Below are 115,343 nucleotides of genomic sequence, written 5' to 3' on the forward strand. Positions count from 1 at the left end.
GGCGCCGGCACGCGCTGCGGGGGCAGGCCCGGCAGCGCCTCCGGCTGCGCGGCCACCGGGCCCGCGCCCGGCGTCGGGCCGTCCGCCGCCGCGGGCGGGCCCGTGCGCTCGATCCGCTCGGTCGTCAGCATGACCAGACCGCCCGCCGCGACCACGCCGCAGCTGAGGGCGAGTCCGCTGCCCACACCGCCGTAGCGAAACGTCTCGCCGAACATCAGAATGCCGACGGCGGCCGCCAGCACGGGGTTGACCACCGTCAGCGTGGCCAGCGGGGCGGCGAGCCCGGCGCCCCGGTAGGAGGCCTGGGAGAGCACCACGCCCGCGCCGGCGAACAGGGCGATCACGGCGAGCGAGGGCAGGTCGTGGAGGTCGATGCCGCGGGTCCAGTCCTCGGCGACCGCCTTGGTGAACACCGACGACATGCCGAACGCCACGCCGGAGGCCGTGGCGAGGAGCACGCCGCGCACCGCGGGGTGCCGGTGGGCGGCCAGTCCCGCGAGCGTCAGCCCCGCGGTCGCGCCGCCGGTGACCAGCACCACCGCGATCCGCTGGGCCGTGTCGAGGGAGTGGGCGTCGGTGGAGCCGACGAGGGACAGCAGACCGGCGAGGCCCACCGTGGCCATGAGGGCGCCGCGCCAGGCGGTCGCCCCGGCCCCGCGGCCGACGAACAGCGCCGCCATCGGCAGCGCGAAGACGATGGTCAGCGCGCCGAGCGGCTGGACGAGACTGAGCGGACCGTAGGCCAGCGCCACCACGTGCAGGACGCCGCCGAGACCGTTGAGCGCCAGCGCCCCCCACCAACTCGGGCGGCGCAGCGGCATGTAGGCACTGTCCGGGCAGGAGACCGCCACCTGCTCCTGCACGATCGCGCCGCCCGCGTAGGCGAGGGCGGACACGACCGACAGCAGCACGGACAGCGCGAGGGCGCTCATCGGCGTCTCCGCTGCGGCGGGCACGGGCGTGGGCGCGGGCCCGGAGCCCGGTGCGGCGTACGGTCGGCTTCCATGGCGAACACTCTGCCGGTCCGGGCCGTTCCCGTCGTCGTACCTGAGCACCCAATGCGTCCTACTGCCGATGGAGTACGGCAGTGACCTGATCATCCTTGGGACGGGTGTCCCTGCTACTACTGCCTGTCGTGGACCCCGACCCCGAACTCGCCGCCCTCCGCCCGCTCGGCGGCTTCTTCGTCCTGCGCACCGCCGGAGCGGCGCCCGCCGGCTGCCCGCCGACGACGCTCGCGGACGCGTACGCGACGCCGCCCCCGGACGGTCACCGCGACCCCCTCGCCGCACGGATCGCCCTGGTCGCGCGGCGGCTGCGCGCCCCCGAACCGCGGGTCGCCGTCTCCGTCGCGCAACAGGGACTCGCCGCCCGGCTGTGGTCGGCGGCCCTCGGCTGCGCCGCCCGCTACGGCCGGCTGCCCGACCTCGACCCCCGACTGCTGCGCTGGGACCCCCTGGCATCCGCCCCCGACGACCTGTGGCTGGCCGAGGTCCGTGCGCTGCCCGGGGACCCCGACCTCGGCACCGCGATCCTGCACGGGCATCTGGAACCCCTGGCGCGGACCCTGACGGCCCGCTACGGGATCGCGGCCGGGCTGCTGTGGGGCAACGCGGGCTCGGCGCTCGCGGGAGCGGCCCGGGAACTGGACCGCTGGGCCCGGGCGCACGGCCGAGGGGACGTGGCCGAGCGGGCCCACGCGCTGACCGACGCGCTCTTCGCCCACCCCCTGCTGCGCCCCACCGGCACCCGCACCCGCACCGGCACCGCGTTCCGCCGCCGCAGCTGCTGTCTGTACTACCGCGTGCCCGGCGGCGGGGTCTGCGGCGACTGCTGCTTCACGCGGCCTCCGCGCTCTTCCCCGGGGGCCGCATCCGGGCGACCATGAGGGGAAGCTGCCGCCGGGACAAAGGGGTTGTCGGGTGCGAGTGGGACTGCTGACTCGGGAGTACCCCCCGGACGTGTACGGCGGCGCCGGTGTCCATGTGGAGTTCCTGGCGCGGGAGTTGGCCTCCCTGGTCGACCTGGAGGTGCACTGCTGGGGCGAGGGCCGTGGGGTCGGCGTCGTACGCCACCGGTCCTGGTCCGCGCTCGACGGCGCCAACGACGCGCTGCGCACCTTCTCCGTGGACCTGTCGATGGCCGCCGCGCTGGAGGACCGCGAGCTGGTCCACTCCCACACCTGGTACGCGGGCCTCGCCGGCCATGTCGCCAAGCTGCTCCACGGCATCCCGCACGTGGTCACCGCGCACTCCCTGGAGCCGCTGCGCCCCTGGAAGGCGGAGCAACTGGGCGGCGGATACGCGCTGTCGGGCTGGGCCGAGCGCACCGCCGTCGAGGCCGCCGACGCGGTGATCGCCGTGTCCGGCGCCATGCGCGAGGACATCCTCACCTGCTACCCGGCGCTGGACCCGGCGCGCGTCCACGTCGTGCACAACGGGATCGACACCCGCCTGTACCGCCCCGACCCCGGCACCGACGCCCTCCTGCGCCACGGCATCGACCCCGCCCGGCCCTATGTCCTGTTCGTCGGCCGGATCACCCGCCAGAAGGGCGTGCCCCATCTGCTGCGCGCCGTACGGGACATCGACCCGGGCGCCCAGGTCGTGCTGTGCGCGGGAGCCCCGGACACCCCCGGGATCGACCGCGAGTTCCGGGAGCTGTTCGAGGAGGTGAGCCGGGCCCGCGCGGGTGTGTTCTGGATCCCGCAGATGCTGCCGCGCACGGAGGTGATCCAACTCCTCACCCGGGCCGCCGTGTTCGTGTGTCCGTCGGTGTACGAGCCGCTCGGCATCGTCAACCTGGAGGCGATGGCGTGCGGCACGCCGGTCGTGGCCTCCCGGGTCGGGGGGATCCCCGAGGTGGTCGCGGACGGCGCGACGGGCCTGCTGGTGGACGTGGACGACGGCTTCGAGGCGGGTCTGGCCCGGGCGCTGGACACCGTGCTCGGCGACCCGGCGGCGGCCCGCCGGATGGGGGAGGCCGGACGGGTGCGCGCGGTGGGGGAGTTCGGCTGGGACGCCGTGGCCCGGCGCACCGCCGCGCTGTACGAGGAGATCCGCAAGGGGGCTTGAGCCCGGCGGGCTGCGGGCATCCATGGTTCAACCAGGGTGAGGGGAGCGGCCATGCGTCGTGGAGGGCCTTCCGTACTCGGGATCGTGCTGGCGGGCGGGGAGGGCAAGCGCCTGATGCCGCTCACCACCGACCGCGCCAAACCCGCGGTCACCTTCGGCGGCACCTACCGCCTCGTCGACTTCGTGCTGTCCAACCTCGTCAACGCCGACGTGCTGCGCATCTGCGTGCTGACCCAGTACAAGTCGCACTCGCTGGACCGGCACATCACCACCACCTGGCGGATGTCCAGTCTGCTCGGCAACTACGTCACCCCGGTCCCGGCCCAGCAGCGCCTCGGCCCGCGCTGGTACCTCGGCAGCGCCGACGCGATCCTGCAGTCCCTGAACCTCGTGCACGACGAACAGCCCGAGTACGTCGCGGTGTTCGGCGCCGACCACGTGTACCGGATGGACCCGCGGCAGATGCTCGCGCAGCACGTCGAGGGCGGCGCCGGGGTGACCGTGGCCGGCATCCGGGTGCCCCGCGAGCAGTCCTCGGCCTTCGGCGTCATCACGCCCGGCACGGACGGCCGTACGATCCGCCGCTTCCTGGAGAAGCCTGCCGACCCGCCCGGACTCCCGGACGCCCCGGACACGGTCTTCGCCTCGATGGGCAACTACGTCTTCACCACCAAGGCCCTGGTCGAGGCGCTGCACCGGGACGCCGAGGACGGCCAGTCCGTGCACGACATGGGCGGCTCGATCCTGCCCCAGCTCACCACGCGCGGCGAGGCCCAGCTGTACGACTTCGGCGACAACCACGTGCCCGGCGAGACCACCCGCGACCAGGGCTACTGGCGGGACGTGGGCACCCTGGACGCCTACTACGAGGCGCACATGGACCTCATCGCCGAGCGCCCCGCCTTCAACCTCTACAACCGGCAGTGGCCCGTCTACACCCACTCCGGCCAGCTCTCCCCGGCCCGCTTCAGCGCGGGCGGCATCGCGAGCGAGTCCATCATCAGCGCGGGCTGCCTGATCCGCGGCCAGGTCACGCGGTCCGTGCTGTCCCCGGGCGTGCGGGTCGATCCCGGGGCGGTGGTGCAGGGCTCGGTCCTGCACGACAACGTGCGCGTCGGGCGGGGCGCGGTGGTGCGCGGCGCGGTCCTGGACAAGAACGTGGAGGTCCCGCCCGGCGCGACGATCGGCGTCAACCCGGAGCGGGACGCGGAGCTGTACACGGTGTCGACGGGCGGCGTGATCGCGCTGGGGAAGGGACAGCGGGTGTCCTGAGGTCTCCTCGGACTACGCTGCGCGCCCGCGGATCACGGACGCCGGACCGCATCACGATGGGGTGGATACGAACTGATGGTCCGTCACCACTCGTGCGTGTGACCCCGGTCGCGACGCGTCGGGCCTGACGCCCGGGGAATGCCCGGGTTTGAGTCGTTCGCCCTTCAGGATGCAGGGAACGACGTCGAACCTGCGGAGGTCATGCGACATGAGAGGGACCCGGCGCACACGGCTGTGCCTGGCCGGTGTGATGGCAGCGTCCACGCTGATCGCCACCCCCGCCGCGGGCGCCGCCGGGCGGACCGACGGCCACCTCACCGACCTGGTCAACCCCTTCATCGGGAGCCAGGACGAGGGCAACACGTTCCCCGGCGCGGCCGTGCCCTTCGGCATGGTGCAGCTCTCCCCGGACACCGGGCACTTCTCCGGCTACGACTACACGCAGGCGCGCATCCGCGGCTTCTCGCTGGTCCATCTCTCGGGCGTCGGCTGCGGTATCGGCGGCGACCTGCCCGTGCTGCCGACCACCGGCGACGTGACGCAGACGGACTACACCGCCTACGCGACCGGCTTCGCGCACCGGGACGAGGCGGCGAGCCCCGGCTACTACCGCGTCGGCCTCGCCTCCGGCATCCGCGCCGAGCTGACCGCGACCGCGCGCACCGGGGTGCAGCGCTACACCTTCCCGGCCACCGACAAGGCCAACGTCCTGCTGAACGCGGCCCAGTCGCTGCACAAGTCGGTCTCCAGCACGGTCGAGATCCTGGACGACCACACCGTGCGCACCGCGATCACCGGCCACGGCTTCTGCCGGGACACCCGCCCCTACACCGTCTACACCGTCACCCGCTTCAGCCGGCCCTTCACCGCCTACGGCACCTGGGACGGCAAGCAGGTCACCCCCGGCTCGCGCACCGGCTCCGGCGGCGCCTACGTCCGCTTCGACACCAGCAAGGACCGTACGGTCGAGGCGACCACGGCCCTGTCGTACGTCGACGCGCGCGGCGCGGCCGGCAACCTCGCCGCGGAGGGCGGCCGGTCCTTCGGCGCCGTGCGCGAGGCGGCCCGCGCGGCCTGGGAGAGGCGGCTCGCCGCGATCCACGTCCAGGGCGGCACGGACACGCTGCGCCGGACGTTCTACTCCTCGCTGTACCGCTCGTTCCTCGCGCCGAACATCGGCAACGACACCGACGGCCGCTACACCGGCTGGGACCGCCGCATCCACCGCGCCGACGGGTTCACGTACTACCAGAACTGGTCGCTGTGGGACACCTACCGCACCCAGGTGCAGCTGCTCGCCCTGCTCGCGCCGCGCGAGGCACGGGACATGGCCCGCTCACTGGTCGCGGTCGACGAGGACGGCGGCTGGCTGCCCAAGTGGGGCTACGGCCCGGTCGAGACGAACGTCATGAGCGGCGACCCGGTCACCCCGTTCCTGACCACGGCGTACCAGGCGGGCCTGCTCAAGGGCTTCGAGCAGCGGGCCTACCGCGCGCTGCGCAAGAACGCCGACGGCGTGCCGCCCGCCGCGTACCCGGGCATCGGCCGGGAGGCCAACGCCGACTACCTCGCGCACGGCTTCGCCCCCTACATCTGGGACCGCCCGCTGGCCAAGATGGGCGACTCCGACTACCACCACGGGGCCTCCGTCACCCTGGAGTACGCGCTCGCCGACGCCATGCTGGCCCAGATGGCCCGCGGTCTCGGCCATGACGCGGACGCGGCCCGGTACGCCGCCCGCGCACAGAACTACCGGAACATCTTCGACCCCTCGACCGGCTTCTTCCGCGCCCGCGACGGCTCCGGCGCCTTCTACGGCTCCGCCGACCCGGCCAAGGGCACCGGTTTCCACGAGGGCACCGCCTGGCAGTACCAGTGGCTCGTCCCGCAGGACGTGCCCGGCATGGTCCGGCTCATCGGCGGCGAGCGCGTCGCCAACGACCGTCTGGACTCCTTCTTCGCCTACGACAAGCTGCTGGCCGACCCGGCGAAGACGGCGCGCGAGGGGTGGGTGCACGGGGGCGCGTACGACTACTACAACGCCACCAAGTACAACCCGATGAACGAGCCCGACCTCATCGCGCCGTACACCTACCTCGCCACCGGCCAGCCCTGGAAGACCACCGACGTGGTGCACGCCGCGCTGACCCTGTTCACCGACGGCCCCACCGGCATCACCGGCAACGACGACCTGGGCACGATGTCCGCCTGGAACGTGCTGTCGTCCATCGGCCTGTTCCCCATCCAGCCCGGCTACGGCACCTGGGGCCTGTCCACCCCCGTCTTCGACCGTGTCGACCTCACGCTGGACCGCCGCTACTGGCCCAGCGGCCGGCTGACGATCACCGCGCCCGGCACCTCGGCGGCCGACCGCTACATCCAGTCCGTCCGCACCGACGGCCGCGCGCACGGGCGGACGTACGTGACGAACGAGGCGCTGCGCGCGATGCGCTCGCTCGCGTTCACGGTCGGCTCGCGCCCGTCTGAGTGGGGTACGTCACCCGAGGCGGCGCAGCCCGTCCTGAGGTGATCCGGCGTAAGCCATGGTCCCGCCCCTGATCGAGGGGCGGGACTTAACCTGTCGTTAACTGAGCGTAGCCTGATCGTACTTGACCGTAATCGGGTGACAGGGATTCACTGCGTTGACGTGCGATGGATCGCACGCCCCCCGTCGTCGATGCGTGAGGCAAGCCCGTGACTTCCGATCTGCTCGCTCCCCTCGACCTGGCGTTCTGGAACATCGAGTCCGACCGGCATCCCATGCACCTCGGCGCGCTCGGCGTCTTCGGTGCCCACTCGCCCACCGCCGGCGCCCACGCGGCCGACCTGCTCGCCGCCCGCGCCGCCGCCGTCCCCGGACTCCGCCTGCGCATCCGCGACGTATGGCAACCGCTCGCCTTCGGCGCCGCCGTCCGCGAGACCGATCCGGACTTCGACCCGCTGAACCACGTACGGCTGCACGCCCCGACCGCCGACTTCCACGCGGTCGCCGGCCGGCTGATGGAACGCCCGCTGGAACGGGGCAGGCCGCCCTGGGAGGCGCACGTCCTGCCCGGCGAGGACGGCATGTCCTTCGCGGTGCTGTTCAAGTTCCACCACGCCCTCGCCGACGGGCTGCGCGCGCTCAAGCTCGCCGCCGGTGTCCTCGACCCGGTGGACCTGCCCGCGCGGGCGCCGCGCGCCATCGAGCCGCCGCGCGGACTGCTGTCGGACGTCCGCCGGCTGCCGGGGCTGCTGCCCGCGCTGGTCCGGGGCGCCCTGTCCGACGCGGGCCGCGCCCTGGACATCGGCGCCTCCCTCGCCCGCTCCACACTCGGCATGCGGCCCTCCTCCGCGCTGACCTCGGCCCCGAGCGGCACGCGCCGCACCGCCGGGGTGGTCCTCGACATCGACGACGTGCACCGGGTGCGCAAGACCGTGGGCGGCACCGTCAACGACGTCCTCATCGCCGTCGTCGCAGGCGCCCTGCGCCGCTGGCTGGAGGAGCGCGGCGAGTCCACCAGGGGCGTGGCGCCCCGCGCCCTCATCCCCGTCTCCCGGCGCCGCCCGCGCACCGCCCACCCACAGGGCAACCGGCTCTCCGGCTATCTGATACCGCTGCCCGTGGGGGAGTCCGACCCCCTCGGCCGCCTCGACACGGTGCGCACGGCGATGGTCCGCCACAAGGACGCGGGGCCCGACCGGGGCGCCGGCGCGGTCGCCCTGCTCGCCGACCACGTCCCGGCCCTCGGCCACCGCCTCGGCGGCCCGCTGGTCGGCCAGGCCGCCCGCCTCTGGTTCGACATCCTGGTCACCAGCGTGCCGATGCCGTCACTGGGCCTGCGCCTCGGCGGCCACGAACTGACCGAGGTCTACCCCCTGGCCCCCCTCGCCCCCGGCCAGTCCCTGGCGGTGGCGATCTCGACGTACCGCGGCCGCGTGCACTACGGCCTGGTCGCCGACGCGGCGTCGGTGCCCGACCTGGACCGCTTCGCACACGCGGTCTCGGCCGAACTGGAGACCCTGCTGACCGCTTGCGCGGTCTGAGGAGCCCCCGCCCGCTCGCCCCCGCAGCAGTCCCCGGTGCGGTGTCCGGTCGTCACTGTCCGTGCCGGGGCGGTCGGGTTTGGCGGGGGGACCGTGTGCTCCGTAAAATTCCTCGTTCGACAGTGGGCGCGAGTCGGCGCGCCGTGCGGGTGATCAGGGAAGCGGCAGCGCGATGACGGTGACAGAGGACGGCTCCATGGCCTCCGCGGCCATGGACGAGGTGGTCTACGGGCCGGGTATCGACCCCGAGCGGCTGGCCGTCTGCCTGAGCGTGCTCCAGGAACTGGACAGCATCGAGGTCGACCACCCCGACGCGATCGCGGTGCGCCGGGCCACCTCGGCCATCTACCGCACGGTCAAGCAGCGCCGCCGCCAGGAGCGCCGCGCCGCCAAGACCGCGCACGACCGCGCCGTCACCGAGGCCACCGCGACCGGCTCCGCCGAGCGCATCGACGACGAGACCGAGGGCCTGCTGCCCTCCTCCAAGGTCGGAGAGGGCAAGATCGCGGGCATACTCCAGCGCCCGCGTTCCTGCTACACCTGCAAGGGCCGCTACGTCGAGGTCGACTACTTCTACCACCAGCTCTGTCCCGACTGCGCCCGCACCAACCGGGCCAAGCGCGAGGCCCGCGCCGACCTCAGCGGCAAGCGCGCCCTGCTCACCGGCGGCCGCGCCAAGATCGGCATGTACATCGCGCTGCGGCTGCTGCGCGACGGCGCGCACACCACCATCACCACGCGCTTCCCCAAGGACGCCATCCGCCGGTTCAAGGCGATGGAGGACTCGGCGGACTGGATCCACCGCCTGGAGGTCGTCGGCATCGACCTGCGCGACCCGGCACAGGCCGTCGCACTGTCCGAGCGGGTCACCGAGGCCGGCCCGCTCGACATCCTGATCAACAACGCGACCCAGACCGTCCGACGGCTGCCCTCCGCCTACGCGGCCCTGGTCGACGGCGAGAGCGCGCCGCTGCCCGCCGGTGAGCTGCCGGCCCACCGCGTCATCGGCGCCTTCAACTCCGGTGCGGTCGACGGCATCGCCGCGCTGCCGATCGGCACCAGCGGCCTGGACGCGCAGAAGGTCGCCGACCTCGCCCTCGTCGCGGGCAACGCCAGCATCGCCCGGCACGTCGAGGGCACCGCCATCGACGCCGGCGGCCTCGTCCCCGACGTCGTCGACACCAACACCTGGGTGCAGACCATCGACCAGATCTCGCCGGTCGAGCTGCTGGAGACCCAGCTGTGCAACTACACCTCGCCCTTCATCCTGATCAGCGCCCTGCGCCCGGCCATGGCCGACGCCGCGAAGAAGGCGGCCAGCAAGCGCGCCTACGTCGTCAACGTCTCGGCGATGGAGGGCGTCTTCGGCCGCGGCTACAAGGGCGCCGGGCACCCGAACACCAACGCCGCCAAGGCGGCCATGAACATGGTCACGCGGACCAGCGCCCAGGAGATGTTCGACACCGACGGCATCCTCATGACGTCCGTCGACACCGGCTGGATCACCGACGAGCGCCCGCACTACGACAAGCTGCGCCTCGCCGAGGAGGGCTTCCACGCCCCGCTCGACCTGATCGACGGCGCCGCCCGCGTCTACGACCCGATCGTGCGCGGCGAGACGGGCGAGGACCTGTACGGCGTCTTCATGAAGGACTACGCACCCGGCAAGTGGTGACCGCCCCGTGAGACCGCGGCCCGGCCCCTTCGGGGGCCGGGCCCCGACAGCTCCTAGACCTCGGGCACCCCGCGCAGCCGCCGGTGCACCGCGTACGGCGCGGCCGTGGACGCGGCCCGCACCCGCGTCCCGCCGTCCACCAGCAGATCCGCGCCCGTGATCCACTCGGCCGCGTCGGACGCCAGCCACAGCACCGCCCGCGCCACGTCCGCGGGCTCCCCGATCCGCCCGAGCGGCAGCCCCGCGGCCACCTCTCCCTCACCTGGCTCCCACACGAACCGCGCCATCTCGGTGCGCACCAGCCCGGGGGAGAGGGAGTTGACCCGCACCCGGGGCGCGAGTTCGCCCGCGAGCTGCCCGGTGAGATGGAGCAGGGCCGCCTTGGTCGTGCCGTACGCCCCCACGTTCGGGCCCACGTGACCGGCGCCCTCGGTGCACACGTTGACGACCGCCCCGCCGTGTGCGCGCATCCACCCCCGCCACGCGCACCGCACCAGCCGCAGCGGTGCCTCGACGTTCACGGCGAACGCCTGCCGCCACGCGTCCGGGTCGGCGTCCATCAGCGGGCCGTACGGCCGATTCGTCGCCGCGTTGTTGACGACGACGTCCAGCCGCCCGAACTCGCGCAGCACCAGCTCCGTCAGCGCCTCCGGGTGCCCGGGGGCGGACACGTCCCCGGCCAGCCCGATCCCGCCCAGCTCGGCGGCCGTGCGCCGCACCCCGGCCGCGTCCCGCGCGGTCACGCACACCAGCGCTCCGGCGGCCGCGAGCCCCTCGGCCACGGCCCGCCCGATGCCGCGCGTCCCGCCGGTGACGACGGCCGCCCTGCCCCTGAGTCCGTACGACGACGTCATCGCCGTACCGTCTCATGACGGGCCGTCAGAGGACAGGGGCGCGGCAGCCGGGCCGTCAGTCGACGGCGCCGAGCCGGGAGTGCCGGGCCGCCACCAGTTCCAGTACGGTGCGCCAGTCCTCCAGGACGCCCGCGTCGAACCCCGCCACCCGGCCCTCCTCGTCCGCGAGGCGCAGTCGCTGGACGTCGTCCTCGGCGGTGGGGCCCGCGTCCCCGCGCACCAGCCGGAACACCCGCTCCCCGAGCAGGGGGCGCACCGCCTCGGCCGCGCTGCGGGCCCGGCCCGCCTCGTCGGCCGGGCACAGCACCGGCCCGATCCCGTGCACCAGCCCCGCCACCTGGAGCTCCTTGTCGGCGGGGCGGCTGCGGCGCAGCAGCGCCGCGGTCCGCAGCGCGTGCTGGTGCCGACCGGCGTACAGCAGATCCATCAGCTCCTCGACGCTGCGCAGCTCCATGCGTCAGTCCTTCCGCGAGACAGCCGTTGCCCGCAGGTCAGCAGATCATGGCGAGCTTGCGCCCCGGCCAACGGCACTTGAACCGTGCAGCGTCGTGAAGTAGCCCATGTGGGTGAACGGCGGTGCGGGGCCGGTGATGCGCGCTGTGGTAAATACCGGCATATTGGGGGGTGTTGGAGAGCTGTACGAAGCACAGCCGTTACACCTTGTTTGCACTCCCTATCGAGCGGGAGCCCGCTCATTTGGTTAATCTGGAAGGGACGGACAGCAGCACTGGGTTCCACCCACACCCACCCGTCCGTACGCACCGACGCCACCGCGTCCGAACTGGCCTTCCATCCAGACCCGAGCGGGCGTCGAGCGCCGGAGCGCAGGCTTTGCGGCAGGCCCCCGAGGGTGACCCGACACATAAGGAGTGCGCGGTGACATCGGAGAAGACGAATCGCGAACAGCGCCCCGAGGAATGCCCGCAGCGCGGGGGCCGGCGCCCCGGAGAACTCGGCAGCCTCGACGTGTGGGCCCGCTCGGCCCCGATCCGCCTCGCGGGCTACGAGGAAGACCTCGCCGAGCCGCACATCCTGCCCAGCGTCGACTGAGCCGGCCGGATCGCTCCCGATCGCCGTACGCACGGGCGTGGCCGCCGGCGCCGACCCGGCCCACGCTCGCCCGTGCGGCCGCGGCTAAAAACCCGCCACCGTCGCCGTCCGGCGCCACGGCCGCCGCTGCTCCAGCTCCTCGGCGAGCCCCAGCAGCACGTCCTCCGAGCCCGGGCGTCCGACGAGCTGGACGGCACAGGGGGCGCCCGAGGGCAGGGCGCCGCACGGGACCGACATCGCGGGCCACCCGGTCAGGTTCCAGGGCGGGGTGAACGGGGTGTACGTGTTCGCGACGATGTTGCGCAGCCAGCCGCGCTCGTGCCACGGGCCCGCCGCGGGGGAGCGCCGGGCGAGGGCCGGGGTGAGCAGCACGTCGTGCGCGGTGAAGAAGGGGGTCATCCGGGCGCGCAGCCTCTCGCGGCCGTCGCCGCCTCGCACGGAGGCGACGAACCGCCGGCCCAGCGCGGCGTGCACCCGGGTCCGCCGGGTCAGCCGCGCCGGATCCAGGCCCTCGGCGTCCACGGCCGTGCCCGCCGTCCAGTGCCGTATCGCGGTCACGCCGAGGGACGGCGGATACGGCGGATCGGCCCGCCGCACCTGGTGCCCGCCCCGCGCCAGCACCCCGGCCGCCTCGCGGACCGCGTTCGTGAACGACCGGTGCACGACCACCCCGGGCAGCGGACTGCGCAGGGACACCGCGACCCGCAGTGACCCCGGCTCCCGGGTCAGGGGCAGGGCGCCGTCCGCGAGGACGTCCAGCATCAGCCGCAGATCCTCGACCGTCGTGGCCAGCGGGCCGTTCTCCGACATGCCGAACCAGTCGCCGTTGCCGATCCCGGCCGGCACCACCCCGTGCCCCGGCTTCAGTGTGACCAGACCGCAGTTCGCCGCGGGGATGCGCAGCGAGCCCATGCCGTCGTTGCCGAGCGCGAGCGGCACCAGCCCGGCGGCCACGGCGGCCGCGCTGCCGCCGGAGGAGCCGCCCGCCGTGCGGGAGAGGTCCCACGGATTGCGGCTGGTGCCGAACACGCCCTCCGTCGTGCCGAAGACACACAGCTCGGGCACGTTCGTCAGACCCACCACCATCGCCCCGGCCGCGCGCAGCCGGGCCACCGTGACGTGATCCTCGGCGGCCGGGGTGTCGTGCGTCGCGGCCGAGCCGTCGCGGTGCGACTCGCCGCGCACCGCCAGGTTGTCCTTCACGGCCAACGGCACGCCCGCGAGGGGCAGTTCGGCCAGATCGGCCCGTGAGCCGACGGCGTCGGCCTCGGCGAGCGCCGCCTCGGCCCGCACCGTGCGGAACGCCCCGATCCGCCCGTCGAGCCGCTCGATGCGTGCGAGGTGCTCCGCCACCACCTCGCGGGGCGTGACCTCCTTCGCGCGTACGGCGGCGGCGATCTCCGCGGCGGTCCGGCCGACCCACTCGGTCACGGGCACTCCCTGGCTACTCGTCGGTATGAATCGAGCGTGCAGGGAGAACTGTGCACGGTCGGGCGGGGCACGTCGAGGGGCTGATCTTTCATCCGATCAATGGCTCAAAATCCGTGCACTGCAAGCCCGTTGACAGTCCCGTGACGCCCGCACAATCATCAGACGTCCGATGAATCGGAACTGTATGGGAGCCGCTCATGAGCACGTATCCCAGACGAACGGTCCTCGCCACCGCCGCGGGAGCGGCGGCCGCGACCGCCCTCCCGCCCGCCGCCGCGGCCAGCGCCGTCACACCCGCGAGCGCCGGCGGACGCCCGGGTCCCTGGGCCGCGGTCCCCGCCCCGGTGCCCGTCCCGCTGGACGCCCGCTACGACAACGACGGCATCGACACCGCCTCCGCGCGCGGCGGCGACTTCGACGGATCCGGCTACACCTTCCCCGGCGAGGAACTCCCGGCCGGCCGCGCCGAGGTCGACGGCGTCCCCTTCCTCTTCCCCGCCCACGCCGCCGGCACCAGGAACAACCTGGTCGCCCTCGGCCAGCGCCTCGACCTCCCCCGGGGCCGCTACCTGTCGGCCTTCTTCCTCACCGCCGCCAGCTACGGCGACGCCTCCGGAACGGCCACCGTGCACTACGCCGACGGTACGACCACCACCGCCGGCCTCGGCGGCGCCGACTGGTACGCGACGGGCGGCCCGCTGTCGGCGCCGTACCGCTACCGGCCGGACGGCGGCAAGGACGAGCACGCTGTCGGCATCGGCGTGTCGGAGGTATGGCTCGATCCCCGCCGGGAGGCAGTCGCGGTCACCCTGCCCGTCACCCACGCCGCCGAGGCGAACCAGGCCTCCCTGCACGTCTTCGCCCTCACCCTCCAACCGGTCGCCGACGGGCGGGCGTTGGCCCTGCGCGGGCCGCGCTCCACGCCCTCCCTCCTCGAACCCTCCGGCGCGCAGAGCGTCGAGGCGACCGTCGTCAACGCGGGCACCGTCGCCGTCCTCGCCGCCGACGGCGTCTCGGTGGCCGTCGACGTACCCGGCGCACGCACCGTCCAGCCCGCCCGCGTGCGCCGCCTCGACCCCGGCGAACAGGCCCGGGTCCGCATCGGCATCCGCAACCGACCGGGCACGGCGCCGGGCACCCGGCAGGACGGCACGGTCACCGTCACCGGCCGGGGCGCCCAAGTGGCCGCGGGCAAGGCCTCGTTGACGCTCGGCACCGCCGACTACGCCCCCACCGAGGCCTCGCTCGCCGCCCACCAGGCGCCGTACTGGTTCCAGGGCGCCAAGTTCGGCATCTTCATCCACTGGGGCGTCTACTCCGTGCCCGCCTGGTCGCCGGTCGGCAAGGAGTACGCCGAGTGGTACTGGGACCACATGCAGGACCCGGCCGACGCCGTGTACGCCCACCACCGGGACACCTACGGCGAGGACTTCGCCTACGACGACTTCATCCCCCGCTTCACCGCCGAGAAGTTCGACCCGCGCGCCTGGGTGGAGCTCTTCCGTGACGCCGGCGCCCAGTACCACGTGCTGACCTCCAAGCACCACGAGGGCTTCGCCCTGTGGGACACCAGGGTCTCGGACCGCAACGCCGTGAAGATGGGCCCGAAGCGGGACCTGGTCGGGGAGCTCTTCGAGGCGAGCCGCCGCTACGCCCCCGAGCTGCACCGGGGCCTGTACTTCTCGATGCCCGAATGGTTCAACCCCGACAACCCCTGGATGGGCCACGCCCCGCGCAACCCCTACACGCTCGCCCCGGTGCCGTACACCGGATACACCGCGGGCAAGGACTACGTCCACGACTACCAGGCCCCGCAGCTGCTGGAGCTGATCCACGGGTACGACCCCGAGATCATCTGGTGCGACATCGGCGGCGCCAACGACAGCCTGCACGTCCTCGCCGAGTACTTCAACCACGCCAAGAACCGCGCCCGTCCGGTCGACGTGACCGTCAACAACCGCTCGGGCATCGCCTTCCACGACTTCACGACCCCCGAGTACACGACGTACGCCGACACCGTCGTCGCCAAGTGGGAGGCCAGCCGGGGATTGGACCCCTTCAGCTACGGCTACAACGGGGCCACGCCCGACTCCGCGTACATGACCGCCGAGGAGGTCGTGCACACCCTGGTCGACATCGTCTCCAAGAACGGCAACTTCCTCCTCGACATCGGCCCGCGCGCGGACGGCACCATCCCGGAGATCATGCAGACCCGGCTGCGCGAGACCGGACAGTGGCTGAAGGTGAACGGGGAGGCGGTGTACGACACCACGTACTGGTCGCGCACGGCCCAGCTCGGCGACGACCTGCGCTTCACGGTCCGCCCGGACGAGGCCTTCTACATCCACTCCCTCGCCGAGCCCGGCGCCAGGCTGACCGTCGAGGCACCGGTGCCCGTCCGGCCCGGCGACAAGGTGACGATGCTCGGTCACGACCGGCCCCTGACCTGGACCGTCACCGGCGGGTCACTGGTGGTCGACGTGCCGGAGGCGGCCCGGAGGGCGGGGCGGTACGCGTGGGTGTTCAAGGTGGAGTGGCATGGCTGAGGCCCGGCAAAGGCCGCACCGGCTGCTGCTCGTGATCGCCTCCGCGCCGGTACCGGCGCTCGCCCGGGACGCGTGACCCGTTCCGGTCACCGTGCCGTCGCTCGCCGACTGGACCGCGCAGAGCGGCACGTACGTCCAAGGCCGCGCCACCCGGCTGGTGGCCGGCAGCCGCGCCGAACGCCGGGTGGCCGACACCCTCGCCGCGGACCTGCGCGCCGCGGGCCACGGCACGGTGCCCGTCGTGACCGGCGGGGCCAGGACCGGCGACATCGTGATCGGCATCGAGCCGGGGAGGACCTCCCGCGCCACCGGGACCGCGGCGTCGGCGTCCGCGCCTGCTGCCGTCAAGCACCACGACGGCTTCGTCCTCCGTCCCTCCCGCGACGCCGACCACACCGTGGCGAGCAGCAGTCGGCGCGACGGTCACGGCGACGTCCTGCGCTCCTTCGCGGACGTACACCCTCGACGCGGCCGACCACGGCGCCCACATGCTCAACCAGCTCCACGAGGTGCTCACCGAGTACGGCCCGGTCGACGAGGTGTGGTTCGACGGCGCCCAGGGCCGCATCCCTGCGGACGAGGTGGAGCGGTACGACTGGGACAGCTGGTACACACCGGTCGTCGTGAAGGCGCGCGACAGCGCCGACCACGTCCCGTGGTGGCCCGCCGAGTGCGACGTCTGCATCCGGGACGGCTGGTTCTGCCGTCCCGGCCAACAGCCCAAGTGGCACGGCTGCGCGAGTTCCGCGACCGCGTGGACCGCGAACTGCCCGAGGACCTGGCCCGCGGCGCCCGGACCACCGCCACGCCGGGACGGCCGGCAGATCGAGCCCTTCGTGGTCGAGGCCTGGGCGGACGGCGGCTGGTCGCGGGTGGCCGCCGCCGGGACGATGGGCGCGAGCCGGATCCTGCTGCTCGCGGCGCCGGTACGGGCCCGCAGGTGGCGGGTGCGGGTCACGGCGGCGCGGTCGGCCGTACGGATCGCGGAGTTCGGGCTGTACCGGTCACGTACCTGACCGGCCCGCCGCGCCCCGCGCCGCCGCCCCCGTACTGCCCCGCCCCGTCAGCCGCGGCACCGGCACCCCCGCCGAGCGGGCCGCGCCGCCGTCCAGCAGGGCCAGCAGCTCGCGGGCGGCCGTGCGGCCGAACTCGGCGCTGTCGCGGGACAGGGCGGACAGCCGGGGTGTGACCATGCGGCACAGGGCCGAGTCCTCCCAGGAGACCACCGACACGTCCTGCGGGACGCGAAAGCCCAGGTCGGCCGCCGCCGCGAGGCCTGCCACGGCCATCACGTCGTTGTCGTAGATCAGTGCCGTGGGGGCGGGGGAGGCGCCGAGCACCCGGCGGGTCACGGCCGCGCCCTGCGTGTCGGAGTAGTCGGTGGTCACCGACCGGACCTCGCCCAGGCCCCGCCGCTCCGCCTCCGCGCGCAGCGTGGCGGTACGGCGCTGGGTGTGCGCCAGGTCCGGCAGGCCGGCGATGTGCACGATCCGGCGGTGGCCGAGCGCCGTCAGCTCGTCCACCACGGAGGCCATCGCGCCCGCGTCGTCCGCCCAGACCGTGGACAGCCCCGGATGGCACCCGTCGGGCTCGCCGCCGATCACCACGCCGGGCAGGCCCAGTTCGTCCAGCAGGCCGGGGCGCGGGTCCGTGGCGCGCGGGTCGACCACCAGCACGCCGTCCACCCGGTGCTCCGCCCACCAGCGCCGGTAGACCGTGCACTCGTCGGCCACGTCCTCGGCCACCTGGAACAGCAGGCCCAGATGGCGTTCGGCGAGCACCTCCTGGATGCCGGAGACGAGCTGGAGGAAGAACGAGTCGACGCCCAGGGTGTGCGCGGGGCGGGCCAGGACGAAGCCGACCGTCGCCGCGCCCTCGCCGGACAGCGCGCGGGCGGCCGTGCTGGGCCGCCACCCCAACTGCTCGGCGACCCGGCGGACCCGGGCGCGGGTGGCCTCGGAGACGCCGGGGCGGTCGTTCAGCGCGAAGGAGACGGCACTCTCGGAGACCCCGGCCCGCCGGGCGATGTCCTTCATCGTGGGCCGGCGTGTGGGTGACCGTCTGGTCGGCGGCACGTTTCCCCTCCCTCCCGGGCGAGTTGGCTAATGCGCTTGAGTGTCAAGACCCTAAAGCGCATTAGCGAACTACGGCAAGCTTTCGGCGAAACTCCTGCGACCTGCACTAATGAAGCGTGGATTTCTTTAGTTCGGATGACTGCATTGACTTTCTCCGAACGGCCCGTGCATGGTCTCTCACGCCGCCAACAGACCGACACAGCAAGGGAGCCGTGTCACCGTGCCCATGCCCCGCAGAGCCCTGTTCGCCGCTGCCGCCGCCCTCGTCCTGCCGCTGAGCGCCTGCGGTTCGGGCGGCGGGGGCGGCGGCTCCACCGACGCCTCCGGAAAGGTCGAGGGGAACATCACCTTCGAGACCTGGAACCTGCGCGCCAACTTCACGCCGTACTTCCAGGGCCTGATCGCCGACTTCGAGAAGAAGCACCCGGGCACGCACGTGAAGTGGATCGACCAGCCCGCCGAGGGCTACGCCGACAAGCTCAGCGCCGACGCCGCCGGCGGCACCCTGCCCGACGTCGTCAACGTCTCCCCGGACCTGGTCGCCCCGCTCGCCAGGGCCGGTCTCGCCATGGACCTCGACAAGGCCGCGGCGACGTACAAGTCCGAGTATCTGGCCGGGGCGTGGGCCAGCCACCGGATCCCGGGCATGAGCGGCACGTACGCCTTCCCCTGGTACCTGAACACCGGCCCGCTCTTCTACAACAAGTCCCTGTTCACCGAGGCCGGACTGAACCCCGGCCGGCCGCCGAGGACGTACGGCGAACTCTTCACCGACGCCCTCCAGATGGCGAAGAAGAGCGGCGGCAAGGTCGCCACCCTCGCGAACGTCCCCACCATCGAGGACTTCGGCCGCTACGGCGTCCCGCTGATGAACCGGCAGGGCACCGCGTTCGCCTTCAACGACGCCAGGGGTGTCGAACTCCTCACCAAATACAAGGAGTTGTACGACGCCAGGGCCCTCGACCCGCAGGCGCTGACCGCCACCCCCGAGTCCTCCGGCAAGAAGTTCCTCACCGGTGCAGTCGCCATGAACCCCGGCAGCGCCCTCGACCTGGACAACTTCAAGAAGAACGCGCCCGGCCTCTACAAGAACATCGGCATCACCGACCAGATCACCAGCACGGGGCACGTCAACATGTACGTGATGGGCGTGATGGTCAACTCCCGCACCAGGCACACCCCGGCCGCCGTCGCCTTCGCCCACTTCGTCACCGACGCGCAGAACCAGATGTCCTTCGCGAAGAAGGTCGCCATCTTCCCCAGCACCGCCGGCTCCCTGAGCGACCCGTACTTCACCAAGGAGGACGGCACCGACGAGACCCGGGTGCGCATCGCCGCGGCCACGTCCCTGAAGAGCGCGGTGAACTACACCCCCGTGCTGTTCAGCGACCAGATGAAGACCGCGCTGCGCAACGAGGTCGCCAAGGCGCTCCAGGGCAAGGAGAGCCCCGAGGAAGCCCTCGACAACGCTGTCAAGGCCGCCGACCGGCTGCTCCAGCAGGGCTGACCCGCGATGGCCGCCACCCCCCTCCGCGTCAAGGGCCGCGCGTCGGCCGGGACCAGGATCCGGCGACAACTGCCGGTCAGCCCCTGGCTGTTCGCGGCCCCCGGGCTGCTCGTCACCGGCGCGTTCGTGCTCTACCCGTTCGCCTCCACCCTGGTGAACTCCTTCACCGACCGCCGCACCCTGCTCCCGGGCCGTTTCGTGGGCCTCGCCAACTTCCGCGAGCTGCTCCACGACGGCATGTTCTGGACCGGCCTGCGCAACAGCACGCTCTACGTCCTCGGCGTCGTACCCGCCCTGGTCGTCCTGCCGCTGCTGCTCGCCCTGCTGGTGCAGAAGAACATCCCCGGCATCACCTTCTTCCGCTCCGCCTTCTACACCCCGGTCGTCGCCTCGATGGTGGTCGTCGGGCTGGTCTGGGTGTGGCTGCTGGACGAACGCGGACTGGTCAACTCGCTGCTGGAGACCGTCGGGATCGGCCGGGTCGGCTTCCTCAGCGACCAGTGGCTGCTCCTGCTGAGCGCGATGGCCGTCACGGTGTGGAAGGGCCTCGGCTACTACATGATCATTTATCTGGCGGCGCTCGCCGACGTGCCCCGCGAGCTGCACGAGGCCGCCGCCGTGGACGGCGCGGGACCGGTGCGCCGCTTCCTCACGGTCACCGTCCCCGCCGTGCGCTCCACCATGGTGCTGGTCGCCGCGCTCTCCTCGGTCGCCGCGTTCAAGGTGTTCTCCGAGGTGTACCTGATGGCGGGCCCCGACGGCGGCCCGGCCGGCGAGGACACCACCCTCGTCATGCTGGTCCAGCGCACCGGCACCGGCCTGACCGGCCGCGTCGGCTACGCCTCCGCCCTCTCCGTCGTCGTCTTCGTCGTCACCGTCGCGCTCATGCTGCTCGTGCTGCGTGCCGACCGCAGGGAGGAGGCGTGAGCGTCCTGGAGAAGGTACGGCCCGAGCGGCCCGTCACCTCGCGGAGCAGGCCGCCGCGCGTCACCGACGAGCACGGCCGCCGGATCCGCGCCAGCGAACTGGCCCTGCGCTACCTGCTGTTGCTCGCCGTCCTCGCCCTGACCGTCGGCCCGTTCCTGTGGCAGCTGTCCACCTCCCTCAAGGGCACCACCGAGGACATCTACAGCTCCCCGCCGAGCTTCCTGCCGGCCCACCCCACCCTGCACAACTACACGCGGGTCGCCGACACCGTCCCCGTCTGGGACTACGCCCTCAACTCCCTGAAGGTCGCCGCCGCCAACGTCGTGACCAACTGCGTCGGTTCGGCCCTCGCCGGATACGCCCTGGCCCGGCTGCGCTTCCGCGGCCGGCGCGTGACCACGCTCGTGTTCGTGCTGGCCATGCTCGTGCCCGTCGAGGGCATCGTCATCGCCCAGTTCACCACCATGCGCGAACTCGGCCTGAACAACACGCTCATCGGCGTCGTCCTGCCCGGCGCGATCGGCGCCATGAACGTCCTGCTGATGCGGGGCGCGTTCCGCAATCTGCCCTACGAGATCGAGGAGGCGGCCTACGTCGACGGCGCCGACGTGTGGCAGCGGTTCCTGCGCGTCGCGCTGCCCGCGGTGAAGGGGACGCTCGCCGTCGTCGCGATCTTCGCCTTCATGGGCGCCTGGGACGACTTCCTGTGGCCGCTGATCGTCCTCAGCGACCCCTCCAAGTTCACCCTCACCATCGGTCTCAACTATCTGCACGGCACCTTCGCCAACGACGAACGCCTCGTCGCCGCCGGCACCGTGATCGCCGTGGCCCCGCTCATCGCCCTCTTCGCCTGCCTCCAGCGGTACTTCTTCCGCGGCGTCGGCGAGGGCGCCGTCAAGGGCTGAACACCCGTATGCCACAAGGACCTCCATGCCTCCTGCCGTCCGCTTCGGCGTCAACTACACCCCGAGCGAAGGGTGGTTCCACCACTGGCTCGACTTCGACCTCGACTCCGTGCGCGCCGACCTCGACGCCATCGCCGCGCTGGGCCTCGACCACATCCGCGTCTTCCCGCTGTGGCCGTACTTCCAGCCCAACCGCACCCTGATCCGCCCCCGCGCCGTCGAACAGCTCGTGGCCCTCGCCGACGCGGCCGCCGAACGCGGCCTGGACGTCAACGTGGACGGTCTGCAAGGGCACGTGAGCAGCTTCGACTTCCTGCCGGCCTGGACCCGCACCTGGCACCGGCGCAACCTCTTCACCGACCCGGACGTGGTGGCCGGCCAGGCCGCCTATCTGCGCACCCTCGCCGCGGCCCTCGCCGACCGCCCGGGCTTCCTCGGCATGACCGTCGGCAACGAGGTCAACCAGTTCGCCGCCGGCCCCCACCCCGACCCCGACCGCATCACGGCGGACGAGGCCGAGCGCTGGCTCGTGCGGATGCTGGCCGCCTGCGCCGAGGGCGCCCCGGACCGGCTCCATCTGCACGCCTCCTACGACGCCGCCTGGTACCAGGACGACCAGCCCTTCACCCCCGGCCACTCGGCCCGCCTCGGCGACGTCACGGCCGTACACTCCTGGGTGTTCAACGGCACCGCCCAGCGCCACGGCCGTACCTCCGTGCCCAGCGAGCACCACGCCGCCTACCTGGTCGAGCTGAGCAAGGCCTGGGCCGACGCGCCGCACCGGCCGGTGTGGCTCCAGGAGGTCGGCGCACCCGCACCGCTCGTGCCCCCCGAGCACGCCGCCGCCTTCGCCGAGGCCACCATCACCCACGCCCTCGACTGCCCCGACCTGTGGGGCATCACCTGGTGGTGCGCGTACGACGTCTCGCGCGACCTCGCCGACTTCCCCGAACTCGAATACGGACTGGGCCTGTTCACCGACGACCGCGCAGCCAAGGACATCGCCCGCGTGCTGGCCGACGCCGCGCGCGACGCCGCACGCGACACCGGCCGGGCCCCCGCGCCGCGCACCACCGCCCTCGTCGTCCCCGGCGATCCGGCCCTGCGCTCCCACTGCGCCCCCGGCGGCCCCGTCTTCGACGCCTTCTTCCGGCTCGTCGCCGACGGCGCCCGCCCCAGCACCGTCCTGGACACCCGCGCGGACGACCAGGACCACCTCGCCGCGCGCGGCATCACCGACGTGGTCACTCCCGAGCAGGTACTCCCCACCGTGGGGGAGCCGTACGACGCCTCGAACCCGTGACCGTGACCCACCCCTGGCAACCCACCCGGAACCCGCACCCGGAACCCCGCAGGGAGCAGCCCGTATGCATGACGACCGCACGCTGGTGGAAGCCCGCCTCAGGCGTGTCCTCGACGAGCGCATCCGTCCCGCCGTGTACCCCGAGTCCGTGCCGCTGCAGGTCGCGGTGTGGCACGCACCCGGCGAGCCCGTACCGGTCGAGGAGGGACTCGCCGCCGAGCCCGGGCCGATCGAGGTGGGCGCGCGGTGGGGTGCTCCGTGGGGCACGAGCTGGTTCCGGGTGACCGGGACCGTGCCCGAGGCGTGGGCCGGGCGGACCGTCGAGGCCCTGCTCGACCTCGGCTTCGACGAGAACATGCCCGGCTTCCAGTGCGAGGGCCTGGTCCACCGGCCCGACGGCACCCCGGTGAAGGGCCTCAACCCGCGCAACCAGTGGGTGCGGATCGGCGCCCCGGTGGCGGGCGGGGAGGAGGTGGTCCTGCACATCGAGGCCGCCTCCAACCCCGTCGTCCTCGACTACCACCCCTTCCTGCCGACCCGGCTCGGCGACAGGGAGACGGCCGGCAGCGAGCCCCAGTACACGCTCACCCGCATGGACCTCGCCGTCTTCGACGAGACCGTGTGGCAGCTGGTCATGGATCTGGAGGTGCTCGGCGAGCTGATGGCCGAGCTGCCGGCGGACTCCGCGCGCCGGTACGACATCGTGCGCGCCGTCGAGCGGGCCCTGGACGCCGTCGACCTCCAGGACGTGGGCGCCACCGCGGACCGGGCCCGGCAGCAGCTCACCGGAGTCCTCGCGGCACCCGCCGTGCCGTCCGCGCACCGGATCAGCGCCGTCGGGCACGCGCACATCGACTCGGCGTGGCTGTGGCCGCTGCGCGAGACGGTCCGCAAGGTGGCCCGTACGACGTCCAACATGACCGCGCTGATCGAGGACGAGCCGGACTTCGTGTTCGCCATGTCCCAGGCGCAGCAGTGGGCGTGGGTGAAGGAGCACCGGCCCGAGGTGTGGGCGCGGGTGAAGAAGGCCGTGGCCGACGGGCGGTTCGTGCCGGCCGGCGGGATGTGGGTGGAGTCGGACACCAACATGCCCGGCTCGGAGGCGATGGCCCGTCAGTTCGTGCACGGCAAGCGGTTCTTCCTCGACGAGTTCGGCATCGAGAACGAGGAGGCCTGGCTGCCCGACACCTTCGGCTTCGCCGCCGGCCTGCCGCAGATCATCAGGGCGGCCGGCTCCAAGTGGCTCCTGACACAGAAGATCTCCTGGTCACAGACCAACAAGTTCCCGCACCACACCTTCCAGTGGGAGGGCATCGACGGCACCCGGATCTTCACCCACTTCCCGCCCGTCGACACCTACAACTGCTCGATGAAGGGCGGCGAGATCGCCCACGCGGCGCGGAACTTCAAGGACAAGGGCCGCGCCCGGCACTCCCTCGCGCCCACCGGCTGGGGCGACGGAGGCGGCGGCACGACCCGCGAGATGATCGCCAAGGCGGCCCGGATGCGCGACCTGGAAGGCTCGGCCACCGTCGCATGGGAGACACCCCGTGCCTTCTTCGAGAAGGCCGAGGCCGAGTACCCCGAGCCGCCCGTCTGGGTCGGCGAGCTGTACCTCGAACTGCACCGCGCGACCCTCACCAGCCAGGCCCAGACCAAGCAGGGCAACCGGCGCAGCGAGCACCTGCTGCGCGAGGCGGAGCTGTGGGCGGCGACGGCCGCCGTCCGCGCCGGATTCCCGTATCCCTACGAGGAGTTGGACCGCATCTGGAAGACGGTCCTGCTGCACCAGTTCCACGACATCCTGCCCGGCTCGTCCATCGCCTGGGTGCACCGGGAGGCCCGGGCGACGTACGCCCGGATCGCCGGGGAGCTGAACGGCGTCATCGACGCGGCCCGGCGGGCCCTGGCGGGGGAGGGGACCGCGGAGCTGCTCTTCAACTCGGCGCCGCACGGCCGCAAGGGCGTGCCCGCCGGAGGTGCCGGGGCGGCCAGCCTGCCGCAGGGTACGACGTGTACGACGCTGTCGCCCCGCACCGGAGGCGGATACGTCCTGCACAACGGCCTGCTCCGCGTCGAGATCGACGCCCGCGGCCTCGTCGTGTCCGCGTACGACATCCAGGCCGACCGTGAGACCGTCGCCCCCGGCCGGGCCGCGGGCCTCCTCCAGCTCCACCCGGACTTCCCGAACATGTGGGACGCCTGGGACGTGGACGAGTTCTACCGGAACACCGTCACGGACCTCACGGACGCGGAGTCGGTCCAGGCCGCTGACGGCGGCGTATCGGTGCGGGTCACCCGCGCCTTCGGCGCCTCCCGCGCCACCCAGGTGCTGTCCCTGCCGCCCGGTGAGCGGCGGCTGGTGATCGACACCGAGGTCGACTGGCACGAGACCGAGAAGTTCCTCAAACTGGCGTTCCCGCTCGACCTGCACGCCGAACGGTACGCGTCGGAGACCCAGTTCGGCCACGTGTACCGGCCGACCCACACCAACACCTCCTGGGAGGCCGCCAAGTTCGAGGCGTGCAACCACCGCTTCGTCCACCTTGCGGAACCCGGCTGGGGCGTCGCCGTCGTCAACGACTCGACGTACGGCCACGACGTGACCCGCACGGTACGCACCGACGGCGACCGGGGTACGACGACCACGGTGCGCGTCTCTCTCCTGCGCGCCCCGCGGTTCCCCGACCCCGAGACCGACCAGGGCGTCCACCGCTTCCGGCACGCACTCGTGCCCGGCGCGGCGATCGGGGACGCGGTCCGCGAGGGCTGGCGGCTCAACCTCCCGGAGCGGAGGATCACCGGCGCGCACGCGGTCGCTCCGCTGGTCACGGTCGACGACGACGCCGTGGTCGTCACGGCCGTGAAGCTGGCCGACGACGGCAGCGGCGATGTGGTGGTCCGCTTCCACGAGGCGCACGGGGGCCGGGCCCGCGCCACGCTCACGGCGGGCTTCGAGGTGGCGGACGTGACCGTGACGGACCTGCTGGAACGGCCGCTCGGCGACAGCGAGCCGCCGACGCGCGAGGGTGCGCGCATCACCGTACGGCTGCGGCCGTTCGAACTGGTGACGCTCCGGCTCCGCAGGTCGTGATCGGCTCCGCCGCGTGGGCGCGACCAGCCACGACGGCGCCGCAGACGAACGACGGCCCATCGCGGTACTTCCAGCGGGGCGCTCAGCCCCCGAGCTGGGCCCGCAGCCACTCCTCCACCTCGCCGACATGGGCCGCCGCGGCGGCCCTCGCGGCCTCCGGGTCCCGGGCGGCGAGGGCCCGGTGGATGGCGGCATGCTCGCGCCGGGTGCGCGCGAACGCGCCCTCCTCCTGGTAGCCCCGCCACACCCGGGCCCGGAAGGTGCGCGACGACAGCCCCTCCAGGATCGCGGCCATCGTCTCGTTGCCCGCCGCCGCGGCGATCTCGCGGTGGAAGGCGAGGTCGTGGGCGAGGATCTCCTCGGGGTCGTCGGTGGCGTTCATCGCCGTCAAGTGCTTCTCGACGGAGGCGAGTTGGCTGTCGGTGATGCGCGCGGCCGCGAGTGCCGTCGCCGTCGACTCCAGGATCCGCCGCACCTCCAGCAGCTCCACCAGCCGCGGCCCCCGGGACAGGTCGGCGACGACCCCGAAGGTCTCCAGCAGATCGCCGGCCTCCAGCGCGGTGACGTAGATGCCGGAGCCGTGCCGGGCCTCCAGGACGCCCAGCACCGTCAGCGCGCGGATGGCCTCCCGCATCGAGCTGCGCGAGATCCCCAGCCGGGCCGCGAGATCCCGCTCCGTGGGCAGCCGCTGGCCCGGCTCCAGCCGGCCCTCGGCGATCAACGCCTTGATCTCCTCGATGGCGCGCTGGGTCACCGTGCCCTTCTGCGGCACCTCTTCCTCGTCCACGCCGCTCCTCCTTCCCCCCGGTGCGCCGCAGTCTAACCAGCCGAGTGGTCCGACCACTATGGCCGAAATCCTCGAATTCTCCGTGCACGAGGGTGTTGACTCGGCTCATTGGTCTGATAAGTATGCGGCGTCTGCTCGAACACCCTCAACGAGGAGCCGCGAGATGCCCGCCAGCACAGTGAGGAAGCGCAAGCGGTCACGGATCATCGGCGTGGCGGCCCTGGCCGCCGGCGCCTCGCTCATGCTCGCCGCCTGCGGCAGCACCAAGGACACCGCCGGCGCGGGCGGCGGGGGCACCGGCAAGGTCGGCGTGATCCTGCCGCTGCTGACCTCGCCGTTCTGGCAGTCGTACAACGACTACGTGCCCAAGATGGCGAGGTCCGAGGGCGTCCAGGTGCTGAAGACGGTCAACTCCAACAGCGACCCCTCGCAGCAGATCACCGACATCGGCAACGAACTCACCCAGGGCGTCAAGGGGTTGGTGGTCGCCCCGCTGGACAGCGCCGCCGTCCAGGCCGGGCTCGACCAGGCCGAGCGCAGGGGCGTCCCCGTGGTCGCCGTGGACGTCGCGCCCGACAAGGGCAAGGTCGCCATGGTGGTGCGCGCCGACAACGTCGCCTATGGCACGAAGGCCTGCGACTACCTCGGACAGCATGTGAGCAGCGGCAAGGTCGTGCAGATCATGGGCGACCTCGCCTCGGTCAACGGCCGCGACCGCTCCGAGGCCTTCCGGACCTGCGTGCGGAAGAAGTACCCGAAGCTCAAGGTGCTGGAGATCCCCGCCAAGTGGGAGTCCGACACCGCCGCCGCCAAGCTCGACACCCTGCTGAACGCCAACCCCGACATCAAGGGCATCTACCTCCAGGCCGGCGGTGTCTACCTCGCGCCTACCCTGCAGACACTGAAGTCCAAGAACATGCTCAGGACCGCCGGGCAGCAGGGCCACATCACCATCGTCTCCAACGACGGCATCCCGCAGGAGTTCGACGCCATCCGCAAGGGCCAGATCGACGCCACGGTCTCCCAGCCCGCCGACGCCTACGCCCGCTACGGCCTGTACTACATCAAGGCGGCCATGGCCGGGAAGACGTTCCGGCCCGGACCCACCGACCACGGCTCCACGATCGTCAGACTGCCCAGCGGCATCCTGGAGGACCAACTGCCCGCGCCGCTGGTCACCAAGGCGAACGTCGACGACCCCGCGCTGTGGGGCAACACCGTCAAATGACCACGCCATTGGTGCAAGCGGAGGGCATCGTCAAACGGTACGGCCCCACCGTCGCCCTCGCCGACGGCCGCCTCACCGTCGTGGCCGGCGAGTCCCACGCCCTCGTCGGCCGCAACGGCGCAGGCAAGTCCACCCTGGTGGGCGTCCTCACCGGACTCCAGGCCCCGGACGAGGGCACCGTCCGCTTCGACGGCCGGCCCGCGCCCGCCCTCGCCGACCGGGACGCCTGGCGCCGCAGGGTCGCCTGCGTCTACCAGAAGCCGACGGTCGTCCCGGAACTGACCGTCGCCGAGAACCTGTTCCTCAACCGGCAGCCCACCGGCCGCGGCCTCATCAGCTGGCGCCGGCTGCGCCGCGAGGCCGCCGAACTGCTCGGCACCTGGGACGTGCACGTCGACCCGGAGGCCCGCACCGCCGACCTCCGGGTCGAGGACCGCCAAATGGTCGAGATCGCACGGGCGTTGAGCCTCGGCGCCCGGTTCATCGTGCTGGACGAGCCCACCGCCCAGCTCGACAACCGGGAGATCGAACGGCTCTTCACCCGCATGCGCTCCCTCCAGGACTCCGGCGTCACCTTCCTGTTCATCTCGCACCACCTCCAGGAGGTGTACGAGGTCTGCCAGACCGTCACCGTGCTGCGCGACGCCCGCTGGATCACCACCGCCCCGGTCGCCGACCTGCCGAAGGCGGCCCTGGTGGAGGCCATGGCGGGGGAGTCCGTCGCCGAACAGGCCGTACCGCGGCGGCGGGCCGGGGAGAGCGCCCCGGTCCTGCTGGAGGCGAGTGGGCTTTCCTCACCGGCGTACGACGACGTCGACCTCACCGTGCGGCGCGGCGAGGTCGTCGGACTCGCCGGCTCCAGCGGCAGCGGCAAGACCGAACTGGCCGAGTCCTTCGCCGGGTTGCACACCCCGACCGGCGGCACCGCCCGACTGGGCGGCGAGCGGCTGCCGTTCGGCGACGTACGGGCCGCCCTGCGGGCCGGGATCGGCTGCGTCCCGCGCGACCGGCACGAACAGGGACTGGTGTCCGGCATGAGCATCGGCGACAACGCCACGCTCGGCGTGCTGGAGCGGCTCGGCCGGGCCGGGTTCGTCGCCACCGACCGGCGGCGCCGCTTCGCCGCCGACCTGATCGACCGCCTCGACATCCACACCGAGGGCCCCGACCAGCCCGTGTCCGACCTCTCCGGCGGCAACGCGCAGAAGGTCGTCATGGCCCGCGCCCTCGCCTGCGACCCCCGCCTGCTGATCCTGATCAACCCCACCGCCGGCGTCGACGTGAAGTCCAAGGAGTCGCTGCTCGCGCGCATGGACGACGCCCGTGACGACGGCACCGCCGTCCTCGTCGTCTCCGACGAACTCGACGACCTGCGCCGCTGCGACCGCGTCCTCGTCCTCTTCCATGGCCGGGTCGTCGCCGAGCACCCGGCCGGCTGGCGCGACCACGAGCTGATCGCCTCCATCGAAGGAGTTGACCATGGCTGAGACCCGGGCGGCCCCGCCGCTCGCGCCGCGCAAGACCCCGGACGCGCGGTCGGCCCGCACCGTGCTGCTGCGCCGGGCCCGCGAACTCGCCCTCGTCCCCGCGCTGTTGCTGCTCATGGTGCTCGGCGCCATGGTCAACGACTCCTTCCTGACCGAGCGCAACCTGATCTCGGTCCTCGGCGCCTCCGCCGCGCTCGCGATGGTCGTGCTCGCCGAGTCGCTCGTCCTGATCACCGGCAAGTTCGACCTGTCGCTGGAGTCCGTGGTCGGCATCGCCCCGGCCGTCGGCGCCCTGCTGGTGCTGCCCGCCGCCCAGTCCGGCTGGGGCACCGCATGGCCGACCGCGCTCGCCCTCCTCGCGATCCCCGTGGTCGGCGCGGCCATCGGCGCCTTCAACGGCGTCCTCGTCGTCAAGCTCCGGCTCAACGCCTTCATCGTCACCCTCGCGATGCTCATCGTGCTGCGCGGCCTGCTCGTCGGCGCCACCAAGGGCAAGACCCTGTTCGGCATGCCCGACAGCTTCTACTCGCTCGCCACCACCACCTTCCTCAACGTCCCGCTGTCCGTGTGGCTCGCCGCGGCCGCCTTCGCCGTCACCGGGTTCCTGCTCAAGTACCACCGCACCGGCCGCGCCCTCTACGCGATCGGCGGCAACGCGGACGCCGCCCGCGCAGCCGGCGTCCGCGTGGACCGCGTCATGCTCGGCGTGTACGTCGTCGCGGGCGTCCTCGCCTCGATCGGCGGCCTGCTCCAGACCGGCTACGTCGGCGCGATCAGCGCCAACCAGGGCCAGAACATGATCTTCACCGTGTTCGCGGCCGCGGTGATCGGCGGCATCAGCCTGGACGGCGGCAAGGGCACCATGTTCGGCGCCCTGACCGGCGTCCTGCTGCTGGGCGTCGTACAGAACCTGCTCACGCTCGCCCAGGTCCCCTCGTTCTGGATCCAGGCCATCTACGGCGGCATCATCCTCGTCGCCCTCATGATCGCCCGGGTGACGACGGGCCGCGCCCAGGACTGACGTCCGCCGCAGACGAGGGACCGTCACGCATCCGACGACCGAAAGGACTTCAGTGTCCCAGGCCCCCGCCCGCGTCACCGCGGTCGACACCCACGACATCCGCTTCCCCACCTCGCGCGAGCTGGACGGCTCCGACGCGATGAACCCGGACCCCGACTACTCGGCGGCCTACGTCGTGCTGCGCACCGACGCCGCCGACGGGATCGAGGGACACGGATTCGTCTTCACCATCGGGCGGGGCAACGACGTCCAGGTCGCCGCGATCGACGCGCTGCGCGACCATGTGCTCGGCCGGGACGTGGCCGAGCTGTGCGCCGACCCGGGCTCGCTCTTCCGGGACCTGATCGGCGACAGCCAGCTGCGCTGGCTCGGCCCCGAGAAGGGCGTGATGCACATGGCGGTCGGGGCCGTCGTCAACGCCGTCTGGGACCTCGCCGCCCGCCGGGCCGGCAAACCGCTGTGGCAACTGCTCGCCGACGCCGAGCCCGAATGGCTGGTCGCCCAGATCGACTTCCGCTACCTCACCGACGCCCTCACCCCCGACGAGGCCCTCGACCTGCTCAGAAGAGGGAGAGAAGGCGCCGCGGAGCGCCGGGCGAGGCTGCTGGAGCGCGGCTTTCCCGCCTACACCACCTCCCCGGGCTGGCTCGGCTACGACGACGACAAGCTCGGCCGGCTCGCCGCGCAGGCCGTCGCCGACGGCTTCACCCAGATCAAGCTGAAGGTCGGCGCCGACCTCGACGACGACATCCGGCGCTGCCGGGTCGCCCGCGCCGCGATCGGACCCGACATCCGGCTCGCCGTCGACGCCAACCAGCGCTGGAACGTGGACGAGGCGATCCGCTGGACCCGGGCCCTCGCCGAGTTCCGCCCGTACTGGATCGAGGAGCCCACCAGCCCGGACGACGTCCTCGGCCACGCCGCGATCCGCCGCGCCGTGGCGCCGGTGAAGGTCGCCACCGGCGAACACGTCCACAACCGGATCATGTTCAAGCAGCTGCTCCAGGCCGGCGCCCTCGACATCGTCCAGATCGACGCGGCGCGCGTCGCCGGCGTCAACGAGAACCTCGCGATCCTGCTGCTCGCCGCCAGGTTCGGCGTGCCCGTCTGCCCGCACGCGGGCGGCGTCGGACTGTGCGAACTCGTCCAGCACCTCTCGATGTTCGACTACCTGGCCGTCTCGGGCACCACCGACGACCGGGTCGTCGAGTACGTCGACCACCTGCACGAGCACTTCGTCACCCCGGTCGTCATCCGCGACGGCCACTACACGGCGCCCACCGGGCCCGGCTTCTCGGCCGCCCTGCGCCCGGAGTCCGTCGCACGCTACACGTACCCCGGCGGCACCTACTGGGCCGCCGACCCCGACACCCAGAAGGGACAGGCCGCATGAGCGACTTCGCGGGTCTGAGGGCCCTGGTCACGGGCGGCGCCTCCGGCATCGGCCGGGCCACCGCCGACCTCCTCGCCGCCCGCGGCGCCCAGGTCGCCGTCCTCGACCGGGACCTCACCGGCGTCGACAAGCCGCTCCTGGCGTACCGCGCCGACGTCACCGACGACACCTCGGTGCGCACCGCGGTCGAGCGCGCCGCCGAGGACCTCGGCGGGCTGGACGTCCTGGTCAACAACGCCGGCATCGGCGCCCAGGGCACGGTCGAGGACAACGACGACACCGAGTGGCACCGCGTCTTCGACGTCAACGTCCTCGGCATGGTGCGCACCGCCCGCGCCGCCCTGCCGCATCTGCGCGGCTCCTCCCACGCCGCGATCGTCAACACCTGCTCCATCGCGGCCACCGCCGGACTCCCGCAACGCGCCCTGTACAGCGCCACCAAGGGCGCCGTGTACTCCCTGACCCTCGCCATGGCCGCCGACCACGTCCGCGAGGGCATCCGCGTCAACTGCGTCAACCCCGGTACGGTGGACACCCCATGGGTCGGAAGGCTGCTGGACGCCGCCCCCGACCCGGCCGCCGAGCGCGCCGCCCTGGCGGCCCGCCAGCCCACCGGCCGCCTCGTCTCCACTGCCGAAGTCGCGGGCGCCATCGCCTACTTGGCCGGCCCCCTGTCCGGCGCCACCACCGGCACCGCGCTCGCCGTCGACGGCGGCATGCAGGGCCTGCGGCTGCGCCCGGCGGGACAGTGAACACGCTGGGCCGCAGCGGCGTCGCGGTCACCCCGCTCGGCCTCGGTGCCGCGCCGCTCGGCAACCTCTTCACCCCGCTGGACGACGAGCAGGCGGAACAGGCCGTGACGGCCGCCTGGCAGCGGGGCATCCGGTACTTCGACACGGCCCCGCACTACGGCCTCGGCCTGTCCGAACGCCGCCTCGGCGCGGCCCTGCGGGCGTACGACCGTACCCACTACACCCTCTCCACCAAGGCCGGCCGGCTCCTCGAACCCTCCGACGCCACCGGCGACGACCTCGCGAGCGGCTTCGCCGTCCCCGCGACCCACCGCCGCGTGTGGGACTTCAGCGCCGACGGCGTCCGCCGCTCCCTGGAGGCGAGCCTGACGCGCCTCGGCCTGGACCGCGTCGACGTCGTCTATCTGCACGACCCCGACGACCACGCCGAACAGGCCTTCCGCGAGGGCTACCCGGCCCTGGAGAAGCTGCGCGCCGAGGGCATGGTGGGCGCGATCGGCGCGGGCATGAACCAGACGGAGATGCTCACCCGGTTCGTCCGCGACACCGACGTGGACGTGGTCCTGTGCGCGGGCCGGTACACGCTGCTCGACCAGAGCGCCGGCACCGGACTCCTCCCGCTGGCCGCCGAGCGCGGGGTGTCGGCCGTTCTCGGCGGCGTCTTCAACTCGGGCCTGCTGGCCGACCCGAGGCCGACAGCCACGTACGACTACACCCAGGTGCCCGGCGAGCTGCTGGCGCGCGCCCGGCGCCTGAAGGCGGTCGCCGAGCGGCACGGCACCACCCTGCGGGCCGCCGCGCTCGCCTTCTCCGGCGCCCACCCGGCCGTCGCCTCCGTCCTGGTCGGCGCCCGCTCGGCGGCCGAAGTGCACGACTGCGCCGACCAGTTCGCCGCCGACGTGCCCGCCGCGCTCTGGGCGGAGCTGCGGGAGTCCGGCATGCTGCCCCGAGAGGAGGGCCCGTCATGAGAGTCGCCCTGCACACCAAGGTCCGCGGTGACCGGATCGCCGACTACGAGGCCGCCCACCGCGAGGTCCCGAAGGAGCTCACCGCCGCCATCCGCGCCGCCGGTGCCACCTCGTGGACGATCTGGCGGTGGGGGTCCCCCCGCGCGAGCGAAGCCGAGCGTGGGGGAGGGACCGACCTGTTCCATCTGCTGGAATGCGAGGACTGCGCCCGGCTGCTCGCCGAACTGGAGCAGCTGCCCGTCAACGTGGCCTGGCAGGCCCGCATGGCCGAACTGCTCGACGTCGCGCACGACTACTCCCGGGGCGGCGCCGACGCCGGGCTGCCCGTCGTCCGGGAGCTGCCGTGACCGTCGACGCCCACCACCACCTCTGGGACCTCTCGGTGCGGGACCAGGACTGGATCCCCGAACACAGCCCGCTGCGGCGGGACTTCGCCCTCACCGACCTCGAACCCGAGGCGAGCGCCGCCGGAGTCACCCGCACCGTCCTCGTCCAGACGGTCACCGTGCCCGAGGAGACCCCCGAGCTCCTGGCCCTGGCCGACCGCCACGACCTGATCGCCGGGGTCGTCGGCTGGACCGACCTGACCCGCCCGGACATCGCCGACGAACTGGCCCGGCTGCGGCGGTTCCCGGGCGGCGCCCACCTGAAGGGCATCCGGCACCAGGTGCAGGGCGAACCCGACCCGCGGTGGCTGCTGCGCCCGGACGTACGCCGGGGCCTGGCCGCGCTCGCGGACGCCGGTCTCGTCCATGACCTCGTCGTCCTGCCCCACCAGCTCCCGGCCTGCGTCGAGGCCGCCCGGTCGGCTCCCGGACTCACCTTCGTCCTCGACCACGTGGGCAAGCCGCCCATCGCCTCCGGCGCCCTCGAACCCTGGGCCACGCACCTGCGCGCCCTCGCGGCCCTGCCCAACACCTTCTGCAAACTCTCCGGCCTGGTCACCGAGGCCGACCCCGCCACCTGGACCGTGGCAGACCTGCGCCCGTACGCCGAGACCGCCCTGGCGGCCTTCGGGCCGGAGCGCGTGATGTACGGCTCGGACTGGCCGGTGTGCACACAGTCGGCGACCTACGCCCAAGTACTGGAATCGGCAAGGGAATTGACCGCAGGGTTCGGTGCGAGGGAGCGCGCGGCCGTGTTCGAGGGCACGGCCCGGCGCGTCTACGGCCTCTGAGCCGGTTCGGCCAGCCGGACGGGCGGCAGGTACTCGCGCACATACGTCCGCTCCCAGCACGCGCCCGTCTCCCGCAGCTCCCGCCACGTGGTGTAGCGGTAGCGGAAGAGACGGGCCCGGACGAAGCGGGGCGGGGTGTCCGGCGGGAACGGGGAGCGGCGCAGCAGCCGCAGGGTGTCGCGGTCGTTCTCCAGCAGCCGCTCCACCAGAGCGCCGAACCAGTCGCCCGCGTAGGCGGGGGACAGCGCCGCGAACCACATCAGCCAGTCCAGCCGCAGATGGTAGGGCGCGAACTGGCGCGGCCAGTGCCGCACGTCCCCGGGCTTGCCCCGGAACTCGTACTCCCGCCAGTCCGCGTCCTCGCTCAGTGCGTCGTCCAGCGTGCCCTCGACGACCACCTCGTAACGGATCCGGCTGACGCTGCCGAACGCGCCGTAGGTGTTCACCAGGTGCAGCGGGTCGAAGGAGCGGTTCATGACCTGGCGGCGCGAGATCATGTTCGTCACCGGGTGGTAGCTCAGGAAGAGCAGCAGCGCGGCGAGCGCGAGCACCACGATCTCGTACCAGAGCGGAGCCGGGGGCGCGGACGGCGGAGAGCCGGGGAGCCGGAGCGCCGACAGGGCCAGCACGATGGTGATCCAGTTCAGCCAGGAGAAGTTGCCGGACAGCACCAGCCACAGCTGGGTGACGATCATCAGCGCGGCGGCGGCCGAGGCGACCGGCTGCGGGGTGAACAGCAGCACCGGGACGACCAGTTGGGTGACGTGGTTCGCGGCGACCTCGGCCCGGTGCAGGGGCTTCGGCAGGTGGTGGAAGAACCAGCTCAGCGGGCCCGGCATCGGCTGGGTCTCGTGGTGGTAGTAGAGGCAGGTCAGCTTCCGCCAGCAGGCGTCGCCCCGCATCTTGATCAGCCCGGCGCCGAACTCCACCCGGAACAGGATCCAGCGCAGCAGGAACAGCACCACGACCGGCGGCGCCACCGCGTCGTTGCCGAGGAACGCGGCCAGGAACCCCGTCTCCAGCAGCAGCGACTCCCAGCCGAACGCGTACCAGGTCTGGCCCACGTTGACGATCGACAGATACAGCGTCCAGGGCACCAGCCACAGCAGGATCCCGGCCCAGAGCGGCAGCAGGGAGTCCGCCCCGGCCAGCAGGGCCGCGGACACGGCGCAGCCCGTCCAGGCCCAGCCCGCGAAGAAGCGGTCCGAGTAGTGCAGTTGGAACAAGCCGGGCGCCTGCCGGAACGGCGCCCGCGCCACGAAGCGGGGGATCGGCAGCATGCCCCGCTCGCCCAGCAGGGCGCGGAACTGCCGGGCCGCCGTCAGGAAGGCGACGAGGTACAGCCCGGCCAGAGCCCGCTGGAGGACCAGCCGGCTCATCCCGTAGTCGGGAGCGGTGAACCAGTTCACGGCTGCGCGCCCTTCGTCGCGGCCACACCGCGGGCCGTCTCCATCATGACCGCCCCCGAGTTGCCAGCCAAACGGGTGCAAGGCAGACAATAGAGGGAAGTCACCCACAGTGATGCGGAGTGTACGGTGCGGATACCCGCCGGATCCATCGTCACGGCCCTGGCGCTCTCGGCCATGCTCGTCATGGCGGGCTGCGTCCGCCCGGGCGACAAGGTGGCCCAGGTGGGCGTGGAGGTCTACCTCCAGCCCGCCGCCGCCCAGGGTCCCGACCCCTTCACCGCCTCCACGGTCACCGAACCGATCCCCCCGGCCCGGCCGGGGACCGCCGGCCCGGCCACGTCTCCCGGCGCGGGCAGCGGCCGTCCGAGCGCGTCCGCGGGTGCGGGCGGTGCCGACCCGGGGGTGAGCGCCGTTCCCGCCCCACCCGCACGCGCACCCGCCGTCGTCGTCCCCGCCGTGCCCGCCGCGCCGACCGTCCCCGGTGCGAGCGTCACCGGTCCGGCCGCAGCCACGATCCCCCAGCCGGTGCTGCCCGCCGTGCTCGCCGTCCTGCCCCTGCGGGCGGTGCGCTCGCTGTCCGGGGCGACCCCCGGCCTCTACGGCGGCACCGCGCGCGTCTCCGGCTGCGACATCGAACGGCAGATCGCCTATCTCAGGGCCGACCGGGACCGCGCCGGGGCCTTCGCCCGCGCGCAGGGGATCTCCGCGGCGGCCCTCCCCGGCTATCTGCGCGGCCTCGCCCCGGTCCTGCTGCGCGCCGACACCCGGGTCACCGGGCACGGCTACCGCGACGGGCAGGCCGCCGCCTACCAGGCCGTGCTCCAGGCCGGCACCGCCGTCCTCGTCGACGACCGGGGCATGCCCCGGCTGCGCTGCGCCTGCGGCAACCCGCTGGGGCCGCCCGCCCCGGGGCACGGCGGCATCGGCGCCCGCGGCCTCGCCTGGCCCGACTACCGGCCGGACCAGGTCGTCGCCGTGACCCCGGCCCCTCGCGCGGTCACCAGCATCACGATCGTCGACGTCCTGACACGCACCTGGATCGCACGCCGGATCGGCCGCGACGTCACCCACGACCGGATCGTCCCCGCCCCCGCCTCCTCGGCCACCGCGCTGCCCCCGGCCGACCCCGACCACGACGGCACCGCTCCGACGGTCGGCGCACCGTCGTACGGTCTGCTGCCCGGTTCCCCGTCGAGCACCGGGGCGCCCACCCGCCCGGCCACCGCGGCCCCCGGGCTGGTCAGCCCGCAGCCCTCGCCGTCCCTCGGCCTCACCCTGGACACACCCGACGACCCCGACCCGCGGCACGACGACGACCCGCCCGGCGGCCCCGGCGCGTGAGCGGCGGCACGCTCCGCCCGAACAGGCCCCGAAAGCTCTCCGATCAGGTCGAGGAATCCGGTAAATGCTGGCAAGGTGTCCCCATGGCTGATCGGGGAGCGCGTGCCCTGTCACTCCCGGAGGACTGGCCCGCCCACCCGGACCCGATTCTGGCGCTCAACCGCATGGGGACGTTCGACTGGGACTTGGACACGGGCCTGTTCCACATGGACGCCCAGGCCCACGAGGTGTTCGACCTGCTGCCCGAGGAGTACGACGGGCGCCCCGAGTCGCTCGCCGTCCGGGTGCCGCCGCCGGAGGCCGCCCGGCTGGACGCGGTGGTCGCCCGGGCCATCAAGGACGGCAGCGAGAACTACGGCGCCTACTTCCGCATCCGCCGCCGCGACGGCACCAGGCGCTGGACCCGCACCCAGGGCTACATCCGCCGCGACGCCACCGGCCGCCCGCGCCGGGTCGTCGGCATCGTCCGCGACGCCACCGAGGAACTCGCCGACAGCTCCGCCCGCAGCCTGCGCGCCGCCCAGGACGAGGCGTTCCGCCAGCAGGCCGGTGTCGTCCAGGCCGTCTCCGCCGCCCTCGCCCACGCCCGCACCGTCCGGGACGTCATCGACGTCCTCAAGGACACCCACGGCATCCGCCGGCTCGGCGCGGCCAGCCTCGTGATGGGGCTGGTGGAGGCGGGCCGGATACGGCTCGTCGCCGAGGCTCCCGTCGGCAGCTTCGTCCCGGCCGACAAGGTGAACCGCATCGACGAGCCGTACCCGATGAGCGAGGTCGTGCGCACGCTGCAGCCGCGGTTCATCGAGTCCCCCGAGGAGTTCGCCGAGGGCTACCCGATCCTCTGGCCGCACCTCACCGACCTGCACATCACCTCGGCCGCCTATCTGCCGCTGATCGCCCAGGCCCGCCCCATCGGCGCGATGGGTCTGCTCTACGACGACCGGCGCGGCTTCTCCGCCGAGGAGCGCGCCGTCCTGGTCGCCCTCGGCAGCAGCATCGCGCAGAGCCTCCAGCGGGCCATGCTCTACGAGCAGGAGAAGGACCTCGCCCAGAGCCTCCAGCAGGCCATGCTGCCGCGCACCATCCCCAGCGTGCGCGGCGCCGACATCGCCGTGCGCTACCGTGCCGCCACCGCCGGGGGCGCCCTCGGCCGGGACATCGGCGGCGACTGGTACGACCTGATCCCGCTGCCCGGAGGACGGGTCGGCGCGGTCATCGGCGACGTCCAGGGGCACGACACGCACGCGGCGGCCGTCATGGGCCAGCTGCGCATCGTGCTGCGCGCCTACGCCGCCGAGGGACACACCCCGGCCACCGTGATGGCCCGCGCCTCGGTCTTCCTGCACGAACTCGACACCGACCGCTTCGCCACCTGCCTGTACGCCGAGGCCGACCTCGCCACCGGCGTCGTCCAGGTCGTCCGCGCCGGGCACATCGACCCGCTGATCCGGGACGGCGACGGCAGCTGCCGCCGGGTCCCGGTCCAGGGCGGGCTGCCGCTCGGCCTGTCCGCCGAGTTCGGCCGGCTGGAGTATTCCGTCACCACCCTCGAACTCGGCCCCGGGCACACCCTGCTGCTGTGCACCGACGGCCTCGTCGAGCGGCCCGGCGCCGACCTCGACGACGGCATGCGCGGCCTCGTCCGACTCGTCGGCGAGGGCCCGGACGACGTGCGGGACCTCGCCGACCGGCTGATCCGTCTGGCCGAGGAGCGCGGCGGCGACGACGACGTGGCGCTGCTCCTGCTGCGCCGCCGCGTCCCGGAGGCACCGAGGGCCGGCGGGCGGCTCCAGCAGCACGTGGCCCCCGGCTGCCCGGAGGCGCTGGCCCAGGCCCGGCACATGATCCGCGCCGCGGTGCGCGCCTGGGGCGTCCGGGACCGGTCCGACGAGATCGAGCTGGCCGCCGACGAGCTGATCACCAACGCCCTGCTGCACACCGAGGGCTCCGCGATCGTCACCCTGCGGGCGCTGGACGACGGAGACCACCGGCTGCGCATCGAGGTCGAGGACTCCTCCAGCGCCCTGCCACGGCGCCGCGACGCGGGCGAGGACGGCGTCTGCGGCCGAGGGCTGCTCCTCGTGGACCGGCTCGCCGACAGCTGGGGCGTGGAGGCACGCGGCAGCGGCAAGGCGGTGTGGTGCGAGTTCCGGATGCCCGCGCACATGTGATCCCACGAGCCCCGGATGGCACCCTGGACGTATGCCGGAACTGCCCGAAGTGGAAGCGCTCAGGGACTTCCTGACCGAGCACCTGGTCGGCCACGAGGTCGTGCGGGTGCTGCCCGTCGCCGTCAGCGTCCTGAAGACGTACGACCCACCGGTCGGCGCGTTCGAGGGCAGCCGGATCACCGCCGTGCACCGGCACGGGAAGTTCCTCGACCTCGTGGGGAGCTCCGGCCTGCACCTCGTCACCCATCTGGCCCGCGCGGGCTGGCTCCAGTGGCGGGACCGGCTCCCCGACGGTCCGCCCAAGCCGGGCAAGGGCCCGCTCGCGCTGCGCGTCGCGCTGGAGACCGGCGAGGGCTTCGACCTCACCGAGGCCGGCACCCAAAAGCGCCTCGCGGTGTACGTCGTGCGCGACCCGCACGAGGTCGGGGGCATCGCCCGGCTCGGCCCCGACCCGCTCGCCGACGGCTTCGACGAGGCGCGCTTCGCCGCCCTGCTCACGGGCGAACGGCGGCAGCTGAAGGGCGCCCTGCGCGACCAGTCCCTGATCGCGGGCGTCGGCAACGCCTACAGCGACGAGATCCTGCACGCCGCGAAGATGTCCCCGTTCAAGCTCGCCTCCTCCCTCACCCCGGAGGAGACCCGCCACCTCTACGGGGCCCTGCGCACCACGCTCACCGAGGCGGTCGAGCGGTCCCGGGGCCTTGCCGCCGGGCGCCTGAAGGCCGAGAAGAAGAGCGGGCTGCGCGTCCACGGCCGTACCGGCGAGCCCTGCCCGGTGTGCGGGGACACCGTCCGCGAGGTCTCCTTCAGCGACTCCTCGCTCCAGTACTGCCCGACCTGCCAGACGGGCGGCAAGCCGCTGGCGGACCGCAGGCTGTCCCGGTTGCTGAAGTGAGTCCCGTGCCGCCCCGGCCCTCAAGGCGCCTCAGTCCTGCGGCGCCTTGAGGCTCACCAGGGACTGGCCGTCGGTGGTGCGGACGTCGTAGCGGGCGATCTGGTCCGGGTGCAGCGGGGAGGACCCGAGCGCGGTGAAGGTGCCGGCGGCCGGCCCGGACTGGGTCCAGGTGCCGGCGACCTGTTCGGAGCCGTCCCGGCCGACGATCACGAACCGGCAGGTGCGCGGGCCGGTGCGGTCCTTGACCTTCAGCAGCAGCCGGCTGCCGGAGTCCTCGTCGTCGGCCGTGACCTCGGCCCACACCCCGGTCTTCGGATCGGTCGCCGCGGTGGCACGGGCGGCCGGCTCGTCATGGGCGGTGAAGGCCATGAGCCCGGAGCCGGCCGTGGCCAGCACCACGGAGGCGGCCAGGCCGTACAGGAAGCGGCGGCGGCGTACCCGCTGCCGGCGCGCGACCTCGCCGAGCAGTCGCTCCAGCAGCCGGGGTCCGGGCTGCGTCATGGGGTGCACAAAGCGCGGCGTGGCCCGGCGGTACAGCATCAACTGCCGTGCGGCAGGGCCGAATTCGGTCACCTGTGCCGCGCACTGAGGGCACTCCATGAGGTGGTCCTCGAAGCGGAAGGCGTCCGCCTCGTTCAGCACGCCGAGCGCGTACGCGCCGACGTCGCGATGCCTTTCCTGGGACCTCATGCCGAATCCTCGTGCCGATGGGTGCGGGTGGGGTTACTCCGTGCTCCCACCCGTACGCAGCCGACAGCCGAATCACTCAAGCCACCCGCAGAATCCCGGAGAGGAGATTCGGAGCGGCCCGGTCCCCGGATTGGTCCGGTTTCCAAAAAAGTCAGAACAGGTGGATCGCCAGGTGCCCGAGCGGCAGCCCGAGCCGCCAGGCCGCGGTCCACACCTTCGGCCCGTCGTCCTCGCCGAGCGCCCCCGGGCCGCCCGGCACCGCGTCCAGGTCCGGTGCGAGCAGCTCGGTCTCCTCCAGCCAGCGCCAGGCCTGAGCCGCGAGGGCGAGGTCGGGCGAGCGGGTGCCGGTCCCCTCGGCCCGGGCGGTCAGCTCGGCCATGCGCGTGCGCACCCACTCCTGCCACTGCTGGTCGTACGCCGTCAGCGACAGCCAGGTCTCCAGCTGGGAGATCACGCGGATGCCGGACAGCTCCCCGTCGGTGTCGGAGAGGAAGACGGTCAGCGCCAGCGCGTCCCGGCCGGCCCGGAACTCGAAGGACGTCGGCGGCATGAGGTCGCCGGTGCGCAGCAGCTCGTCGGCGATGTACTCGGCGTACAACCAGGCCATGGGAACGGCCAGTTCACCGCCGTCGGTGCCGTCCGTGCTCTCGTGCCCTCTGTGCAGCATCCCTTCCTGCCCTTCCTTCGGTGCGTGCGCGTGGCCCGGCCCCGTCGGGGCGGAGCCCCGGCCCGCCCGGAAACGCGGATGAGGACAGCCCATTGCCCCGATGGGGGGCTCAGCAAGGCGCTTTACCGAGGTTTGACCCGGCCTCCGGTTTCAGTGCAGGTCGGCCGCGTAACCCGGCAGGACCCGGCGCAGCGCGCGCAGCGCGTAGAACGCGCGAGATTTCACGGTACCGGGTGGTACGCCCAGGGTCTGCGCCGCTTCCGCCACACTGGCCCCGAGGAAATACACCAGTACGAGGACGTCACGGTGCTCCGGCGTGAGTGTCTTCACAGCTTCGCGCACATCGAGCATCTGCGCGGCCCGTTCGGCATGATCGGCGGTCACCCGGGCGGTCTCGGGGACCTCGCCGCCGTCCTCGGGCGGTCGTGCCTGCCGGGCCCGCCGGGCGTCGATCGCGAGCCGCCGGGCGACGGTCAGCAGCCAGGGCCGTACCGAGTCGAAGTCGTCGGCGTGCAGGGCCTCCGGATGCTGCCAGGCGCGCACCAGGGTCTCCTGGACGAGGTCCTCGGCGCGCTGCCGGTCCCCGTCGCAGAGCCGGAGCAGCAGGGCGAACAGGGGGCCGCCGTGCTCGCGCTGGAGCGCGGCCAGTTCGTGTTCGGCGGTCGTCGTCCCACGGGCCGGTGCGGCCGGCCGGTGGGTGAGCGGGGATGCGGCCGTCATGGCCGTATGCCAGCGCGGCGCGCGGCCGGGGGACAGGGGGCGGGCAGGGCCGTGCGACGGGCGGTCGATCGCGTCGGCGAACGGTCGGACGGGCGGCCTGCGCGGGGAACCGGATGGGCTAAGCAGGGCCCTGGTCCGTTTATCCGCGGAGCCGACTCCGTACCCATAGGAAGGTGATGGATAGTCAGTAAATACGATTTTATGGGGTGAGCTGATGTTCGGACGCAGACACCTGGTGGCCCTGGCCCTCACCGCCGCCCTCACGGCCGCGGCCGCCGGCGCGAACCACCTACGGCAGGAGTCCGGGCACCCCGCCCCGGCCGGCTCCGCCCGTTCCCTCGGCCGCGGCTTCACGCTCGTCGCCTCCGGGGACATCCTGCCGCACACCTCCGTCATCGACCAGGCGGCCTACTACGCCGCCGGGCGCGGCTACTACTTCGGGCCCATGCTCACCGAGACCGAACCCGCCCTCTCCCGCGCGGACCTGGCGCTGTGTCACATGGACACCGCCTTCGGTGCCGACGGCCACTACTCCGGCTACCCCGTCTTCGCGTCGCCGCCGCAGCTCGCCCGGGGCCTCGCCGCGGCCGGCTACGCCGGCTGCTCCACCGCCTCCAGCCACGCCCTGGACGACGGCCCCGCCGGCGTCCGGCGCACCCTGGACGCCATGGACGCGGCCGGGCTGAAACACGTCGGCACCGCCCGCAGCGCGGCCGAGGCCCGCGCGGTCACGCTCCTGAGGGCCGGCCCGGCCAGGGTCGCGCACCTGTCGTACACCGTCGGCACCGAAGGCCGCCCGCGGCCGGCCGGCGAGCCCTGGGCGGTCAACGTGATCGACGAGCGGCGGATGATCGCCGACGCCCGCGCCGCCCGGCGGGCCGGCGCCGACGTCGTCGTGGTCTCCGTGCACTGGGGCACCGAGTGGCAGCGCGAGCCGAGCGTGCAGCAGCGCGGCCTCGCCCGGCGGCTCACCGCCTCCGCCACCGCCGGACGCCCGGACATCGACCTGATCCTCGGCACCCACCCCCATGACCCGCAGGCCTACGAGAAGGTCAACGGCACCTGGGTGATCTACGGCATGGGCGAACAGATCGCCGGCGAGCTGGCCGACCGCGGGGGGATCCGGAGCCCGCGCGGCAACGCGTCCACCCTCGGCCGCTTCACCTTCGCCCCGCCCGCCCGGCCCGGCGGTCGCTGGCGGGTCACCAGGGCCGAGTTCGTCCCGCAGTGGTACGACCTCGACTCCGGGCGCGTGCTCGACGTGAACCGGGCCATCGCCCACGGCGCCCGGCTGGAGGCGGTGCGCGACCGCATCCGGGACGTGGTGCTCAGCCGCGGCGCCGGCGAGGACGGACTGACCATGGGGGAGTGATCAGCGCGTCGTTCCCCCGGCGGACGGCTGCCCGGCCAGCGCCGAGCGCCGGTAGGAGTAGCCGAAGTAGATGACGCACCCGATCACGAACCACACCGCGAACCGCACCCAGGTCTCCCACTGCAGATACGTGATCAGCCAGATCGAGAAGACCACGCCCAGCGCGGGCACCACCGGCATCCCCGGGGTGCGGAAGGTGCGCGGCAGCTCCGGCTGCCGGTAGCGCAGCACGATCACGGCCGTGCACACGACGACGAACGCCAGCAGGATGCCGATGTTGGTCAGCTCGGCGGCCGAGCCGATCGGCACGAACCCGGCGATGGCCGCCGAGCCCGCCCCGACGATCCAGGTCACCCGGGTCGGCACATGCCGGGTCGGGTGGGTCTTGGCGAACCACTTCGGCAGCAGCCCGTCGCGGGACATGGAGAACCACACCCGGGTCACGCCCAGCATGAACGTGAACATCACGGTGAGGATGCCGATGATGGCGCCCACCGCGATCACGTCCGCCAGCCGGTCCAGACCCACCGACTTGAACGCGGTCGCGAAGCCGCTCTCCTTGTTGATGTGCCGGTAGTTCTGCATGCCGGTCAGCACCAGGCAGGCCGCCACGTACAGCACCATCGAGATCGCCAGCGAGTAGAGGATCGCCTTCGGCATGTGCCGCTGCGCGTCCTTCGACTCCTCGGCCGCCGTCGACATGGCGTCGTAGCCGAACACGGCGAAGAACACCGTGGCCGCGCCGGTGAAGGCGCCGCCGATGCCGTACGGGAAGAACGGGTGGTAGTTCGCGGTGTCGATGTGGAAGAAGCCCACCGCGATCACCAGCAGCACCACCAGCACCTTCAGCCCGACGCCGAGGGTCTCGAAGCGGGCCGCGCTGCGGATGCCCAGGTTCAGCAGCCAGGCGATCAGCAGGCACAGGATCGCGGCGAACAGGTCGACCCGGTGCCCGTCCCCGGTGCCGGGCGCGCCCAGCATCCAGTGCGGCAGATGCGCGCCCGTCTCCCCGACCAGGAAGCTGAAGTAGCCCGAGATGCCGATCGCGACGACCGCCACGATCGCGGTGTACTCCAGCAGCAGGTCCCAGCCGATGAACCAGCCCGCGAACTCGCCGAGCACCGCGTAGCCGTAGGTGTACGCCGAGCCCGCCTTCGGGATCAGCCCGGCGAACTCGGCGTACGACAGCGCCGCGCACGCGCTCGCCACACCGGCGATCAGGAACGACACCAGCACCGCGGGGCCGGCCGTGCCGTTGGCCACCGTACCGGCCAGGGTGAAGATGCCGGCGCCGATGATGCCGCCCACGCCGATCGCGGTGAGCTGCCACAGCCCGAGCGACCGGTCCAGCCGCGGTCCCTCCCGGACCTCCGTGTCCTCGATGTGCTCGATGGGTTTGCGGCGGAGAATTCCTTCACCCGCGCGGAGCCTGTCCATGAGCCTCACCTCTTCGCCGACGGCAAACGGCTGACGGCGGATCATGATGGCTCAGCCGCGACCCGTACGGAAGACACCACGCACGACTGCGTCGGGCAGGGGGCGGGTGCCCCGGAGACCGCCACCCGCCCTTCCCACCACGACAGCGACCCCTCGCCGCGCCGCCCCCCGCCGAGCCACCGCCTCCCGGCCGCCCCACCGTCGCCGTACCCCGCGCCGTCGGCCCGCTCGGGCTCACCGGCGTCCGCGTGTGGGGACGGTGGCAGCGGCTCGGCTGATCGCCCGTGCCGGTGTGTTCGCGCCCGTTCTCGGCGCCGCTCCGCCAGGCCGTGCGGCTCGCATCCGCGCGCCACTCGGCCTGGTGCCGGCGAGGCCCTTGCCGAACCGGCCCCGACACCGTCCCGCAGGGACCGCCGGCGGTACGCACCGGTCCGGGCACAGGGCCCCGTGGCGTTCGGCTCGGTCTACGGGACGACCGTCACCGGCCAGCGGCCGGCCTTCACCAGGCGGACCGCCACCGAGCCGATGATCCGGTGCCCGGCCTGTTCCGAGGCGCCGACGACCACCGCGTCCGCCTTCAGTTCGTCGGCCGCCTTCACCAGGCCGGTGTAGGGGTCGCCGCGGAAGGTGTGGAACTCCCAGCGCACCTCGAATATCCCCTTGACCCGCTCCGCCGCCTCCCGGATCTGCGCCACCAGGTCCTCGGCGATCTCGTCGGTCGTCTCCGCCACCGGCGCCCCCAGCGCCGCCCCGGCCGCGAGGACCGGCTGCACGTACACCACGGCCAGCAGCGCGTGCTGACGCCGGGCGAGCCCGCCCGCGTACGACGCGGCGCGCATCGAGGAGTCGGAGCCGTCCACACCGACCACGATGACCTTCGGCCCGTCCGTGCCACGCTCGAACTGGTGCGCGTGCGAATGCGAGTGCTGCCCCTGCTGTTCCGTCACGGTCCGAGGCTATCGGAACCCGTCCCTCCCGCTCGGACACGGGCGGGCTCTCGACGGGCGATCCGCCCGGGCTCTTCCTACAGTCGGAACCATGACCGCGAGCGCGCAGCCCGCCGCACAGAGGGACCCCACGGCGCCGGTACGCCCGCCCGCAGGCGGGCGCCTCGGCTGGGTGCCCGAGGCCTTCGCGACCCTCTTCGGCGCCGTCGGCCTGCTGTGCGCCCTGCTGGCGCTCATCGAGCCCCTGCGGCGCCTGTTCCGCCCGGTCGCGGAGGCCCTTGAGGTGCTCCTGGTGCCCATCAGCGCCAACCTCGCCTACGCCGTCTTCCTCTTCCTGCTGGCCGGTGCCACCGCCGCCCGCAAGAAGGTGGCCTGGTGGCTGATCGTCGTGTACCTCGGCCTTCTCGTCCTCACCGACGCGCTCGCCGTGGGCGTCGGCATGTACACCGACGCGCTGCTGTCCCTGGTGGTGTCCGCCCTGCTGCTGGTCCTGCTCGTCGTGGCCCGCGCGGAGTTCTACGCCGCCTCCCGCCGCGCCGCCGTACGCCGGGCCCTCGGCGTGCTGGTGGCGGGCCTCGTCGTGGCGACCCTGCTGGGCTGGGGCCTGGTCCTGCTGTTCCCGGGCACGCTCCCGGCGAGCGAGCATCTGGCCTGGGCGGCCGACCGGGTGTGCGGCGGACTGGTCTCCGAGGGCACCTTCACCGGCCGCCCGCCCCGCCAGGTCAGCTTCGTGCTCGGCCTGTTCGGCGCCCTCGCCCTGCTCAACGCCGCCGCCACGCTCTTCCGCTCCCAGCGCCTGGAGGCCGCCCTGCACGAGGACGAGGAGGCCCGCATCCGCGCCCTCCTCGCGCTCTACGGCGAGCGCGACTCCCTCGGCTACTTCGCCACCCGCCGGGACAAGGCCGTCGTCTTCTCGCCCAGCGGCAAGGCCGCCGTCACCTACCGCGTCGAGGCCGGGGTGTGCCTGGCCAGCGGCGACCCCGTCGGCGACATGGAGGCCTGGCCGCACGCCATCGCCGCCTGGCTCGACCTCGCCCGCCGCTACGCCTGGGCGCCCGCCGTGATGGGCGCCTCGGAGGACGGAGCCCGCGCCTACGCCCGCGCCGGGCTCGGCGCCCTCCAGCTCGGCGACGAGGCGATCGTGCACATCGCCTCCTTCGACCTGGACGGCCGCGACATGCGGGTCACCCGGCAGGCCGCGCACCGGGTCGCCCGCACCGGCGCGACCTGCCGCATCCGCCGCCACTCCAGCCTCGGCGAACGGGAGATGGAGGAGATCGTCGACAAGGCCGACGCCTGGCGCGACACCGAGACCGAACGCGGCTTCTCGATGGCCCTGGACCGGCTCGGCGACCCCGCCGACGGCGACTGCCTGCTCGTGGAGGCCCTCTGCGAGGACGGCCGGCTCCTCGCCCTGCTCTCCTTCGTGCCCTGGGGACGCGACGGCATCTCCCTGGACCTGATGCGCCGCGACCGCGCCGCCCCCAACGGGGTCATGGAGTTCATGGTCGCCGAGCTGTGTGCCGCCGCCCCCAAGCTGGGCGTGCGCCGGATCTCGCTGAACTTCGCCGTCTTCCGCTCCGTCTTCGAGGAGGGCGCCCGCATCGGCGCCGGACCCGTCCTGCGGCTCTGGCGCCGCCTGCTGTTGTTCTTCTCCCGCTGGTGGCAGCTGGAGGCCCTCTACCGCTCCAACGCCAAGTACCACCCCGAGTGGTATCCGCGCTTCATCTGCTACGGCGACACCGCCGCCCTCGCCCGCATCGGCCTCGCCTCCGGCATCGCCGAAGGGTTCGTCTCCGTACCGTCGCTGCGCAAACTCTGGGGAAAGGGGCACCCGAGGGCCGGGCAGCGGCCCGCCACCACCGCGGGGCTGCCGCCCCTGACGGTGCTCGGCCTCGAAGAAGGGGACCGCGCCGGTGCCCTGGCGGGCGGCCCGGGCCTGCCCGACCAGGTCCGCGTCCGCCGCCGCACCCTCGACCGGCTGCGCGCCGCCGGCACCGATCCCTACCCGGTCGGCGTCCCCGCCCCCACCCACGCCCTCGCCGACGTCCCCGAGGGCCAGGACGTCACCGTCGCCGGCCGGGTCATGCTGGTCCGCGACTTCGGCGGCATCGTCTTCGCGGTGCTGCGCGACTGGTCCGGCGACCACCAGATCGCCCTCAGCCGCAGCGAGGCAGGGCCCGAGCTGGACCGCTTCACCGCCGACGCCGACATCGGCGACCACGTCACGGTCACCGGCCGGGCCGGCCGCAGCGACAAGGGCGAGCCCACCGTCTTCGTCACCTCCTGGCAGCTCACCGGCAAGTGCCTGCGCCCGCTGCCCGACAAACGCCGCGGCCTCGCCGACCCCGAGGCCAAGGTCCGCCGCCGCTATCTCGACCTCGCCACCAGCCCCGCCGCGCGCACGGTGATCCGGGTGCGCTCCGCCGTCGTACAGGCGCTGCGCCAGGGCCTGCTGGACCGCGGCTACGTCGAGGTCGAGACCCCGATGCTGCAGCAGATCCACGGCGGCGCCAACGCCCGCCCCTTCACCACCCACATCAACGCCTACGACCTCGACCTCTACCTGCGCATCGCCCCCGAGCTGTATCTGAAACGGCTGTGCGTCGGAGGCCTGGAGAAGGTCTTCGAACTGGGCCGCACCTTCCGCAACGAGGGCGTCTCCTACAAGCACAACCCCGAGTTCACGATGCTGGAGGCCTACCAGGCGCACGCCGACTACACCGTGATGCTCGACCTCACCCGCGAACTGATCCAGGGCGCGGCGAGCGCCGCCCTCGGCTCCCCGGTGGCCCGCAAGGACGGCCGGGAGTACGACATCTCCGGCGCCTGGCCGGTCAAGACCGTGTACGGGGCGGTCTCCGAGGCGCTGGGCGAGGAGATCGGTCCCGGCACCGAACTGCTGCGGCTGCACCGGCTGTGCGACCGCGCCGGGGTGCCGTACACCGCCGACGACACCCCGGCCGACGTCGTGCTGGAGATGTACGAGCGGCTCGTCGAGGAACGCACCCGGCTGCCCACCTTCTACAAGGACTTCCCGACCGACGTCTCCCCGCTGACCCGCCCGCACCGCACCGATCCGCGGCTCGCCGAGCGCTGGGACCTCGTCGCCTTCGGCACCGAACTCGGCACCGCCTACTCGGAGTTGACCGACCCCGTCGAGCAGCGCCGACGGCTCACCGAGCAGTCGCTGCGGGCCGCCGGCGGCGATCCGGAGGCGATGGAGCTGGACGAGGACTTCCTGGAGGCCCTGGAGTACGCGATGCCCCCGACCGGCGGCCTCGGCCTCGGTGTCGACCGGCTCGTCATGTTCCTGACGGGGCTGACGATCCGGGAGACCCTGCCGTTCCCGCTGGTGCGCCGCCGCTGAGGCCCGGCTCCGGGTCCGTCGTGCGGGCGGTGCGCAGGGGCAGGGCCAGCAGCGCGACCAGCGCGGCGGCCAGACACAGCGCCGTACCGAGGCCGAAGCAGTGCCGGACCTCGGTCGCGAGGGCGGCCCGGTACTCCGCCGGACCGTGCGGCCCGGTGGCCGGCGTGTGCTGCAGGGTGACCGTCATGACGCCGGCGAACAGGGACGTGCCGAGACCGGCGCCGAGCTGCCGGGAGGAGTTCAGCGCCCGGGGGAGCGCGCCGCTGCCCGACCGCGCGAAACCGGCCGGCAGGGCGAGCACACCGCAGCCGAAGGCGATCAGCAGCAGCGGCAGTTGCACCGCGCCGAAGCCGTAGCCCGCGCCCGGCAGGCTCAGCAGCACGAACCCGACGGCCGCCACCGCACAGGCCCCGGCCACCGTCCCCGCCAGACCGACACGGGCGGCCAGGCGCGGCAGGACCGCGCTGCCCGCGACCACCCCGGCCACGGCGGGCAGCAGCGCCCAGCCGACCCGCATCGGGGAGAGCCCGCCGAGCAGTTGGAGGACGAACGTGAGCAGGAGCACGACCCCGGCCAGGCTCGCCGCCAGCAGCGCCACCACGGTGTAGGCACCGAACGCGGCCCGCTCCCGGGACAGCAGGGCCGGCACCCGCTCGCCGCGCCACGCGAGGCCCAGCACGGAGGGCAGCACCGCGGCGCCCACGGCGATGAGGACGACCGTCGTGACGGACACGCTGCGACCGCCGAGCCAGTCCGCGAACCAGGCCAGGAAGCCCAGCGGCACGACGGCCAGCGCGGCACCGGCCAACCGGGCCCGGGCGGCGGGCGCGGGCGCCGTCTCGGCCAGCGCCACCGGGGTCAGCACCAGGAGCGCCAGCCCGGCCGCGGCCTGGACCCAGAAGACCGTGTTCTCCGTGTCGACGGTGTCCAGCAGCACGGTGCACGGCAGCAGCACGGCCGGGGTGGCGCAGGCGACGACCGCGAAGTGCACGTTCAGCGCCCGGTCCCGGTCCCGGCCCTCGGGATGCGTGGCGTCGATCAGCGCGAGCGCGCCCGCCGTGATGACCGCCGCCGCGACACCCTGCACCGCCCGCGAGGCGAGCAGCACCGAGGCGTCGGAGGACAGCGCGGGCGCCGCCGCGGCGAGGCTCGACAGCGCGAACCCGCCCATCAGCACCCGCCGGTGCCCGAACGCCCGGCCGAGCGCGCCCGCGAGCACCGGCAGCGCGGCGAAGCACACGCTGTACGCGGACAGCAGCCAGGTCAGCCCGGAGAACGACAGCTCCCGGTCGTGCTGGATGAGCGGCAGCCCCACCGCGAAGACAGTTGTGTCGAAGACGACCAGGATCTGCGCGACGGCCAGCAGCACCACGGCCAGTGTGCCGCGTGCTCCCCGGTCCGGCGCCCCGTTCGTTCCCCCGGCACTTCCCGCGGTCGTTCCCCCGTGCGCGGCCAACTCGGCTCGCCCCCCTGTGTGTCATGGCAGTTGCTGTGGACTGATTGCTTATCAGACGCTTACGTGCGGGGCCACAGCGGCTCCCGTGCTCGGCCGACCGGGTGCTTTCCCGCCGCCGCACCAGTGTCGTTGTGGTGCGCCGGAGTCCGGCGGGGCGACTGATGACTCATGCAGAAGGATCAGTTGCTCACGCGGCGCCGGATGCTCCTCGCCGGGGCCGCCGCGCTGGGGGCCGCGGGTGCCGCCGGGGCCGTCCTCGCGGGCGGCGACGAGGAGACCGCCCCGCCGGCCGCCGCCCCCGGTCCGCAGGCCCGTCAGGTGCCCAAGTCCTCCGCCTTCCGGCTCCAGCCGCTCACCGGCTACGGCCCGCCGCGCGCCTCACCCCGCAGGCTGAAGGTCCGCACCGAGCCCGTGCTCCGGATCTCCGGGCGCGGCCGGCACATGATGCTGACCTTCGACGACGGCCCCAACCCGGACTACACCCCGCACATCCTGGACACCCTCGCCAAGTACGACGTGCGGGCCATGTTCTTCCTGTGCGGCGAGTGCGTCGTCGAGAACAGGGAACTGGTGGCCCGGATGGCCGAGGAGGGCCATGTCGTCGGCAACCACACCTGGACCCATCCGCTGCTGACCGCCCTCAGCCGCAGGGAGATCCACGACGAGATGGCGAGCACCAGCGACGCCATCGAGGACACCTACGGCGAACGCCCCCAGTGGTTCCGGGCCCCCTACGGCGCCTGGAACCGGGCCGCCTTCCAGCTCGGCGCCGCGATGGGCATGGAGCCGATGGCCTGGACCGTGGACACCACGGACTGGACGATGCCGGGCACCTCCACCATCGTCGACCGGGTGGAGAGCGGCGCCGCCCCCGGGGTCGTGGTGCTCTCCCACGACGCCGGGGGCGACCGGTCGCAGACCGTCCGCGCCATCCGCGAATGGCTGCCCCATCTCCTCGACTCCGGATATCACCTGACCGTGCCGGCCAGACGCGTGTGAGGGGTGCGCGGCCCGTCCCCGGGGATGCGCCGGCCCGGCCGTGGTGGATGTCAGTCCACCGCGACCAGGCGGGCGAAGACGACGAGATTCCCGTCGTAGCCGTGCCGCTTCGAGAAGCCGCCGCCGCAGGTGATCAGGCGCAGTTCCGCGGTGCCCTTCGAGCCGTACACCCGGTCACCGGGGAAATGGGCCTTCGGGAACACCTCGATGCCGTAGACCTCGAACACCGCGGTCTTCCCGTCCTTGCGCAGGACGTCGATCCGGTTTCCCTTCCTGAGGGTTCCGAGTCCGTAGAACACCGCGGGACCGCGCCGGTTGTCGACGTGCCCGACGATGACGGCCGTGCCCTTCTCGCCGGGGGAGGCGGCACCGGTGAACCAGCCCGCGAGGCCGGCGTCGTCGGGCGGGGGCGCGCCGATCCAGCCGGCGGCGTCCAGGCCGACCGGCATCACCGGCGCGTCGACCCGGATCGCGGGGATCCGCACGCGGTCCGCCCCGGAGAACGGGAGCGGCGCCGCATGCGCGGCCCGGACGCCCGTGCCGGTGCTGGTGCGGGTGTCCGGGGCGGCCGCCGAAGCGGGCTGCGGCGGGCCGGCGTCGAAGTCTCCGGAACCATTGCGGACGAGTGCCAGCCCGGTCAGCAGAACAAGCGCCAGCACGCCCCACGGGGCGTGGCGACGCCGCCGCTGCTCTTCTTCGGCAAGCTCGGACCAACCGGACGCAGACATTCGCCTTCCCTTCTCGCCGCGGTCGCCGCCGCGTGCGTCGCGTATGGGAAAACGCTAAATCCCGCGCGGGCCGAGGACGACGGGGCGATCGGCGAACGGGTGGCCCGCGGGGCCTTCGGTGCGCCATCCGAGTTGCCGTTTCCGGGACTTTTCTGACGGTCCGTGACCTGCGGGAATATCTGATTGTGTGCTTTTGGTCCGGCGTGTTGTCTCACCAGGACGGACCATTCTCGGCATGCGGGCGTGTTCCGGGGGTCCGAAGGCCGCTTCCGGGCGGTGGAAGCCGGTGTGACGCCCGCGGTCCTGCGCATGCGCGAAGGCCGGTGCGGCAGCGGGTGTCGCTGCTCGTACCGGCCTTGCGGTCGTCCGACTCCGGGATCAGTAGGCGGAGTTGACGTTGTCGATGGAGCCGTAGCGGTGGGCGGCGTAGTTGGCGGCCGCGGTGATGTTGGCGACCGGGTCCGTGACGCTGTGGGCGGTGCCGGAGACGTGGTAGGCGTTGAAGGTGGGGTCGATGACCTGGAGCAGGCCCTTGGAGGGGGTGCCCTTCTGTGCGTTCACGTCCCAGTTGTTCTGGGCGGCGGGGTTGCCGCCGGACTCGCGCATGATGTTGCGCTTGAGGCCGTCGTAGCTGCCCGGGATGCCCTTGGCCTTCATGATGCCGAGGGCCTGCTTGATCCAGCCGTCGAGGTTGCCGCTGGTGCCGGCGGTGTGGTTGCTGGAGGCGGTCTTGGCCACCCGGGCGGGTGCCTGCGCCATGTCGGCGGCGTGCGCGTTGGCGGGCATCAGGGTGACGGCGGCGGCCGCGATGCCGGTGGCGGTGAGGCCGGTGAGGGTGAGGGTGCGCAGGCGGGTGGTGAGGGCGGTGTTGATGGCCATGTGGAAGGAACTCTCCAGTGGGGGTCGTCGTCGGAGGGGCGGGGCCCCGCGCTGTGGGCCGGAGCGGGCGGGTGCGGTGTCTCTTCGCCCGGTCCGTTTCGTGGCTTCCAGCAACGACAGCAATGGTTAGCGGGGCGTGGGCCGGAGCGCAATGATGTGACGTACTACCCTACTTCGGAGATATGTCCGGTATTTATGTTTTTGCGGGCTTTCTGTGCTGTTCGGGAGGGTGTGGCGCTACGAGGCGCGATAGGACGTGATCTGCGTCCTATGGGTGCCGTCACAGGCGAAGGCCCTGTCTGAGCCCTGCCGGGCCCTTTCGAGCCCTCGCCCGGGGCTCGGCCGACTCCTAGGGAAATACAGGGTTTCGGGGAGGTGCGGCGGCAGGGCCCTCGACCGCGCACGCGGGGCTTCGTAGCGTGCCTTGCCTGAGGATGCGGGCGGACCGTCCGCGCGCCGCGGATGCGGAGAGGCCATGAGGATCAGTACGGAGCGGCTGGGCAGCGAAATCCGGGCAGGTGCCGTCTCACTCACGACACGCTCCGTGGTGCGCGCGCTGGCGCTGTGCGGGGACCCGGTGATGCGGGTCCTGGGACGCCGCGCGCCGGCGGACCCCTATCCGGACTACGAGCGGATCCGGGCACGGGGCGCGATGGTCGGACATCCGCTCGGGATGCACATCACCACGGACCACGCGATCAGCCGGGCCGCCCTGCGCGACCCGAGGCTGGGCGTGAAACCGGCGCCGGAGCGTCCGGGCGGCATCCCCTGGCAGGTCGTGTCCGGGGAGGAGGCGCGGTACGTCCATCCGCTCGACGAGTCGATGCTGGTCCTCAACCCGCCCGAGCACACCCGACTGCGGCGCCTGGCGAGCCCGCTGTTCACCCCGCGGGCGATGCAGGAACTGACCCGGGACGTCGAGAAGGTGGTGGACCGCGTACTGGACCGGGTCGAGGGGCGGGAGCGCTTCGATCTCGTGACGGACTTCGCCCGCCGGATTCCCATCGAGGTGATCTGCGACCTGTTCGCCCTTCCGGACGCCGACCGCACGGCCTTCGTGCGGTGGGGCCAGGTCCTGGCCAACACCCTGGACGGCATTCGCACCCTGGGCGAGCGCCGGGAGGTACGGCGTGCCCTGGGCGAGATGACGCGGTTCCTGAGCGCCCTCGTGGAGGAGCGGCGCCGGGACCCCGGCGAGGACATGGTCAGCCGGCTGGTGGCCGGCGAGGTCGACGGCGAGCCGCTGGACGGCCGTACGCTCGTCGCTCTCGTCGGGATCCTGCTGCTCGCCGGCTTCGAGACCACGGTCAACGCGATCTCCGGGGCGGCCGTCGCGCTATTGCGCCATCCCGGGCAGAAGCACCTCCTGCTGGACGACCTCGCGCTCGCCGGCGAGGCCGTCGAGGAGTTCCTGCGCTACGACGCACCGGTGCAGATGCTGGGGCGGATCGCCCTCGAACCGGTCACGCTCGGCGGCGTGTCGCTGCCCGCCGGGGCGATGCTGGTGATCGTGGTCGCCGCGGCCAACCGGGACCCCGCGGTGTTCGAGGAGCCGCACCGCTTCGACCTGCACCGCCCCAACAAGCGCGACCACCTGGCCTTCTCGGCCGGGATCCACTACTGCCTGGGGGCGGGGCTGGCCCGGCTGGAGACCGAGCTCGCCCTGCGGCACCTGTTCGCGCGCCTGCCGCGCCTCGCACCGGCCGGCGAACCCCGGATGCGCCCTATCCGCAACGTCCGCGGGGCCGCTGCCGTGCCGGTCCTGTCCCGAGGGGAGCGGTGAACAGATGACCGGTCACCTTCTCGTCCTCGGCATCCCGGCGCACGGGCACATGCGGCCCCAGCTGGCGGTCACCGAGGAACTGGTCCGGCGCGGACACCGCGTCAGCTTCCTGACCACGGAGGCGTTCGCACCCGCCGTGCGGGCGACGGGCGCCACCGCGCTGGTCCACGATTCTTTGCTGGCGCCGGCCCTCGGCCCGGGGCAGCTGAGGGAACTGACCCCGGACATGCTGGCCTGGTCGGCGGTGCTGTTCCTCCAGGAGAGCGAGAACCTGGTGGCACTCGCCCGCGAGCTGTTCGCCGACGACGTGCCCGACCTGGTCTTCTACGACATGATCGTCTCCTTGGCGGGGAGGTCGCTGGGACTGCTGTGGGACCGCCCCGCCGTGGAGTCCACCCCGTCGATGGCGTCCAACGACCACTACGCGCAGATGGCCGCGATCGCGGAGTTCTCCGGGGTGGGCCGCGACCACCCGGCCGTGGTCGAACTCCTCGGCCGCGAGGCGAAGTTCGCGGCCGGTCACGGCCTCGACCTGGCGCCCGGCCGGCTGGTGGACTGGCGCGCCGAGCGGAACCTGGTGTACGCGCCCCGGGAGTTCCAGCCGGCCGGAGAGACCTTCGGCGCGGAGACGACGTTCGTCGGGGCGTGCCTGTCCCGGGAGTACCTGGCGCAGACCTGGGACGCGCCCGTGGACGGGCTGCCGCTGGTGGTGCTCTCGACGGGCACCCTCTACAACAACCAGCCCGCGTTCTTCCGCACCTGCGTGGACGCCTTCGCCGGGCAGCCGTGGCACGCGGTGGTCACCGTCGGCAACGGCTCGGACCCCGCGGAACTGGGACCGCTGCCCCCCAACGTGTCGGTCCACCGCTGGATCCCGCAGCTGGCGGCGGTGCGCCGGGCCGAGGTGTTCGTCACGGCCGCGGGCCTGGGCAGCCTGATGGAGTCGCTGGCCGCGGGCACCCCGCCGGTGCTGGTGCCGCTGGTGCCGGAGACCCGGGTGCTGTCGCGGCGGGCCGTGGAGCTGGGGCTCGGCACGCTCCTCGACACCGCCGACATGACCGCGGACACCCTGCTGGACGCCGTACGCCGGACGGCCGCCGACCGCGAACTGCGGGACCGGCTGCGGCGCATGTCCCGGGTGATGGAGCAGGCCGGTGGCGCGCCGCGGGCCGCCCTGGCGCTGGAGGCCCTGCTCTGATCAGGTCCTGCGAGGCTCCGTGGTGAGCCCGTCGTGCGCTGCCGTGTCCGACCAGCCGTTGTAGTGCAGCACCTGCTCCAGCGGCTGCCGGGGACCCGGGCGGAAGGTGCTGCGCAGCGGGTGGGCGGTGGGCAACAGGGCACCCTGGTGGACCGTGCGGGGCAGGCCGAGCAGGTCGGCGATCTGCCGCTCGCGGTCCAGGTGGACGGTGGTCCAGGCGGTGACCAGCCCCCTGCTGCGGGCCGCCAGCGCGTAGTTCCAGGCGGCGGGCAGCAGCGAGGACCACAGGCCCGCCTGGTTGCCGGACGGCAGTTCCTCGGAGTCCAGCTGGAGGCACGGGATCACCAGCACCGGCACCTCGTGCAGCCGGTCGGCGAGGTGGCGAGCGGCGGTCAGCACACGCAGGGTGGCGTCCGGGACGTGGTCCGGCTCCCGCAGCGCGGCGCCGTTGCGGGCGTAGAAGGCGGACCGGTACACGTCGGCCACCTGGGAGCGCACCAGCGGGTCGGTGAGCACCAGCCACCGCCAGCGCTGGCGGTTGTTGCCGTTGGGCGCTTGCAGGGCGATGCGCAGACAGTCCTCGACGACCGCGGGATCCACCGGACGCGTCAGGTCGAGACCGCGCCGTACCGTGCGCGTGGTGGTGAGCAGTTCCTCGCCGCTGAGACCGGTCACGGCCGGACCACCGCCTGGAGCACCAGGGCGAGATAGGTGACGACGATGTAGCCCATGGCGGGCGGCAGCGGCCAGGTGCCGCGGCGGGCCGTCAGGAAGCGGAGTGCGGCGGCGACGGGAAGCAGGGCCGCCAGACAGGGCAGCAGACCGAGCACGCCGGCGGGCCGGAAGAGGACCACGTCGCACAGCAGGGCCACGGCGACCGGCGCCAGCGCGGCGGCCGCGCCGCCCACGGGCCCCAGCGCCGACGAGTAGAGGCGGTCGTCCGGCACCGACTCCCAGGCGGTCTTGCGGGCGAACTCGAAGTGCAGGAAGACACCGGCGCACAGCCCCAGCAGCGGCAGCGCCCGCCAGTCGGCGGTCACCGGCCCGGACACGGCGAGCGAGAGGTACACGTAGGCGCCGACCAGCACCTGCACCGGATAGGTGACGGCCAGGTTGAGCAGTTGTCCCTCCCGGACCGGCGCGGACAGGCGCTCCACGACGGGCAGCAGGAGCGCGTAGCCGAGCGGCAGCAGGACCAGGAACGCGGCGACCGGGGAGAGCAGCGCGTTCAGCGCCACCACCACGACGGCGACGGCGGCCATGGCACCGCGCAGCTCCGCCGCGCTGATCGCGCCCGTGACGAGGGGCCGGTCGGGGTGGTGCACGCGGTCGTGGGCGAGGTCCTTCTGCTCGTCCAGCATCCGCAGGAACAGCAGGGTCAGCACGACACTGACGGCGCGTACGGCGGTGGCGCCGGTGGGGCGCCAGGCCGTGCCCGCCAGGGCCACCGCGGAGCCCTCCAGTGCGAGCACCCACAGCACGCCGTAGGCGGCGTAGACCTGTGGGCGGAACCTGCGCAGAACGAAACGGCCCAGGCGGGCCGGGACCAGGGGGAGGGCCACCGCGCTCACGGACGGGAGCCCTCGCCGCGGTCCAGAGCGCGCGGACCGGCGCCAGCACCCGCCGGTTCCGCCCGCTCCGGGGCGGCCAGCCTGATCCGGGCGTCGGCGACGGGCGCGCCGCGCTGGCTCAGCGTGCACGCGGTGTCCGAGCCGGGCAGGACGGGGCCCGTGCGGCACTCCAGGGGCAGGTCCAGTTCGCCGAAGGCACGGAACCGGGCGTGCAGGGCCGTCGGCCGCGCCGCGGGCGTCGGCAGGGTCCCGGCCGCCACGGAGGCGACGACCGCCAGCTGCCGGCAGGCCTCCAGCTCCAGCATGCCGGGCACGTGGTCGACCCAGTGGTCGAACATGACCGGGTGCGCGGTGTCGGGCACCAGACGGGCGGCGAGACCGCCGTCCGCGGTGGCCCGGGCGGGGGAGATCACGGCGTTGGCCGCGGACCCGCGATCCACCAGCTCGGGCCGGATCCGCTGCACCGGCGGCGCCACCGGGACGGCGGGCAGCTCCAGATCGGCGCGCCGCACGGCGCGCAGCCTGTCCCACTGCCGCGGCGCCAGCCAGGAGTACTCGATGCCGGCCGTCATGACGTCATGGCCGTCGGCCGTGCACAGGAAGCGCAGCCGCAGGCCCGTCACGCCCGACCTGCCCCGCGCACGGCGCTCGATCCGGGTGCCGATGACCATGTCGGTGGGGAACGCGCACCGCGCCGGCGGCCCGGGTTCGAGGACCTCGAACTCCACGGTCCGCAACAGGAACTTGTGGTCCAGGGGCACGCCGAGGAACTCGTGGGCCACGACGAAGATGCCCTGCCTGCACGCCTCCAGCAGCATCAGGGGATCGTGCCCGGCGCGCGGGGCGAGCGTGTCGTCGTAGAAGGCGTGCAGCCGGGGCAGTTGGGCGGCGAGGACCAGGTCGTCCTCGCCGTGGCGCCGCGCGTCGGTCAGGAAGACCTCGGCGATGGACGCCCGGTGCACCAGGGCCTTGGGCAGGGTCCGGTCGATCCGCATGCTTGCCTTTGCTCCTCAGCGTGTGGGGGTGCGCAGACCGGCGAGGTGTGCGCGCCAGGTGCCGGCGTCGGCGCCGTCCAGGACGGGCGCCCGGCCGGGCTGCCGCATCGGCAGCACCTTCGATCCGACGACGACGGTGTCCCACGGGTCCAGGGCCACGCCGTCCCGCCAGGCCGTCTCCAGCAGTTCGCGCGGCGAGGCGTCCGGGCGCGGCCCGGCGTGGGCGGCGACGGCGGACCGTACGCGCGCCAGGGCCGGTTCGAAGTCGAGCGAGCGCGGCGCGCAGCGGCTGTGGAGGAGCTCGGCGAGGTCGACGGCCCGTGCGGTGCGGTCCTTTCCGGCGAGCGCGGAGCGGAACATCTCCTCACGCTGCTCGTCGTCGAAGTGGACGGCCAGCTCGCGCAGGACGTCCGCGGGTTCGTCCGGGGTGTGCACCAGGTTGAGCAGGTAGCTGTAGCGGCCGAGCAGGTGGCGCAGCTGGCCCGGGGTCCTGGCGTCCGGGTCGGTGGGACCCTTCAGCTCGGTGAGCAGGACGGACGCGGGGACGTCGGTGTCGCGCTCGCAGCGGACCAGCAGCACCAGGGAGTCGGTGCTGTGCAGGAACAGCCGGGCGAGTCTGCGGCGCTCGGGGGTGGCGAGGTTCCACTGGTAGAACCAGAGCGAACGGATCATGGTGCGGGTGAGCCGGGTGGTCTCGGCGGCGACGATGCGAAAACCGTTGTCGGCCAGCCAGTCCACGGCGGGCAGCAGCCTGCGGGTGACCACGGCGTCGGGCTTGAGCAGCAGCGCGGCGTGGCGGTGGGTGAAACCGGTGAGGTCGCCGGTGAGGGTGTCGAGCTGCTCGAAGCTCTCCTGGTAGTAGGTGTCCGCGCCGTACAGGCGGCGCTTGCGGGGGTCGCAGGCCAGCAGCGGCGACACCTCGATGCCGTGGACGGACGCGGTGTGCTGGGGCGCGAGGGTGTGCTGGGGGCTCATGCCTGGGTGCTCCCGTCGGTCGGTGCGGGTGCGGGGCGGCGGGGTGGGGCCGCGCCGAGATAGCCGACCCTGAGGCAGTGGTCGAGCAGGCGGCGCAGGTAGGCCGGACCGCCCCTGGGCACCGGGTGGCGGCTGAAGGCGGCGGTGTTCGTGGTGTCGAAGCGGACGCGGCGGCGGAAGTAGCTTTCGTACAGCGACATGACCCGCTCGTGGTAGGCGCGCTCGCGGGCGGGCAGGGCCGCCGCGGAGAAGGACGACGGCGGGACGAACCTGGCCACCCGGAACGAGGGGTACTCGGCGAGCACGTCGGAGAACTCCCGCAGGGTGACGGCCTGTCCGACGGCGTGCAGGGTGAGCCCGCGGGCCTGTGCGAAGCGTTCGCACACCTCGGTGACCACGTCGGCGACGTGGTCCACGGGCACCAGGTCGAGCGCCGCGTCGTAGTGGCCCGGGACGGTGCGGGACAGCCCCTGGGTGATGAGTTTGACGACCGGGTAGAGGGTCTTGAACTCGCGGACGCAGCCGGTGCGGGTGGCTCCGGTGACGATGCTGGGCCGGACCACCGCCACCGGCAGCCCGTCGACGGCGGCTTTGCGCACCAGGGTCTCCGCCTCCAGCTTGCTGCGCTCGTAGGCGTTGCCGAGGCGCTGTCCGACGTCGAGTTCCTCCTCGCGGGCGGTGCCGTCGCGTTCGCCGCACACATAGGCGGTGCTGACGTGGACCAGGGGAATCCCATGGCCGAGGGCGAGGTCCAGCACGTTGCGGGTGCCGGCCACATTGACGTCCCGGTAGAGCTGTTCGGGCCGGCCGAAGTCGGTGACGGCGGCGCAGTGGACGATGCGGTCGGCCCGCGCCGCGGCCCGCAGGCCCTCGGCGCTCAGGCCGAGCCCGGGACGGGTGACGTCCCCGGACAGCCGCTCCAGCGCGGTCGTCGGGGCGGTGAGCCTCCTGCCGTTGTTGCGGACGATGTCGCCGTTGCTGTGGAGCACGGCCAGCACACGGTGGCCCGCGGCGGTGAGCCGCGCGGTCACCTCGGCTCCCACCAGTCCGCTCGCTCCGGTGACAAGTACGGTCGTCGGGTCGGCCATCGGTCGGTCCTTCACACGTGGTGGCATCAGGCGGCGTGGTGGGGCTGGGCACCGTTGCTGGCGACCAGGTCGCGGGCCTCCTCCAGGGGCAGTTCCGCGTCGAGGTAGGTGCCGATCCGCAGCCAGTCGTAGCCGAGCTCCAGCGTGGCCCGCCAGGTGTCCGCGGAGTCGAAGGACGAGGGGAAGGCATCGGCACCGGCCGTGTCCCGCACCAGGCGGACGAAGTCGCCGAGTTCGGCGCCGAGCCGCGAGCCCTCCTCGGCTGCGGTGACGGTGCGGCCCAGCAACTGCGCCGCGCGGCCGGCAAGCGGCCGGGTGGCCGGCGGCAGCAGCGCCAGACGGCGCACCAGATCGGAGTCGGCCGGCAGCGGGTTGACGCCGTAGGCGCTGAACAGGCCGCGCAGCGCGGCGTGGACGGCGCGCCGGGCGGTCAGTTCGGCGACCTTCCACTGCCCGCGCTGCAGTGCGCCGCGCAGGTCCTCGCGGGCGTTCTCCACCACGACGTTGGACCACACCAGGGCCATCGTCGCCGCGGCGAAGCGCTCGGCGGGCAGCGGGACCAGATCGACGCCGTCCGGTCCGCTGACGGCCGCGCCGTGCACGGAGAGCAGCGGGGCGGCGGAGTGCGGGGGCGGGGTCACCGGGCCGGGCGGGGCGGCCAGCGGCAGGCTCGGGGTGACGGTGCCGGCGCCCTTCCAGGCCAGCCGGATCAGTCCGTAGCGCAGGAAGGCGGCGAGCAGCGGGCCGCAGTCCGCGATGCCGGTCGCCCGCGCGGCGGCCCGTACGTCGGGCAGCGGCCTGCCCAGGACCAGCGACCGCCAGACCGCGCCGGCCCGGTCGCCGAGCGCGAAGACGTCGCGCCGGTCGCGGATGACGTGGACCCGCTCGCCGGTCTGCCAGCTGGTCACCCGGGCCGCGCGTTCGACCGTGAGCCGCTCGGGGCGCAACGGCACGCCGCCGACGCCCAGTTCGGCCGCGAAGGCGAGGCACTCGGCGAGGTACGCGTGCACGGCGGTGGGGTCGCCCTCGGCAGCGCCGGCCGCCGCGTCCAGGGCCCAGTAGCGGTCGCGGACGTCCGGCCGGCCGGCCCTTTCGAGCTGCAGGGAGAGCCACTTGGGTTCGAGGTAGGTCTCGCCCCGGCCGGCCGCCCAGGACTTGACGGCCTGGACCAGGCCGGCCCGGGCCCAGTCGGCCGCCTCGGCGCTCTCGTCGAGGCAGTCGAGCGCCATCGCGTGGCGCAGGGACTGCCGGGCCCGGTGCGCCCACCAGGCGCCGGCGATCTCCCGGAACCGCTCGACGCGGAGCAGGCCCTTGACCTCGGCGACCAGGGCGTGGCCGCGCAACGGGTGGCTGCCCAGGAAGCGCTGGCAGCGGTTGAGGAGGTCTTCGGAGAGCCGGCCGGGCCGCCCGGCGCCCGCTTCGAGGGACGCGAACTGGTCGGCGAGCTGACGCACCGACCGGGTGCGGATCTCGACCCGGCGGCCGTCCACGAACAGCAGCGACGGCATGGTCGGCAGCTGCGCCTCGTCCCGGCCGACGAGCAGGAAGTCGATGTCGGAGGAAGGGTTGCCGAAGCCCTCGGCGATGGAGCCCTCCAGGACGACGGCCCAGTCGGGGCCGGGAGGCAGCGTGGCGAGCGATGTGTCGAGCAGTCCCTGTAACTGCTCCTCGGTGAGGATCATGGTGCGGTGTCTCCGTCCTGCGAAGCTCCGTGCTTCACGACGTGGGCGTGGTGTCGGCGGGCGGGTCGGCCAGCACGGTGACCGTGCCGGCGGCGCCGTCGACGCGCAGCCGGGTGCCGCTGCGGATCTCGGTGGTCACGTTCCTGACCTGTACGACGGTGGGGATGCCCAACTCCCGTGCCACCACGGCGACATGGGTGAGCGGGCTGCCGCGCTCGATGACCAGGGCGGACGCCGAGGGCAGCGCGGTCACCCAGCCGGGGTCGGTGCGATAGGCCAGCAGGATGCCGCCGCCGATGTCGCGCGGGGCGTCGGTGACCACCGCGAGGCCCTCGGCGACGCCGGGGCAGGAGGGGGTGCCGCGCAGTTCCCGGGCTCCGGTGCGGGCGGCGGTGGCGGACCAGCCGGCCCGTTCGAGATTGCCGGACCAGTAGGGGGCGCCGTGCGTGGTGAACCGGGAGGGCGCGTGCAGCGCGGCGTCGGCGGCCAGCCGCGCGCGGCGCACGGCCACCAGGTCCGTCAGCTCCGTGTGGGCGATCATTCCCTCGTAGGCGCCGTGCACTTCCTCCAGACGAAGCAGGAACACGTCGTCCCACGCCTCGATCGCACCGCTGCGCGCCAGGTCACGGCCCATGGCGCGGAGCATCCGCTTGGCCGCGCCGAAGGCCCGGGTGCGGCAGAAGCGCAGCCGCTCGCGGTCCGCGAGCGAGGCGCGGGCCTTGCGCCGGACGATCTCGTAGACCCATCGGCGGGGGCCGCGCAGCCGCTCGGCGAGGTAGGAGTCGGCGTCCTCGCCCCGGCGCGGCGCCGCGCCGGAGCCGGGCAGTGCGCCGCGCAGCAGGGTGAAGAGCCCGGCCGGGTCCTCGTGCAGATCCGGGACCTCCAGCTTGAGCTCGTCGGGGCTGCGGTAGCCGTAGGCGGCGATGTACGCGTCGACCGCGGCCAGCACCTCGCCGTGGTCTCCGTCGCGCAGCGCCTGGTACACCTCGTCGTCGGAGGTGCGCTCCAGCAGGGCGCGTACCTCGTCGTCGGCCGCGACGCGCTTGCCCAACTCGGCCAGCGCCCACACCGGTTCGGCCGACTCCAGTCCCTCACCGGGACCGGCGGCGGCCCAGACGAACCATTCCGGGGCGTCGGGCAGCCAGCGGCGGGTGAGCAGGGCCAGCAGCCCGACGGAGAGCAGGATGGCGGCGTCGAGGGCCTGCATCGGCCCCCACTTCTCGATCAGCTCGCGCTGCAGGCGGCGGAAGCGCCGGTACGTCTCCTCGCCCGGCAGCGCGTCGTGGTCGACGTTGTCGAAGACCTCGTAGGACCGGTAGAAATCCCGGTGGAACGTGTCCACGGATTTCCTCATGGTGAGGAATCTGCGGGCGAAGACGGCGGTGCGGTACGCGCGGCTGACACGGCCGCGCAGGCCGGGTCGGGGAGTGAACGGGTGAAGTGTTCCGGCCAGCTCGTCGGAAATGTTTTCCTCGACTCCGAGGGACCTCTCCAGAACGCGCCGGTTCAGCGGGTAAAGGGGCGCCAGCCGCACCATGCGGTACCAGTGCAGAAGGTTGTAGTAGACCCGGCCGTGGAAATAGCCGAGCAGGTGCGGGGTCCATTCCTGGACTTCCCGTAATTGGGCCGGGGGGACGGCGAGGGCACGGGCGTAGCTCTCGTAGACCTTGGCGTAGGTGTCGGCCGCGAAGCTGTAGGTGAGGGGGGAGACGACGCCGCTGAAGCTCTCGATGATGTTGGAGTTGTCCCAGATGCGCAGCTCGCCCCGCGGCTCCCCGGCGGACGCCGGGGCGCGCCGGTCGGTGGGGCCGGCGAGCGGGCCGGTGACGGGGCGGCTCTGCAGGATCCAGACCTCGCCGTCGGCGATCGCCCACTCGATGTCCTGCGGCGTGCCGTAGTGCTCGGCCACCCGGACGCCGAGGCCGTGCAGCCGGGTCAGGTCCTCGTCGCTCAGGGCCAGGACCTCCCGGTCCGCCGCGGCGACGGGCCGCACCTCGCAGCCGGGGCCGGCACCGGCGCCGTAGCTCTCCCGCTTCTCGCCGACGACGGTGTGCAGCCGCTCGCCGGTGACGGCGTCCAGGGCGACCGTGTCGGCGTCGACGGCGCCGGAGACCAGCCCCTCGCCCAGCCCGTAGACGGCGCTGACCAGGTACCGGTCGGTGGCACCGGTCGTGGGGTCGACGGTGAACAGGACGCCACTGCGCTCGGCCGGGACCATGCGCTGCACGACGACGGCGACACCCGTCGCCGACAGCGCGAGGCCGCGCTGCGCGCGGTAGCGCAGGGACCGCTCCGAGAAGCCGGAGGCCCAGCAGCGGCGGACGTGGGCGACGACGTCGTCGAGACCGCGGACGTTGAGGAAACTGTCGAACTGGCCGGCGAAGGAGTGCTCGGCGCCGTCCTCCTCCGCGCCCGACGAGCGGACCGCCACCGGGCCGCCGCCGACGTGCTCGTAGGCCCGCCGGACGGCGTCGGTGACGGCCTCGTCCGGCGGGGCGTCCGTGATGAGAGCGGCGATCTCCGCGGCCGTCTCCGCCGCCGTCCGTTCCTCGCCGTTCTGGCCGTCGCCGGTCAGGAGTTTCGCGAGGCGCTCCTCCAGTCCGTTGCGCCGGGCGAATGCCGCGAAGACGTCGGTGCCGAGCACCGCCCATTCGGGGACCTGGAAACCGGCGGTCGTCAGGGAGTGGAGATTCTTTGCCTTTCCCCCGGCTTCCGGCGATGCTTCAGACCTTTGCTCGGATCCCGCGCTGAGCGACACCACGGATTCCCTCCGGCTGGGTGATCGATTCCATTTCCCACGGTGGCAGCGGCGGGGACGCATCGAAAACCCTCGCCCGACGGCTGTGGGTGTTCACCTATATTTTGGGAGGAAGTCGCCTGCTTCGGTGGAAAGTTCGGTGCGCAACGGCTCCAGACCGGGCCAGACGACGGCGGTCGAGCCCCAGGTGAGTCCGCCGCCGAAGCCGGTCAGCACCACCTTCTGACCGGGTGTCAGTTCGCCCTCGGCGGTGGCGTCGGCGAGCGCGAGGGGGATCGAGGCGGCGACCGTGTTCCCCAGGTCGGCGATGTTGGTGCGGAACCGCTCGACGGGCACGCCGAGCTGCCGGGCCACCGCCGCCAGGATACGGGAGTTGGCCTGGTGGAACACGAAGGAGTCGACCTCCTCCACGGCCCAGCCGGTCCGCGCGGCGATGTCCTGCGCCGACTCGGCCATCCGGCTCACCGCCTGCTTGAAGACGGCCTGTCCCCGCATCGAGAAGTAGGTGTCCTCCGCCTTGGCCGGCAGGCCCGTGGACCGCTGGCGCGATCCGCCGGCGCCCATCCCGATCAGGTCCACGGACGAGCCGTCGCTGCCCAGGCTGAAGTCCAGCAGCGCACCGGGCTCCGTCCGGGAACCGGCGCGCAGCAGCACCGCGCCCGCACCGTCGCCGAACACCACCCGGGTCGCCCGGTCCTCGGGGTCGAGGATGGTGGAGAACGTGTCGGCGCCGATCACCAGCACGCTGTCCACGACCCCCAGGGAGATGAGCCCGGCCCCGGACGCCAGGGCGTACACGAAGCCGGTGCACACGGCCTGCACGTCGAACGCGGGCACCGGGCCCAGCCCGATCCGGCTCGCCACGTTCGGGGCGGTCGCCGGGCAGAGCTGGTCCGGTGTGCTGGTGGCGAGGACGACCGCGCCCGCGTCGGCCGTTCCCGCCGAGGCGAGGGCGTTCCGCGCCGCCTCGACCGCGAGGTCGCTCGTGGCCTGCCCGGGCGCGATCGCGCGACGCTGTCGGATCCCGGTGCGGCGGCGGATCCACGCGTCGTCGGTGTCGAGCACGCCGGCCAGGTCGTCGTTGGTGACCACGGTCTGCGGCACCGCCGCGCCCAGCCCGGCGACGACCGCCGCGCGGTCCGGTGACCGCGGCCCGCCGGCCGTCCGTCCGTACCTCTCGTTTCCCGGCTTCACGGCACCTCACCTCATCGCTGTCGGCGCAACACACGAACAGAGAACGGCAAACCGGCACACGTGGGTTGCCGGACCCCGGTCGCCTAGGTGAACTCCTACAACCCCGCGGCGAGCCTGGAGCTTTCGTGCCGACCGGTGTGTCCTCGACCGTGGAGGCACCCGGCGCAGCCGCGCCAACACCCGCCTCCGACACGCCAGTTGCCGTACCCCCGCGCCGGGCCGACGATGGAGGCTCCCCTCGTGATCCGTATCGACCACGCCCGCGTCTTCGACGGCGAGGGGGTCCTGGACGACGTCTCTGTGTTTGTCGACGCCGGGCGCGTGGCCGCGGTGACGCCCACCGCGACGGCGGCCGCCGACCCGGCCGCGGCGAGGGCGGACGAGGTGATCGACGGCACCGGTCACACCCTGCTCCCGGGACTGATCGACGGTCACACCCATGTGATGGGAACCCTGCACAACCTGCGGCTGGCGCTGACGTTCGGTGTCACCACCGAGGTCGACCTGTTCAGCTTCCCGGCCGACCTGACCGGCTGGCTCTGCGACACGGCCGCGCACCGCGACGACCTCGCCGATCTGCGCAGCGCCGGAACCGTGATCTGCGCGCCCGGCGGCCACCCGGCGGCGACGATGCCGTTCCTGCCCACGCTCGACGGCCCGGCGGCCGCCGGGGACCAGGTGAGGCTGCGTCAGAAGGAGGGCGCCCACGTCATCAAGCTGATGCTCGACGACGGTTGCCACCACGGCGCCGACCTCCCGGCACTGGACCCGGTCACCGTGGCGGCGGTGGCCGACGCGGCGCGGTCGGCGGGCCTGCCGACCGTCGCGCACGTGGCCGACGTCGCGACGGTGCGGACCGCGCTGGAGGCCGGCGTGGACGCGGTCACCCACGTCCCGCCGACGGCACCGCTGCCGCAGGAGGTGGTGTACCGGGCCGCCGCCGAAGGCCGGTTCTTCATCCCCACCCTCGCGATGATGGAGATGTCCTGCGGCGCCCCCGGAGGCCGGGCCCTCGCCGCCGACACGCGCATCGCCGGCCGCCTGCCCGCGGACGCCCTCGCCGCGCTCACCGGCGGCACCGAGGGGCTCTGCGTGACCGTACCGTCGCCGGAGCTGGACTTCGGGAACGCACTGGAGTCCACCCGCCGGCTCCACGCGTCCGGCGTGCGGCTGGTGGCGGGGAGCGATGCCAACAACGCGCCGGGCCGGGCCTGTCCGGTGGTGCACGGCGTGGCACTCCACCGCGAACTCGAACTCCTGGTCGCGGCCGGACTCAGTCCCGTCGAGGCGCTGCGGGCCGCGACCGCGACGCCCGCCCGTCTCTTCGGGCTGTCCGACCGCGGACGCATCGCCCCGGGGCTGCGGGCGGATCTGGTGCTGGTCGAGGGCGACGCGACCAACGACATCACCGCCACCCGGGCCGTGCGGCGCGTCTGGCGCCGCGGCGTGCCCTTCGACCGCGAGGCGGCCCGTGCCGCGTGGCGGTCCGGCGCACAGGTCCCGACGGCCGGCCCGGGCTCCGCGGTGGGCTCGGGCTCCGCCCGCGTCGCCACCACCGTCGGCGGCGCCGAACTGACGGCCGTCGGCTCCACCGCACTGGCGGTGGCGGCGGCGCGCGCCGCCGAGAGCGGCCGTCCCGACCGGCTGTTCCAGGACCCGGTCGCGGTCCAGGTCGCCGTGGCCGCGGGCGGCGCACTCGCGGCGTGGTCCGGCCCGCGCGGCGAACTGCTGCGCCAGGCCATGGGGGACTACTTCGCCCTGCGCACGCGCTACTTCGACGACTGGCTCCGCGAGGCGGTCGCCGCCGGCTGTCGTCAGGTCGTCGTCCTCGCGGCCGGTCTGGACGCCAGGGCGTTCCGCCTGGACTGGCCGGCACCCGTGCGGGTCTTCGAGATCGACCGGGCCGACGTCCTCACCTTCAAGGACAAGATCATCACCGGCCGGGTCCCGCTCTTCGGCAGCGAGCGGATCCCGGTGACCTGCGATCTGCGCGACGACTGGCCCGGCGCCCTGCGGGAGCACGGCTTCGACCCCGGGCTGCCGACCGCCTGGCTGGTCGAGGGCATCATGGTCTACCTCACCGAGGAGGAGGGCGACGGCCTTCTCGCGCGGCTCGGCGCCCTCAGCGCGCCCGCCAGCCGCATAGCGGTCGAGTACGGCAGCCGGGCGATGTTCCACACCGGCAACACCCGCACGGCGCTCGACGCCACCACCGGGACCGACACCCTGCACACGCTCGCCGCGCTGTGGCGCAACGAGAGCACCGTGGACCCCCTCGCCCGGCTGGCCGCGCACGGCTGGACCGCCACCACGCGCGAATTGGCCGACCTCGCGGCGGAACACGGCCGGCCCACGCCTGCCGCGTTCGACCCGCGACAGCCCGGCACCGCCCGCATCACGCTGCTCAGCGGCCACCGGCACACCTCACCCGACCCGAGCTGACGAACGGCCCTGGACGGGGCGCCACCGGCCGGTGGCGCACCCCCGTGCGGTCGCAGAAATGCGCCTGCGGCACGGGTGTGCGCCGTCCGGTGACTATTTGGGCAGGCCCGGGAACAGGTTCGTGAACGGTTCCGCGGTCACCGCGATGCCCCGGCTGTAGGGGGCGTCGAAGTCCCAGATGAGGAACAGCATGAAGGCGATGGTCGCGGAGAACAGCCCGGCCAGTGCCAGTTCGCGCGCGGTGCGCCGGATCTGGAGCGCGAACACCATGCCGACGGTGACCAGCCCGCCGACGAGCAGCCCCCACCACACCACCGACGGCATGGTGGCCCCGGTGGAGTCGGAGCGGGCGTTGCGGGCCTGGTCGGCCGCGGTCATCTGGTCCAGCAGCGGCTGGTAGGCCTGCGCCTCGAAGTCGTTCCTCGGCTTGTAGTCGGTGACGTCCTGGCGCACCTTCTGGAGCAGCGCGGAACCGCGGTCGGTGACCCGCTCGTCGTCCGCCATCGTCTTCCACTCGTGGTCGACGACGTAGGAGACGTAGGCGTCGACGTCGTTGCGGATCCGGTCCCGCACGTCCGGCGGATAGACCCGGACCCGCTCCGAGATCTCGTGCAGCGCCTGGGCCTCGTTCTGCACGTAGTCACCGGCGGAACTGCGGGCCTCCCACACGCCCGCGATGGCGAGGCCCAGGACGATGGCGTACACGACGCCGATCCACATCGTCATGTACTCGATGACGTCCGGGGTCTCGCTGGGGTCCTCGTCCTCGGGAGCCCGCCTGTTGCGCACGAAGGTGACGAGCACCACCACGGCACAGGCGCCCAGCATCGCGAGGACGAGAACAAGCCAATCCGGCAACGGATACCTCCAAGGGTGAGCGGGCCGGCGCGTCAGCGCGGGCGCAGGGCCGCGACGGCGACGATCGCGGGGACGGTGATGAGCAGGACGTAGGTGACCGGCGAGGTGGTGCTCGGCGCCGGGTGGCGGACGGGGTGGGGGTGGTACACGGGATAGCGCACCGGGGCCACCAAGGGCCGGGGTGCCGACTTCGGCACCGGCGGCGGCGTGGGCTTCGGCACCGGCCGGGGAGCCGGGGGAGCCGGGGGAGCCGGGGGCGGCGGCGCGGGCCGGGCCGGGGGCCGCGGCCTCGGGGCGGGCTTCGGGGAGTGTCTCGGCGTCGGACGCGGACGCGGCGCCGGCTTCGGCGGTGGCGGCGGTGGTTTCGGGGTCGGGGTGGGCTTCGGCGGGCACGGGGGCGGGGGCTGTGTGGGGCAGGGCGGGTCGGGCCAGTGGGAGCCGTCACCGGCCCACGCCACCGCCACCGTGCCGTCCGGCCCCGTGGAGGCGTACGCGCAGGCGTCGGCCGACGCGCTGCCGGCCGGCCACCCCACCAGGGTCCAGCCCAGCGTCAACACGGCCAACACCCTTACGGCGGGCGCGCATCGGGTCACTTCGGGTCCATGCACGACGACGATCATGAGGGGCGAAATCCGGAAGTACGCCGTAGTGCCTTGGGATTGATCCGAAGGGAGGACATCTCATGATCAATGGTTTGACGCGCCGAAGCGCACGGTTGGCGTGAAACATGCGCCGGCGCGCGCCGGTGGCACACAGGTGCCGGAAAGAAATTCCCGGCACCGTTGAACACTCACGCCCCTCCGGTGCGTACCCATGGCCGTGCGGCGGCGCGTCAGGGCGCTGCAACATCCAGGCGAAAATGGGGAGTTGACGATGAAGACCTCCTGGCGGACCGTCTCACTGGCGGCGACAGCCGTCTCGGTGCTGGCGTTGACGACGGCGTGCGGTCAGGACAACAGCACCACCCCGGCCTCCGCGGCCCAGAACGTCGGAGCCACCGCGCCCGCGGGCAGCCCGACCACCGGCGCCGGTGTCGGCACGGGGGCCGCCAACGGGTACGGCGCCGACGGCAACCAGAGCTCCGCCTCCCCGACCCCGGCCGCCCCGGCGGGCAAGCTCACCGTGGCCGCCAACCCCGACCTCGGCAACGTGCTGACCGACGGCTCCGGCCTCACCCTCTACCGGTTCGACAAGGACACGGCCAACCCGCCCAAGTCGAACTGCGCCGGTGACTGCGCCACCACCTGGCCGCCGGTGCCCGCCGGCGATGCCAGCGCCGGGGCCGGCGTCGACAAGTCGCTGCTCGGCTCGGTCACCCGCGCCGACGGCACCAAGCAGCTCACCATCGGCGGCTGGCCGGCGTACCGCTACGTGAAGGACGTCAACGGCGGTGACGTCAACGGTCAGGGCGTGGGCGGCAAGTGGTTCGCGCTGGCCCCCAACGGCAAGAAGGCCTCGCTGGCCGCCCTGCCGGGCCTGTCCGTGCGCAAGGATCCCAAGCTCGGCGACATCATCGTCGACAAGAACGGCAGGACCGTCTACCGCTTCCTGAAGGACAAGGCCTGGCCCAAGGTCATCTCGAACTGCACCGGTGCCTGCCTGGTGAAGTGGCCGGCCGTCGCTCCGGTCAAGGCCGACGACACGCAGGGCGTCAAGAAGAAGGGCCTGATGGGCTTCACCCGTCCCGACGGCACGCCGCAGATGACCGTCAACTGCTGGCCGATCTACACCTTCTCCGGGGACAAGGCCCCCGGTGACACCAACGGTCAGGGCGTGGGCGGCACGTGGTACGCCGTCTCGCCCGACGGCAAGCCGGTCGGCGCCCCGGGCAAGTAGATCACCTCCCCAGGGTCGATCATCCCGCCCGGCCCGGAGCGCCACCGTGGTCCGCCCCCTCCGCAACCGCACGGAGGGGGCGGACCGTTGTGCTGTGCGCGGGCGTCCCGGACTCGAACAGCCATGACCCAGCGGGGTCGTACGGGCACATGCCGCAGGCAGTGACCGGGAACGGATGGTCAATTTCCGGTTCGGGTCGCTCCTTCGGCGGGCGATCAGTAGCCTCAGCTCGAACACCGGATCGCCTACCCCTGTCGTCCACGCCTTGGAGAGATACATGGAGCGTCCCGCCTGGGCCCCACGGAGCATCGACATCTCGGTGCCGAGCGTCTCGCGGATCTACGACTTCTACCTGGGCGGTTCGCACAACTTCGAGGTCGACCGGGACGCGGCGCGCAAGGCCATGGAGTTCATGCCGGGCCTGCCGAAGGTCATGCAGGCCAACCGGGCGTTCATGCGGCGGGCGGTGCGCTTCGCGGTCCAGGAGGGCCTCACCCAGTTCCTCGACATCGGCTCCGGCATCCCGACGTTCGGCAACGTCCACGAAGTGGCCCGGGCGGCCGCGCCGGGCGCGCGCGTGGTCTACGTCGACCACGACCCGGTCGCGGTCGCGCACAGCCAGGCGGTGCTCGCGGACGACGCGGACGCGGACGTCGTCGCGGCGGATCTGCGCAAGCCCCGGGAGATCCTCGCGAGCCCCCAGGTGGAGCGGCTGATCGACCTGAACCGGCCGGTTGCCCTTCTCCTCGTTGCCATACTGCACTTCGTGGAAGACGCGGACGACCCCTACGGTGCGGTGGCCGAACTGCGCGAGGCGCTGGCCCCGGGCAGCATGCTGATCCTCACCCATGCCTCGTACGAGGGAATCCCGGTGCCTGCCGAGCGGGCCGAGGGCGCGGTGGACGTATACAAGGACATTCGCAACCCGCTGATCATGCGCTCGCGCGACGAGATCGCGCGGTTCTTCGAGGGGTACGACATGGTGGAACCCGGACTGGTGCAGATGCCGCACTGGCGCCCGGAAACGGCGCCGGAGGACGAGGATCCGTTCGCCTTCTCCGGATTCGCCGGCGTGGGGCGTACGGCGTGAGCGCGGAGCCGGACGGGCCGGAGGGCAGACTGCGCCGGTTCGCGACGATCTGGAGCCGGGCGGTCTACCCGGTGACCTCCACCTCGCTGACCCGCGCCGAGTTCGAGGAACAACTGCTTCCGCTCGCACGCCGGTTGAGCGGTCTGCTGCGGGCGCACAGCTTCGACGCCGACGGCGCGAAGGCCGTCGGCGCCGCCCTGGTGGGCGCGCACTGCACCGACCCCGAGGCGCTCACCCGCACCCTGGACTGCGTCGACGCCTATCTGGTGCTGTACTGCGGCGAGGAGGGCCCCGAGGCCCCGCAGGACGCGCCCCGGCTGCGCTCCTCGCGGTTGCAGCACGCGATGGCCGCCGGGTACGCGCAGGCGCTGCGCGAGCGCACCCTCGCCGAGCAGGAGTCCATCGCCCAGGCCGCGTTGCGCGCCCAGGGCGTGGTCGCCCAGGCGCTGCACGCGAGCGAGGCCCGCTTCCGCGCGGTCTTCGAGGGCGCCGCGATAGGGATCGGTATCGCCGATCTCGACGGCCATGTCCTCCAGGTCAACGAGGCGCTGCTGCGCATGTTCGGGCTGTCCTCGCAGACCCTGCGCGGCCGCCGGGTGCAGGACTGGGTGCACCCCGAGGACGCCCCGCAGACCTGGAAGCTGTACGAGGAACTGGTGCGCGGCGAGCGCGAGCACTACCACATGGAGAAGGCGTTCAACCGCCCCGACGGCACGGTCCTGTGGACCAACCTGACGGTCTCCCTGCTGCGCGACGCCGACGGCGACCCGCAGTACCAGCTCGCCCTCATGGAGGACACCACCGAGCGCCGTCTGCTCAACCTCCGGCTGCGCTACGAGGCGACGCACGACGCGCTGACCGGCCTGCCCAACCGCACCCTGTTCTTCGAGCGGCTGGAGAAGGCGCTGGCGGCCGGCGAGGGCCAGCGCTTCGGCCTGTGCTACCTCGACCTGGACGGCTTCAAGACCATCAACGACAGCCTCGGGCACGCGGCCGGCGACCGGCTGCTGGTGGAGGTCGCCGACCGGCTCCAGTCCTGTGCGACCGCGCCCGGCGAGATGGTCGCCCGGCTCGGCGGCGACGAGTTCGTGGCCCTGACCACCGGCCCCGGCACCGAGCGCACGGTGGACGACCTCGCCGAGCGCATCATGACCGCCCTGATCACCCCGATCAGCATCGACGGCCGGGACCTGATGGTGCGCGGCAGCCTGGGCATCGTCGAGGGCCCGGCCGGCGAACGCACGGCGGCGGAGGTGCTGCGCAGCGCCGACATCACCATGTACCGGGCGAAGTCGGCGGGCGGCAACCGCTCCGAACTGGCCGACCCCGAGGCCGACGCCCGCGCCATCACCCGCCACGGCCTCACCACGGCCCTGCCCACGGCCCTGGAGCGCGGCGAGTTCTTCATCGAGTACCAGCCGCTGGTCCACCTCGGCGACGGCAGCGTGCGCGGCGCCGAGGCCCTGGTGCGCTGGCTGCACCCGCAGCACGGCGTGCTCGGCCCGGACCGCTTCATCCCGCTCGCCGAGCACACCGGCCTGATCGTGCCGCTCGGCCGCTGGGTGCTGGAGGAGTCCATCCGCCAGGCCCGCGCCTGGCGGGAACGCTACGGCGAGGAGACCGCCGCCGGCCCACTGCGCATCAACGTCAACCTCTCGCCCTGCCAGCTCAGTCATCCGGGGCTGGTCCAGGACACGGTCGAGATCCTCGAACGGGCGGGCGTCGCACCGGACGCGCTGTGCCTGGAGGTCACCGAGTCGGCCCTGATCGGCGCCGACGACGATCTCCTCAAACCCCTGCGCCGGCTGGCCGAGATGGGCGTCGACATCGCCCTGGACGACTTCGGCACCGGTTACTCCAACCTCGCCAACCTGCGCCGCCTGCCGGTGAACGTCCTCAAACTGGACCGCTCCTTCACCCAGGGCATGCAGCAGTTCCCCGCCGACCCGGTCGACCTCAAGATCGTGGAGGGCATCGTCACCCTCGCCCACAGTCTCGACCTCGCGGTCACCGTGGAGGGCGTCGAAACCGGCGCCCAGGCCGAGCAGTTGCGCGTCCTGGGCTGCGACACGGCCCAGGGCTGGTACTACGCCCGCCCGGGCCCGCCGGAGCGGCTGCACGACCTGGCGCTGGTGGACGCGACGGGCTGAGCCGCGGGCGGGAGCTACCGCTCCAGCAGCATCCGCTGCAACTCCCGTGCCGCACGCGGCGGTGCCACGTCACTGCGGTGCGCGAGCGCGATCGTACGATGCAGTCCGGGGCGCGCCAGCGGGGTCACCCGTAGGCTGCGCCCCGACCTCGACGCCACCATGCGCGGCACCACCGCCGCGCCCAGCCCTGCCCGCACGAATCCCAACACCGCATCCATCTCGCCCCCTTCGACGGCGAACTCGGGCTCGAACCCCTCCGCGCGACATGCCGCGACCGTCAGTTCCCGCAGGTCGTACCCGTGCCGGAACATCACCAGGCGTTCACCCTCCAGGTCGGCGATGCGCACCGTCCGCCCGCCCCGGCCGGGTGCCGGTGCCTCGGGTGAGGACACCACGACCAGCTCCTCCCGCAGCAGCTCCACCGTCGTCAGCGCGGGCGCCGGCGCCGGCAGCGGCAGCACGACCAGCGCGAGATCGAGGGCGCCGCGCGCCAGCTCCCGTACCAGGTCGTGCGAGCCGCTCTCCTCGACGAGGAGCCGGATGCCGGGATAGCGGTCGTGGAAGGCGCGCAGCACGTCCGGCAGCAGGCCCGTGCACAGGCTCGGGGTGGCGCCGAGGCGCACCCGGCCCCGGCGCAGCTGCACCAGCTCCTGCACCTCGTGGCGGGCCGTGTCCGCGTCGGCCAGGATCCGCCGGGCGAGCGGCAGCAGCGCCTCGCCCGCGTCGGTGAGCGTGATGTTGCCCCGGGCGCGCAGGAACAGGTCCGCGCCCAGCTCCCGCTCCAGCGCCCTGATCTGCTGCGACAGCGACGGCTGGGCGACGTGCACCAGTTCGGCGGCCCGGGTGAAGTGCCGGGTCTCGGCGACGGCGACGAAGTACTGGAGCTGCTGGAGCTGCATCCCCACACCATAGCCTCAGCCTATGGAAACAAGCTGCATCATGTCTTGGACCGATCGGGTCCTCCGGCCCTAGCGTGCTGTGCCATGGCACTGGCAACGCGGACGGACCGACGGCCGTCCATGGCGCGCACGATGTGGGACTCCTCCGTCGGCAAGAAGACCGTGATGGCCGTCAGCGGCCTGATCATGCTGGCGTACCTGGTCGTCCACATGATCGGGAACCTGAAGATCTACTTCGGCGCGGGCGAGTTCAACCACTACGCCCACTGGCTGCGCACCATCGGCGAGCCGTTCATGCACTACGAGTGGACGCTCTGGCTCATCCGGGTCGTGCTGGTCGTCGCCGTGGTCGCCCACGCCACGTCCGCGTACCAGCTCAGCCGCCGGGACATCAAGGCCCGGCCCAGCAAGTACGTGCACTCCAGGCCCCGGGCGAGCTACGCCACCCGCACGATGCGCTGGGGCGGGATCATCCTCGGCCTGTTCATCGTCTGGCACGTCCTGGACCTGACCACCGGCACCGTGCACCCGGGCCGCTTCGAGCACGGCCACCCGTACCAGAACGTCGTCGGCGACTTCTCGCACTGGTACAGCAACGTCGTCTACATCGTCGCGATGCTCGCGCTCGGCCTGCACGTCCGGCACGGCTTCTGGAGCGCCGCGCAGACCCTCGGCGTCGGCAGCCGCACCCGCGACCGCGCCCTGAAGACCCTCGCGAACGTCCTCGCGCTGCTGCTCACGGCCGGTTTCATCGCCGTACCCGTGGGCGTCATGACCGGAGTGGTGAGCTGACATGACCGACTACGCGCACTACACGACCGGGGAACCGGCCGTCGACACCAAGGCCCCCTCCGGCCCGATCCACGAGCGCTGGGACAAGCGCCGCTTCGAGGCCAGGCTGGTCAACCCCGCCAACCGGCGCAAGCACACGGTCATCGTCGTCGGCACCGGACTGGCCGGCGGCTCCGCGGGCGCCACCCTGGCCGAACAGGGCTACCACGTCGTCCAGTTCTGCTACCAGGACTCCCCGCGCCGCGCCCACTCCATCGCCGCACAGGGCGGCATCAACGCGGCGAAGAACTACCGCAACGACGGCGACTCGATCCACCGGCTCTTCTACGACACCGTCAAGGGCGGCGACTTCCGCGCCCGCGAGTCCAACGTCCACCGCCTCGCGCAGATCTCCGTCGAGATCATCGACCAGTGCGTGGCCCAGGGCGTGCCCTTCGCCCGCGAGTACGGCGGCCTGCTCGACACCCGCTCCTTCGGCGGCGTCCAGGTCTCGCGCACGTTCTACGCCCGCGGCCAGACGGGACAGCAGCTCCTGCTCGGCGCCTACCAGGCCCTCAGCAGGCAGATCGCCGCCGGGAACGTGGAGATGCACCCGCGCACCGAGATGCTCGACCTGATCGTCGTGGACGGACGGGCGCGCGGCATCGTGGCCCGGGACCTGATCACCGGCCGCATCGACACGTACTTCGCGGACGCCGTCGTCCTCGCCAGCGGCGGTTACGGCAACGTCTTCTACCTGTCGACCAACGCCATGAACTCCAACGCGACCGCCGTCTGGCGGGCGCACCGGCGCGGCGCCTACTTCGCCAACCCCTGCTTCACGCAGATCCATCCGACCTGCATCCCGCGCACCGGCGACCACCAGTCCAAGCTGACCCTGATGAGCGAGTCGCTGCGCAACGACGGCCGGATCTGGGTGCCGAAGGCCCAGGGCGACACCCGGGCGCCGAACCGGATCCCCGAGGACGAGCGCGACTACTACCTGGAGCGCATCTACCCCTCCTTCGGCAACCTCGTCCCCCGCGACATCGCCTCCCGCGCCGCGAAGAACGTCTGCGACGAGGGCAGGGGGGTCGGGCCCGGCGGGCAGGGCGTCTACCTGGACTTCGCCGACGCCATCGGGCGCATGGGCCGCAAGGCCGTCGAGGCCAGGTACGGCAACCTCTTCGACATGTACCAGCGGATCACCGACGAGGACCCGTACGAGGTGCCGATGCGGATCTACCCCGCCGTGCACTACACGATGGGCGGACTGTGGGTCGACTACGACCTGCAGACCACCGTCCCCGGCCTGTTCGCGATCGGCGAGGCCAACTTCTCCGACCACGGCGCCAACCGGCTCGGCGCCTCCGCGCTGATGCAGGGCCTCGCCGACGGCTACTTCGTGCTGCCCGCCACCATCAACGACTACCTGGCCCGCCACCCGCACCAGGAACAGGTCACCGCCGAACACCCCGCCGTCCAAGAGGTGTTGGCCGAGACCGAGGACCGGCTCCACCTGCTGCTGTCCGTCGACGGCGACCGCACCCCGGACTCCTTCCACCGCGAACTGGGCGAACTCATGTGGGAGTTCTGCGGCATGGCCCGCACCGACGCCGGGCTGCGCAAGGCGCTGGAGCGCATCCCGCAGATCCGCGAGGAGTTCTGGCGGCGCATCAAGGTGCCCGGCACCGGCGAGGAGTTCAACCAGTCGCTGGAGAAGGCGAACCGGATCGTCGACTACCTGGAACTGGCCGAGCTGATGTGCCTCGACGCGCTGCACCGCGCCGAGTCCTGCGGCGGCCACTTCCGCGAGGAGTCCCAGACCCCCGACGGCGAAGCGGCCCGCCGGGACGAGGAGTTCGGCTACGCGGCCGCCTGGGAGTTCACCGGCACCGGCACCGCTCCCACCCTGCACAAGGAAGACCTGGTCTTCGAGTACGTCCACCCCACCCAGCGGAGCTACGCATGAAGCTCACCCTGCGCGTCTGGCGGCAGCGGAACGCCGACGCCGACGGAGCGATGTCCACGTACGAGGTCGACGGGATCTCGTCCGACATGTCCTTCCTGGAGATGCTGGACGTCCTCAACGAACAGCTCATCCTGTCCGGCGAGGACCCCGTCGCCTTCGACCACGACTGCCGCGAGGGCATCTGCGGCGCCTGTTCCCTCGTGATCAACGGCGACGCGCACGGCCCCGAGCGCACCACCACCTGCCAGCTGCACATGCGGTCCTTCGAGGACGGCGACACGATCGACATCGAGCCGTGGCGGGCCGCCGCGTTCCCGGTGATCAAGGACCTGGTCGTCGACCGGTCCGCGTTCGACCGGATCATCCAGGCCGGCGGCTACGTCACCGCGCCCACCGGCTCCGCGCCGGAGGCCCACGCCACGCCGGTGCCGAAGGCCGACGCCGACTTCGCCTTCGAACACGCCGAGTGCATCGGCTGCGGAGCGTGCGTGGCCGCGTGCCCCAACGGCGCGGCGATGCTGTTCACCTCCGCCAAGGTCAACCACCTGAACGTGCTGCCGCAGGGCGCGCCCGAGCGGGAGACGCGGGTGCTGGACATGGTGGCGCAGATGGACACCGAGGGCTTCGGCGGCTGCACCCTCACCGGTGAGTGCGCCACCGCCTGCCCGAAGGGCATTCCGCTGGTGTCGATCACGACCATGAACAGGGAGTGGCTGCGGGCCACCCGGAAGGTGGCCAAGCGGTAGCCCACCGCAGAGACGTTCGCCGACAGGGGGCGGACGGGCGGGGCCGGGAGTGGTGCTCATCCCCGGCCCCGTCTGGTTTTCCTTGATCGCGGGCGACCGGCGTTCAACATTCCCACATCCGTTCTCCTGGCCCCGGTCACGCGCACGCCAACCGGCATCGGAAGAACAGGAGCGACGGGCCGTACGCACGCAGCCCGCCGTCCCCGTCGCCGAACCGGCCCGTGACCAGGAGTGAGCCATGACCGGCGTGTCCACCCTCGACCGTCCCCCGCAGCCCGCGGCCCCCACCCGCTACACCGTCACCCTCGCCCGCGACGAGGACGACGTCCGGGCCGCGCAGCGGCTGCGGCACGACGTCTTCGCCGGGGAGATGGGGGCCCTGCTGGCCACCCCGCAGCCGGGCCTCGACATCGACGCCTTCGACGCCTACTGCGACCACCTGCTGGTCCGCGACACCGTGACCGGCCAGGTCGTCGGCACCTACCGGTTGCTGCCCCCGGAGCGGGCCGCGGTCGCCGGGCGGCTCTACTCCGAGGGCGAGTTCGAGCTGGGCGGGCTCGACGCGATCCGGCCCTCGCTGGTCGAGGTCGGCCGCTCCTGCGTGCACCCCGACCACCGCGACGGCGCCGTCATCAGCCTGATCTGGGCCGGCATCGCCCGCTACATGGTCGACCGCGGGCACGAGTGGCTCGCCGGCTGCTGCTCGGTGCCGCTCGCCGACGGCGGCGCCCTCGCCACCGGCACCTGGGAGCGGGTGCGGGCCAAGCACCTGGCCCCCGAGGAGTTCCGGGTACGGCCGCTGCTGCCCTGGGTCCCGAACACGGAAGCCCCCGCCGGGCACCACGAGCTGCCCGCCCTGCTGCGCGGCTACCTCCGCCTCGGCGCCTGGGTGTGCGGCGAGCCCGCGCACGATCCGGACTTCGGGGTCGCCGACCTGTACGTGCTGTTGTCGATGCGCCGGGTCAACGCGCGCTATCTGCGGCACTTCCTCTCCCTCGTGCCGGCCTGATGAGCGTCTGGCTGCCGACCGCGCCCTGCTCCCCGGGCGCGTGTGTGGAGCCGGCCCGCGCCGCGGTCGCCGTACCCCGGGCCGTGCTGCGGCTGGCCGCGGTCGTGGCCCTGCTGCTGGCCGGGATCGCCCTGTCCCCGCTCGGCGGGAGGATCCCCGCCGAGTGGGTCAGGCGGTGGTGCCGCGCGCTGGTGCGGGCCATGGGAGTCCGGGTCCGCCTCACCGGCACCCCCGCCCCGGCCGGCGGACTGCTGCTCGTCGCCAACCACGTCTCGTGGCTGGACATCCCGCTGCTGACCGTCGTACGCCCCGCCCGCATGCTCGCCAAGACCGAGATACGGCAGTGGCCGGTGGCGGGCGCGCTGGCGGCGCGCGGCGGGGTGCTGTTCATCGAGCGGGACCGGCTGCGGGCCCTGCCCGCGACGGTCGAGCGGATCGCCGGGGCGCTGCGCGCGGGCGCGGCCGTGACCGCCTTCCCCGAGGGCAGCACCTGGTGCGGGCGGGCCCACGGGCACTTCCGCCGGGCGGTGTTCCAGGCCGCGCTCGACGCGGGCGTGCCGGTGCAGCCGGTCGGCCTGCGCTACCGGCAGGAGGGCGGCGCCCCGGGCACGGCGGCGGCGTTCGTCGGCGAGGACACCCTGCTCGCCTCCCTGTGGCGGGTGGCCCGCGCCCGCGATCTGGTCGCCGAGGTGGAGATACGGCCGCTGATCGCACCGGGCACCTGTGCGGACCGGCGGACACTGGCCGCCGCGGCTCAGCCGATGGCGTCCGAGCCCGTCTGGGCCCACGCGGCGTTGGCAGCGCCCCGAAGGGAGGCGGGAACTGCCGCCGTCGTCCCGCAGCCACCCGTCACGGCATGACCCGCGCCAGATAGGGCGCCGTCGCACTCCCCGCCGCCCCCGCCACGCGCTCCGGCGGGCCCGACGCCACGATCCGCCCGCCCCGGTCACCCCCGCCGGGGCCCAGGTCGATGACCCAGTCCGCGCCCGCGACCACCGTCATGTCGTGCTCCACCACCACGACCGTGTGACCGGCGTCGACCAGGCCGTGCAGCCGCTCCATCAGCAGCTCCACGTCGGCCGGATGGAGCCCGGTGGTGGGCTCGTCCAGCAGGTACAGGGTGTGGCCGCGCCGGCCGCGCTGCAGTTCGCTCGCCAGCTTGATCCGCTGGGCCTCGCCGCCGGACAGCTCGGTCGCCGGCTGCCCGAGCCGCAGATAGCCGAGGCCCACGTCGAGCAGGGTGCGCAGGCTCCGGGCGGCGGCCGGGACGTCGGCGAAGAACTCCGCCGCCGCCTCCACCGTCAGGTCGAGCACCTCGGCGATGTCCCGCCCCCGGTACGTCACCTGGAGCGTGCCGGGGTTGTAGCGGGCCCCGCCGCACTCCGGGCAGGGGGCGTACGTGCTCGGCAGGAACAGCAGCTCGACGCTGACGAACCCCTCGCCCTGGCACGTCTCGCAGCGCCCTGTGGCGACGTTGAAGGAGAACCGCCCGACGCCGTACCCGCGTGCCCGCGCCTCCTCGGTGCCGGCGAACACCTTGCGGACGACGTCGAACAGGCCGGTGTACGTGGCCAGATTGGAGCGCGGGGTCCGGCCGATCGGCTTCTGGTCTACCCGGACCAGCCGGTCCACGCCCGCCAGTTCCTCCGTCAGCTCGCCGATGAGCGTGGACTTCCCGGAACCGGAGACCCCGGTGACGGCGGTGAACGCGCCGAGCGGGAACGCGGCCGTCACCTCCCGCAGGTTGTGCCGGGTCACCGGGCCGACCGTCAACCAGCCGCGCGGCGAACGGACTTCACGGGCCGCACCCGGGGACTCGTCGAAGAGGAACGCCGCCGTCGCGGACTCCGCCACCGACGCCAGCTCGGCCGGCGGCCCGCTGTACAGCACGCGTCCGCCGTGCTCGCCCGCGCCGGGGCCGACGTCCACCAGCCAGTCGGCGCCGCGCACCACCTCCAGATGGTGCTCCACCACGAACACCGAGTTCCCGGCCGCCTTCAGCCGCTCCAGCACGGCTCGCAGAGCCTCGGTGTCCGCCGGGTGCAGTCCCGCCGACGGCTCGTCCAGGACGTACACCACGCCGAACAGGCCGGAGCGCAACTGGGTGGCCAGCCGCAGCCGTTGCAGCTCGCCCGCCGAGAGGGTCGGGGTGGCGCGGTCGAGGCTGAGGTAGCCGAGGCCGAGTTCGACGACCGGCCCGATCCGGGACTTCAGGTCGTCGGTGAGCACCCGTGCGGTCTCGGTGTCACCGTCGAGGTACGCGGCCAGGTCGGTCAGTGGCAGCGCGGCCAGCTCGGCGATGGTCCGCCCGCCGAAGGTCACCGCGAGCGCCTCCGGACGCAGCCGGCTGCCCCCGCACACCTCGCACGGCCTGGTGGCCAGGAAGCGCTCGGCCTTCGCGCGCAGGGTCGGGGACTTGGTGTCCGAGAAGGTCTTCAGCACATACCGGCGGGCGCTCATGTACGTGCCCTGGTACGGCCGTTGGATGCGGTCGGCCTCGCGCACCGGGTGGACGGTGACCACCGGCTGCTCGTCCGTGAACAGGATCCACTCGCGCTGCCCGGCGGGCAGTTCGCGCCAGGGCCGGTCGACGTCGTAGCCGAGTGTGTCGAGGATGTCCCGCAGGTTCTTGCCCTGCCAGGCCCCCGGCCAGGCGGCGATCGCGCCCTCGCGGATCGACAGCGCGGGGTCCGGGACGAGCAACTCCTCGGTCGTCTCCGGCACATGGCCGAGCCCGTGGCACTGCGGACAGGCACCGGCCGCCGTGTTCGGCGAGAACGCGTCGGAATCGAGCCGCTCGGCGCCCGGCGGGTACGTCCCGGCGCGCGAGAAGAGCATGCGCAGGGAGTTGGAGAGGTTGGTGACCGTGCCCACCGAGGACCGCGAGGTCGGCGCCGAGCGGCGCTGCTGGAGCGACACCGCGGGCGGCAGCCCGGTGATCTCGCCGACCTTGGGCGCCCCGACCTGGTGGATCAGCCGGCGCGCGTACGGCGCGACCGACTCGAAGTAGCGCCGCTGGGCCTCGGCGTAGATCGTGCCGAACGCCAGCGACGACTTTCCCGAGCCGGACACGCCGGTGAACACGGCCAGTACGTCGCGCGGGACGTCCACGTCGACGCCCTTGAGGTTGTGCTCGCGGGCCCCGCGGACGCGGACGTAGGGGTCATGTGGGTGGTGCATCGACGGGCAACTCCAGTCCGTGCCCGCGCACCGCTACTGCGGAGGGTTGTCGGTGTCCTGCTGCCTCAGCTGTTCCTTCAGTCTGTCCTGCGCGGTGTCGACCTGGGACTGGTACTTGCCCTGGGTCTTCTCGTCCACGTAGTCCCCGGCCTTGTCGACGCCCTTGCCGGCCTGATCCTCGTGGCCCTTGAGCATCTGCTTGAGCTTGTCCATCATGGACATGGCAGCCCTCCTCGTCGCTTGAGGCTTCCCCTCCCAGGTTCACCGTCCCCGGCTGCGTTCGCATCTCGGAGTCTCAGGCCCCCGGGGCGAACAGCGCGGCGAGCCGCCGGTAGGAGTCCAGCAGGGCCGTACGGTCGTAGGTGCTGGTCGTGACCAGCACCTCGTCGGCGTCCGTCTCCTTCAGCACCGTCTCCAGTTGCTGTCCGACCTGCTCGGCGGTGCCCGCGAGGTGCCCGGCGAGCCCGGCGTCGAAGAAGCCGCGCTCCTTCGCGGTCATCGGGCGGGCCTCGGTCTCCTCGGCCGGGGCGAGCGGCGGGAAGGTGCCGTGGGTGCGGGCGTACGCCATCGACCAGGCCTCCGGGACCAGCAGCCGCCGGGCCGCCTCCTCGGTGCCGGCCACCGCGATCGTGCCGGAGATCACGACGTACGGCTCGGGCGCCCAGGGGGAGGGGCGAAAGCCGGTGCGGTACGCGTCGATGCCGCGCAGCATCTTCTCGCGGCCGCGCAGATCGCCGATGACCAGGGGCAGCCCGGTGCGCGCCGCGACCCGCGCGCCCTCGCCCAGGGCCAGCACGAACGGCGGCACCCGCAGGCCCTCCGCGGGGCGGGCGTGCACCCCGGTCGGCGCGGTGCCCTCGAACCAGCCGAGCAGCTCGCCGAGCTGGGCGGCGAAGTCCTCGGCGTCCTCCTTGTCCCGGCCGAGCGCCCGGCGCACCCCGTCGGTGAAGCCGACGGACCGCCCGAGCCCCATGTCGATCCGGCCCGGGAACAGCGCCTCCAGGACGCCGAACTGCTCGGCGACGACGAGCGGCCGGTGGTTGGGCAGCATGACCCCGCCGGTACCGACCCGGATCGTGCGGGTGGCCGCGGCGATGGCGGCGGCGAGCACGGTCGGCGCGGAACCGGCCACCCCGGGCACGCCGTGGTGCTCGGCCACCCAGAACCGGTGGTAGCCGAGCGCCTCCGCCTCCCGGGCCAGCGTGACGGTGTCCCGCAGCGCCTCGGCGGGCGCCCGGCCCTCGCGGGTGCGGGAACGGTCGAGGACGGAGAACCGGGCCCGGGCGATCACTGAACTGCTCACGCAGATGTCAACGCTCTGGAGGGCCGGGGATTCCCGGGCGCCGGCCGCTGGCTAGGGTGGCGGCGTGACCGACAGCAGCAGGCGGCCGCTCGCCGTGTTCGACCTCGACAACACCCTCGCCGACACGGCCCACCGGCAGCACTTCCTGGAAGGAAAGCCGCGGAACTGGGACGGATTCTTCGCGGCCGCGCCGCAGGACCCGCCGATCGCCGAGGGCGTCGCGCTGGCCGTGGCGAGCGCGAGCGAGTGCGAGGTCGTCTATCTGACCGGCCGGCCCGAGCGCTGCCGGCGCGACACGCTGGACTGGCTCGCGGCCCACGGGCTGCCCGAGGGACGGGTGTTCATGCGCGGAAACGCCGACCGCAGGCCCGCCCGGTTCACCAAGCTGGAGATCCTGCGCCGGCTCGCCCAGGGCCGCGAGGTCCGCTTTCTCGTCGACGACGACGAACTGGTCTGTGACGACGCCGAGCGCGCCGGGTTCGGCGTCGTACGGGCACGCTGGACCGCGAAGTCCGAGGCGCTGCAAGAGGCTCAGGAGCGCGAAGGCCGTACGTGAGAGACGGGCGTCAGCCCTCGTCCTCGATCCGGAAGCCCACCTTCAGCCCCACCTGGTAGTGCTCGATCCGCCCGTTCTCGATCTGGCCGCGGACCTGGGTCACCTCGAACCAGTCGAGATTGCGCAGCGTCTGGTCGGCGCGCGCGATGGCGTTGCGGATGGCCTGGTCGACGCCCTCGTGCGAGCTGCCGACGATCTCGGTGACGCGGTAGGTGTGATTCGACATGGGAACGCTCCTCTCGTGTCACGCCATCCTCCACCGTGCCCCATCCCCGCCCGGGCCGCCCCTTGACCTTCGCATTGGTCCATACCAAAATCCCAGCACACCCGCACGAGCGCCGCCGCTCGTCCCCCCACGTCGGGCCCCCACACCTGTCCGCACCCCTTGCCAGACAGAACAGGACCCCTCGTGAGACGTCGTCTGCTCGCCCTCGTCTGTGCCACCGGTTCCCTCGTGAGCGCCTGCGGGATGCTTCCGGGCGCGCACCCGCGCACGACCGTCACCGTGTGGCTGATGAAGGACAGCGCCTCCAAGGACTTCCTCCGGCGCTTCACCGACGACTTCGAACGCACCCACCGGGACCTGCGCCTCGACATCCGCATCCAGGACTGGACCGGCATCGTCGCCAAGGTCCGCGCGGCCCTGAAGGCTCCCTCCGGCGACGGACCCGACGTCGTCGAGGTCGGCAACACCCAGGTGCCGCTGTACGCCGACGGCGGCCGGCTCGCCGACCTGACCCTGGAGTCGATGCGGGACTGGGGCCAGGACGCGTGGCTGCCCGCCCTCGCCGAGCCCGGCAAGGACGGCAACGCGCAGTACGGCATTCCCTGGTACGCGGCCAACCGCGTCGTGATCTACCGCAAGGACCTGTTCGAGGCGGCCGGCATCACCGCCCCGCCGAAGACCCGCGAGGAGTGGCTCGCCGACACGGAGCGGCTCGACTCCGGCGGGAACCAGGGGATCTACCTCGCCGGCCAGGACTGGTACACACTCTCCGGGTTCGTCTGGGACGAGGGCGGCGACCTCGCCGTGCAGAAGGACTACGACTGGAAGGGCGCCCTGGACACCCCGGCCGCGCTGCGCGGCATGGACTTCTACCGGCGGCTCCAGGCGCTCGGCCGGGGTCCCGTGGGCGCCGACGAGGAACACCCGCCGCAGGCCGGGGTGTTCGCGGGCGGCAGGGTCGCCCAGATCGTCGCCGTACCGGGGCTCGCCCAGTCGATCGTGCAGCAGAACCCGTCCCTGAAGGGCAAGTTGGGCTTCTTCCCGGTGCCCGGGAAGACCGCCGCGCGGCCCGGCACGGTGTTCACCGGCGGCTCGGACCTCGTCGTCCCGCAGAACACCAGGGACCAGTTCGCCGCGACGGCCGTCGTGGGCGCGCTCACCGGCGCCACGTGGGACACCGAACTCGCCCGCACCATGAACTACGTGCCCAACAAGACCACGCTGGCGGGCGCGGTCGCGGGAGAGGAGGGGGTCGCCGCCATGGCCGCGGGTGCGGCGCACGGCCGGGCGACCCCCAGCACCCCTCAGTGGGCCGACGTCGAGGCCGACAACCCGATCAAGCGGTACATGACCCGGGTGCTGACCGGGGCGGACCCGCAGACCGAGGCCCGCCGGGCCTCCCGCAGGATCACCGAGGAGCTGACCCCCCGTCTGTGACGAACCGCCGGCTCACCGGGCCATGCTCAGCGACAGCGCGAACCGCTCCTGCGCGTCGGTCCACCAGTGGGTCAACTCCAGCCCTGCGTCGGCGAGTTCCTCGGTCACCCCGGCGCGGCGGAACTTCGCCGACACCTCGGTGCGCAGCTCCTCGCCCGCCGCGAAGTCCACGGCGAGGTCCAGCGCGGGCACCTTCACGGTCTGCGCGAGACGGGAGCGCAGGCGCATCTCGATCCACTCGCGCTCGGGGTCCCACAGGGCCACGTGGTCGAAGGCGTCCGGGTCGAAGTCGGCGTCCAGCTCACGGTCGACGACGGCCAGCACGTTCTTGTTGAACGCCGCCGTCACCCCGGCCGCGTCGTCGTAGGCCCGCACCAGCACCCGCTCGTCCTTGACGAGGTCGGTGCCGAGCAGCAGCCCGTCGCCCGGTGCCAGCAGGGCACGCACGGCGGCCAGGAACTTCGCGCGCTCGTCGGGCAGCAGATTGCCGATCGTGCCGCCGAGGAACGCCAGCAGCCGGGGCCCGGGGGTGGCGGGCAGTTCCAGCGGGGCGGTGAAGTCCGCGATGAGCGCGTGCACTTCGAGGCCCGGCCGCTCCTCGACGAGTGCCTGCCCGGCCTGGGTGAGGGCGCTCTCGCTGACGTCGACCGGGACGTACGCCGCGGGCGCGAGCGCGTCGAGCAGATGGCGGGTCTTCTCCGAGGAGCCCGAGCCCAGCTCGATCAGCGTGCGGGCACCGCTGGCCGCGGCGATCTCGCCGCTGCGGGCGGCGAGGATCTCCCGCTCGGCGCGCGTCGGGTAGTACTCGGGCAACTCGGTGATCCGCTCGAACAGTTCGCTGCCGCGGGCGTCGTAGAACCACTTCGGCGGCAGCCACTTGGGGTGGTCGGTCAGGCCGTGCAGGACGTCGGTGCGCAGCGCGGCGTCCGTCGCGTCCTCGGGCAGGGTGCGGGTGACGAGAAGGGGGCTCACGTACAGGGCTCCTTCGACGATGGGGGTCCCCCCGCTCGGGCGGAGTCGAGAGCGGGGGAGGACGCGGGGTCCTCCAGCGGGGCGAGCAGCACACCGGCGCGGCTCGCGGTGAGCACGGTGCGGTCGGGGACCTCCTGCCAGAGCGGGTCGTCGTCGTACGGCTCGGAGGCGCAGACCGTGCTGCGTCCGGGCTCCGTGCGGTACCAGAGGCTGTCGCCCCAGCGGGTGGCGGCGATGGTCTCGCCGTCCGTCAGCAGCAGATTGAGCCGGGAGGCGGGCGCCGCCCCGGCCAGCTGGCGAACCGTTTCGCCGAGTGCCTGGCCGGGTCCGTCGCCCGAGCGCAGCCGGTGCAGGACCAGCGCCCAGACGAACGCCGAGTCGCTGCGGGCCTCCAGCGTCAGCAGGTCGACCGGCGGCAGGGCGGACAGCAGCGGGGCGGCCACGTCCGGCCAGCCCGCGACGGCGCCGTTGTGGCTGAACAGCCACCGCCCCGACGCGAAGGGCGCCGCGGCCGCCTCGGCGTCCGCGCCCGCCAGCGTCGCGTCCCGTACGGCCGCGAGGACGGCGCCGGAGCGCACCACCCGGGCCAGGTCGGCGAAGGACAGGTCCGTCCAGATCGGCCCGGCCCGCCGGTAGCGCGCCGGGACGGGATCCTCCGGGGCGTACCAGCCCACGCCGAAGCCGTCGGCGTTGACCGTCCCGGACGCCTGGCGCTGCGGTGCCCACGACTGGTGCACCAGACTGTGCGGCGGCTCCGTGAGGAGCTGCCCGAGCCGTATCTCCGGCCCCAGGTAGGCGATGTGACGGCACATCAGAGGGCCTCCGAGCGGGCGGTGCGGAACCCGGAGAAGATCTGCCGGCGGATCGGGTAGTCCCAGTTGCGGAACGTGCCCCGGCAGGCCACCGGGTCCACGGCGAACGAACCGCCGCGCAGCACCTTGTACTCGGGGCCGAAGAACACCTCCGAGTACTCCTTGTACGGGAAGGCCCGGAAACCGGGGTACGGCAGCAGGTCGCTCGCCGTCCACTCCCACACGTCCCCGATCAACTGCCGTACGCCGAGCGGGGATTCACCCGCCGGGTAGCTGCCGGCGGGCGCCGGGCCGAGGTGGCGCTGACCGAGGTTGGCATGCTCGGGCGCCGGGTCGGCGTCGCCCCACGGGTAGCGGCGCGAGCGGCCGGTGGCCGGGTCGTGCCGGGCGGCCTTCTCCCACTCCGGTTCGGTGGGCAGCCGCCGACCGGCCCAGCGGGCGTAGGCGTCGGCCTCGTACCAGCACACGTGCAGCACCGGCTCGTCCGGCGGGACCGGCTCGGTGGCCCCGAACCGGCGGCGCAGCCACTGCCCGCCCTCCCGGTGCCAGAACAGCGGGGCCGTGATCGCGTGCTGCCGGATGTGCGCCCAGCCCTCCGGCGTCCACCAGCGCTCGCTGTCGTAGCCGCCGTCCTCGATGAACGCCTGGTACGCCGCGTTCGTCACCGGGGTCGTGTCGATCCAGTACGGCGCCACCTCCCGCACGTGCGCCGGGCGTTCGTTGTCCAGTGCCCACGGCTCGCCGGAGGTGCCCATGGTGAACGGGCCGCCGGGTACGAGGACTTCGGCCGGGCCGGTGAACGTCGGCGCCGGGTCGGGGTCGGGGGCGGTCAGCGCCCGCGGCCCCTTTCTGAGCTGATGGGTGATCAGCATCGTCTCGTCGTGCTGCTGTTCGTGCTGGGCGATCATCCCGAAGGCGAAGCCGGCCTCGGTCAGCCGGGAGCCGTGGAAGTCGGCGCCCTCCAGCAGATCCAGTACGCGGCCGCGCACCTCGGCCGCGTAGTGCCGGGCCTCGGCGGGCGGCAGCAGCGGCAGCGAGGGGCGCGCGGCGCGCGGGTGCTCGAAGGCGTCGTACAGGCCGTCGATCTCGGGCCGCATCGCCTCCCGGCCGCCGACCGCCCGCAGGAGCCACAGCTCCTCCTGGTTGCCGATGTGCGCGAGGTCCCACACCAGCGGGGACATCAGCGGGGAGTGCTGGGCGGTCAGGTCCGGGTCCTCGACGCAGGTCGTCAGCAGCGTGGTGCGGTCCCGGGCCGTGACGAGCGAGGCGAGCGCGCGCTCGCGCAGGGCCTCGCTGTCCGGGGCGTCCGGCTCGGCCGTACCGGTGTGCGTGCCGGTGTCGGGGGCGCTCATGTGCGGATGTCCTTCCTGCGGTGGTCGGGGGGAGTGCCTCCCGTGTTTCCGGTGCGGTGGGGCCGGGCCGGCTCCGTGCGGCGGCGCCGGTCCAGCAGGTCGTCGGCCGGGCTGCGGCCCCGGGCGACGTGACGGTCCCGGTACGCGGCCACCGCGCCGATCACCTCGGCGTCGGCGCCGAGCCGGGGCAGCGCCTCCAGCGCCGCCGCGAAACACTCGGCGGCGATCTCGCGCAGCTCCGGGTCGGCGAGCCCGGAGCGGGCCGCGTCGGTCCACAGCGGATTGTGCGGCGCCGGCCGGTGCAGCGTCCGCTCCGCCAGCGGTTTCACGCTCCGGTACGCCGTCTCGGCGGCCGCCGGATCGTCGAACAGCGCCGCCGTCACCGCGAGCGGCACGATCCAGCCGTCCTCGCCGGGCTGCGCGTCGATCATGCGCAGCTCCAGATGACCGCGCGGCCGGACCGGCGGGAACAGCGTGGTCAGGTGATAGTCCAGGTCGGCCCGGGTGGGCGGCCGGGGTGTGCCGGAGCGGGTCCACTCCCGGAAGGTGAGCCCCTCGGGCACCTCCCACGGCCCGCCGCCGTCCCGGCGGACGCACATCACCGGCGAGTCCAGCACATGCCGGGCCCAGGCGCCGCGGGCGTCGCCGTGCAGCGGGGGAGCGCCCGCGCGGCCGGCGCCGATCTCCATCCACAGCAGCTGCCGGGTGGACTGCCAGCCCGTGGGCTCCTGGCCGATCAGCGGGGAGTTGGCGAACGCGGCCACCAGGACCGCGCCCAGGTGATGCGCCAGCCACCAACGCCGCTCGTGTCCGAGCGGTCCGGGCTCCTCCTGCCCGGCGTCCACGCAGACCTGCACGGACGCGGAGGAGCACATCATGTGCCGGCCGGCCGGACCGGTGCGGTCCAGGCACGTCTCCATGGCGTCGTAGCGCGGCTCGTGCAGGAACCGGCGCGGGGTGTGCCAGGGATCGTGGCCGACGCCGACGAGGGTGAGACCGTCCTCGGCGAGGACGCCGCGCACGGTGTCCAGATCGGCGGAGACGGTGCGGATGCACTCCATCAGGGAGGCGGCGGGCGGCGAACTCAGCTCCAGCTGGCCGCCGGGCTCCACGGTGAGCGGCGACCGCAGGGGCAGGGCCCGCAGGGCGGCGTAGGCCGCCCGAAGTCGTTCGGGTGTCACGGGGAGCTGCGGCGCGCGCAGCTCGTGGACCAGCCATTCCAGTTCGACACCGAGCGCGCGCGGCGGCCCGGTCTTGAAGCAGATGCCCCGGACCAGAGCCTCCACCTCGGCCTCGGTGACGGCGGTGCGGTGGTCCGTACAGTCACCACCGTCACTCTTCGAGTCGGACATGTCGGGATCCTCCTGAGATTCCACCATGCCATCTGCCCGGTTCGTCATGGGGCCGGGCAGGCATGCGCTCTACCCAAGACCCTGGAGCTGGTTCGCACAAGAGTGCCCCACCGGATGTTCCGGTTCGGTCATATCCGTTTCCCGCGCGTTCTCCGGGGTGTTCCGGCGCGGGAAACTCCGTTGCGGCGTACGACCAGCATCGCCCAGGATGCGTGCATGAGCACGACGGGGGAGACCGCGCGGGCGGTCGTCACGGCGTCCACGGGGGTGGCGCCGTGAGCGCACGCCTGCGCGGGATCGCCGCGGAGACGGAAGCGATCGTGGCCGCGGGCCGGTACCGCGCGCCGGACGGCCGGGAGGTCTTCCTCGCGGCGGACATCGAGGCCGCGCGGGCCGGGACGCGGATGTTCGGGCCCGAACCGGTCTCCGTACGGCAAACGGGTGACGCGCCCGCGGCCGGGGAGGCCGTTGCCGAGAGCGCGCGCGGCACGCAGGGCGCCGAGGATGCCGGTTGCGGGGGCACCGTCTTCGAGGTGACCGGTGAGAGCAGCCTGGAGGCCGCCCGCCGGCTGTCCGGCGCTCCCGTCGCCGTCCTGAACTTCGCCTCGGCCCGCAATCCGGGCGGTGGCTACCTCAACGGCGCGCAGGCCCAGGAGGAGGCGCTGTGCCGCGCCTCCGCGCTGCACACCTGCCTGCTCACGGCCCGCCGCTTCTACGATCACCACCGCGCCGACCGCGACCCGTTCTACACGGACCGGGTGATCCACTCTCCGGCCGTTCCGGTCTTCCGCGACGACCGCGGCCGGCTGCTGACCGAGCCGTTCCGCGCGGGCTTCCTGACCGCGGCCGCCCCCAACGCGGGCGTCGTACGGCGTACGGCACCGCAGCGCGCCGACGCGTTGCCGGGCGCCCTGGCGGCCCGTGCCGAGCGGGTGCTGGAGACGGCCGCCGCCCAGGGCTATGGCCGGCTGGTGCTGGGTGCCTGGGGCTGCGGCGTGTTCCAGAACGACCCGGCGCAGGTCGCGGGCGCCTTCCGGGCCCTGCTCGGACCCGGCGGCCGGTTCGCCGGGAGTTTCGGCCACGTGGTGTTCGGGGTGCTGGACCGGACGCCGGGAGCGGTGGTGCGGGAGGCCTTCGCGCGGGCGTTCGCCTGACGCCTGACGGCCGGCGGCGGTGCCGGTCAGGTCCAGTTGTAGCGCTCGTGCAGGCGCCGGCGGACCAGGTCGAACCGCCCGCGGTCCAGTGCGCACGCCTCGCGCCGCATGCCCTGCTCGTGCAGCCGCAGCACGCGGTCCACATCCACCCAGGAGTCCCGGTCCGAGCGGTCCCACGGTCCGCTGCCGATCGCCACGTAGTCGCGGTCGCCGTCGTGCCGCTTGCTCGTCAGCTGGACGGCGAGGACGGTGCCCGCCGCCTCCCGGGCGACGACCAGCACCGGGCGGTCCTTGCCCCGGCCGTCGTGCTCCTCGAAGGGCACCCAGGTCCACACGATCTCGCCGGGGTCGGGGTCGCCGTCGTGGGCGGGGGAGTACTCGGTGCGCACCCGGCCGACCTCGCGCGGGTCGGCCTCGGTGGTGGCGTGGGGGCCGTACCGGCCGGGGACGTTCTCTTCGGTAAACGTGCTCACGGGGGCACACCCTAGCGGTCGGCCGCGACGGGGCAACGGGCGCCCGTCGAATGGCTGTTGCGGTGGGTGCGGGGGCGTCCCGGGAGCGCCCCGGCGGGTCAGGCGTCGGCCCGGCGCGTGCCGAGGGACATGCCGGGGCGGCGGCGGTGCACGGTCACGTACGTCAGCCCGGCCGCACCGGCGGTGAGCCCGCGGGCGGAGCCGTGCGGCAGCCAGACCAGGGCGCCCTCGTGGCCGACGGGTTGGTCGAGCGCCGGACCGTGCGGTCCCCGGGACCGGGCCGGCCCGCCGTCGGCTACGTCGTGCGGCCCGGCATGGACCGCGGTGGCGCCCGTGACTACCGGCTGCCCGCCCGCGTCCTGCTGAGCCGGTGGGCCTCCGCCGATCCGGCCGAGGCGCGCGCGGCGGCGACGGAGACGGGCCGGGCGTGGGGCGGCTTCCTGGAGGCCCCGCTGAAGTTCCGCGCACCGGGCGTCACCATCCCGATCGGCCTCGGCATAGGCCGGCTGGTGTTCCGGGCGCTGAACGCCGTGGAGGCGGTCCTGGCGGTCGTGATGATCGTCGCGGTCGCGGTGGGCGGTGCCCCGGCCGCGGTCGTCGCACCGACCACGGCGGTCGCCGTGCTGCTCCTCGCTCAGCTCGCCGTGGTCCGCCCCGTCCTCAACCGCCGCTCCGACCGCGTCATCGCGGGCGAGGACCTGCCCCCCTCGCACAGCCACCTCTGGTACGTGGCGCTGGAACTCCTCAAGGTCGCCGCCCTGATCGCCCTGGGAATCGCCCTGCTCACGGCGTGACCGCTCCCGCACGACCCCGGCAGGCAGCGTGCCCTTGCCCTCACGCCGCCGCAGCGTTCGCCGTCCGCTCCGGTGGCCATTGCTCGTGCCAGCGCAGCTCTGCTTCCAACTGCGCGGCGAGGGAGACCAGTCGGGGCTCGCTGCCGGCCGGGCCGAGGAGCTGGGCGCCGACCGGCAGGCCGCCGTCCACGAAGCCGGCGGGCACGTTCACGCCCGGCCACCCGAGCACGTTCCACGGCCAGGCGTACGGGCAGGCGGCGATCATCGCGCGGTCCAGGGCCGGCCCGCCCAGCCGGTGCAGCGCGCCGACGAGGGGCGGGGGAGCGGCCGTGGTCGGCGCGAGGATCACGTCGTACGAGGCGAAGAACCGGCCGATCCGCCGGTGCAGCACCGGCTCCGCGCGCCGGGCGGCCCGCAGCGGGACCCCGCCGAGCAGCCGGCCCAGCCGGGCCGCGTCCCGGGTGCGCGGATCGAGCAGCGCCGGGTCGGGGGTCTCGCGGACCAGCTCGGCGATCCCGGCGGTGGCGCGCGGCAGGAAGGCCAGCCCGATCTGCCCGTACGGCGGATCGGCCTCCTCGACCTCGTGTCCCAACGCGGCCAGCCGGTCCGCGAGTTGGACGATCCGGGTGCGGATCTGCGGGTGCAGCCGGGCCGGCAGCGCGGTGAACGGCGGCTTCAGGGACAGCGCGACGCGCAGCCGGCCGGGGTCGCGGCCGACGGCGTCCGCCACCGTGAGGGCGGCCGGCCGGTGCGGGTCCCGGGGGTGGTTGCCGCTCGCCGCGTCCAGCAGCAGGGCCGCGCCGGCGACCGTGCGGGCGAGCGTGCCGTTGACCGTGATCCCGTGGAAGGACTCGGCGCACGGCCAGGTCGAGATGCGGCCGCGCTGCGGTTTGATGCCGACCAGATGGGTCCACGAGGCCGGGATCCGCACCGAACCGGCGCCGTCGGAGCCCAGCGCGGCGGGCACGAGTCCGGCGGCGACGGCGGCGGCCGAGCCTCCGGAGGAACCGCCGGGGGTGTGCCCGGTGTGCCACGGGTTGCGGGTGTCCCCGAACGCCGGCCCCTCGGTGAACGGCCACTGGCCCAGCTCACAGGTGTTGGTCTTGCCGACGATCACCGCACCGGCCGCGCGCAGCCGCCGTACCGCCTCGGCGTCCGCGGCGGCCGGCGGGAAGTCGCCGCGGCAGCCGAACGCGGTCGGCTCGCCCGCCACGTCCATGTCGTCCTTCACCGCCACCGGCACCCCGAGCAACGGGCGCCGCGTCCCGGCGGCCAACTCCCGGTCCGCGGCGTCGGCCTCGGCGAGCGCGGCCTCGGCCCGCACGATCCGGAACGCGTTCAGCGTCCCCTGCGTGGCCTCGATCCGCGCCAGCGTCCGTTCCACCAGCGCGCGTGAGGTCACCTCCCCATCGGCGAGCGCACGGCGCGTCTCCACGAGGCCGGTGGCACGGTCGGGAGTCATGGGCAGCACCTCCGGGAGGCTCCGGGCACGACGTCTACCGAACGGTAACCTCAAGTCCCGGACTTCCACAGCCATTTCACCTCGGGAGGCGGTCGCCCCTCCCGTGCGAGAGGGGGCCGGAGCGGACTCCGGCCCCCTGTGGGGTACGCCCCTCGCGGGTGACCGTGGCCTCAGGCGGCCGCGGCCTCGCCCACGTTGCCGTGCAGACGGGCGACGACCTCGGTCAGCTGGGCGGCGACCTCGGCGTCGTCCGCCGGGTGGGTCTCGGCGAACCGGGTCACGGAGCCCGGGATGGACAGCTTGATGTCCTCGATCACCTTGCCGCCGGCGATGCCCACCGCCTTGCGGGTGTCGTCCTGCGCCCACACGCCGCCGTACTGGCCGAAGGCGGTGCCGATCACGGCGACGGGCTTGCCGCCGAAGGCGCCGGCGCCGTAGGGGCGGGACAGCCAGTCGATGGCGTTCTTCAGCACGGCGGGGATGGTGCCGTTGTACTCGGGCGAGAACAGCAGGAACGCGTCGGCGGACTGGGCGGCCGCGCGCAGCTTCGCGGCGGCGGCCGGGACGCCGCCCTCGACGTCGACGTCCTCGTTGTAGAAGGGGACGTCGGCCAGGCCGTCGTACAGCACGACCTCGGCGCCCTCCGGAGCGAGCTTGACGGCGGCCTCGGCGAGCTGGCGGTTGTGCGAACCGGCGCGGAGGCTGCCGACGAGCGCGAGGATACGAACAGACATGGGAACTCCAAGGGGCTGAAACATCGCTGTTACGATCCGGACCGGGGTCCGTTTAATTGTGTACCACCCTAAGCGGACCGCGGTCCAGTTCTGTTCCCGATGCTTTACGCTGGCTTCATGTCCGCCGCCCTGCCGCCCTTCCCGACGCCCGAGGAGCCCCTCGACGCTCCCCAGCTGCTTCAGGTCGCGCCCTCCCCCGAGGAGCCGTGCCTGCGCGCCGACGCGGCCCGCAACCGGGCCCGCCTGCTGGAGGCCGCGGCCCGGCTGATCGCCGAGCACGGCGTGGCCGGCGTCACCATGGAGGCCGTCGCCGCGGCGGCCCAGGTGGGCAAGGGCACGGTGTTCCGCCGCTTCGGCGACCGTACGGGGCTGCTGATGGCCCTGCTCGACCACTCGGACCGGCAGCTCCAGGCCGACTTCCTGGGCGGGCCCCCGCCACTGGGCCCCGGGGCGCCGCCCCTGGACCGGCTGCGCGCGTTCGGCGTGGCGGTGCTGTACCGCTCCGCCGAGCAGCTCGACCTCCAGCTGGCCGCCCAGCCGGACCCCACCCGGCGCTTCTCGCATCCGGCGATCGGGGCGCGGCGCACGCACATCGCGATGCTGCTGCGGCGGATCGTGCCGGACGCCGACTGCGACCTGCTGTCCCAGACGCTGCTGGCCTCGCTCGACCCGGCGCTGATCCACCATCAGCACCGCCAGCGCGGGATGCCCATGGAGCGGCTGGAGGCCGGCTGGACCGACCTGGTCGCCCGGGTGACCCGCACCGAGCCGCCACCCCGCTGACGCTCGCTCAGGAGTGCTCGGCGAACAGGTCGAGGAGCCCCTGCGGGGCGTCGGCGCGCAGCAGCCGGTCACTGTTCTGGGCCGACTCCCGCGCGGACACCTCGGCACGCCGGAACATCCGGTCCTCGTAACGCGCCAGCGCGGCCTCGTGGTTCCCGGGGTGCGCGACCAGCGCGAGGCCCAGTTCGGCGCCGTCGATCAGCGCCAGGTTGGCGCCCTCGCCCGCGAACGGCGACATCAGATGCGCCGCGTCCCCGAGCAGGGTGACCCCGGGCACCCGCTGCCAGCGGTGCCCGACCGGCAGCGCGTGGATGCGCCGGGGCACCAAGGGCCCGTCCGCGTCGGCGACCAGGGCCCGCAGGCGCTCGTCCCAGCCGTCGAACTCCTTCAGCACGGCCGCCTTCGCCGCCTCCGGGTCGCCGAAGTCGATGCCGTCCAGCCAGTCCTCCGGCGCCTCGACGGCCGTGTAGACGTGCAGACTGCCGTCGCTCTCGCGGTGCGCGAGGAACCCCCGGCCCGCGCCGAGCGCGAACAGCATGCCGCCGCCGACCACCGCCGCGCTCGCCGGGTGCCGCAGGTCGGCCTCCGGCAGATCCGCCTCGACGAACGACACCCCCGTGTACGCGGGCCGGGCGGGGGAGAGCAGCGGGCGGATCCGGGACCAGGCGCCGTCCGCGCCGACCAGCAGGTCCGTGGTGAACGCCGTGCCGTCGGCGAGCGTCACCTCGTGCCGGCCGCCGCCCAGCGGGCGCGCCCCGGTGACCTTGGCGCCCCAGCGGACCGTGCCCTCGGGCAGCGAGCCGAGCAGCAGCGCGCGCAGCTCGCCCCGGTCGATCTCGGGCCGGCCGCCGGTGCCGTCGTCGGACTCGGCCAGCCGGACCGTGCCGTACCGGTCGAGCACCCGCACGGCCTGGCCGCCGGGAAGGACCCGCCGCAGGAACTCCTCGTGCAGTCCGGCGGCGCGCAGCGCCTCCTGGCCGGAGTCGTCGTGGATGTCGAGCATGCCGCCCTGGGTCCGTGCGTCTGCCGAGGCGTCCAGGTCGAACAGGGCGGCCTCGACGCCGTGCACCCGCAGCACCCGGGCGAGCACGAGCCCCCCGAGCCCCGCACCGACCACGGCGACGGGGTGGTGCGGGAGGGGAGAGGAAGAGGAAGAGGAAGAGGAAGGAGAGCTGGTCATGGTGGGCTCCTGGTAGGTGGTGCGTCAGTCGGGCACCGACGTTCGCTCGATGCCGTTGATCAGGGTCCGGAAGGCCCACGACAGACGGGCCTCGGGAGTGCCGGACAGCAGGGCGCCGGCGCTCTCGGCGATGCGCGGGTGGGTGTCGGCAGGTGATGAGCGCAGAGCGCGGGACAGCGCCTGCCAGTCGGCTGGGGACTCCTCCCCGGCGTGCTCCGCGGCGGTCGCGGTGGCGTGCTGGAGCAGCAGGTCGACGCCCCACGCCGCCTGCGCGCGCGGCACCCCGCCCTCGTGGAGCAGCTCCAGCAGGGTCTCGATGAGCCGCAGATAGTGCGGGCCGCTCGGCCGTGCGGTCAGCGCCGAGCGGGCGAGGCTCGGGTGGTCCAGGAGCATCGCCGTGTACGCGGTGAGCACCCGCTCCAGCCGCTCCCGCCAGTCGCCCGCGGCCGGAGCGGGCCCGACCGTGCCGAGCAGTTCGTCCAGGACGGCCGCGTGCAGCTCGTCGGTGTTGCGGACGTACACGTACAGCGAGGCCGGACCGGTGTCCAGCTCCTGCGCGAGGCGCCGCATGGTCACCTTGCGCAGCCCCTCCGCGCGCAGGATCGCGACGGCGGCGGTGACGATGCCCTCCCGGGTGAGGGCGGGCTTGGCGGGGCGCTCGCGGCGGGAGCGGGGGGAGTGCGGGGAGCCGGGGGAGTCGGGAGCGGTCATGGATCCACCGTAACGAACATGTTCGCCGCGAACAAGTTCGTAACGAACATGTTCGTTACGATCGTGGAATCCCGGACCGCACGGGATTTCGTCGAACGATGAATCACGTCGCCCCGCCCGATCCCGGCCCCCGCGCCTCTGCCAAGATGCGGTCTGTCATGGTGCAGATACCGAACACGCCCACGAGCGCCGACGTCGCCCGCCTGGCCGGAGTCTCCCGCGCGACCGTGTCCTATGTCCTCAACAACACCAGTGCTGTACGGATCAGCGAACCGACGCGCCGGCGCGTCCACGAGGCCGCCCGGGAACTGGGGTACGTGCCCCATGCCGCCGCCCGCAGCCTGCGCGCCGGGCACAGCCGCATGGTCCTGATGCCCGCCCCCGTGATCCCGGCGGGCCCCCTCTACAGCGGGTTCCTCAACGAACTCCAGCAGGCGCTCGGCCGTCTGGACTACACCGTCGTGCAGTACGGCACGGACGGCTCACGCGGCGACGAAGCCGCCCGCGCCTGGGCCGAGTTGCGGCCGGTCGCCGTCCTGGTGCCCGGCGCGGAACTGGGGCCGCAGGGGGTGCAGGTCCTCAAGCGCTCCGGTGCCCGGGCGGTGGTCACGCTCGGCCCCGTGCGCGTCGACGGCGCGCACGCCCTGTTGACGGACCACGACGCGGTCGGCCACTGCGCGGGTGCCCATCTGCACGCCGTCGGCCGGCGCCGGATCGGGGTCGTGGTGCCACGGGAGCCCGGCCTGGAGTTCTACTCGCGGCCCCGGCTCGCCGGCGTGCGCGAGGCCCTGCGCGGCACGGACGCGGCCGCGACCGAGCTGCCGCTCGCGTACACGGAGGCGTCCGCCGCCGGACTCGCCGCCCAGTGGCGGGAGTTGGGGCTCGACGCCGTGTTCGCCTACAACGACGAGTACGCGATGCTGCTGATGCGCGCCCTGCAGGACGAGGGGGTCCGGGTCCCCGAGGACGTGGCCGTGATCGGCGCCGACGACCTGATGCTCGGCCGGCTGCTGCGCCCCCGCCTCAGCACGGTCCACGTCGACCTGCCGTCCGGCCGCGACCTGGCCGACCTGGTCGACCGGGCGGTGCGCGAACCCGGCGGCGAGCCGGAGGTGCACACGGTGCTGGGGGCCTCGGTCGTCCGGCGGGAGTCCACCTGACCCGCCCGACCGGGGCCCCGGCCCGTGCAGCCGTACGCTCGCGGTCGCGCTACTGCACGCCGCCCTGCTGGGCGGCCACGCTCTTGCGGACCTCGTCCATGTCCAGCTTCCGCGCCTGCCCGATGACGTCCGTCAGGGCGGCCTCGGGCAGGGCGCCCGGCTGGGCGAACACGGCGATCTTGTCCCGGACGATCATCAGCGTCGGGATCGACTGGATGTTGAAGGCCTGCGCCAGCTCCGGCTGTGCCTCGGTGTCCACCTTGCCGAAGACCAGGTCGGGGTTGGCCTCGGCGGCCTTCTCGTAGACCGGCGCGAACTGCCGGCACGGCCCGCACCAGGACGCCCAGAAGTCGATGAGAACGAACTCGTTCTCGGTGACCGTCTGGTCGAAGTTGTCCTTGGTCAGCTCCACGGTGCTGCTCATGGTGTGAATCCCTACTTCCCGGTGTGGGGGTTGTGCCGTCGGCGCAAACACGGCTGTCAGGCCGCCTATTCCACAGGCGCACACCTGCGTGTCCGCAGGCGCACACCCGTGTGTCCGCGCGCGTACCCATGTGGCCGCCGCGCACACCACCCGCCAGACTGACCCCATGACGGAAACGGAATCCATCGCGTACGACGTCGTGGTGCTCGGGGCCGGACCCGTGGGGGAGAACGTGGCCGACCGCACCCGTGCGGCCGGACTCACCACCGCGATCGTCGAGAGCGAGCTGGTCGGCGGCGAGTGCTCGTACTGGGCCTGCATGCCCAGCAAGGCCCTGCTCAGGCCCGTGATCGCCCAGGCGGACGCACGCCGTCTGCCCGGCCTCGACCGGGCGGTCCAGGGCCCGCTCGACACCCCCGCGGTCCTCGCCCGCCGCGACGACTACACCTCCCACTGGAAGGACGACGGCCAGGTCGCCTGGGTCGAGGGCATCGGCGCCGACCTGTACCGCGGCCACGGCCGGCTCGCAGGTCCCCGGACGGTCACCGTGACCGCGCCGTCCGGCGCGGTCACCACCCTCACCGCCCGGCACGCCGTCGCCGTCTCCACCGGCACCCGCGCCCAACTGCCCGACCTGCCCGGACTCGCCGACGTCAAGCCCTGGACCAGCAGGGAGGCGACCAGCGCGGAGGCGGCACCCGGCCGGCTGATCGTCGTCGGCGGCGGTGTGGTCGCCACCGAGATGGCCACCGCCTGGCAGGCCCTCGGCTCCCGGGTCACCCTCCTCGTCCGGGGCAAGGGCCTGCTGAACCGGATGGAGCCCTTCGCCGGGGAACTGGTCGCCGAGGCGCTCACCGACGCGGGTGCCGACGTCCGCACCGGCACGTCCGTGGCGTCGGTGACCCGGGAGAACGGCACGGTCGTGGTGGTCACCGACGCGGGCGACCGGCTGGCGGCCGACGAGATCCTCTTCGCCACCGGCCGGGTCCCGCACACCGACGACATCGGGCTCGACACCGTCGGCCTGGCCCCCGGCTCGTGGCTGGACGTGGACGACAGCCTGCGCGTCACCGGCACCGACTGGCTGTACGCCGTCGGTGACGTCAACCACCGCGCCCTCCTCACCCACCAGGGCAAGTACCAGGCCCGCATCGCAGGTGCCGCCATCGCGGCCCGCGCCGCCGGCCACCCCCTCCCGGAGGAGCCCTGGGGCGCGCACGCCGCCACCGCCGACCATCACGCCGTCCCCCAGGTCGTCTTCACCGACCCCGAGGCGGCCGCGGTCGGCCTCTCCCTCGCCGAGGCGGAAGCGGCCGGCCACCGTGTCCGCGCCGTCGACGTCGAGTTCTCCTCGGTCGCCGGAGCGGGTCTGTACGGCGACGGCTACAAGGGCCGCGCCCGTATGGTCGTCGACCTGGAGGACGAGATCCTGCGCGGCGTCACGTTCGTCGGTCCCGGCGTCGGTGAACTCATCCACTCCGCCACGGTCGCCGTCGCCGGACACGTCCCGGTCAGCCGGCTGTGGCACGCGGTCCCGTCGTACCCGACCCTGAGCGAGGTGTGGCTGCGGCTGCTGGAGGCGTACCGCGACAACTGACCGCCGGGCGGGCGGAGTTCGGGTGACTCGGCGTCGGGGTCTACGGCAGGTCGAAGCCGAGGGCCTCGGCCGCCGCCCGCGGTGCCGGCTGGGCCCACAGGGCCGCGGCGGCCTCGTTCGTGGACAGGGAGCGCAGTTCGGCGCGGTCCAGGTAGAGGGTGCCGTCGAGGTGGTCCGTCTCGTGCTGGACGATACGGGCCGGCCAGCCGGCGAACTCCTCGTCCAGGGTGCGGCCCTGCTCGTCCTGGCCGCGCAGCCGTACCGCGGCGTGCCGAGCCACCACCGCCTGCCAGCCCGGCACGCTCAGGCAGCCCTCGAAGAACGCGGCACGCGCGTCGCCGACGGGCTCGTACACCGGGTTGACCAGGACCCGGAACGGCTGCGGGACGCGGCCCCGGACCACGGCCACCTCCTCGGGCACCGGGGCGGGGTCCTCGACGACCGCGATCCGCAGTGGCACGCCGACCTGCGGCGCGGCGAGACCCACACCGGGAGCGGCGTGCATGGTCAGGCGCAGAGCCTCGACGAAGCGGGCCAGCAGGGCGGGGCCGAGCTGACCGTCGTACGGCACGGCGGCGCGCCGCAGCACGGGCTGTCCGGCGGCGACGATGGGCAAGGGACCGCCGGCGGCGAGGAGTTCCTCGACCCGCTCGGCGAGCGGCGCGTGATCAGGGGAGGGTGCCATCGCGTCAGGATGCCATGCCACCGTGCCGTGGGCGGCCCCGGTACACGCGCCGAGGGCCCGGTCCCCGTACGGAACCGGGCCCTCGTCCTGCGTTCACTCCCGCGGGAGGTCGCCCGCGAGCGCCGAGGCGATCCGCAGGTGACGCTCCGCCTCCTCGTGCCGGGCCTGCCGCTGGAGCGTGCGCCCCAGCAGCAGCCGGGCGTAGTGCTCCACCGGGTCACGCTCGACGATGGTCAGCAACTCGGCTTCGGCGCGGCGCAGTTGGGCCGAGTGGTAGTAGGCGCGGGCCAGCAGCAGCCGGGGTCCCGTCTGCTCCGGCACCTCCTCGACCAGCCCGGTCAGCACCCGTGCCGCCCCCGCGTAGTCCCTGGCGTCGAAGAACTGCCGCGCACGCTCCCAGCGCTCGGCGGGCGTTCCGTGGTCGTAGTACGTGGTCTCCACTCGCGTCTCCACTGTGACCTCCTTCGACGGCCCCAACAGAACGCGTTCGTTCAATATTCCACTAACCGTTCCGTGTCCCGGAGCGCCGTGCGGGGCGGGACCGCCTCCAGGACGGCGCGCGCGGCGTAGTGGGCGAGGCCGATGACGCGGGAGTCGACAGGGGGGGGTGCGCTCCAGCAGGCCGGCCGACTCCAGGCCGTGGGCCGGCCGGGGAGGCCACCAGTGCGTACGGGGCATGCGTGAGCCCCGGCGGGGCCACCGCCCGGTCACGCCGGCACCCGTGAGCGCGCCGCACTTCCCGGTTACGGTGCTGCCATGCCCCAGGAACTCCCGGATCCCGCTCTGATCGAACGGCTGTGCCGCGACCTGCCCGAGGGGCGCGTCGCCACCGACCCCGCCGTGCTCGCGGGGTACGCGCACGACGAGGCCGCGTGGGCGCCCCACGGACAGCCCGCGGCGGTCGTACGGCCGCGGACCGCCGAGGAGGTGCGGACGGTCGTCCGCGCCTGCCTCGACCACGCGGCCCCGGTGGTCACCCGCGGGGCCGGCACCGGTCTGTCCGGCGGCGCGAACGCCGTCGACGGGGCGGTGGCGCTGTCCACCGAGGCCATGACCGCCATCAGGCGGATCGACCCGGTGGAGCGGCTCGCCGTCGTCGAACCCGGCGTCGTCAACGAGGATCTGCGCACCGCCTGCGCCGCGCACGACCTCTGGTACCCGCCGGACCCGGCCAGCGCCCGCTGGTCCACCATCGGCGGCAACGTGGCCACGAACGCGGGCGGGCTGTGCTGTGTGAAGTACGGCGTCACCCGCGACTACGTGCTGGGCCTGGAGTTCGTCACCGGCACCGGGCAACTCGTCCGGGTCGGCCGCCGTACCGCCAAGGGCGTCGCGGGCTACGACCTCACGGCCTGATGGTCGGGTCCGAGGGCACCCTCGGTGTGATCACCGAGGTGACGCTCCGGCTGCGGCCCCGCCGCCCGCCGGAGCACACGGTCGCCGGGTACTTCTCGTCCCTCGTGGACGCCGGCCGCGCGGTCGCCGCGGTGGCCGCCGCCGGGATCGTCCCCTCGGCCCTCGAACTCATCGACCGGTACTGCCTCCAGGCCGTCGACGCGTGGCAGCGGATGGGACTGTCCGCCGACGCCGACGTGGTTCTGCTCGGCCGCACCGACGCGCCAGGCAAGGCGGGCGACGAGGAGGCCGACACCATGCTGCGCTGCTTCGAGGACGCGGGCGCCACCTGGGCCGACCGCTCCACCGACCCGCAGGAGGCGGACGCCCTGTTCGAGGCGCGCCGGCTCGCCTACCCGGCCGTGGAACGGCTCGGCCCGGTGCTCACCGAGGACGTCTGCGTCCCCAGGTCCGCCGTCCCCGAGATGCTCGGCCGCATCCACGCCATCGCCGCGCGCCACGACACGCTCATCGCCAACATCGCGCACGCCGGGGACGGCAACCTGCATCCGCTGCTCATCACCCGGCCGGGCGACGACGAGGCGCGGGAGCGGGTGCAGGCCGCCTTCGACGAGATCATCTCCGAGGCGCTGGCGCTGGGCGGCACGGTCACCGGCGAGCACGGGGTCGGCCTGCTCAAGCGGGAAGGGCTGCGCGCCGAGCTGGGCCCGCAGGTGATGGCACTCAACCAGGCCGTCAAGGACGCCCTCGACCCCCGCGGCCTGCTCAACCCCGGCAAGGTCATCGGCCGGTGAGGCGGCCCGCGGCGTGCGGTCCACGGCGCTAGGGTCGCCCGCATGACCGACGACTCCCTGCGCTCCGTGACCGTCGAGCGCACCAGCACCGGCCGCTTCGTGGCCACGAACGCCCGCGGCGGCTCCGTCTCCTTCGGCACCGGGGCCGCCGGGGACACCGAGTTCACCCCGGTCGAACTGCTCCTCGCGGCGCTCGGCGGCTGCACGGCGGTCGACGTGGACGTCGCGACCACCCGGCACGCGGAGCCCACGTCCTTCACCGTCGCCGTGCAGGGCACCAAGGTCGACGACGACCTCGGCAACCGCCTCACCGACCTCGCGGTGACCTTCCACGTCACGTTCCCCGACGGCGAGGGCGCCGAGCGGGCCCGGGCCATCCTGCCCCGGGCCGTCAAGACCTCCCACGACCGGCTCTGCACGGTCAGCCGCACGGTGGAGACGGGAACGCCCGTGACGGCGACCGTCGCGGACGCCTGACTCCGTGTAACACCGAGGCGCGCCGACACCCCCCGAAATGCCGGGTATTCCGGACCGTTTGCTGCGGCAGTATGTCGGCCTCATGGCGGGACCGGCCGAGGCCTGGCCTTCTCCGCAAGGTACGAACCAAAGTGATGATCACGCCCTGGGGAGGTGCTGCGGATGGTCCGCTCCGTGCTGCGCAAAGCGGCCGGCTGGCTGCTGATGATCGTGGTCGCGACCAACGCCACGTACTTCCTGGCCAGTTGGTTCCTGGACCCCCGGTCCAACTTCAAGGAGCTGCGGCCCGTCCGCAGCGAGGCCCAGATCGACCGGGCCCTCGCGCCGTACGGCCTCGACCCGCGGGTCCCGCTGGTGCACCGCTGGTGGGACTGGCTCACCTCGGTGGTCCTCCACTTCGACTGGGGGAAGTCACCCACGGGCGTCTCCGTCAACGGCGAGGTCGGCTACCGTGCGCTGGTCAGCGCGGAGTTGGTCCTCGTCGCGACGGTCCTGTCCGTCGTCGTCGGCGTCGCGCTCGGCGTGTACACCGCGGCCCGGCAGTACGGCTTCGCCGACCGCATCTCGCAGGCGGTGTCCATCGCGGTGCTCAACGTCCCGACGTCCGTGGCCGCGCTCGCGGTGGTCTTCGTCGCCATCTGGCTCAACCAGCACGCCGGACTGCACTTCCTCTACGTCGCCGGGGAGAACTCCCCCGACGTCACCGGAACACTCCCGGTCATCGGCGACCGCCTGCTGCACCTGATCCTGCCGACCCTGACCCTGACCCTGATGGGGTACGTCGGGTACCACCTGACCCAGCGTTCGCTGCTCCTCGACACGATCGACGCCGACTTCGTGCGCACCGCCCGGGCCACCGGGCTCACCCGCGGCCAGGCGATCCGCCGGCACGCGCTGCGGGCCGCGCTCATCCCGACGGCGGCCTCCGTGGCGTTCGGCATCCCCGCGATCTTCACCGGTGCCGTCATCACCGAGACGGTCTTCGGCTGGAACGGCATGGGCCGCTACTTCGTCCAGACCATCGCCAAGAACGACGTGCACGGCGCGGTCGCGACGGCCGCCTTCGCCGCGGCCCTCACCGCGATCGGCGCGATCCTCGCGGACATCGCCACGGTCTTCCTCGACCCGAGAGTGAGAGTGAGCTGACGTGGCCACCGACGCGACCCCGAACGCCCCGGCGCGCACGACGTCCGACGCCCCGTCCGGTACGGCGGCCCACCCCGCGCCGCAGCGGACCGACCTCGGCCTCGGCCTGCTCTATCTGCGCCGCTTCACCCGCAACCGCCCCGCCGTCGCCGGCGTGGTCATCCTCCTGCTGCTGGTGCTGTTCAGCGCCGTCGGCGACCGGTTCACCTCCTACGCCTACACCGACGCCGACTTCACCGCGCTCACCCGGCCGCCGAGCGCCGCGCACTGGTTCGGCACCAACCAGGGCGGCAACGACATCTACGCCTGCGCCGTGCACGGGCTCCAGCGCTCCCTGGTGATCGCGGTGAGCGTGTCCGTGCTGACGATCGTCGTCGCCGCGCTCGTCGGCGCCGGCGCCGCCTACGCCGGCGGCCGCGTCGAGCGGGCGACCCTCGCCCTCGTCCACTTCCTGCTGATCGTCCCGTCGTTCCTCATCCTCGCCCTGGTCTCACACCGGCTCGCCGGCGACTGGCGTGTCCTGATCGTCGTCCTCACCGTGTTCGGCTGGATGCCGACCGCGCGGGTGATCTGGTCCGTCTCGACCTCGCTGCGCGAGCGGGACTATGTGACGGCGGCGCGGTTCATGGGCGTCGGCCCGCTGCGCATCGTCCTGCGCCACATCATCCCCAACCTGGGCTCCCTGCTGATCGTCAACCTCACCCTGGGCGTCGTCACGACCGTGCTCAGCGAAACCGCCCTGTCGTTCCTCGGGTTCGGCGTGCAGACCCCGGACGTCTCCCTCGGCACGATGCTCGCGGACGGCGCGGGCACCGTCACCAGCGCCCCCTGGCTGTTCGCCTTCCCCGCGGGACTCGTCGTCCTGCTCACCGTGTCGATGACGCTCATCGGCGACGGACTGCGCGACGCCCTCGACCCCACGTCCGTGACCGGCTCGGCGGGAGGCCGACGATGACCCTCGCGACCCCTGCGCCCAGCCCCGCGGCCGCCGGCGCGCCCACCCCCGTGCTCTCCGTGCGCGACCTGCGGATCTCCTTCCCCTCCGAGGCCGGCCCCGTCGAGGCGGTACGCGGCATCGGCTTCGACCTGCTGCCCGGCCGCACCCTGTGCATCGTGGGCGAGTCCGGCTCCGGCAAGTCGGCCACCGCGACGGGCATCATGGGCCTGCTGCCGCCCTCCGCCGACGTCGGCGGCCATGTGCTGCTGGAGGGCCGGGACCTGATCGGCCTGGACGACCGGGAGCTGTCCCGCGTCCGCGGCAGATCCATCGGCATGGTCTTCCAGGACCCCCTCTCCGCACTCACCCCGATCTTCTCCGTGGGCCGACAGCTCTCCGACGCCCTGCGGGTCCACCAGGACCTGACCCGGCGCGCCGCCTGGGAACAGGCCGTCGAACTCCTCGACCTCGTCGGCATCCCGGACCCGCGCGGCCGCGCCGCCGCCTTCCCGCACGAGTTCTCCGGCGGCATGCGCCAGCGCGTGGTCATCGCCCTGGCCATCGCCAACCGGCCCTCCGTCCTCGTCGCCGACGAGCCCACCACCGCGCTCGACGTCACCGTCCAGGCGCAGATCCTCGACGTCCTGCGCCGGGCGCAGCGCGAGACCGGCGCCGGACTCGTCCTCATCACCCACGACCTCGGGGTCGTCGCGGGCCACGCGGACGACGTCGCCGTCATGTACGCGGGCCGGTTCGTGGAACACGCGGGCGTCGAGGAGCTGTTCCGCCGGCCGACGATGCCGTACACCGCGCGGCTGCTCGCCGCCGTACCGACCGTGGACGGCGGCGAGCGCCGGCCTCTCGTGCCCATCGGCGGGGAACCGCCCTCCCTGGTCGGCCTGCCAGCCGGCTGCCCCTTCGCGAGCCGCTGTGCCGTCGCCCTCGACGCCTGCCGCGCCGACGAACCCGCGCTGCGTCACGTCGGCGGGCACGGGCAGGTGGCCTGCCTGCGGGCCGAGGAGATCGCCGACGGCACCCTCGACCCGGCGGGCGGCGCCGCACCGGCCGACGGCGGGGTGCCCGCGGTCCGGGCCGGGGCCGGTGAGGTGGTGCTGCGCGTCGAGGACCTCGTGAAGACCTTCCCGGTCACCAAGGGTGCCCTCCTCAAACGCCGGATCGGCACGCTGCACGCCGTCAGCCGCGTCGGCTTCGAGCTGCGCGCCGGCGAAACCCTGGGCCTCGTGGGCGAGTCCGGCAGCGGCAAGACGACGACGCTCATGGAGATCCTGCGGATGCGGCGGCCCGAGGGCGGCCGGATCGAGATCGCCGGCACCGACGTCGCCACGCTCGCCCCCGGTGCGCGCGCCCGCGCGCTGCGGCAGGACGTCCAGATCGTCATGCAGGACCCGCTCGGCGCCCTGGACCCGCGCATGCCGGTCTTCCAGCTCCTCGCCGAACCCCTGCGGGCCGCCGGCCGGGACCGCGCCTCGATCCGCACCCGGGTGCGCGAACTGCTGGCCCTGGTCGGCCTGGACGACACGGCGGGCGCCCGTTTCCCGGCCGCGCTCTCCGGGGGCCAGCGCCAACGGGTCGGCATCGCCCGCGCCCTGGCGACGGAGCCGAAGCTGCTCGCCCTGGACGAGCCGCTGTCCGCCCTCGACGTCTCCGTGCAGGCCGGGGTGATCAACCTGCTGGCACGCCTCAAGGCCCAGCTCGGCCTCGCCTACCTCGTGGTCGCGCACGACCTGGCCGTGATCCGGTACGTCTGCGACCGCATCGCGGTGATGTACCTCGGCCACATCGTCGAGACCGGCGAGACCGAGGCCGTCTTCGCCGACCCCCAACACCCTTACACCCGGGCACTGTTGTCCGCGGTCCCGGTGCCCGACCCGGCGCGGGAGCGCGCCCGCGAACGCATCGTCCTGGAGGGCGAGCAGCCCGGCGCCGCCCGACTGCCCGCCGGCTGCGTCTTCGTGGACCGCTGTCCGCTGTACCGCCGCGCCGACGACACCGTACGGCAGCGCTGCCGCACCGAGCGCCCCGCGCCCGCCCCGGTGCCCGGCCGCCCCGGCCACCAGTACGCCTGCCACGCGGTCTGACCCGCCCGTCTCCGGCACCGCGTCCACTTTCCGCACCCCCCGCCGACCCAGAAGGAACGATCTGTCATGCGCGCACGACTGGCCCTGCCCGTCGCCCTCCTCGCCGCGATCTCCGTCACCGCCACCGCATGCCGGTCCTCGTCCGGCACGGGCTCGGACGCGAAGGACACCCCGGCTGCGGCGTCGGGGGCCGCCGACTACGACCCCACGCCGTACGACCGGATCAAGGACGGCGGCACCTACACCTCCGCCGGGACCTTCGACGACCAGGGCAACCCGTTCAACGTCAACGCGACGCTGACCGCGAGCCGGGTGTGGTCCTGGTACAACGCCGACGCGATCACCTACTCGCCGACCGGCGACGTGCAGTACAACCCCGACTACTTCAGCGATGTGAAGGTGTCCGTCGAGGGCGGCGACCAGAAGGTCACGCTGACCATCAACCCGAAGGCCGTCTTCAACGACGGCACCCCGATCGACTGGACCGCGATCAGGGCCACCTGGCAGGCGAACAACGGCTCGGACAAGGCCTACGCCGCCTCGTCCACGGACGGCTACGACCGGATCACCTCCGTCGAGAAGGGCGAGAACGCCAAGCAGGCCGTGCTCACCTTCAAGGGCGTCGACCCCTCCTGGTCCAGCCTGTTCACGACCTTCCTGCACCCCAAGGCGGCCACGGTCGAGAACTTCGACAAGGCCTACGTCAAGAAGGCCCACCCGGAGTGGGGCGCGGGACCGTACACGGTCGGCTCCTGGGACACCCACTCGGGGAACATCACCTTCGTCCGCAACCCCAAGTGGTGGGGCCGGAAAGGCAAGTTGGACAAGCGCGTCTACGTCAACCTGGAATCGACCGCCGCGGTCAACGCCTTCAAGAACGGCCAGCTCGACTCCGTCCCCGCCGTCGACGCCGAGAGCCTCAAGCAGGTCAAGGGGCTCAAGGGCACCGAGATCCGCCGCGGCGGCAGCCCCTTCGAGTACTCCCTCTACCTCAACACCAAGTCCCCGCTCCTCGCGGACAGGGCCGTGCGCAAGGCCGTCGAGGAGAGCGTCGACCGCACCCAGATCGCGAAGATCCAGTTCCAGGGCCTCGACTACCGGGAGCCGCTGCCCGGTTCGGCCGTGCTGTACAGCTTCCAGAAGGGCTACCAGGACAACGTCTCGGCCGTGCTGACGTACGCGCCGGCGCAGGCGCGGAGGGAACTCGACGCGGCGGGCTGGAAGCCCGGAAGCGACGGCGTCCGGGCCAGGAACGGCAGGAAGCTGGAGATCGGCTACACGCTCCTCGGCGACGACCCGCTGGGCAAGGCCACGGCCGGCGCCCTCGCCGCGATGCTGAAGCAGGCCGGCATCCGGCTCGTCATCAACAAGGCCGACGAAGCAGACTTCGCCGGCATCCTCAGCGGGCGCAAGTTCGACCTGTTCGTCTCCGGCAACCGCTCCACGGACCCGTTCGGCGCCCGCTACCTGTGCGACTTCTACTGCTCGGACCGTGACTCCAACATCACCGGCGCCGGCACGCCCGCGCTGGACAAGGAGATCCGCGCGACCGGCGCCATCGCCGACCGCGACCGGCAGATCACGGCGGTCAACAAGGTCGAGCGCGACGCTCTGCGGCAGTACGCCTTCCTCCCGCTGTACAGCGGTCCTTCGACCTACGCCGTGAAGAAGGGCCTCGCCAACATCGGCGCGACCATCTTCTACAACCCGCTCCCGGAGACGGTGGGTTGGCAGAAGTGACCTCAGGGGTGTGATCATCCGCGGGGAGGATGCAAGGGCCGCCCACCCCCGATGAGGATGTCCGGGTCATGTTCGTCCGTCACGGAAGGGACATCCCTTGCGCATCCCCCGGTTATTCGGAACAGCCCTGGCCACCACGCTGCTGCTGACCGTCGCGGCGCCGGTCGCGTCCGCCGCCGCGAGACCGGCCGCCGCACCGGCCGCGATGGACCCGGCGTCGCTCGGCCGGACGCTCGACGCGGTGCACGACGCGGGCATGTACGGCATCTACTCCTCCGTGCGCGACGGCTCCGACCGGTGGGCCGGCGCGTCCGGGGTCGCCGACGAGGACACGGGCCGCCCGGTGCGTGCGGACATGCGGCACCGGATCGGCAGCATCAGCAAGACGTTCGCCGCCGTGGCCGTCCTCCAGCAGGTCGAGCGCGGCCGGATCCGCCTCGACGCGCCCATCGGCGATTACCTGCCGGACCTGATCCCGGGTGAGCGCGGCCGCGAGATCACCGTCCGCATGCTGCTCAACCACACCAGCGGCATCGGCGACTACGTCCTGAGCGCCTTTCCCTCGCTCGCGCAGGGGTCGACCGCCAGCCTCGACGAGGACCGCTTCCGCTCCGTCCCGCCCGAGGAACTGGTCCGGCTCGGACTGGCCGCGCCCGCCACCGGCCGGCCCGGCGAGAAGTGGTCGTACTCCAACACCAACTACGTCATCGCCGGACTGCTGCTCGCCAAGGTCACCGGCCAGGACCCCGAGGCGTACATCACCCGCCACGTCATCGACCGGGCCGGACTGCGGCACACCTCCTACCCGCGCTCCGCGTACATCCAGGGCCCGCACGCCCGCATGTACGAGAACTTCTACGGCCTGATCGACCCGCCGCGCGACTACAGCGTCTACGACATGTCCTGGGCGTACACGGCGGGCGCGATCGTCTCCACCACCGACGACCTGAACCGGTTCTACCGCGCCCTGCTGGGCGGAAGGCTCGTCGGACCCGAGGCCCTCCGGCAGATGCAGACCACGGTCCCGGCGGTCGGCATGAACTACGGACTCGGCATCTACGCCGTCGACGTGACCGGCTGCGGCCGCTTCTGGGGGCACGACGGCGCGGTCTTCGGCGCCGGCACCGTCGCCCTGTCCAGCCCCGACGGCAGCCGCCAGGTGGCCGTGGGCTGGAACCTCATGAAGTACGAGCGCCTCAACTCCGACGGCACCGGCTTCGAACCGAGCCCGATCGACGACGCCCTGAACCACTACGTCGTCGCGGCCCTGTGCCCGTCGGCGACACCGGCCTCGGCCCGCACGGCGGCCACCTCGCTGCGGCGGATCCTGACCGGCACGGGCACGGGCACCGTCACGGGCACGGACCTCTCGCCGGCCCCCTGGGCCGCGGTACTGCGCTGACGGCACCGCACGGCACGGCGCCGGGCGGGCCGGTCCGGCGTCACGGCGGGCCCGGGTCGGCGGAGCGGGGAGGCCGGGCCCAGCCCAGGGACCGCTCCACCGCCCGACGCCAGTTCTCGTACTCCGCCTCCCGCAGCGCGGGGTCCATGTCGGGCAGCCACTGCCCGGCCCGGTGCCAGTTGCGGCGCAGCACCTCCAGGTCCGGCCAGTAGCCGGCGGCGAGCCCGGCCGCGTACGCGGCGCCGAGCGAGACCGTCTCGGCGACCATGGGCCGCACCACGGGCACGTCCAGCACGTCGGCCACGAACTGCATGAGCAGGTTGTCCGCGGTCATGCCCCCGTCCACCTTGAGCTGCTGGAGGGGGACCGAGGAATCGGCGTTCATGGCGTCGACGACCTCTCGGGTCTGCCACCCGGTGGCCTCCAGCACGGCCCGCGCCAGGTGCCCCTTGGTGATGTACGAGGTGAGGCCGACGATGACCCCGCGGGCGTCGCTGCGCCAGCGCGGCGCGAACAGCCCCGAGAAGGCGGGGACGATGTAGCAGCCGCCGTTGTCCTCGACCGTCCGGGCGAGGGTCTCGATCTCCGGAGCGCTGCTGATCAGGCCCAGCCGGTCCCGGAACCACTGGACGAGCGCTCCGGTGACGGCGATCGACCCCTCCAGGGCATAGGCGGGCCGCTGGTCGCCGATCTTGTAGGCGACGGTGGTGAGGAGCCCGTGCCGGGACCGCACCATGTCGGCGCCGGTGTTGAGGAGCAGGAAGCTGCCCGTTCCGTACGTGCACTTCGCCTCGCCGGGGGAGAAGCAGGTCTGGCCGAAGAGCGCGGCCTGCTGGTCGCCCAGCGCGGCCGTGATGGCGACGCCCGGCAGCAGCGCGCGGGCATCGCCGTACAGCTCGGCGGACGACCGGATCTCGGGCAGCATCGAGCGAGGCACTCCGAAGAAGGCGAGCAGTTCGTCGTCCCAGGTCAGCGAGCGGATGTTCATCAGCATCGTGCGGCTGGCGTTGGTGGCGTCGGTGATGTGCAGGCCCCCTTCGGGGCCCCCGGTGAGGTTCCAGATCAGCCAGCTCTCCATCGTTCCGAACAGCACCTCGCCGTCGTCGGCGCGCTGCTGGAGCCCCTTGACGTGGTCGAACAGCCAGCGGAGCCGCAGCGCCGAGAAGTAGGTCGAGGGCGGCAGACAGCACCGTTCGAGGAAGAACTCCTCGCCGGGGTTCTCTCTCAGCTCCTCGACGAGCGGTGCCGTGCGGGTGTCCTGCCAGACGATCGCCCGGCCGAGCGGGGCGCCGGTCCGCCGGTCCCAGAGCACGGTCGTCTCGCGCTGGTTCGCCAGACCGATGGCGATGACCTGCCCCGGTTCGACACCGGCGACGGACAGGGCCTCGGGCACGATGCGCCGGAGGTTCTGCCAGATCTCGACCGCGTCGTGCTCGACCCAGCCGGGCTCGGGGAAGTGCTGCTGATGCTCCTTCTGCGCCACCGAGACCAGCCGCCCGCGGCGGTCGAAGAGGATGCATCGGGTCGAGTTGGTGCCCTGATCGATGGACATTACATACCGTTCAGCCATGATCGGGTCTGCCTTCCGAGGGGTCGAGGAGGCGGCCGGCCCGGCCTACCATCGGGTGGCTCCGAGGTCCCGGGAGATCGCCCGCGAGGCTTCGCGGATCAGGGTGATCAGACCTGGGCGGGGACGGCCCTGGCTGTCGCAGATCCGCTCGACCGCCCCGGACAGTCCGACGGCGCCGACGACGAGGCCGCCGTGCCCGCGGATCGGGGCGGCGAGCCCGGCCTCGCCCATGCTCATCTCCTGGATCTCGGCGGCCCAGCCCAGTTCCCGGACCTCGGCGAGCGCCCGGGTGAGCTGCTCGCGATCGACGAGGGTGTGCCGGGTGTACGCCTCCAGCCCCGTCTCCCCGCCGGCCTCGATCGTCGCGGTCCCGTAGGCGAGCAGCACCTTGCCCAGCGAGGAGGCGTGCAAGGGCAGCAGCGAGCCCACGTCCAGGGTCTGGAAGGTGTCGTCCGGCCGGAACACGTGGTGGACGACGAGCACCCTGCCCTCCAGGGGCGTGCCCAGGCGAACCGCCTCTCCGCTGCGGGCGGCGAGGGCATCGGCCCAGTTCAGAGAGCGCGAGCGCAGCTCGTTGACGTCCAGGTAGCTGGTGCCGAGGTGCAGCAGGGCGGCGCCGAGCTGGTATTTCCCGGTCGCCGCGTCCTGCTCCACGAAGTCCACGTGCTGAAGCGTGCGCAGGATGCCGTGCGCGGTGCCCTTGGCCAGTCCCAGAGAGGCGGCGACCTCGCCGAGCCCGAGGCGGCGGGGCCCGCCGGCGAGCAGGCGCAGGATCGCCGCCGCCCGTTCGATCGACTGGACCGGTCCGGCCATGAGGCGAGCCTA

Annotated in this window: 96 protein-coding genes and 1 pseudogene; 53 read left to right on the top strand and 44 right to left on the bottom strand. The window is 73.2% G+C overall.

Translation table 11 applies throughout. The annotated features are described in order from the left end of the window. Positions 1-932, bottom strand: a 932-nt coding sequence (locus ACFC8N_RS34905; RefSeq protein ID WP_376292803.1) for a DMT family transporter, incomplete at its 3' end; no start/stop codon positions are given. Between the two features lie 185 nt (positions 933-1,117). Here ACFC8N_RS34905 and ACFC8N_RS34910 point away from each other — a divergent pair. The 6 genes from ACFC8N_RS34910 (at position 1,118) to ACFC8N_RS34935 (ending at position 10,047) form a co-directional block, all read left to right on the top strand. Then, complete coding sequence (locus ACFC8N_RS34910; protein WP_376293037.1) at positions 1,118-1,888, top strand: (2Fe-2S)-binding protein; 771 nt, start codon at positions 1,118-1,120, stop codon at positions 1,886-1,888. A gap of 34 nt (positions 1,889-1,922) precedes the next feature. Then, positions 1,923-3,074 (top strand): glycogen synthase, encoded by a 1,152-nt coding sequence (gene glgA, locus ACFC8N_RS34915; RefSeq protein WP_376292806.1) that lies wholly within the window; start codon positions 1,923-1,925, stop codon positions 3,072-3,074. Positions 3,075-3,125: 51 nt separating this feature from the next. Further along, entirely contained in the window at positions 3,126-4,346 is a 1,221-nt protein-coding gene (glgC, locus tag ACFC8N_RS34920) for a glucose-1-phosphate adenylyltransferase (RefSeq protein WP_356033862.1), read from the top strand. Between the two features lie 208 nt (positions 4,347-4,554). Further along, positions 4,555-6,876: a GH92 family glycosyl hydrolase gene (locus ACFC8N_RS34925; protein ID WP_376292809.1), complete on the top strand. Its 2,322-nt coding sequence runs from the start codon at positions 4,555-4,557 to the stop codon at positions 6,874-6,876. 164 nt (positions 6,877-7,040) lie between these two features. Continuing rightward, a complete protein-coding gene (locus ACFC8N_RS34930; protein WP_376292811.1) occupies positions 7,041-8,372 on the top strand; it encodes a wax ester/triacylglycerol synthase family O-acyltransferase in 1,332 nt (443 codons plus the stop codon). A 172-nt stretch (positions 8,373-8,544) separates the two neighbouring features. Next, positions 8,545-10,047 carry an SDR family NAD(P)-dependent oxidoreductase gene (locus ACFC8N_RS34935; protein WP_356033870.1) on the top strand — a complete coding sequence of 501 codons (1,503 nt, stop codon included), beginning with the start codon at positions 8,545-8,547 and terminating at the stop codon, positions 10,045-10,047. Between the two features lie 53 nt (positions 10,048-10,100). Here the strand turns inward: ACFC8N_RS34935 and ACFC8N_RS34940 are convergent, their stop codons facing one another. Both ACFC8N_RS34940 and ACFC8N_RS34945 read right to left on the bottom strand, forming a co-directional pair. Then, positions 10,101-10,901, bottom strand: a complete 801-nt coding sequence (locus ACFC8N_RS34940; RefSeq protein ID WP_376292813.1) for an SDR family oxidoreductase — start codon at positions 10,899-10,901, stop codon at positions 10,101-10,103. 55 nt (positions 10,902-10,956) lie between these two features. Beyond that, complete coding sequence (locus ACFC8N_RS34945; protein WP_362819360.1) at positions 10,957-11,355, bottom strand: hypothetical protein; 399 nt, start codon at positions 11,353-11,355, stop codon at positions 10,957-10,959. A gap of 422 nt (positions 11,356-11,777) precedes the next feature. Here ACFC8N_RS34945 and ACFC8N_RS34950 point away from each other — a divergent pair, with 422 nt between their 5' ends. Further along, positions 11,778-11,951, top strand: a complete 174-nt coding sequence (locus ACFC8N_RS34950) for a hypothetical protein (RefSeq protein WP_356033878.1) — start codon at positions 11,778-11,780, stop codon at positions 11,949-11,951. A gap of 84 nt (positions 11,952-12,035) precedes the next feature. Here the strand turns inward: ACFC8N_RS34950 and ACFC8N_RS34955 are convergent, their stop codons facing one another. Then, the gene (locus ACFC8N_RS34955; RefSeq protein ID WP_376292816.1) at positions 12,036-13,382 is read right to left on the bottom strand and encodes an amidase; all 1,347 of its coding nucleotides are present in this window, start codon (positions 13,380-13,382) and stop codon (positions 12,036-12,038) included. A 197-nt stretch (positions 13,383-13,579) separates the two neighbouring features. Between ACFC8N_RS34955 and ACFC8N_RS34960 the strand changes: the two genes are divergently transcribed. Beyond that, positions 13,580-15,928, top strand: coding sequence for an alpha-L-fucosidase (locus ACFC8N_RS34960; protein ID WP_376292819.1), 2,349 nt, complete (start codon positions 13,580-13,582; stop codon positions 15,926-15,928). A gap of 488 nt (positions 15,929-16,416) precedes the next feature. After that, positions 16,417-16,944: a hypothetical protein gene (locus ACFC8N_RS34965; RefSeq protein ID WP_376292821.1), complete on the top strand. Its 528-nt coding sequence runs from the start codon at positions 16,417-16,419 to the stop codon at positions 16,942-16,944. On the opposite strand, the gene ACFC8N_RS34970 is transcribed toward ACFC8N_RS34965, so the two are convergent. Next, on the bottom strand, positions 16,933-17,964 hold the full coding sequence (locus ACFC8N_RS34970; protein WP_356034000.1) for a LacI family DNA-binding transcriptional regulator: 1,032 nt from the start codon (positions 17,962-17,964) through the stop codon (positions 16,933-16,935). The genes ACFC8N_RS34965 and ACFC8N_RS34970 overlap by 12 nt on opposite strands. 259 nt (positions 17,965-18,223) lie before the next feature. Between ACFC8N_RS34970 and ACFC8N_RS34975 the strand changes: the two genes are divergently transcribed. The 5 genes from ACFC8N_RS34975 to ACFC8N_RS34995 all read left to right on the top strand — a co-directional run bounded on the left by ACFC8N_RS34975 (position 18,224) and on the right by ACFC8N_RS34995 (position 25,739). Further along, positions 18,224-19,510: an ABC transporter substrate-binding protein gene (locus tag ACFC8N_RS34975; RefSeq protein ID WP_376292825.1), complete on the top strand. Its 1,287-nt coding sequence runs from the start codon at positions 18,224-18,226 to the stop codon at positions 19,508-19,510. Between the two features lie 6 nt (positions 19,511-19,516). Beyond that, on the top strand, positions 19,517-20,437 hold the full coding sequence (locus ACFC8N_RS34980; RefSeq protein ID WP_376292828.1) for a carbohydrate ABC transporter permease: 921 nt from the start codon (positions 19,517-19,519) through the stop codon (positions 20,435-20,437). After that, entirely contained in the window at positions 20,434-21,342 is a 909-nt protein-coding gene (locus tag ACFC8N_RS34985; RefSeq protein ID WP_376292830.1) for a carbohydrate ABC transporter permease, read from the top strand. Before ACFC8N_RS34980 ends, ACFC8N_RS34985 begins: the two co-directional genes overlap by 4 nt. A 25-nt stretch (positions 21,343-21,367) precedes the next feature. Then, positions 21,368-22,645 (top strand): glycosyl hydrolase, encoded by a 1,278-nt coding sequence (locus ACFC8N_RS34990; protein ID WP_376292833.1) that lies wholly within the window; start codon positions 21,368-21,370, stop codon positions 22,643-22,645. 64 nt (positions 22,646-22,709) lie between these two features. After that, entirely contained in the window at positions 22,710-25,739 is a 3,030-nt protein-coding gene (locus tag ACFC8N_RS34995) for an alpha-mannosidase (RefSeq protein ID WP_376292836.1), read from the top strand. A gap of 82 nt (positions 25,740-25,821) precedes the next feature. Here ACFC8N_RS34995 and ACFC8N_RS35000 read toward each other — a convergent pair whose 3' ends face one another. Then, positions 25,822-26,526, bottom strand: coding sequence for an FCD domain-containing protein (locus ACFC8N_RS35000; RefSeq protein WP_356033903.1), 705 nt, complete (start codon positions 26,524-26,526; stop codon positions 25,822-25,824). Between the two features lie 163 nt (positions 26,527-26,689). On the opposite strand from ACFC8N_RS35000, the gene ACFC8N_RS35005 reads away from it, so the two are divergent. From ACFC8N_RS35005 to ACFC8N_RS35040, 8 genes are read left to right on the top strand one after another with little or no spacing between them, the layout of a single operon-like run. Next, complete coding sequence (locus ACFC8N_RS35005) at positions 26,690-27,754, top strand: sugar ABC transporter substrate-binding protein (protein ID WP_356033906.1); 1,065 nt, start codon at positions 26,690-26,692, stop codon at positions 27,752-27,754. Further along, entirely contained in the window at positions 27,751-29,241 is a 1,491-nt protein-coding gene (locus ACFC8N_RS35010; RefSeq protein WP_362819367.1) for a sugar ABC transporter ATP-binding protein, read from the top strand. The genes ACFC8N_RS35005 and ACFC8N_RS35010 overlap by 4 nt, the downstream gene beginning before the upstream one ends. Then, positions 29,234-30,262: an ABC transporter permease gene (locus tag ACFC8N_RS35015; RefSeq protein WP_376292839.1), complete on the top strand. Its 1,029-nt coding sequence runs from the start codon at positions 29,234-29,236 to the stop codon at positions 30,260-30,262. The genes ACFC8N_RS35010 and ACFC8N_RS35015 overlap by 8 nt, the downstream gene beginning before the upstream one ends. A 52-nt stretch (positions 30,263-30,314) precedes the next feature. Beyond that, entirely contained in the window at positions 30,315-31,655 is a 1,341-nt protein-coding gene (locus tag ACFC8N_RS35020) for an L-fuconate dehydratase (RefSeq protein WP_362819369.1), read from the top strand. Next, entirely contained in the window at positions 31,652-32,407 is a 756-nt protein-coding gene (locus ACFC8N_RS35025) for an SDR family NAD(P)-dependent oxidoreductase (protein ID WP_376292841.1), read from the top strand. Before ACFC8N_RS35020 ends, ACFC8N_RS35025 begins: the two co-directional genes overlap by 4 nt. Continuing rightward, entirely contained in the window at positions 32,404-33,375 is a 972-nt protein-coding gene (locus ACFC8N_RS35030; RefSeq protein ID WP_376292843.1) for an aldo/keto reductase, read from the top strand. The genes ACFC8N_RS35025 and ACFC8N_RS35030 overlap by 4 nt, the downstream gene beginning before the upstream one ends. After that, positions 33,372-33,722: an L-rhamnose mutarotase gene (locus ACFC8N_RS35035; protein WP_376292846.1), complete on the top strand. Its 351-nt coding sequence runs from the start codon at positions 33,372-33,374 to the stop codon at positions 33,720-33,722. The genes ACFC8N_RS35030 and ACFC8N_RS35035 overlap by 4 nt, the downstream gene beginning before the upstream one ends. Further along, on the top strand, positions 33,719-34,552 hold the full coding sequence (locus ACFC8N_RS35040; protein WP_376292847.1) for an amidohydrolase family protein: 834 nt from the start codon (positions 33,719-33,721) through the stop codon (positions 34,550-34,552). Before ACFC8N_RS35035 ends, ACFC8N_RS35040 begins: the two co-directional genes overlap by 4 nt. Here ACFC8N_RS35040 and ACFC8N_RS35045 read toward each other — a convergent pair. Then, positions 34,540-35,961, bottom strand: a complete 1,422-nt coding sequence (locus tag ACFC8N_RS35045) for a lipase maturation factor family protein (RefSeq protein ID WP_376292849.1) — start codon at positions 35,959-35,961, stop codon at positions 34,540-34,542. The two genes, ACFC8N_RS35040 and ACFC8N_RS35045, sit on opposite strands and share 13 nt — an antisense overlap. A gap of 126 nt (positions 35,962-36,087) precedes the next feature. Between ACFC8N_RS35045 and ACFC8N_RS35050 the strand changes: the two genes are divergently transcribed. The 3 genes from ACFC8N_RS35050 (at position 36,088) to ACFC8N_RS35060 (ending at position 40,368) form a co-directional block, all read left to right on the top strand. Further along, positions 36,088-37,302 (top strand): DUF6777 domain-containing protein, encoded by a 1,215-nt coding sequence (locus tag ACFC8N_RS35050; protein ID WP_376292852.1) that lies wholly within the window; start codon positions 36,088-36,090, stop codon positions 37,300-37,302. 83 nt (positions 37,303-37,385) lie between these two features. Continuing rightward, entirely contained in the window at positions 37,386-39,473 is a 2,088-nt protein-coding gene (locus ACFC8N_RS35055) for a SpoIIE family protein phosphatase (RefSeq protein WP_376292854.1), read from the top strand. Between the two features lie 31 nt (positions 39,474-39,504). Then, positions 39,505-40,368: an Fpg/Nei family DNA glycosylase gene (locus ACFC8N_RS35060; protein ID WP_376292857.1), complete on the top strand. Its 864-nt coding sequence runs from the start codon at positions 39,505-39,507 to the stop codon at positions 40,366-40,368. Between the two features lie 30 nt (positions 40,369-40,398). Here the strand turns inward: ACFC8N_RS35060 and ACFC8N_RS35065 are convergent, their stop codons facing one another. The 3 genes from ACFC8N_RS35065 to ACFC8N_RS35075 form a co-directional block, all read right to left on the bottom strand. Beyond that, the gene (locus ACFC8N_RS35065; RefSeq protein WP_376292859.1) at positions 40,399-41,058 is read right to left on the bottom strand and encodes a zf-HC2 domain-containing protein; all 660 of its coding nucleotides are present in this window, start codon (positions 41,056-41,058) and stop codon (positions 40,399-40,401) included. A 151-nt stretch (positions 41,059-41,209) separates the two neighbouring features. Beyond that, positions 41,210-41,725 (bottom strand): hypothetical protein, encoded by a 516-nt coding sequence (locus ACFC8N_RS35070; protein WP_356033940.1) that lies wholly within the window; start codon positions 41,723-41,725, stop codon positions 41,210-41,212. 150 nt (positions 41,726-41,875) lie between these two features. Further along, complete coding sequence (locus tag ACFC8N_RS35075) at positions 41,876-42,445, bottom strand: sigma-70 family RNA polymerase sigma factor (RefSeq protein WP_356033943.1); 570 nt, start codon at positions 42,443-42,445, stop codon at positions 41,876-41,878. Between the two features lie 214 nt (positions 42,446-42,659). Between ACFC8N_RS35075 and ACFC8N_RS35080 the strand changes: the two genes are divergently transcribed. Then, positions 42,660-43,817 carry a CapA family protein gene (locus tag ACFC8N_RS35080; RefSeq protein ID WP_376292862.1) on the top strand — a complete coding sequence of 386 codons (1,158 nt, stop codon included), beginning with the start codon at positions 42,660-42,662 and terminating at the stop codon, positions 43,815-43,817. Here ACFC8N_RS35080 and ACFC8N_RS35085 read toward each other — a convergent pair whose 3' ends face one another. After that, entirely contained in the window at positions 43,818-45,254 is a 1,437-nt protein-coding gene (locus ACFC8N_RS35085) for an amino acid permease (RefSeq protein WP_376292864.1), read from the bottom strand. It lies immediately after the preceding gene. Positions 45,255-45,718: 464 nt separating this feature from the next. Continuing rightward, a complete protein-coding gene (locus ACFC8N_RS35090) occupies positions 45,719-46,201 on the bottom strand; it encodes a universal stress protein (protein WP_356033952.1) in 483 nt (160 codons plus the stop codon). Between the two features lie 91 nt (positions 46,202-46,292). Between ACFC8N_RS35090 and lysX the strand changes: the two genes are divergently transcribed. Further along, entirely contained in the window at positions 46,293-49,571 is a 3,279-nt protein-coding gene (gene lysX / locus ACFC8N_RS35095) for a bifunctional lysylphosphatidylglycerol synthetase/lysine--tRNA ligase LysX (RefSeq protein ID WP_376292867.1), read from the top strand. On the opposite strand, the gene ACFC8N_RS35100 is transcribed toward lysX, so the two are convergent. Next, complete coding sequence (locus tag ACFC8N_RS35100) at positions 49,507-50,940, bottom strand: MFS transporter (protein WP_356033957.1); 1,434 nt, start codon at positions 50,938-50,940, stop codon at positions 49,507-49,509. The two genes, lysX and ACFC8N_RS35100, sit on opposite strands and share 65 nt — an antisense overlap. Positions 50,941-51,195: 255 nt before the next feature. Between ACFC8N_RS35100 and ACFC8N_RS35105 the strand changes: the two genes are divergently transcribed. Further along, complete coding sequence (locus ACFC8N_RS35105) at positions 51,196-52,026, top strand: polysaccharide deacetylase family protein (RefSeq protein ID WP_362819381.1); 831 nt, start codon at positions 51,196-51,198, stop codon at positions 52,024-52,026. Positions 52,027-52,076: 50 nt separating this feature from the next. On the opposite strand, the gene ACFC8N_RS35110 is transcribed toward ACFC8N_RS35105, so the two are convergent. Next, entirely contained in the window at positions 52,077-52,754 is a 678-nt protein-coding gene (locus ACFC8N_RS35110) for a class F sortase (protein ID WP_362819382.1), read from the bottom strand. A gap of 378 nt (positions 52,755-53,132) precedes the next feature. Beyond that, positions 53,133-53,633 carry a transglycosylase SLT domain-containing protein gene (locus ACFC8N_RS35115; protein WP_376292872.1) on the bottom strand — a complete coding sequence of 167 codons (501 nt, stop codon included), beginning with the start codon at positions 53,631-53,633 and terminating at the stop codon, positions 53,133-53,135. A 475-nt stretch (positions 53,634-54,108) separates the two neighbouring features. Here ACFC8N_RS35115 and ACFC8N_RS35120 point away from each other — a divergent pair, with 475 nt between their 5' ends. Both ACFC8N_RS35120 and ACFC8N_RS35125 read left to right on the top strand, forming a co-directional pair. Next, the gene (locus ACFC8N_RS35120) at positions 54,109-55,416 is read left to right on the top strand and encodes a cytochrome P450 (RefSeq protein ID WP_376292875.1); all 1,308 of its coding nucleotides are present in this window, start codon (positions 54,109-54,111) and stop codon (positions 55,414-55,416) included. 4 nt (positions 55,417-55,420) lie between these two features. Next, entirely contained in the window at positions 55,421-56,614 is a 1,194-nt protein-coding gene (locus ACFC8N_RS35125; protein ID WP_376292878.1) for a macrolide family glycosyltransferase, read from the top strand. Here the strand turns inward: ACFC8N_RS35125 and ACFC8N_RS35130 are convergent, their stop codons facing one another. The 8 genes from ACFC8N_RS35130 to ACFC8N_RS35165 are packed head-to-tail and all read right to left on the bottom strand — an operon-like array spanning position 56,615 to position 66,877. Continuing rightward, positions 56,615-57,289 carry a nitroreductase family protein gene (locus ACFC8N_RS35130; protein WP_376292881.1) on the bottom strand — a complete coding sequence of 225 codons (675 nt, stop codon included), beginning with the start codon at positions 57,287-57,289 and terminating at the stop codon, positions 56,615-56,617. It lies immediately after the preceding gene. Then, on the bottom strand, positions 57,286-58,185 hold the full coding sequence (locus tag ACFC8N_RS35135; protein WP_376292884.1) for a hypothetical protein: 900 nt from the start codon (positions 58,183-58,185) through the stop codon (positions 57,286-57,288). The genes ACFC8N_RS35130 and ACFC8N_RS35135 overlap by 4 nt, the downstream gene beginning before the upstream one ends. Continuing rightward, entirely contained in the window at positions 58,182-59,180 is a 999-nt protein-coding gene (locus ACFC8N_RS35140) for a ScbA/BarX family gamma-butyrolactone biosynthesis protein (RefSeq protein ID WP_376292885.1), read from the bottom strand. Before ACFC8N_RS35140 ends, ACFC8N_RS35135 begins: the two co-directional genes overlap by 4 nt. A 15-nt stretch (positions 59,181-59,195) precedes the next feature. Then, a complete protein-coding gene (locus tag ACFC8N_RS35145) occupies positions 59,196-60,155 on the bottom strand; it encodes a nucleoside-diphosphate kinase (RefSeq protein ID WP_376292887.1) in 960 nt (319 codons plus the stop codon). After that, a complete protein-coding gene (locus ACFC8N_RS35150) occupies positions 60,152-61,243 on the bottom strand; it encodes an SDR family oxidoreductase (protein WP_376292890.1) in 1,092 nt (363 codons plus the stop codon). The genes ACFC8N_RS35145 and ACFC8N_RS35150 overlap by 4 nt, the downstream gene beginning before the upstream one ends. A gap of 26 nt (positions 61,244-61,269) precedes the next feature. Beyond that, positions 61,270-62,925, bottom strand: a complete 1,656-nt coding sequence (locus ACFC8N_RS35155; RefSeq protein ID WP_376292893.1) for a hypothetical protein — start codon at positions 62,923-62,925, stop codon at positions 61,270-61,272. Positions 62,926-62,959: 34 nt separating this feature from the next. Next, complete coding sequence (locus tag ACFC8N_RS35160) at positions 62,960-65,746, bottom strand: phosphoenolpyruvate synthase (protein WP_376292896.1); 2,787 nt, start codon at positions 65,744-65,746, stop codon at positions 62,960-62,962. A gap of 30 nt (positions 65,747-65,776) precedes the next feature. Next, positions 65,777-66,877, bottom strand: coding sequence for a beta-ketoacyl-ACP synthase III (locus tag ACFC8N_RS35165; protein WP_376292898.1), 1,101 nt, complete (start codon positions 66,875-66,877; stop codon positions 65,777-65,779). Between the two features lie 240 nt (positions 66,878-67,117). On the opposite strand from ACFC8N_RS35165, the gene ACFC8N_RS35170 reads away from it, so the two are divergent. After that, positions 67,118-69,319, top strand: a complete 2,202-nt coding sequence (locus ACFC8N_RS35170; protein ID WP_376292900.1) for an SAM-dependent methyltransferase — start codon at positions 67,118-67,120, stop codon at positions 69,317-69,319. A 93-nt stretch (positions 69,320-69,412) separates the two neighbouring features. Here the strand turns inward: ACFC8N_RS35170 and ACFC8N_RS35175 are convergent, their stop codons facing one another. After that, entirely contained in the window at positions 69,413-70,177 is a 765-nt protein-coding gene (locus ACFC8N_RS35175; protein WP_356033027.1) for a hypothetical protein, read from the bottom strand. Positions 70,178-70,209: 32 nt separating this feature from the next. Beyond that, positions 70,210-70,338, bottom strand: a complete 129-nt coding sequence (locus ACFC8N_RS35180; protein ID WP_356033025.1) for a hypothetical protein — start codon at positions 70,336-70,338, stop codon at positions 70,210-70,212. A gap of 712 nt (positions 70,339-71,050) precedes the next feature. On the opposite strand from ACFC8N_RS35180, the gene ACFC8N_RS35185 reads away from it, so the two are divergent. The 3 genes from ACFC8N_RS35185 to ACFC8N_RS35195 all read left to right on the top strand — a co-directional run bounded on the left by ACFC8N_RS35185 (position 71,051) and on the right by ACFC8N_RS35195 (position 75,253). Then, positions 71,051-72,013, top strand: a complete 963-nt coding sequence (locus tag ACFC8N_RS35185; RefSeq protein WP_356033022.1) for an SCO0930 family lipoprotein — start codon at positions 71,051-71,053, stop codon at positions 72,011-72,013. A 277-nt stretch (positions 72,014-72,290) separates the two neighbouring features. Further along, on the top strand, positions 72,291-73,103 hold the full coding sequence (locus tag ACFC8N_RS35190) for an SAM-dependent methyltransferase (RefSeq protein WP_356033019.1): 813 nt from the start codon (positions 72,291-72,293) through the stop codon (positions 73,101-73,103). After that, the gene (locus ACFC8N_RS35195; RefSeq protein ID WP_356033017.1) at positions 73,100-75,253 is read left to right on the top strand and encodes an EAL domain-containing protein; all 2,154 of its coding nucleotides are present in this window, start codon (positions 73,100-73,102) and stop codon (positions 75,251-75,253) included. Before ACFC8N_RS35190 ends, ACFC8N_RS35195 begins: the two co-directional genes overlap by 4 nt. A 14-nt stretch (positions 75,254-75,267) precedes the next feature. Here the strand turns inward: ACFC8N_RS35195 and ACFC8N_RS35200 are convergent, their stop codons facing one another. Continuing rightward, positions 75,268-76,152, bottom strand: a complete 885-nt coding sequence (locus tag ACFC8N_RS35200; RefSeq protein WP_356033015.1) for a LysR substrate-binding domain-containing protein — start codon at positions 76,150-76,152, stop codon at positions 75,268-75,270. A 120-nt stretch (positions 76,153-76,272) separates the two neighbouring features. On the opposite strand from ACFC8N_RS35200, the gene ACFC8N_RS35205 reads away from it, so the two are divergent. The 5 genes from ACFC8N_RS35205 (at position 76,273) to ACFC8N_RS35225 (ending at position 81,510) form a co-directional block, all read left to right on the top strand. Continuing rightward, the gene (locus tag ACFC8N_RS35205; protein ID WP_356033040.1) at positions 76,273-76,944 is read left to right on the top strand and encodes a succinate dehydrogenase; all 672 of its coding nucleotides are present in this window, start codon (positions 76,273-76,275) and stop codon (positions 76,942-76,944) included. A 1-nt stretch (position 76,945) separates the two neighbouring features. Next, entirely contained in the window at positions 76,946-78,895 is a 1,950-nt protein-coding gene (locus ACFC8N_RS35210) for a fumarate reductase/succinate dehydrogenase flavoprotein subunit (protein ID WP_376292903.1), read from the top strand. Beyond that, entirely contained in the window at positions 78,892-79,641 is a 750-nt protein-coding gene (locus tag ACFC8N_RS35215) for a succinate dehydrogenase/fumarate reductase iron-sulfur subunit (protein WP_376292906.1), read from the top strand. The genes ACFC8N_RS35210 and ACFC8N_RS35215 overlap by 4 nt, the downstream gene beginning before the upstream one ends. A gap of 238 nt (positions 79,642-79,879) precedes the next feature. After that, the gene (locus ACFC8N_RS35220; RefSeq protein ID WP_356033008.1) at positions 79,880-80,650 is read left to right on the top strand and encodes a GNAT family N-acyltransferase; all 771 of its coding nucleotides are present in this window, start codon (positions 79,880-79,882) and stop codon (positions 80,648-80,650) included. Continuing rightward, positions 80,650-81,510, top strand: coding sequence for a lysophospholipid acyltransferase family protein (locus tag ACFC8N_RS35225; RefSeq protein ID WP_356033005.1), 861 nt, complete (start codon positions 80,650-80,652; stop codon positions 81,508-81,510). The genes ACFC8N_RS35220 and ACFC8N_RS35225 overlap by 1 nt, the downstream gene beginning before the upstream one ends. Here the strand turns inward: ACFC8N_RS35225 and ACFC8N_RS35230 are convergent. The 3 genes from ACFC8N_RS35230 to ACFC8N_RS35240 all read right to left on the bottom strand — a co-directional run bounded on the left by ACFC8N_RS35230 (position 81,500) and on the right by ACFC8N_RS35240 (position 85,133). Then, positions 81,500-83,830, bottom strand: coding sequence for an ATP-binding cassette domain-containing protein (locus ACFC8N_RS35230; RefSeq protein ID WP_376292908.1), 2,331 nt, complete (start codon positions 83,828-83,830; stop codon positions 81,500-81,502). The two genes, ACFC8N_RS35225 and ACFC8N_RS35230, sit on opposite strands and share 11 nt — an antisense overlap. A gap of 33 nt (positions 83,831-83,863) precedes the next feature. After that, positions 83,864-84,052, bottom strand: a complete 189-nt coding sequence (locus tag ACFC8N_RS35235) for an antitoxin (RefSeq protein WP_356033000.1) — start codon at positions 84,050-84,052, stop codon at positions 83,864-83,866. Positions 84,053-84,125: 73 nt separating this feature from the next. Then, the gene (locus tag ACFC8N_RS35240) at positions 84,126-85,133 is read right to left on the bottom strand and encodes an LLM class flavin-dependent oxidoreductase (RefSeq protein ID WP_356032997.1); all 1,008 of its coding nucleotides are present in this window, start codon (positions 85,131-85,133) and stop codon (positions 84,126-84,128) included. Positions 85,134-85,197: 64 nt separating this feature from the next. Between ACFC8N_RS35240 and ACFC8N_RS35245 the strand changes: the two genes are divergently transcribed. Further along, the gene (locus tag ACFC8N_RS35245) at positions 85,198-85,689 is read left to right on the top strand and encodes a hypothetical protein (protein ID WP_362819403.1); all 492 of its coding nucleotides are present in this window, start codon (positions 85,198-85,200) and stop codon (positions 85,687-85,689) included. Between the two features lie 10 nt (positions 85,690-85,699). Here ACFC8N_RS35245 and ACFC8N_RS35250 read toward each other — a convergent pair whose 3' ends face one another. Continuing rightward, the gene (locus tag ACFC8N_RS35250; protein ID WP_071382040.1) at positions 85,700-85,915 is read right to left on the bottom strand and encodes a dodecin; all 216 of its coding nucleotides are present in this window, start codon (positions 85,913-85,915) and stop codon (positions 85,700-85,702) included. A gap of 183 nt (positions 85,916-86,098) precedes the next feature. Between ACFC8N_RS35250 and ACFC8N_RS35255 the strand changes: the two genes are divergently transcribed. After that, the gene (locus tag ACFC8N_RS35255) at positions 86,099-87,352 is read left to right on the top strand and encodes an extracellular solute-binding protein (protein ID WP_362819404.1); all 1,254 of its coding nucleotides are present in this window, start codon (positions 86,099-86,101) and stop codon (positions 87,350-87,352) included. Positions 87,353-87,364: 12 nt separating this feature from the next. Here ACFC8N_RS35255 and egtD read toward each other — a convergent pair whose 3' ends face one another. From egtD to egtA, 4 genes are read right to left on the bottom strand one after another with little or no spacing between them, the layout of a single operon-like run. Next, entirely contained in the window at positions 87,365-88,324 is a 960-nt protein-coding gene (gene egtD, locus ACFC8N_RS35260; protein ID WP_362819405.1) for an L-histidine N(alpha)-methyltransferase, read from the bottom strand. Beyond that, the gene (gene egtC, locus ACFC8N_RS35265; RefSeq protein ID WP_376292913.1) at positions 88,321-89,136 is read right to left on the bottom strand and encodes an ergothioneine biosynthesis protein EgtC; all 816 of its coding nucleotides are present in this window, start codon (positions 89,134-89,136) and stop codon (positions 88,321-88,323) included. Before egtC ends, egtD begins: the two co-directional genes overlap by 4 nt. Further along, positions 89,136-90,488, bottom strand: a complete 1,353-nt coding sequence (egtB, locus tag ACFC8N_RS35270) for an ergothioneine biosynthesis protein EgtB (RefSeq protein WP_376292916.1) — start codon at positions 90,486-90,488, stop codon at positions 89,136-89,138. The genes egtC and egtB overlap by 1 nt, the downstream gene beginning before the upstream one ends. Further along, positions 90,485-91,840, bottom strand: a complete 1,356-nt coding sequence (gene egtA / locus ACFC8N_RS35275; RefSeq protein WP_356032982.1) for an ergothioneine biosynthesis glutamate--cysteine ligase EgtA — start codon at positions 91,838-91,840, stop codon at positions 90,485-90,487. Before egtA ends, egtB begins: the two co-directional genes overlap by 4 nt. Positions 91,841-92,115: 275 nt before the next feature. Between egtA and ACFC8N_RS35280 the strand changes: the two genes are divergently transcribed. Further along, entirely contained in the window at positions 92,116-92,994 is an 879-nt protein-coding gene (locus tag ACFC8N_RS35280) for a TIGR02452 family protein (protein ID WP_376292919.1), read from the top strand. Between the two features lie 26 nt (positions 92,995-93,020). Here the strand turns inward: ACFC8N_RS35280 and ACFC8N_RS35285 are convergent, their stop codons facing one another. Then, positions 93,021-93,467, bottom strand: a complete 447-nt coding sequence (locus ACFC8N_RS35285) for a type II toxin-antitoxin system PemK/MazF family toxin (protein WP_362819410.1) — start codon at positions 93,465-93,467, stop codon at positions 93,021-93,023. A gap of 314 nt (positions 93,468-93,781) precedes the next feature. Between ACFC8N_RS35285 and ACFC8N_RS35290 the strand changes: the two genes are divergently transcribed. Then, positions 93,782-94,261, top strand: coding sequence for a hypothetical protein (locus ACFC8N_RS35290; protein ID WP_376293040.1), 480 nt, complete (start codon positions 93,782-93,784; stop codon positions 94,259-94,261). Between the two features lie 40 nt (positions 94,262-94,301). Here the strand turns inward: ACFC8N_RS35290 and ACFC8N_RS35295 are convergent, their stop codons facing one another. Then, positions 94,302-95,723 (bottom strand): amidase, encoded by a 1,422-nt coding sequence (locus tag ACFC8N_RS35295; protein WP_376292922.1) that lies wholly within the window; start codon positions 95,721-95,723, stop codon positions 94,302-94,304. 170 nt (positions 95,724-95,893) lie between these two features. Beyond that, entirely contained in the window at positions 95,894-96,457 is a 564-nt protein-coding gene (locus ACFC8N_RS35300) for an NAD(P)H-dependent oxidoreductase (protein ID WP_376292924.1), read from the bottom strand. A gap of 99 nt (positions 96,458-96,556) precedes the next feature. On the opposite strand from ACFC8N_RS35300, the gene ACFC8N_RS35305 reads away from it, so the two are divergent. Further along, positions 96,557-97,240, top strand: a complete 684-nt coding sequence (locus tag ACFC8N_RS35305; protein WP_356032972.1) for a helix-turn-helix domain-containing protein — start codon at positions 96,557-96,559, stop codon at positions 97,238-97,240. A 7-nt stretch (positions 97,241-97,247) separates the two neighbouring features. Here ACFC8N_RS35305 and ACFC8N_RS35310 read toward each other — a convergent pair whose 3' ends face one another. Both ACFC8N_RS35310 and ACFC8N_RS35315 read right to left on the bottom strand, forming a co-directional pair. After that, positions 97,248-98,420: an FAD-dependent oxidoreductase gene (locus ACFC8N_RS35310; RefSeq protein WP_376292926.1), complete on the bottom strand. Its 1,173-nt coding sequence runs from the start codon at positions 98,418-98,420 to the stop codon at positions 97,248-97,250. Between the two features lie 24 nt (positions 98,421-98,444). Next, positions 98,445-99,131, bottom strand: coding sequence for a TetR/AcrR family transcriptional regulator (locus tag ACFC8N_RS35315; protein ID WP_362819415.1), 687 nt, complete (start codon positions 99,129-99,131; stop codon positions 98,445-98,447). Positions 99,132-99,277: 146 nt separating this feature from the next. Between ACFC8N_RS35315 and ACFC8N_RS35320 the strand changes: the two genes are divergently transcribed. Next, positions 99,278-100,291, top strand: coding sequence for a LacI family DNA-binding transcriptional regulator (locus tag ACFC8N_RS35320; RefSeq protein WP_376293043.1), 1,014 nt, complete (start codon positions 99,278-99,280; stop codon positions 100,289-100,291). 49 nt (positions 100,292-100,340) lie between these two features. Here the strand turns inward: ACFC8N_RS35320 and trxA are convergent, their stop codons facing one another. Next, positions 100,341-100,715, bottom strand: coding sequence for a thioredoxin (trxA, locus tag ACFC8N_RS35325; protein ID WP_356032964.1), 375 nt, complete (start codon positions 100,713-100,715; stop codon positions 100,341-100,343). Positions 100,716-100,881: 166 nt separating this feature from the next. Between trxA and ACFC8N_RS35330 the strand changes: the two genes are divergently transcribed. Continuing rightward, a complete protein-coding gene (locus tag ACFC8N_RS35330; RefSeq protein ID WP_362819417.1) occupies positions 100,882-102,312 on the top strand; it encodes an NAD(P)/FAD-dependent oxidoreductase in 1,431 nt (476 codons plus the stop codon). A gap of 40 nt (positions 102,313-102,352) precedes the next feature. Here the strand turns inward: ACFC8N_RS35330 and ACFC8N_RS35335 are convergent, their stop codons facing one another. Then, a complete protein-coding gene (locus ACFC8N_RS35335) occupies positions 102,353-102,997 on the bottom strand; it encodes a peptide deformylase (protein WP_356032960.1) in 645 nt (214 codons plus the stop codon). 93 nt (positions 102,998-103,090) lie between these two features. Then, positions 103,091-103,438 (bottom strand): tetratricopeptide repeat protein, encoded by a 348-nt coding sequence (locus tag ACFC8N_RS35340; protein WP_356033037.1) that lies wholly within the window; start codon positions 103,436-103,438, stop codon positions 103,091-103,093. 315 nt (positions 103,439-103,753) lie between these two features. Between ACFC8N_RS35340 and ACFC8N_RS35345 the strand changes: the two are divergent. The 7 genes and pseudogenes from ACFC8N_RS35345 (at position 103,754) to ACFC8N_RS35375 (ending at position 112,948) form a co-directional block, all read left to right on the top strand. Further along, positions 103,754-105,147, top strand: a pseudogene (locus tag ACFC8N_RS35345) (FAD-binding oxidoreductase). A gap of 42 nt (positions 105,148-105,189) precedes the next feature. Continuing rightward, complete coding sequence (locus tag ACFC8N_RS35350) at positions 105,190-105,624, top strand: OsmC family protein (protein ID WP_362819419.1); 435 nt, start codon at positions 105,190-105,192, stop codon at positions 105,622-105,624. A 162-nt stretch (positions 105,625-105,786) separates the two neighbouring features. Then, positions 105,787-106,770, top strand: coding sequence for an ABC transporter permease (locus ACFC8N_RS35355; protein ID WP_362819420.1), 984 nt, complete (start codon positions 105,787-105,789; stop codon positions 106,768-106,770). Positions 106,771-106,876: 106 nt separating this feature from the next. Continuing rightward, a complete protein-coding gene (locus ACFC8N_RS35360) occupies positions 106,877-107,725 on the top strand; it encodes an ABC transporter permease (RefSeq protein ID WP_376293046.1) in 849 nt (282 codons plus the stop codon). After that, the gene (locus tag ACFC8N_RS35365; protein WP_376292930.1) at positions 107,722-109,806 is read left to right on the top strand and encodes a dipeptide ABC transporter ATP-binding protein; all 2,085 of its coding nucleotides are present in this window, start codon (positions 107,722-107,724) and stop codon (positions 109,804-109,806) included. Before ACFC8N_RS35360 ends, ACFC8N_RS35365 begins: the two co-directional genes overlap by 4 nt. A 66-nt stretch (positions 109,807-109,872) precedes the next feature. Beyond that, positions 109,873-111,546: an ABC transporter family substrate-binding protein gene (locus ACFC8N_RS35370; RefSeq protein WP_376292932.1), complete on the top strand. Its 1,674-nt coding sequence runs from the start codon at positions 109,873-109,875 to the stop codon at positions 111,544-111,546. 97 nt (positions 111,547-111,643) lie between these two features. Continuing rightward, entirely contained in the window at positions 111,644-112,948 is a 1,305-nt protein-coding gene (locus ACFC8N_RS35375) for a serine hydrolase domain-containing protein (protein WP_376292934.1), read from the top strand. A 40-nt stretch (positions 112,949-112,988) separates the two neighbouring features. Here the strand turns inward: ACFC8N_RS35375 and glpK are convergent, their stop codons facing one another. Both glpK and ACFC8N_RS35385 read right to left on the bottom strand, forming a co-directional pair. After that, positions 112,989-114,518 (bottom strand): glycerol kinase GlpK, encoded by a 1,530-nt coding sequence (glpK, locus tag ACFC8N_RS35380; protein WP_376292936.1) that lies wholly within the window; start codon positions 114,516-114,518, stop codon positions 112,989-112,991. Between the two features lie 45 nt (positions 114,519-114,563). Beyond that, positions 114,564-115,331: an IclR family transcriptional regulator gene (locus tag ACFC8N_RS35385; protein ID WP_356032944.1), complete on the bottom strand. Its 768-nt coding sequence runs from the start codon at positions 115,329-115,331 to the stop codon at positions 114,564-114,566. Positions 115,332-115,343 lie beyond the last annotated feature (12 nt).

Source organism: Streptomyces sp. NPDC055966 (assembly GCF_042269865.1).
Lineage (GTDB): Bacteria > Actinomycetota > Actinomycetes > Streptomycetales > Streptomycetaceae > Streptomyces.

Excerpts from the sequence above, each read along its gene's own strand:
- ACFC8N_RS34995 (WP_376292836.1), top strand. The coding sequence starts at position 22,710 with ATGCATGACGACCGCACGCTGGTGGAAGCCCGCCTCAGGCGTGTCCTC.
- ACFC8N_RS34965 (WP_376292821.1), top strand. The coding sequence starts at position 16,417 with ATGCTCAACCAGCTCCACGAGGTGCTCACCGAGTACGGCCCGGTCGAC.
- ACFC8N_RS35060 (WP_376292857.1), top strand. The coding sequence starts at position 39,505 with ATGCCGGAACTGCCCGAAGTGGAAGCGCTCAGGGACTTCCTGACCGAG.
- ACFC8N_RS35145 (WP_376292887.1), bottom strand. The coding sequence starts at position 60,155 with ATGAGCCCCCAGCACACCCTCGCGCCCCAGCACACCGCGTCCGTCCAC.
- ACFC8N_RS35300 (WP_376292924.1), bottom strand. The coding sequence starts at position 96,457 with ATGTCTGTTCGTATCCTCGCGCTCGTCGGCAGCCTCCGCGCCGGTTCG.
- ACFC8N_RS35220 (WP_356033008.1), top strand. The coding sequence starts at position 79,880 with ATGACCGGCGTGTCCACCCTCGACCGTCCCCCGCAGCCCGCGGCCCCC.
- ACFC8N_RS35250 (WP_071382040.1), bottom strand. The coding sequence starts at position 85,915 with ATGTCGAATCACACCTACCGCGTCACCGAGATCGTCGGCAGCTCGCAC.
- egtA (WP_356032982.1), bottom strand. The coding sequence starts at position 91,840 with ATGTCCGACTCGAAGAGTGACGGTGGTGACTGTACGGACCACCGCACC.
- trxA (WP_356032964.1), bottom strand. The coding sequence starts at position 100,715 with ATGAGCAGCACCGTGGAGCTGACCAAGGACAACTTCGACCAGACGGTC.
- ACFC8N_RS34990 (WP_376292833.1), top strand. The coding sequence starts at position 21,368 with ATGCCTCCTGCCGTCCGCTTCGGCGTCAACTACACCCCGAGCGAAGGG.
- ACFC8N_RS35225 (WP_356033005.1), top strand. The coding sequence starts at position 80,650 with ATGAGCGTCTGGCTGCCGACCGCGCCCTGCTCCCCGGGCGCGTGTGTG.
- ACFC8N_RS35290 (WP_376293040.1), top strand. The coding sequence starts at position 93,782 with ATGGACCGCGGTGGCGCCCGTGACTACCGGCTGCCCGCCCGCGTCCTG.
- ACFC8N_RS35210 (WP_376292903.1), top strand. The coding sequence starts at position 76,946 with ATGACCGACTACGCGCACTACACGACCGGGGAACCGGCCGTCGACACC.
- ACFC8N_RS34970 (WP_356034000.1), bottom strand. The coding sequence starts at position 17,964 with ATGAAGGACATCGCCCGGCGGGCCGGGGTCTCCGAGAGTGCCGTCTCC.
- ACFC8N_RS35310 (WP_376292926.1), bottom strand. The coding sequence starts at position 98,420 with ATGACCAGCTCTCCTTCCTCTTCCTCTTCCTCTTCCTCTCCCCTCCCG.
- ACFC8N_RS35015 (WP_376292839.1), top strand. The coding sequence starts at position 29,234 with ATGGCTGAGACCCGGGCGGCCCCGCCGCTCGCGCCGCGCAAGACCCCG.
- glpK (WP_376292936.1), bottom strand. The coding sequence starts at position 114,518 with ATGGCTGAACGGTATGTAATGTCCATCGATCAGGGCACCAACTCGACC.
- ACFC8N_RS34980 (WP_376292828.1), top strand. The coding sequence starts at position 19,517 with ATGGCCGCCACCCCCCTCCGCGTCAAGGGCCGCGCGTCGGCCGGGACC.
- ACFC8N_RS34935 (WP_356033870.1), top strand. The coding sequence starts at position 8,545 with ATGACGGTGACAGAGGACGGCTCCATGGCCTCCGCGGCCATGGACGAG.
- ACFC8N_RS35075 (WP_356033943.1), bottom strand. The coding sequence starts at position 42,445 with ATGACGGCCGCATCCCCGCTCACCCACCGGCCGGCCGCACCGGCCCGT.
- ACFC8N_RS35070 (WP_356033940.1), bottom strand. The coding sequence starts at position 41,725 with ATGCTGCACAGAGGGCACGAGAGCACGGACGGCACCGACGGCGGTGAA.
- ACFC8N_RS35370 (WP_376292932.1), top strand. The coding sequence starts at position 109,873 with ATGCGCGCACGACTGGCCCTGCCCGTCGCCCTCCTCGCCGCGATCTCC.
- ACFC8N_RS35140 (WP_376292885.1), bottom strand. The coding sequence starts at position 59,180 with ATGCGGATCGACCGGACCCTGCCCAAGGCCCTGGTGCACCGGGCGTCC.
- ACFC8N_RS35110 (WP_362819382.1), bottom strand. The coding sequence starts at position 52,754 with ATGTCTGCGTCCGGTTGGTCCGAGCTTGCCGAAGAAGAGCAGCGGCGG.
- ACFC8N_RS34925 (WP_376292809.1), top strand. The coding sequence starts at position 4,555 with ATGAGAGGGACCCGGCGCACACGGCTGTGCCTGGCCGGTGTGATGGCA.
- ACFC8N_RS35105 (WP_362819381.1), top strand. The coding sequence starts at position 51,196 with ATGCAGAAGGATCAGTTGCTCACGCGGCGCCGGATGCTCCTCGCCGGG.
- ACFC8N_RS35200 (WP_356033015.1), bottom strand. The coding sequence starts at position 76,152 with ATGCAGCTCCAGCAGCTCCAGTACTTCGTCGCCGTCGCCGAGACCCGG.
- ACFC8N_RS35355 (WP_362819420.1), top strand. The coding sequence starts at position 105,787 with ATGGTCCGCTCCGTGCTGCGCAAAGCGGCCGGCTGGCTGCTGATGATC.
- ACFC8N_RS35235 (WP_356033000.1), bottom strand. The coding sequence starts at position 84,052 with ATGTCCATGATGGACAAGCTCAAGCAGATGCTCAAGGGCCACGAGGAT.
- ACFC8N_RS34960 (WP_376292819.1), top strand. The coding sequence starts at position 13,580 with ATGAGCACGTATCCCAGACGAACGGTCCTCGCCACCGCCGCGGGAGCG.
- ACFC8N_RS35205 (WP_356033040.1), top strand. The coding sequence starts at position 76,273 with ATGGCGCGCACGATGTGGGACTCCTCCGTCGGCAAGAAGACCGTGATG.
- egtC (WP_376292913.1), bottom strand. The coding sequence starts at position 89,136 with ATGTGCCGTCACATCGCCTACCTGGGGCCGGAGATACGGCTCGGGCAG.
- ACFC8N_RS35385 (WP_356032944.1), bottom strand. The coding sequence starts at position 115,331 with ATGGCCGGACCGGTCCAGTCGATCGAACGGGCGGCGGCGATCCTGCGC.
- ACFC8N_RS35120 (WP_376292875.1), top strand. The coding sequence starts at position 54,109 with ATGAGGATCAGTACGGAGCGGCTGGGCAGCGAAATCCGGGCAGGTGCC.
- ACFC8N_RS35150 (WP_376292890.1), bottom strand. The coding sequence starts at position 61,243 with ATGGCCGACCCGACGACCGTACTTGTCACCGGAGCGAGCGGACTGGTG.
- ACFC8N_RS35215 (WP_376292906.1), top strand. The coding sequence starts at position 78,892 with ATGAAGCTCACCCTGCGCGTCTGGCGGCAGCGGAACGCCGACGCCGAC.
- ACFC8N_RS35295 (WP_376292922.1), bottom strand. The coding sequence starts at position 95,723 with ATGACTCCCGACCGTGCCACCGGCCTCGTGGAGACGCGCCGTGCGCTC.
- lysX (WP_376292867.1), top strand. The coding sequence starts at position 46,293 with ATGACCGCGAGCGCGCAGCCCGCCGCACAGAGGGACCCCACGGCGCCG.
- ACFC8N_RS35115 (WP_376292872.1), bottom strand. The coding sequence starts at position 53,633 with ATGGCCATCAACACCGCCCTCACCACCCGCCTGCGCACCCTCACCCTC.
- ACFC8N_RS35125 (WP_376292878.1), top strand. The coding sequence starts at position 55,421 with ATGACCGGTCACCTTCTCGTCCTCGGCATCCCGGCGCACGGGCACATG.
- ACFC8N_RS35080 (WP_376292862.1), top strand. The coding sequence starts at position 42,660 with ATGTTCGGACGCAGACACCTGGTGGCCCTGGCCCTCACCGCCGCCCTC.
- ACFC8N_RS35035 (WP_376292846.1), top strand. The coding sequence starts at position 33,372 with ATGAGAGTCGCCCTGCACACCAAGGTCCGCGGTGACCGGATCGCCGAC.
- ACFC8N_RS35190 (WP_356033019.1), top strand. The coding sequence starts at position 72,291 with ATGGAGCGTCCCGCCTGGGCCCCACGGAGCATCGACATCTCGGTGCCG.
- ACFC8N_RS35365 (WP_376292930.1), top strand. The coding sequence starts at position 107,722 with ATGACCCTCGCGACCCCTGCGCCCAGCCCCGCGGCCGCCGGCGCGCCC.
- egtB (WP_376292916.1), bottom strand. The coding sequence starts at position 90,488 with ATGAGCGCCCCCGACACCGGCACGCACACCGGTACGGCCGAGCCGGAC.
- ACFC8N_RS35185 (WP_356033022.1), top strand. The coding sequence starts at position 71,051 with ATGAAGACCTCCTGGCGGACCGTCTCACTGGCGGCGACAGCCGTCTCG.
- ACFC8N_RS35025 (WP_376292841.1), top strand. The coding sequence starts at position 31,652 with ATGAGCGACTTCGCGGGTCTGAGGGCCCTGGTCACGGGCGGCGCCTCC.
- ACFC8N_RS35005 (WP_356033906.1), top strand. The coding sequence starts at position 26,690 with ATGCCCGCCAGCACAGTGAGGAAGCGCAAGCGGTCACGGATCATCGGC.
- ACFC8N_RS34945 (WP_362819360.1), bottom strand. The coding sequence starts at position 11,355 with ATGGAGCTGCGCAGCGTCGAGGAGCTGATGGATCTGCTGTACGCCGGT.
- ACFC8N_RS35085 (WP_376292864.1), bottom strand. The coding sequence starts at position 45,254 with ATGGACAGGCTCCGCGCGGGTGAAGGAATTCTCCGCCGCAAACCCATC.
- ACFC8N_RS35305 (WP_356032972.1), top strand. The coding sequence starts at position 96,557 with ATGCTTTACGCTGGCTTCATGTCCGCCGCCCTGCCGCCCTTCCCGACG.
- glgC (WP_356033862.1), top strand. The coding sequence starts at position 3,126 with ATGCGTCGTGGAGGGCCTTCCGTACTCGGGATCGTGCTGGCGGGCGGG.
- ACFC8N_RS35320 (WP_376293043.1), top strand. The coding sequence starts at position 99,278 with ATGCGGTCTGTCATGGTGCAGATACCGAACACGCCCACGAGCGCCGAC.
- ACFC8N_RS35315 (WP_362819415.1), bottom strand. The coding sequence starts at position 99,131 with ATGACCGCTCCCGACTCCCCCGGCTCCCCGCACTCCCCCCGCTCCCGC.
- ACFC8N_RS35350 (WP_362819419.1), top strand. The coding sequence starts at position 105,190 with ATGACCGACGACTCCCTGCGCTCCGTGACCGTCGAGCGCACCAGCACC.
- ACFC8N_RS35010 (WP_362819367.1), top strand. The coding sequence starts at position 27,751 with ATGACCACGCCATTGGTGCAAGCGGAGGGCATCGTCAAACGGTACGGC.
- ACFC8N_RS34940 (WP_376292813.1), bottom strand. The coding sequence starts at position 10,901 with ATGACGTCGTCGTACGGACTCAGGGGCAGGGCGGCCGTCGTCACCGGC.
- ACFC8N_RS35330 (WP_362819417.1), top strand. The coding sequence starts at position 100,882 with ATGACGGAAACGGAATCCATCGCGTACGACGTCGTGGTGCTCGGGGCC.
- ACFC8N_RS35230 (WP_376292908.1), bottom strand. The coding sequence starts at position 83,830 with ATGCACCACCCACATGACCCCTACGTCCGCGTCCGCGGGGCCCGCGAG.
- ACFC8N_RS35160 (WP_376292896.1), bottom strand. The coding sequence starts at position 65,746 with ATGCGTCCCCGCCGCTGCCACCGTGGGAAATGGAATCGATCACCCAGC.
- ACFC8N_RS35055 (WP_376292854.1), top strand. The coding sequence starts at position 37,386 with ATGGCTGATCGGGGAGCGCGTGCCCTGTCACTCCCGGAGGACTGGCCC.
- ACFC8N_RS35155 (WP_376292893.1), bottom strand. The coding sequence starts at position 62,925 with ATGATCCTCACCGAGGAGCAGTTACAGGGACTGCTCGACACATCGCTC.
- ACFC8N_RS35065 (WP_376292859.1), bottom strand. The coding sequence starts at position 41,058 with ATGAGGTCCCAGGAAAGGCATCGCGACGTCGGCGCGTACGCGCTCGGC.
- ACFC8N_RS35335 (WP_356032960.1), bottom strand. The coding sequence starts at position 102,997 with ATGGCACCCTCCCCTGATCACGCGCCGCTCGCCGAGCGGGTCGAGGAA.